The organism is Streptomyces sp. NPDC096152, from assembly GCF_044763235.1.
GTDB lineage: Bacteria > Actinomycetota > Actinomycetes > Streptomycetales > Streptomycetaceae > Streptomyces.
The window spans coordinates 535,204-647,820 of the sequence record NZ_JBIWFW010000004.1; the positions used below are offsets into that span (position 1 = coordinate 535,204).

The 112,617-nt window shown below is 73.7% G+C and carries 100 protein-coding genes (1 of these 100 only partly in view); 54 read left to right on the forward strand and 46 right to left on the reverse strand.

Features of this window, described 5'->3' with window-relative positions:
- Window positions 1-261, forward strand: partial view of a DUF456 domain-containing protein gene (locus tag ACIQ9G_RS16920; RefSeq protein ID WP_403609631.1) — the 3' portion only. It extends 222 nt beyond the left edge of the window; only the last 261 of its 483 coding nucleotides appear in the window; the start codon falls outside the window, past its left edge; its stop codon occupies window positions 259-261.
- Between the two features lie 107 nt (window positions 262-368).
- On the forward strand, window positions 369-737 hold the full coding sequence (locus ACIQ9G_RS16925; RefSeq protein WP_403609633.1) for a PPOX class F420-dependent oxidoreductase: 369 nt from the start codon (window positions 369-371) through the stop codon (window positions 735-737).
- A gap of 74 nt (window positions 738-811) precedes the next feature.
- On the opposite strand, the gene ACIQ9G_RS16930 is transcribed toward ACIQ9G_RS16925, so the two are convergent.
- Genes ACIQ9G_RS16930 through rsgA form a run of 3 tightly spaced genes read right to left on the reverse strand, consistent with a single transcriptional unit; the run spans window position 812 to window position 3,964 of the window.
- Window positions 812-1,330, reverse strand: coding sequence for a methylated-DNA--[protein]-cysteine S-methyltransferase (locus tag ACIQ9G_RS16930; protein WP_403610065.1), 519 nt, complete (start codon window positions 1,328-1,330; stop codon window positions 812-814).
- 41 nt (window positions 1,331-1,371) lie between these two features.
- Window positions 1,372-2,823: a bifunctional transcriptional activator/DNA repair enzyme AdaA gene (locus ACIQ9G_RS16935; protein WP_403609636.1), complete on the reverse strand. Its 1,452-nt coding sequence runs from the start codon at window positions 2,821-2,823 to the stop codon at window positions 1,372-1,374.
- Window positions 2,824-2,854: 31 nt separating this feature from the next.
- Window positions 2,855-3,964 (reverse strand): ribosome small subunit-dependent GTPase A, encoded by a 1,110-nt coding sequence (rsgA, locus tag ACIQ9G_RS16940; RefSeq protein WP_403609638.1) that lies wholly within the window; start codon window positions 3,962-3,964, stop codon window positions 2,855-2,857.
- A 436-nt stretch (window positions 3,965-4,400) separates the two neighbouring features.
- Between rsgA and ACIQ9G_RS16945 the strand changes: the two genes are divergently transcribed.
- Both ACIQ9G_RS16945 and ACIQ9G_RS16950 read left to right on the forward strand, forming a co-directional pair.
- On the forward strand, window positions 4,401-4,604 hold the full coding sequence (locus tag ACIQ9G_RS16945) for a cold-shock protein (protein ID WP_023544341.1): 204 nt from the start codon (window positions 4,401-4,403) through the stop codon (window positions 4,602-4,604).
- An 87-nt stretch (window positions 4,605-4,691) separates the two neighbouring features.
- Complete coding sequence (locus tag ACIQ9G_RS16950) at window positions 4,692-6,476, forward strand: DEAD/DEAH box helicase (RefSeq protein ID WP_403609641.1); 1,785 nt, start codon at window positions 4,692-4,694, stop codon at window positions 6,474-6,476.
- A gap of 142 nt (window positions 6,477-6,618) precedes the next feature.
- Here ACIQ9G_RS16950 and ACIQ9G_RS16955 read toward each other — a convergent pair whose 3' ends face one another.
- From ACIQ9G_RS16955 to ACIQ9G_RS16995, 9 genes are all read right to left on the reverse strand, one after another.
- Complete coding sequence (locus ACIQ9G_RS16955) at window positions 6,619-8,085, reverse strand: cellulose binding domain-containing protein (protein WP_403609644.1); 1,467 nt, start codon at window positions 8,083-8,085, stop codon at window positions 6,619-6,621.
- Between the two features lie 201 nt (window positions 8,086-8,286).
- Window positions 8,287-9,609, reverse strand: a complete 1,323-nt coding sequence (locus ACIQ9G_RS16960) for a radical SAM protein (protein WP_403609646.1) — start codon at window positions 9,607-9,609, stop codon at window positions 8,287-8,289.
- Window positions 9,610-9,905: 296 nt separating this feature from the next.
- Entirely contained in the window at window positions 9,906-10,706 is an 801-nt protein-coding gene (locus tag ACIQ9G_RS16965; protein ID WP_403609648.1) for an enoyl-CoA hydratase/isomerase family protein, read from the reverse strand.
- Window positions 10,703-11,968 (reverse strand): cytochrome P450, encoded by a 1,266-nt coding sequence (locus ACIQ9G_RS16970; RefSeq protein ID WP_403609650.1) that lies wholly within the window; start codon window positions 11,966-11,968, stop codon window positions 10,703-10,705. The genes ACIQ9G_RS16965 and ACIQ9G_RS16970 overlap by 4 nt, the downstream gene beginning before the upstream one ends.
- A 102-nt stretch (window positions 11,969-12,070) precedes the next feature.
- Window positions 12,071-13,372, reverse strand: coding sequence for a cytochrome P450 (locus ACIQ9G_RS16975; protein WP_403610068.1), 1,302 nt, complete (start codon window positions 13,370-13,372; stop codon window positions 12,071-12,073).
- A 98-nt stretch (window positions 13,373-13,470) separates the two neighbouring features.
- Complete coding sequence (locus ACIQ9G_RS16980) at window positions 13,471-14,073, reverse strand: ATP/GTP-binding protein (RefSeq protein WP_356184525.1); 603 nt, start codon at window positions 14,071-14,073, stop codon at window positions 13,471-13,473.
- Window positions 14,048-14,422, reverse strand: a complete 375-nt coding sequence (locus ACIQ9G_RS16985; RefSeq protein WP_403609653.1) for a DUF742 domain-containing protein — start codon at window positions 14,420-14,422, stop codon at window positions 14,048-14,050. The genes ACIQ9G_RS16980 and ACIQ9G_RS16985 overlap by 26 nt, the downstream gene beginning before the upstream one ends.
- Window positions 14,419-14,820 (reverse strand): roadblock/LC7 domain-containing protein, encoded by a 402-nt coding sequence (locus tag ACIQ9G_RS16990; protein ID WP_403609655.1) that lies wholly within the window; start codon window positions 14,818-14,820, stop codon window positions 14,419-14,421. The genes ACIQ9G_RS16985 and ACIQ9G_RS16990 overlap by 4 nt, the downstream gene beginning before the upstream one ends.
- The gene (locus tag ACIQ9G_RS16995) at window positions 14,817-16,022 is read right to left on the reverse strand and encodes an ATP-binding protein (protein WP_403609657.1); all 1,206 of its coding nucleotides are present in this window, start codon (window positions 16,020-16,022) and stop codon (window positions 14,817-14,819) included. The genes ACIQ9G_RS16990 and ACIQ9G_RS16995 overlap by 4 nt, the downstream gene beginning before the upstream one ends.
- Before the next feature lie 661 nt (window positions 16,023-16,683).
- Between ACIQ9G_RS16995 and ACIQ9G_RS17000 the strand changes: the two genes are divergently transcribed.
- The 3 genes from ACIQ9G_RS17000 to mmuM all read left to right on the forward strand — a co-directional run bounded on the left by ACIQ9G_RS17000 (window position 16,684) and on the right by mmuM (window position 19,231).
- The gene (locus ACIQ9G_RS17000) at window positions 16,684-17,265 is read left to right on the forward strand and encodes a TetR/AcrR family transcriptional regulator (RefSeq protein WP_403609660.1); all 582 of its coding nucleotides are present in this window, start codon (window positions 16,684-16,686) and stop codon (window positions 17,263-17,265) included.
- Window positions 17,262-18,152, forward strand: a complete 891-nt coding sequence (locus ACIQ9G_RS17005) for an alpha/beta fold hydrolase (protein WP_403609663.1) — start codon at window positions 17,262-17,264, stop codon at window positions 18,150-18,152. The genes ACIQ9G_RS17000 and ACIQ9G_RS17005 overlap by 4 nt, the downstream gene beginning before the upstream one ends.
- A 152-nt stretch (window positions 18,153-18,304) precedes the next feature.
- Window positions 18,305-19,231 carry a homocysteine S-methyltransferase gene (gene mmuM, locus ACIQ9G_RS17010; protein WP_403609666.1) on the forward strand — a complete coding sequence of 309 codons (927 nt, stop codon included), beginning with the start codon at window positions 18,305-18,307 and terminating at the stop codon, window positions 19,229-19,231.
- A gap of 756 nt (window positions 19,232-19,987) precedes the next feature.
- Here mmuM and ACIQ9G_RS17015 read toward each other — a convergent pair.
- On the reverse strand, window positions 19,988-21,568 hold the full coding sequence (locus ACIQ9G_RS17015) for a carboxylesterase/lipase family protein (RefSeq protein ID WP_403609668.1): 1,581 nt from the start codon (window positions 21,566-21,568) through the stop codon (window positions 19,988-19,990).
- Window positions 21,569-21,948: 380 nt separating this feature from the next.
- Between ACIQ9G_RS17015 and ACIQ9G_RS17020 the strand changes: the two genes are divergently transcribed.
- The 3 genes from ACIQ9G_RS17020 (at window position 21,949) to ACIQ9G_RS17030 (ending at window position 24,149) form a co-directional block, all read left to right on the forward strand.
- Window positions 21,949-22,926 (forward strand): hydroxyacid dehydrogenase, encoded by a 978-nt coding sequence (locus ACIQ9G_RS17020; protein WP_403610071.1) that lies wholly within the window; start codon window positions 21,949-21,951, stop codon window positions 22,924-22,926.
- 130 nt (window positions 22,927-23,056) lie between these two features.
- Complete coding sequence (locus tag ACIQ9G_RS17025) at window positions 23,057-23,686, forward strand: VOC family protein (protein ID WP_403609671.1); 630 nt, start codon at window positions 23,057-23,059, stop codon at window positions 23,684-23,686.
- 58 nt (window positions 23,687-23,744) lie between these two features.
- Window positions 23,745-24,149, forward strand: coding sequence for a VOC family protein (locus ACIQ9G_RS17030; protein ID WP_403609674.1), 405 nt, complete (start codon window positions 23,745-23,747; stop codon window positions 24,147-24,149).
- On the opposite strand, the gene ACIQ9G_RS17035 is transcribed toward ACIQ9G_RS17030, so the two are convergent.
- Both ACIQ9G_RS17035 and ACIQ9G_RS17040 read right to left on the reverse strand, forming a co-directional pair.
- Window positions 24,129-24,854: a helix-turn-helix domain-containing protein gene (locus ACIQ9G_RS17035; RefSeq protein WP_403610074.1), complete on the reverse strand. Its 726-nt coding sequence runs from the start codon at window positions 24,852-24,854 to the stop codon at window positions 24,129-24,131. The genes ACIQ9G_RS17030 and ACIQ9G_RS17035 overlap by 21 nt on opposite strands.
- Window positions 24,855-25,047: 193 nt before the next feature.
- Entirely contained in the window at window positions 25,048-26,208 is a 1,161-nt protein-coding gene (locus ACIQ9G_RS17040; protein WP_392194730.1) for a YihY/virulence factor BrkB family protein, read from the reverse strand.
- A gap of 143 nt (window positions 26,209-26,351) precedes the next feature.
- Here ACIQ9G_RS17040 and ACIQ9G_RS17045 point away from each other — a divergent pair, with 143 nt between their 5' ends.
- From ACIQ9G_RS17045 to ACIQ9G_RS17115, 15 genes are all read left to right on the forward strand, one after another.
- On the forward strand, window positions 26,352-27,986 hold the full coding sequence (locus tag ACIQ9G_RS17045; RefSeq protein WP_403609677.1) for an acyl-CoA dehydrogenase family protein: 1,635 nt from the start codon (window positions 26,352-26,354) through the stop codon (window positions 27,984-27,986).
- Between the two features lie 321 nt (window positions 27,987-28,307).
- Window positions 28,308-29,597 carry a GAF domain-containing protein gene (locus tag ACIQ9G_RS17050; RefSeq protein WP_403609679.1) on the forward strand — a complete coding sequence of 430 codons (1,290 nt, stop codon included), beginning with the start codon at window positions 28,308-28,310 and terminating at the stop codon, window positions 29,595-29,597.
- Between the two features lie 174 nt (window positions 29,598-29,771).
- A complete protein-coding gene (locus ACIQ9G_RS17055; protein WP_403609682.1) occupies window positions 29,772-31,106 on the forward strand; it encodes a hypothetical protein in 1,335 nt (444 codons plus the stop codon).
- Window positions 31,107-31,184: 78 nt separating this feature from the next.
- Window positions 31,185-31,757, forward strand: a complete 573-nt coding sequence (locus ACIQ9G_RS17060) for a GNAT family N-acetyltransferase (protein WP_403609685.1) — start codon at window positions 31,185-31,187, stop codon at window positions 31,755-31,757.
- A 127-nt stretch (window positions 31,758-31,884) separates the two neighbouring features.
- Window positions 31,885-31,968, forward strand: coding sequence for a putative leader peptide (locus ACIQ9G_RS17065; RefSeq protein WP_309486338.1), 84 nt, complete (start codon window positions 31,885-31,887; stop codon window positions 31,966-31,968).
- A 156-nt stretch (window positions 31,969-32,124) separates the two neighbouring features.
- Complete coding sequence (locus ACIQ9G_RS17070) at window positions 32,125-33,822, forward strand: nitrite/sulfite reductase (protein ID WP_403609688.1); 1,698 nt, start codon at window positions 32,125-32,127, stop codon at window positions 33,820-33,822.
- A complete protein-coding gene (locus ACIQ9G_RS17075; RefSeq protein ID WP_403609690.1) occupies window positions 33,819-34,001 on the forward strand; it encodes a hypothetical protein in 183 nt (60 codons plus the stop codon). Before ACIQ9G_RS17070 ends, ACIQ9G_RS17075 begins: the two co-directional genes overlap by 4 nt.
- Window positions 33,998-34,708, forward strand: coding sequence for a phosphoadenylyl-sulfate reductase (locus ACIQ9G_RS17080; RefSeq protein WP_403609692.1), 711 nt, complete (start codon window positions 33,998-34,000; stop codon window positions 34,706-34,708). Before ACIQ9G_RS17075 ends, ACIQ9G_RS17080 begins: the two co-directional genes overlap by 4 nt.
- Before the next feature lie 35 nt (window positions 34,709-34,743).
- Window positions 34,744-35,280 carry an adenylyl-sulfate kinase gene (gene cysC / locus ACIQ9G_RS17085; RefSeq protein ID WP_403609694.1) on the forward strand — a complete coding sequence of 179 codons (537 nt, stop codon included), beginning with the start codon at window positions 34,744-34,746 and terminating at the stop codon, window positions 35,278-35,280.
- Entirely contained in the window at window positions 35,277-36,212 is a 936-nt protein-coding gene (cysD, locus tag ACIQ9G_RS17090) for a sulfate adenylyltransferase subunit CysD (protein WP_356184468.1), read from the forward strand. The genes cysC and cysD overlap by 4 nt, the downstream gene beginning before the upstream one ends.
- Window positions 36,213-36,214: 2 nt before the next feature.
- Window positions 36,215-37,570 carry a sulfate adenylyltransferase subunit 1 gene (locus ACIQ9G_RS17095; RefSeq protein ID WP_403609697.1) on the forward strand — a complete coding sequence of 452 codons (1,356 nt, stop codon included), beginning with the start codon at window positions 36,215-36,217 and terminating at the stop codon, window positions 37,568-37,570.
- 225 nt (window positions 37,571-37,795) lie between these two features.
- Window positions 37,796-38,902: an aliphatic sulfonate ABC transporter substrate-binding protein gene (locus ACIQ9G_RS17100; protein ID WP_403609699.1), complete on the forward strand. Its 1,107-nt coding sequence runs from the start codon at window positions 37,796-37,798 to the stop codon at window positions 38,900-38,902.
- A gap of 35 nt (window positions 38,903-38,937) precedes the next feature.
- Window positions 38,938-39,717: an ABC transporter ATP-binding protein gene (locus ACIQ9G_RS17105; RefSeq protein WP_403609702.1), complete on the forward strand. Its 780-nt coding sequence runs from the start codon at window positions 38,938-38,940 to the stop codon at window positions 39,715-39,717.
- Window positions 39,704-40,588 (forward strand): ABC transporter permease, encoded by an 885-nt coding sequence (locus tag ACIQ9G_RS17110; RefSeq protein ID WP_403609704.1) that lies wholly within the window; start codon window positions 39,704-39,706, stop codon window positions 40,586-40,588. Before ACIQ9G_RS17105 ends, ACIQ9G_RS17110 begins: the two co-directional genes overlap by 14 nt.
- A 6-nt stretch (window positions 40,589-40,594) precedes the next feature.
- Complete coding sequence (locus ACIQ9G_RS17115) at window positions 40,595-41,344, forward strand: sirohydrochlorin chelatase (RefSeq protein ID WP_403609705.1); 750 nt, start codon at window positions 40,595-40,597, stop codon at window positions 41,342-41,344.
- Window positions 41,345-41,698: 354 nt separating this feature from the next.
- Here ACIQ9G_RS17115 and ACIQ9G_RS17120 read toward each other — a convergent pair whose 3' ends face one another.
- The gene (locus tag ACIQ9G_RS17120; protein WP_403609709.1) at window positions 41,699-42,316 is read right to left on the reverse strand and encodes a DsbA family protein; all 618 of its coding nucleotides are present in this window, start codon (window positions 42,314-42,316) and stop codon (window positions 41,699-41,701) included.
- 116 nt (window positions 42,317-42,432) lie between these two features.
- Window positions 42,433-42,981, reverse strand: coding sequence for a DUF1697 domain-containing protein (locus ACIQ9G_RS17125; RefSeq protein ID WP_403609711.1), 549 nt, complete (start codon window positions 42,979-42,981; stop codon window positions 42,433-42,435).
- 384 nt (window positions 42,982-43,365) lie between these two features.
- On the opposite strand from ACIQ9G_RS17125, the gene ACIQ9G_RS17130 reads away from it, so the two are divergent.
- Together ACIQ9G_RS17130 and ACIQ9G_RS17135 are read left to right on the forward strand one after the other, a co-directional pair.
- Window positions 43,366-45,615, forward strand: a complete 2,250-nt coding sequence (locus ACIQ9G_RS17130) for an MMPL family transporter (RefSeq protein ID WP_403609714.1) — start codon at window positions 43,366-43,368, stop codon at window positions 45,613-45,615.
- Window positions 45,616-45,953: 338 nt separating this feature from the next.
- Window positions 45,954-46,817, forward strand: a complete 864-nt coding sequence (locus ACIQ9G_RS17135) for a phosphotransferase enzyme family protein (RefSeq protein WP_403609716.1) — start codon at window positions 45,954-45,956, stop codon at window positions 46,815-46,817.
- A 70-nt stretch (window positions 46,818-46,887) separates the two neighbouring features.
- On the opposite strand, the gene ACIQ9G_RS17140 is transcribed toward ACIQ9G_RS17135, so the two are convergent.
- Both ACIQ9G_RS17140 and ACIQ9G_RS17145 read right to left on the reverse strand, forming a co-directional pair.
- On the reverse strand, window positions 46,888-47,610 hold the full coding sequence (locus ACIQ9G_RS17140; protein WP_403609719.1) for a 3'-5' exonuclease: 723 nt from the start codon (window positions 47,608-47,610) through the stop codon (window positions 46,888-46,890).
- Window positions 47,611-47,714: 104 nt separating this feature from the next.
- Window positions 47,715-48,953, reverse strand: a complete 1,239-nt coding sequence (locus ACIQ9G_RS17145) for an SAV2148 family HEPN domain-containing protein (protein WP_403609722.1) — start codon at window positions 48,951-48,953, stop codon at window positions 47,715-47,717.
- 1,182 nt (window positions 48,954-50,135) lie between these two features.
- Between ACIQ9G_RS17145 and glgX the strand changes: the two genes are divergently transcribed.
- The 3 genes from glgX (at window position 50,136) to ACIQ9G_RS17160 (ending at window position 56,197) form a co-directional block, all read left to right on the forward strand.
- Complete coding sequence (gene glgX / locus ACIQ9G_RS17150) at window positions 50,136-52,253, forward strand: glycogen debranching protein GlgX (protein WP_403609725.1); 2,118 nt, start codon at window positions 50,136-50,138, stop codon at window positions 52,251-52,253.
- 155 nt (window positions 52,254-52,408) lie between these two features.
- Window positions 52,409-54,784 (forward strand): malto-oligosyltrehalose synthase, encoded by a 2,376-nt coding sequence (gene treY / locus ACIQ9G_RS17155; protein ID WP_403609728.1) that lies wholly within the window; start codon window positions 52,409-52,411, stop codon window positions 54,782-54,784.
- Between the two features lie 162 nt (window positions 54,785-54,946).
- Window positions 54,947-56,197: a M14 family zinc carboxypeptidase gene (locus tag ACIQ9G_RS17160; protein ID WP_403609731.1), complete on the forward strand. Its 1,251-nt coding sequence runs from the start codon at window positions 54,947-54,949 to the stop codon at window positions 56,195-56,197.
- A gap of 141 nt (window positions 56,198-56,338) precedes the next feature.
- On the opposite strand, the gene ACIQ9G_RS17165 is transcribed toward ACIQ9G_RS17160, so the two are convergent.
- The 3 genes from ACIQ9G_RS17165 to ACIQ9G_RS17175 all read right to left on the reverse strand — a co-directional run bounded on the left by ACIQ9G_RS17165 (window position 56,339) and on the right by ACIQ9G_RS17175 (window position 59,020).
- The gene (locus ACIQ9G_RS17165; protein WP_403609733.1) at window positions 56,339-56,764 is read right to left on the reverse strand and encodes an SSI family serine proteinase inhibitor; all 426 of its coding nucleotides are present in this window, start codon (window positions 56,762-56,764) and stop codon (window positions 56,339-56,341) included.
- Entirely contained in the window at window positions 56,761-58,125 is a 1,365-nt protein-coding gene (locus ACIQ9G_RS17170) for a M14 family zinc carboxypeptidase (RefSeq protein WP_403609736.1), read from the reverse strand. Before ACIQ9G_RS17170 ends, ACIQ9G_RS17165 begins: the two co-directional genes overlap by 4 nt.
- A 343-nt stretch (window positions 58,126-58,468) precedes the next feature.
- On the reverse strand, window positions 58,469-59,020 hold the full coding sequence (locus ACIQ9G_RS17175) for an FHA domain-containing protein (RefSeq protein WP_403609738.1): 552 nt from the start codon (window positions 59,018-59,020) through the stop codon (window positions 58,469-58,471).
- 172 nt (window positions 59,021-59,192) lie between these two features.
- Between ACIQ9G_RS17175 and treZ the strand changes: the two genes are divergently transcribed.
- Window positions 59,193-60,947, forward strand: a complete 1,755-nt coding sequence (gene treZ, locus ACIQ9G_RS17180; RefSeq protein WP_403609741.1) for a malto-oligosyltrehalose trehalohydrolase — start codon at window positions 59,193-59,195, stop codon at window positions 60,945-60,947.
- Window positions 60,948-61,166: 219 nt separating this feature from the next.
- On the opposite strand, the gene ACIQ9G_RS17185 is transcribed toward treZ, so the two are convergent.
- The 4 genes from ACIQ9G_RS17185 to cyc2 all read right to left on the reverse strand — a co-directional run bounded on the left by ACIQ9G_RS17185 (window position 61,167) and on the right by cyc2 (window position 66,462).
- Window positions 61,167-62,111, reverse strand: coding sequence for an aminoglycoside phosphotransferase family protein (locus ACIQ9G_RS17185; RefSeq protein ID WP_403609744.1), 945 nt, complete (start codon window positions 62,109-62,111; stop codon window positions 61,167-61,169).
- Window positions 62,112-62,159: 48 nt separating this feature from the next.
- Window positions 62,160-63,287, reverse strand: coding sequence for an aminopeptidase P family protein (locus ACIQ9G_RS17190; protein WP_403609747.1), 1,128 nt, complete (start codon window positions 63,285-63,287; stop codon window positions 62,160-62,162).
- A 240-nt stretch (window positions 63,288-63,527) separates the two neighbouring features.
- Window positions 63,528-64,088 (reverse strand): PDZ domain-containing protein, encoded by a 561-nt coding sequence (locus tag ACIQ9G_RS17195; RefSeq protein ID WP_403609750.1) that lies wholly within the window; start codon window positions 64,086-64,088, stop codon window positions 63,528-63,530.
- 184 nt (window positions 64,089-64,272) lie between these two features.
- A complete protein-coding gene (cyc2, locus tag ACIQ9G_RS17200; protein ID WP_403609752.1) occupies window positions 64,273-66,462 on the reverse strand; it encodes a germacradienol/geosmin synthase Cyc2 in 2,190 nt (729 codons plus the stop codon).
- A 152-nt stretch (window positions 66,463-66,614) separates the two neighbouring features.
- Here cyc2 and ACIQ9G_RS17205 point away from each other — a divergent pair, with 152 nt between their 5' ends.
- Together ACIQ9G_RS17205 and ACIQ9G_RS17210 are read left to right on the forward strand one after the other, a co-directional pair.
- Window positions 66,615-67,397: an alpha/beta fold hydrolase gene (locus ACIQ9G_RS17205; RefSeq protein ID WP_403609755.1), complete on the forward strand. Its 783-nt coding sequence runs from the start codon at window positions 66,615-66,617 to the stop codon at window positions 67,395-67,397.
- Window positions 67,394-68,659 (forward strand): cytochrome P450, encoded by a 1,266-nt coding sequence (locus ACIQ9G_RS17210; protein WP_403609757.1) that lies wholly within the window; start codon window positions 67,394-67,396, stop codon window positions 68,657-68,659. Before ACIQ9G_RS17205 ends, ACIQ9G_RS17210 begins: the two co-directional genes overlap by 4 nt.
- Before the next feature lie 51 nt (window positions 68,660-68,710).
- On the opposite strand, the gene ACIQ9G_RS17215 is transcribed toward ACIQ9G_RS17210, so the two are convergent.
- The 3 genes from ACIQ9G_RS17215 to ACIQ9G_RS17225 form a co-directional block, all read right to left on the reverse strand.
- The gene (locus tag ACIQ9G_RS17215; RefSeq protein WP_403609760.1) at window positions 68,711-69,889 is read right to left on the reverse strand and encodes a damage-control phosphatase ARMT1 family protein; all 1,179 of its coding nucleotides are present in this window, start codon (window positions 69,887-69,889) and stop codon (window positions 68,711-68,713) included.
- Between the two features lie 266 nt (window positions 69,890-70,155).
- A complete protein-coding gene (locus ACIQ9G_RS17220; protein ID WP_403609763.1) occupies window positions 70,156-70,803 on the reverse strand; it encodes a ScbR family autoregulator-binding transcription factor in 648 nt (215 codons plus the stop codon).
- 71 nt (window positions 70,804-70,874) lie between these two features.
- A complete protein-coding gene (locus tag ACIQ9G_RS17225; protein ID WP_403609765.1) occupies window positions 70,875-71,795 on the reverse strand; it encodes a ScbA/BarX family gamma-butyrolactone biosynthesis protein in 921 nt (306 codons plus the stop codon).
- Between the two features lie 175 nt (window positions 71,796-71,970).
- Between ACIQ9G_RS17225 and ACIQ9G_RS17230 the strand changes: the two genes are divergently transcribed.
- From ACIQ9G_RS17230 to ACIQ9G_RS17240, 3 genes are all read left to right on the forward strand, one after another.
- A complete protein-coding gene (locus ACIQ9G_RS17230; protein ID WP_403609768.1) occupies window positions 71,971-72,618 on the forward strand; it encodes a ScbR family autoregulator-binding transcription factor in 648 nt (215 codons plus the stop codon).
- 3 nt (window positions 72,619-72,621) lie between these two features.
- On the forward strand, window positions 72,622-73,470 hold the full coding sequence (locus tag ACIQ9G_RS17235) for an NAD(P)H-binding protein (RefSeq protein WP_403609770.1): 849 nt from the start codon (window positions 72,622-72,624) through the stop codon (window positions 73,468-73,470).
- 128 nt (window positions 73,471-73,598) lie between these two features.
- On the forward strand, window positions 73,599-74,516 hold the full coding sequence (locus ACIQ9G_RS17240; protein ID WP_403610076.1) for a lytic polysaccharide monooxygenase: 918 nt from the start codon (window positions 73,599-73,601) through the stop codon (window positions 74,514-74,516).
- Window positions 74,517-74,534: 18 nt separating this feature from the next.
- Here ACIQ9G_RS17240 and ACIQ9G_RS17245 read toward each other — a convergent pair whose 3' ends face one another.
- A complete protein-coding gene (locus tag ACIQ9G_RS17245; RefSeq protein ID WP_403609773.1) occupies window positions 74,535-75,188 on the reverse strand; it encodes a Tat pathway signal sequence domain protein in 654 nt (217 codons plus the stop codon).
- Window positions 75,189-75,712: 524 nt separating this feature from the next.
- On the opposite strand from ACIQ9G_RS17245, the gene ACIQ9G_RS17250 reads away from it, so the two are divergent.
- Both ACIQ9G_RS17250 and ACIQ9G_RS17255 read left to right on the forward strand, forming a co-directional pair.
- Window positions 75,713-76,414: a DUF6230 family protein gene (locus ACIQ9G_RS17250; RefSeq protein WP_403609776.1), complete on the forward strand. Its 702-nt coding sequence runs from the start codon at window positions 75,713-75,715 to the stop codon at window positions 76,412-76,414.
- A 4-nt stretch (window positions 76,415-76,418) separates the two neighbouring features.
- Window positions 76,419-76,904 carry a DUF6114 domain-containing protein gene (locus tag ACIQ9G_RS17255; RefSeq protein ID WP_403609778.1) on the forward strand — a complete coding sequence of 162 codons (486 nt, stop codon included), beginning with the start codon at window positions 76,419-76,421 and terminating at the stop codon, window positions 76,902-76,904.
- Here ACIQ9G_RS17255 and ACIQ9G_RS17260 read toward each other — a convergent pair.
- From ACIQ9G_RS17260 to ACIQ9G_RS17305, 10 genes are all read right to left on the reverse strand, one after another.
- Window positions 76,895-79,843 carry a glycosyl hydrolase gene (locus tag ACIQ9G_RS17260; RefSeq protein ID WP_403609781.1) on the reverse strand — a complete coding sequence of 983 codons (2,949 nt, stop codon included), beginning with the start codon at window positions 79,841-79,843 and terminating at the stop codon, window positions 76,895-76,897. The genes ACIQ9G_RS17255 and ACIQ9G_RS17260 overlap by 10 nt on opposite strands.
- Window positions 79,844-80,178: 335 nt before the next feature.
- Window positions 80,179-81,138 carry an ABC transporter substrate-binding protein gene (locus ACIQ9G_RS17265; RefSeq protein WP_403609784.1) on the reverse strand — a complete coding sequence of 320 codons (960 nt, stop codon included), beginning with the start codon at window positions 81,136-81,138 and terminating at the stop codon, window positions 80,179-80,181.
- A 142-nt stretch (window positions 81,139-81,280) separates the two neighbouring features.
- Complete coding sequence (locus ACIQ9G_RS17270) at window positions 81,281-81,949, reverse strand: ABC transporter permease (protein ID WP_403609786.1); 669 nt, start codon at window positions 81,947-81,949, stop codon at window positions 81,281-81,283.
- On the reverse strand, window positions 81,946-82,662 hold the full coding sequence (locus ACIQ9G_RS17275) for an ABC transporter permease (protein WP_403609788.1): 717 nt from the start codon (window positions 82,660-82,662) through the stop codon (window positions 81,946-81,948). Before ACIQ9G_RS17275 ends, ACIQ9G_RS17270 begins: the two co-directional genes overlap by 4 nt.
- The gene (locus tag ACIQ9G_RS17280; RefSeq protein WP_403609791.1) at window positions 82,659-83,831 is read right to left on the reverse strand and encodes an ABC transporter ATP-binding protein; all 1,173 of its coding nucleotides are present in this window, start codon (window positions 83,829-83,831) and stop codon (window positions 82,659-82,661) included. Before ACIQ9G_RS17280 ends, ACIQ9G_RS17275 begins: the two co-directional genes overlap by 4 nt.
- Before the next feature lie 371 nt (window positions 83,832-84,202).
- Window positions 84,203-84,577 (reverse strand): DUF6479 family protein, encoded by a 375-nt coding sequence (locus tag ACIQ9G_RS17285; protein WP_403609793.1) that lies wholly within the window; start codon window positions 84,575-84,577, stop codon window positions 84,203-84,205.
- A 130-nt stretch (window positions 84,578-84,707) separates the two neighbouring features.
- Window positions 84,708-85,115, reverse strand: a complete 408-nt coding sequence (gene msrB, locus ACIQ9G_RS17290; protein ID WP_403609796.1) for a peptide-methionine (R)-S-oxide reductase MsrB — start codon at window positions 85,113-85,115, stop codon at window positions 84,708-84,710.
- Between the two features lie 14 nt (window positions 85,116-85,129).
- Entirely contained in the window at window positions 85,130-86,518 is a 1,389-nt protein-coding gene (gene murC / locus ACIQ9G_RS17295) for a UDP-N-acetylmuramate--L-alanine ligase (RefSeq protein WP_403609799.1), read from the reverse strand.
- 97 nt (window positions 86,519-86,615) lie between these two features.
- Window positions 86,616-87,089: an indole-3-glycerol phosphate synthase gene (locus ACIQ9G_RS17300; RefSeq protein WP_356184344.1), complete on the reverse strand. Its 474-nt coding sequence runs from the start codon at window positions 87,087-87,089 to the stop codon at window positions 86,616-86,618.
- Window positions 87,090-87,488: 399 nt separating this feature from the next.
- Complete coding sequence (locus ACIQ9G_RS17305; RefSeq protein WP_403609802.1) at window positions 87,489-88,316, reverse strand: pyrimidine reductase family protein; 828 nt, start codon at window positions 88,314-88,316, stop codon at window positions 87,489-87,491.
- 37 nt (window positions 88,317-88,353) lie between these two features.
- Between ACIQ9G_RS17305 and zapE the strand changes: the two genes are divergently transcribed.
- The 6 genes from zapE (at window position 88,354) to ACIQ9G_RS17335 (ending at window position 94,203) form a co-directional block, all read left to right on the forward strand.
- Window positions 88,354-89,469 carry a cell division protein ZapE gene (gene zapE / locus ACIQ9G_RS17310; RefSeq protein ID WP_403609804.1) on the forward strand — a complete coding sequence of 372 codons (1,116 nt, stop codon included), beginning with the start codon at window positions 88,354-88,356 and terminating at the stop codon, window positions 89,467-89,469.
- 207 nt (window positions 89,470-89,676) lie between these two features.
- Window positions 89,677-90,075, forward strand: coding sequence for a hypothetical protein (locus ACIQ9G_RS17315; RefSeq protein ID WP_403609807.1), 399 nt, complete (start codon window positions 89,677-89,679; stop codon window positions 90,073-90,075).
- Between the two features lie 324 nt (window positions 90,076-90,399).
- A complete protein-coding gene (locus tag ACIQ9G_RS17320) occupies window positions 90,400-90,978 on the forward strand; it encodes a carbonic anhydrase (RefSeq protein ID WP_403609809.1) in 579 nt (192 codons plus the stop codon).
- A gap of 8 nt (window positions 90,979-90,986) precedes the next feature.
- On the forward strand, window positions 90,987-92,477 hold the full coding sequence (locus ACIQ9G_RS17325; protein ID WP_403609811.1) for a SulP family inorganic anion transporter: 1,491 nt from the start codon (window positions 90,987-90,989) through the stop codon (window positions 92,475-92,477).
- 114 nt (window positions 92,478-92,591) lie between these two features.
- Window positions 92,592-93,521 carry a slipin family protein gene (locus ACIQ9G_RS17330; RefSeq protein WP_403609814.1) on the forward strand — a complete coding sequence of 310 codons (930 nt, stop codon included), beginning with the start codon at window positions 92,592-92,594 and terminating at the stop codon, window positions 93,519-93,521.
- Between the two features lie 130 nt (window positions 93,522-93,651).
- The gene (locus tag ACIQ9G_RS17335) at window positions 93,652-94,203 is read left to right on the forward strand and encodes a YbhB/YbcL family Raf kinase inhibitor-like protein (protein WP_403609817.1); all 552 of its coding nucleotides are present in this window, start codon (window positions 93,652-93,654) and stop codon (window positions 94,201-94,203) included.
- Window positions 94,204-94,320: 117 nt separating this feature from the next.
- Here ACIQ9G_RS17335 and ACIQ9G_RS17340 read toward each other — a convergent pair whose 3' ends face one another.
- Together ACIQ9G_RS17340 and ACIQ9G_RS17345 are read right to left on the reverse strand one after the other, a co-directional pair.
- Entirely contained in the window at window positions 94,321-96,498 is a 2,178-nt protein-coding gene (locus tag ACIQ9G_RS17340; protein ID WP_403609820.1) for a caspase family protein, read from the reverse strand.
- A gap of 2 nt (window positions 96,499-96,500) precedes the next feature.
- Window positions 96,501-96,887: a hypothetical protein gene (locus ACIQ9G_RS17345; protein ID WP_403609822.1), complete on the reverse strand. Its 387-nt coding sequence runs from the start codon at window positions 96,885-96,887 to the stop codon at window positions 96,501-96,503.
- 307 nt (window positions 96,888-97,194) lie between these two features.
- On the opposite strand from ACIQ9G_RS17345, the gene ACIQ9G_RS17350 reads away from it, so the two are divergent.
- From ACIQ9G_RS17350 to ACIQ9G_RS17375, 6 genes are all read left to right on the forward strand, one after another.
- The gene (locus ACIQ9G_RS17350; protein ID WP_403610078.1) at window positions 97,195-98,076 is read left to right on the forward strand and encodes a polysaccharide deacetylase family protein; all 882 of its coding nucleotides are present in this window, start codon (window positions 97,195-97,197) and stop codon (window positions 98,074-98,076) included.
- Between the two features lie 72 nt (window positions 98,077-98,148).
- Window positions 98,149-98,862, forward strand: a complete 714-nt coding sequence (locus ACIQ9G_RS17355) for an aminoacyl-tRNA hydrolase (protein ID WP_403609825.1) — start codon at window positions 98,149-98,151, stop codon at window positions 98,860-98,862.
- Between the two features lie 242 nt (window positions 98,863-99,104).
- On the forward strand, window positions 99,105-100,655 hold the full coding sequence (locus ACIQ9G_RS17360) for a DUF692 family multinuclear iron-containing protein (protein ID WP_403609827.1): 1,551 nt from the start codon (window positions 99,105-99,107) through the stop codon (window positions 100,653-100,655).
- A 323-nt stretch (window positions 100,656-100,978) separates the two neighbouring features.
- The gene (locus ACIQ9G_RS17365) at window positions 100,979-101,761 is read left to right on the forward strand and encodes a DUF4142 domain-containing protein (RefSeq protein WP_403609829.1); all 783 of its coding nucleotides are present in this window, start codon (window positions 100,979-100,981) and stop codon (window positions 101,759-101,761) included.
- Window positions 101,762-101,893: 132 nt separating this feature from the next.
- Window positions 101,894-102,661 carry a TIGR04222 domain-containing membrane protein gene (locus ACIQ9G_RS17370; RefSeq protein ID WP_403609831.1) on the forward strand — a complete coding sequence of 256 codons (768 nt, stop codon included), beginning with the start codon at window positions 101,894-101,896 and terminating at the stop codon, window positions 102,659-102,661.
- Window positions 102,662-102,842: 181 nt separating this feature from the next.
- On the forward strand, window positions 102,843-104,534 hold the full coding sequence (locus ACIQ9G_RS17375) for an alpha/beta hydrolase (protein WP_403609833.1): 1,692 nt from the start codon (window positions 102,843-102,845) through the stop codon (window positions 104,532-104,534).
- A gap of 31 nt (window positions 104,535-104,565) precedes the next feature.
- Here ACIQ9G_RS17375 and hemQ read toward each other — a convergent pair whose 3' ends face one another.
- Window positions 104,566-105,297 carry a hydrogen peroxide-dependent heme synthase gene (gene hemQ, locus ACIQ9G_RS17380; protein ID WP_403609836.1) on the reverse strand — a complete coding sequence of 244 codons (732 nt, stop codon included), beginning with the start codon at window positions 105,295-105,297 and terminating at the stop codon, window positions 104,566-104,568.
- A 4-nt stretch (window positions 105,298-105,301) separates the two neighbouring features.
- Window positions 105,302-106,756, reverse strand: a complete 1,455-nt coding sequence (hemG, locus tag ACIQ9G_RS17385) for a protoporphyrinogen oxidase (RefSeq protein WP_403609838.1) — start codon at window positions 106,754-106,756, stop codon at window positions 105,302-105,304.
- Window positions 106,757-106,918: 162 nt separating this feature from the next.
- Between hemG and ACIQ9G_RS17390 the strand changes: the two genes are divergently transcribed.
- The gene (locus tag ACIQ9G_RS17390; RefSeq protein ID WP_403609840.1) at window positions 106,919-107,902 is read left to right on the forward strand and encodes a DUF4349 domain-containing protein; all 984 of its coding nucleotides are present in this window, start codon (window positions 106,919-106,921) and stop codon (window positions 107,900-107,902) included.
- Between the two features lie 27 nt (window positions 107,903-107,929).
- Window positions 107,930-109,345: an FAD-dependent oxidoreductase gene (locus ACIQ9G_RS17395; RefSeq protein ID WP_403609843.1), complete on the forward strand. Its 1,416-nt coding sequence runs from the start codon at window positions 107,930-107,932 to the stop codon at window positions 109,343-109,345.
- 62 nt (window positions 109,346-109,407) lie between these two features.
- Here ACIQ9G_RS17395 and ACIQ9G_RS17400 read toward each other — a convergent pair whose 3' ends face one another.
- The gene (locus tag ACIQ9G_RS17400; protein ID WP_403609845.1) at window positions 109,408-109,698 is read right to left on the reverse strand and encodes a hypothetical protein; all 291 of its coding nucleotides are present in this window, start codon (window positions 109,696-109,698) and stop codon (window positions 109,408-109,410) included.
- Between the two features lie 123 nt (window positions 109,699-109,821).
- Between ACIQ9G_RS17400 and ACIQ9G_RS17405 the strand changes: the two genes are divergently transcribed.
- The gene (locus ACIQ9G_RS17405; protein WP_403609847.1) at window positions 109,822-110,646 is read left to right on the forward strand and encodes a rhomboid family intramembrane serine protease; all 825 of its coding nucleotides are present in this window, start codon (window positions 109,822-109,824) and stop codon (window positions 110,644-110,646) included.
- A gap of 9 nt (window positions 110,647-110,655) precedes the next feature.
- On the opposite strand, the gene hemE is transcribed toward ACIQ9G_RS17405, so the two are convergent.
- The gene (gene hemE / locus ACIQ9G_RS17410) at window positions 110,656-111,735 is read right to left on the reverse strand and encodes a uroporphyrinogen decarboxylase (RefSeq protein WP_403609850.1); all 1,080 of its coding nucleotides are present in this window, start codon (window positions 111,733-111,735) and stop codon (window positions 110,656-110,658) included.
- 120 nt (window positions 111,736-111,855) lie between these two features.
- Here hemE and ACIQ9G_RS17415 point away from each other — a divergent pair, with 120 nt between their 5' ends.
- Window positions 111,856-112,521, forward strand: a complete 666-nt coding sequence (locus ACIQ9G_RS17415; RefSeq protein ID WP_403609852.1) for a DUF3000 domain-containing protein — start codon at window positions 111,856-111,858, stop codon at window positions 112,519-112,521.
- Window positions 112,522-112,617: the final 96 nt, after the last annotated feature.

Sequence of the window (112,617 nt, forward strand, 5' to 3'; positions counted from 1 at the left end):
GAGAGCGGCGCCACCCCGCGCATGGCCGTGTACACCGGTGCCGGGGCCCTCGCCGGCTTCGTCCTCGCCCCCGTGCTCGGCGCGATCCCCGGATTCCTGGGCGGTGTCTACCTGCACGAGCGGCTGCGGCTGGGCCGGCACCGGGAGGCGATGGCGGCACTGGGCACGGTGATGCGGTCGGGCGGGACCGGCGTACTGGTGGAGCTGTTCACCTGCCTGCTGATCGCGGCGGCCTGGCTGGGCGCCGTCGCCTGGGGCTGACCCCGGCTCGGGAACCACCCGCCCGGCCCAGCCCTCCCCCGCTGGGTCCGCGGCCCTGGGCCGAGGATCCGCTGCGCCGAGGGGCATGGAAGTGCTTCGCTGGTGTCATGACCGACTTCACCGAGGCAGAGCGGGCGTACCTGAGGACGCAGCGGCTGGGGCGGCTGGCCACCGTGGACCCGCAGGGGCAGCCGCAGGCGAACCCCGTCGGCTTCTTCCCGCAGGACGACGGGACCATCCTGATCGGCGGCCACGCGATGGGCCGTACCAAGAAGTGGCGCAACCTGCGGCACAACCCGAAGGCCGCGCTGGTGGTGGACGACATCGCCGGCCTCGACCCATGGCGGGTCCGCGGCGTCGACATCCGCGGCGAGGCCGAACTCCTGGTGGGACCACACGAGTTGGGCCCGCACTTCAGCGAGGAGGTGATCCGCCTCCATCCGCGGCGGATCCACAGCTGGGGGCTGGAGGACTGAGCCGGGAGGCAGGCGCCGAGATCCGGCGGGTCCAGGCCGGGGCCGCACCGTCGTCGACGAGCCGGCCTCGGCCGTCAGAGCGGCCGGGAGGGGCCGGTGGGCAGCGCCTCCTCCAGGGTGAGCAGCCGCACCTTCCGCTCCAGGCCGCCCGCGTAGCCGGTCAGGGTGCCGTCCGCACCGATCACCCGGTGGCAGGGGCGCAGCACGAGGAGGGGGTTGGCGCCGATGGCTCCGCCCACGGCCCGCACGGCCGCGCGGGAGGCCCCGATACGGGCGGCGATCTCGCCGTATGTCGTGGTGGCGCCGTAGGGGACGGTGTCGAGGGCGGCCCAGACCCGCTCCCGGAACGCGGTGCCGTGGGTGCGCAACGGCAGCCGGAACTCCTTGAGTTCACCGGCGAAGTAGGCCGCGAGCTGCTCCTCGGCCGCGCGGAAGGGGCCGGGGTCGTGCCGCCAGGTGTCCGCGATCTCGCGGCCGCCCTTCTGGCCGGGCACGGACAGCGAGGTCAGGGCCCCGGCCCGGTCGGCGGTGAGGAGCAACGGGCCGAGGGGGCTGTCGGTCCGCGTCCAGTAGGTCGTGTCACTGCTCGTCATGTTCGGTGCCATGTCGCTGCTCGCCATGTTCGGGGGCGTGTTCATCGGATCTCCAACTCCCCTGCCTCACGCAGGTGCTGTACGGCGTAGGAGCGCCAGGGGCGCCAGCTGTCGGGGGCGGTCACGCCGGGCGGGGCCACGTCGGGGTCGCCGAGGGCGCGCGTACGGACGGCCGCGGCCGTGGCGGCGTCCAGGCCCGGCACGGCGAGCAGGGCCCGGTGCGCCTCGTCCCGGTCGGCGCCCGCGTCCAGGCGTACGGTCCCGTCGGCGAGGCCGGCCGCCAGGGCACCCAGGGTGCCCCCCGGCTCGGCCTCGGCGAGGGCGCCCGGCTCGGGGAAGAGGTGGGTGAGGGAGCCGCTGGGAGCGTCCAGGGCTTTGCCGCACCGCCGGACCAGCTCCGCGGCCTCGGCCGGTCGCACCAGCGCCCGTATCGCGCTCTCCTCCGGATCGACGGCGCCGGGCGACCGCAGGCCCGGCCTGGCGGCGACCAACGGGGCCAGCCGCGGGTCGGCGGCGAGCCGCTCGTCGACGGCGTACGGGTCGGCGTCGAGGTCGAACAGGCGGCGCAGCCGCTGTACGGCGGTCGTCAGGTCGCGCGGGTCGGTCAGGTGCAGACGGGCCTCCAGCCAGCCGCCCGGACGGGCGCCGCCGGCGGCCCTCGGAGTTCCGGGCCGCTCGTCGACCGCGGCGATTCCGGTGCCGTACGGCAGGCGGAGGGTGCGCCGGTACGTCCGTGCGCCCGGGACGCCGCTCACCTCCTCGACCCCGGCCACGGCCTCCCGCTCCAGCAGGTCGAAGACGGGGCCGGACCGGTGGGAACCGCGGTGGGCGAGGCGCAGCGGGATTCCGGTGGTGGGTGCGGCGGTGCGCCTGCCCCCGGTGCGGGGCGCGGCGGCGCGCAGTTCGCTGGGAGTGGCCGCGTACACGGCCCGGACGGTGTCGTTGAACTGGCGCACGCTGGCGAACCCGGCGGCGAAGGCGATCCGGGTGACCGGCAGATCGGTGGTCTGCAGCAGGACGCGCGCGGTGTGCGCCCGCTGGGCGCGGGCGAGCGCGACGGGACCGGCGCCGAGCTCGGCGGTGAGCTGCCGCTGCACCTGCCGGGCGCTGTAGCCCAGTCGTGCGGCGAGCCCGGCGACGCCCTCCCGGTCGATCACGCCGTCGCCGATCAGCCGCATCGCCCGGCCCACGGCGTCGGCCCGCACGTTCCACGCGGCGGAGCCGGGGACCGCGTCCGGGCGGCACCGCCGGCAGGCGCGGAAGCCCGCGGCCTGCGCGGCGGCGGCCGTGGCGAAGAAGCGCACGTTGGGCCGCCGCGGCGTGACGGCCGGGCAGCTGGGACGGCAGTAGATCCCGGTCGTCACGACGGCGAAGAAGAACTCGCCGTCGAACCTGCCGTCCCGGCTGCGCACCGCCTCGTACCTGCTGTCCTCGTCTCTCACAGGGTCCAGTGTCCGCCCCCGGAGGGGGCACCGCTGGCGGATATCGGACATGGCGCTGAGGGACGTACCGAGGACGGGAGAGCTAGGCGCGCCACCTCCCCCGCTTCGCCTCCATCGCCGCGCGGCCCTCGGCGCCCCGGCGCTTCCAGTCGCGCCGGATCTCGGCGCGCAGCCGGGCGTCGGTCTTGGCGACGATCCGCTGGTTCTCCCGCATGAGCTTGCGGTAGCTCTCCAGCCGCCGCTCCGGCAGGTCACCGGCGTCGATGGCGGCCAGCACGGCGCAGCCGGGCTCCCCGGCGTGCGCGCAGTCGTGGAAGCGGCACCGTTCGGCCAGTTCCTCGATCTCGGAGAACACCTGGCCCACCCCGCTCTCGGCGTCCCACAGGCCGACGCCCCGCAGTCCGGGGGTGTCGATCAGCACGCCGCCGCCCGGCAGGGCGAGCAGGTTGCGGGTGGTGGTCGTGTGCCGGCCCTTGCCGTCGACGTCCCGCGCGGCGTGGACGCGCATGACGTCCTCGCCGAGCAGCACGTTGGCGAGGGTCGACTTGCCCGTGCCGGACTGCCCGAGCAGCACCGACGTGCCACCGGAGACCACGGCGGCCACGGCGTCGAGCCCGGTCCCGGTCGTGGCGCTGACCGGCAGCACCGGCACGCCGGGCGCCGCGGTCTCCACGTCCTGGACGAGGTACGCCAGCCCCACCGGGTCCGGTACGAGATCGGCCTTGGTCAGCACGACCAGCGGCTGCGCCCCGGACTCCCAGGCCAGGGCGAGGAAGCGTTCGACGCGGCCGAGGTCGACGGCCAGCGACACGGCGACGAGCGCGTGGTCGACGTTGGCGGCGAGGATCTGCCCCTCGGACCGCTTGGAGGAGGTGGAGCGCACGAAGGCGGTACGGCGCGGCAGCAACGTCCGTACGTACCGCGGGTCGCCACCTTCGGGGTCGAGGGCGACCCAGTCCCCCGTGCACACGACCTTCATCGGGTCGCGGGGGACGACGAACTCGGTGTCGGCGCGGACGTCGCCCGCCGGGGTGACGACGTCGCAGAGGCCACGGTCGACCCGTACGACACGGCCGGGCAGGAGGCCCTGCTCGGCATGGGCGGCGAACTCCGCTTCCCAGCCCGCGTCCCAGCCGTACACGGCGAGGGGGTGCGACGGAACCGAGGAAGCCGAAGGAGAGGAGAGATGCAACGGGAACCCTTCACAAGGGCGGCCCCGGCGCCGCGCGAGTCCGCGCGATGGGAAAGGTCAGCCGGAGGCCACGGAGGTGGAGTGAGTGAACTGCTGGTCGCGGGCAGCGCCCGTCACAGAGACAGTCATCGGTCACACCTCCTCTTCCTCGCACGGCCGACAGCGGCAGCCGACGGCCGCCGCGAGAAGCGGTCCTCACCCTAGAGGGGCCCTCCGCCGGGTGCCACCGTTTTTTGGCGGGCTCCGGACTGTGAGACCCCGGCGGCGCCGCCTCGAAGGATCCACCATGGGACGCCGAGCTGTGCTACGATCTACGAGTTGCAGTTGTGGTACCCATGAACCTATGTGCGCCTGACGGGAATGTTTCTCCTTCAGGCGCATTAGTTTTTTACCGGCATCTCCGGATGGGGCCTCTGCCTACAGAACGGAGAAGGTCATGGCACAGGGAACCGTGAAGTGGTTCAACGCCGAAAAGGGTTTCGGCTTCATCCAGCAGGACGGCGGCGGCCCGGACGTGTTCGCCCACTACTCGAACATCGCCACCCAGGGCTTCCGTGAGCTCCAGGAGGGCCAGCGGGTCTCCTTCGACGTCACGCAGGGCCAGAAGGGCCCGCAGGCGGAGAACATCGTCCCCGCCTGATCGCCGGACGCGTATCCGCTCACCGGGGTCCGCACCGCCATGGTGCGGACCCCGGTTTGCGCTGTTTCCAGGAAGGCAGAGAACCGCATGTCCCGCAGGCCGCAGAAGCCGAACCGGCGCGCCTCGTCACCCCCACCGTCCGCGTCGCCGTCCAGGGAATTCCGGCTGCCGGAAAGCACGACACCCGCGCTTCCCGCCGTCGAGGACTTCGCCGGTCTGGACATGCCCGCGGGGCTGCTGAAGACCCTCACCGCGCAGGGCGTCACCGCGCCCTTCCCCATCCAGGCCGCCACGCTCCCCAACTCGCTCGCCGGCCGTGACCTGCTGGGACGGGGACGCACCGGCTCCGGCAAGACGCTGGCGTTCGGGCTCGCGCTCCTGGCCCGTACGGCCGGACTGCGCGCGGAGCCCAAGGCGCCCCTCGCCCTCGTGCTGGTGCCCACCCGTGAACTCGCCCAGCAGGTGACGGACGCACTGACCCCGTACGCGACGGCGGTGAACCTCCGGCTGGCCACCGTGGTCGGCGGGCTGTCCATCACCAAGCAGGCCGGTGCGCTCCGGCGCGGCGCCGAGGTGCTCGTGGCGACTCCCGGCCGGCTCAACGACCTCGTGGAACGCGGGGACTGCGTGCTCGGCGGCGTACGCATCACGGTGCTGGACGAAGCCGACCAGATGACCGACATGGGCTTCCTGCCGCAGATCACCAAGCTGATCCAGCAAGTGCGTCCCGACGGACAGCGCATGCTCTTCTCGGCCACCCTGGACCGCAACATCGACCGTCTGGTGCAGCGGTTCCTGACCGATCCCGTGGTGCACTCGGTGGACCCCGCCGCGGGGGCGGTCGCCACCATGGAGCACCACGTGCTCCACGTGCAGGACGAGACCGACAAGAAGGCGGTCACCACGCGCATCGCGGCCCGTGACGGCCGGGTCATCCTCTTCCTCGACACCAAGAGGTCGGCCGACCGGCTCACCAAGCGGCTCCTGGCCGTCGGTGTCCGCGCGGCGGCCCTGCACGGGGGCCGCTCCCAGCCGCAGCGCAACCGCACGCTGGACCAGTTCAAGAACGGCCAGGTCACCGCGCTGGTGGCGACGAACGTGGCCGCCCGGGGCATACACATCGACGACCTCGACCTCGTCGTGAACGTCGATCCCCCCGCCGACCACAAGGACTACCTCCACCGGGGTGGACGCACGGCCCGCGCCGGCGGCTCCGGCAGCGTGGTCACGCTGGTCCTGCCCGAGCAGAAGCGGGACGTCACCCGGCTCATGTCGGACGCGGGCATCCGCCCCAGGACGGCCCGCGTCAAGTCGAGCGACGTGGAACTGGCCACCATCACGGGCGCCCGCGAACCCTCCGGCGTGCCCGTCATCATCGAGATCCCCCAGCCGGCGACACCGGCGGCGTCCCGTCCGGACCGGAAGGGCGGCGCCGAGCGCGGCGGGCGGTCCGGCCGCCGGTCCCGCAACGGCGGCGGGCCCGGAGCGGCGGCAGGCGGTGCCACCGGGACGGGTGGTGGCCGAGGTGCGGACCGCCGGGCCGCGGCCGGGACGGCGGCGGCAGGTGCCGCGTCCGCGACCGGCGGGCGCGGTTCCGCCCGGCGGGCGGGAGCCGCCGGGGCCACGGGTGCCACCGGCGCGGACGGCCGCGGTTCCGGCCGCCGGGCCGCGGCCGGGGCGGCGAACGGCGCGGGGAACGGCGCCGGTACCGGCAAGACCGCCCTCGGATCCCGCCGAGGAGCGGCGTCCGGCGGAGCCGCGGGCGGCGCTGCCGGCACCGGCGACCGCCGGGGCGGCCGCCGCACCTCGGGCGGTGGATCACCTCACGGCCGGACCCCGGGCAGCAAGAACGGGAAGCGGGACGCGGCGTAGCGTCGGTGCCGGGGTTCTGCCCCGGCCGGGTCCACCGAAGCGCCGCTGCCCGGCCGGGCGGTCCTGGTCGCGGCGAACGCGTCCGCCCATGCCTCGCCCCCGCCGCAGGGGGCGGGGCGGAGCAGGCGGAGGCGGCCGGTGCTCACGCGATCGCGCAGGCGTGCCCGTTGAGCGTGAAGTCGTCCGGTGGGGAGTTCTCGTCCTGCCAGGACGCGATGAAGCCGAAGGAGAGCCGGCCGTGCGCGGGGACTGACCGGTTGTAGTCGGCGGCGGTGGCGGTGACGCGGGAGCCGTCCTGGGCGGCGGTCGCGTCCCACATCTGGCCGACCCGCTGGCCGTCGCGGTAGGTCCAGGCCACGCGCCAGGCGTCGAGGGCGCGGGCGGTGGTGACGGTGACGGCGGCCTCGAAGCCGTCGGGCCACTGGTTGACGACGTCGTAGTGGACGCGGCAGCCGGCCGGCTCGCCCGGCGCCGGGCCGGAGGGGCCGCCGCCCGCGGTGGAGGCGGTCGTGCCCTGGGGCTCCGGGTCGGGGTTTCCCGGGCGGGACCTGGTTCCGGTGCGGCTCGCCGACGGGCCGTGCGTGGGGGTGGCGGAGGCGGACGGCGTAGGGCTCGGGGACGGCAGCGAGAGGCCGGGGTCGGCGACCGGCCGGCGGTCGTCGTCACCGCGCGCGGTGACGGGCGCGGAGCCGCCGAACGGCATCATCGACACGGCCAGCGCCAGCGCCGACAGCAGCACCGCCGCGGCGAGCAGCCCGCCCCGCACCACCTTGGCCCGGGCCGCGGCCTCGTGCGGCTCCCCGGTCCCGGCGTCCCGGGGCGTGGGGGTCCGGGCGCCCGGCCGCGTCTCGGCGGCCCGGCGGCGTTCGAGGTAGGCGAGGCCGCCCCAGCCGATCACCCCGCCGACGAGGGCCGCGGGCAGCCCTCCGCCATGTACCCGGAGGCAGGCGGCGGCCTCGGCGCACTCGACGCAGGTGGCGAGGTGCCGGGAGAGGTCGCCGGGCGCCTCGGCGGCGGGCGAGCGGGTGACCGCGTCCAGCAGCCGGGCGTAGCTGCGGCACTGCGCGTCCATCGGGGTGTCGAGATGGGCGCGGTGGCAGCGGTCCCGGAACAGGGACCGGACCTGGTCGAGTTCGTCGGCCGCGGTCCGCGGGTCGAGGCCGAGCCGGCGGGCCACGACGGGCAGCGGCAGTGCCTCCACCTCGGCGAGCCACAGCAGCGCCGCGTCCGACTCCTGCAGGTCGCGCAGGCCCCGCAGCGCGAGCGGGCGGTGCAGCGGCGGGCCGGTGTGGCGGGCGGCCTTGCCGGAGCCGAGCCACAGCCGCAGGTCGGGGTCGAGCTTGTGGCCGAGGCCGCCGGACTCCCAGGACGCGGCGGTGGCGCGCACCGCGCTCAGCAGCAGCGGCATCGCCGGAAGCCGGCGTCCCGGGGAGGGGCCGGCGCCGGCGGCGCGGACCTCGCGCATGCCCAGCGCGAAGGCTTCGGTGGCCAGTTGCCGCGCCGCGGAGGAGCCGGCCGTGCACAGGTCCGCGTAGGAGAGCACCGCGTCCCAGCACTCGGCGAACAGCGCTGCCTCGGTGGCGTCCTTGGAGCTCGGCAGGTCGGGCATGGGTCTCCTGCATCCACGGTCGAGACCAACTCGCACTGTTCACAACGGAGTTGGGGAGCCTTGCGGAAGAGGCCCGAGCCTTTCACGTCGGCGGCGCGACTGACAAGCGTCGTATTCAGATGTGCGTCACGCGGACGGTGCCCCTCAACTCCGCTCCGTAGTACGGACGAACGGAGCGCCCGACTCACGGTGGCGGGAAACCTACACCACCTTCGTCGACTCCTGCGCCGGGAGACTGTCCATGAAGGAGCTGACGGAGAACACCGCGCGGCCGGGTCCGGGCGGGCCGTAGCCGGGGGGCGAGGACAGGCCGAAGTCGTCCATCGTGGCGCGGTAGGCCTCCAGCAGCCGGATGTGGTACTCCAGCGGCGCGCCCTGCGGATTGGCCTTGCCCAGCGGTGTCGTCGGCTCCGGGCACCAGGTGGTGAACCGGGGCGTGATGCCGTGCGACATGAAGAAGCGCAGGCCCTCGGTGGTGGAGGCGATGGCCTCGTCGACGCTTGTGAAGCCGAAGGGCTCGGCCATCTCCACGCCCGCGACGAAGTTGGGGATGACGTTGCGCGCGCCGAACACCTCGGCGGAGTCCAGGATGCGGCGGTGCCACTCGTCCCGGCCGACGTAGCGCTCCTTGCCGGGGCAGTACAGCTCGAACAGGCGGCGGTCCCACACCTCGTAGTTGGGGTGGTAGATCTGCACGCCGTAGTCCTTGAAACGCTGTACGTCGTCCTTGGGCAGCGCCTGGGCGACGACCTTGCCGATCCAGCGGCCGGGGAAGCGCTCCTCGATGGCCTTGGCGTACCGGCCGTAGAAGTCGGCCTCGTCGCGGCCGCCGACCGTCTTGGTGATCGCGCCGCCGGTCAGGGTGTAGGCGGTGGACGCCTTCTGGGTGTCGTACCGGTCGATGATCTCCAGCGCCTCCAGGACCTCGTCCACGTCCTTGACGCCGGTGTAGGGGCGTCCGGCGGCCTTGTGCTGGCGCCAGTTGTGGTTGATGTCGCAGTACTGGCACTCCTCCTTGGCGCCGAAGTACTGGCAGACGCGGAAGACGGTGAGGTAGATCAGGTAGCCCCACTGGATGGTCGGGGCGACCTCCATCACCGACTTCCCGTTGGACAGGGTGTGCCGGTAGTACTCGGGCATGGGCGGGACGCCCACGTCGGCGATCCGCTTGCCGTCGAGGTAGAGCCCGAGCAGGCCCTCCCCGTCGGCGGCCACCCGGTACGGGGAGGCCGGATTGACCCGCACGGAGACGACGGTGCGCCGCAGGTCGTAGGGGCCGCCGGTGAGGATGATCTCCTCCGGCGGGCGGCGCAGCGCGGCCTCGCCCAGCTCGGGCAGGGTGCCGTGGTCGAAGGAGAAGATGAAGTACGACTTCGGCTTGACGTCCCCGTCGTCGTTGTCGCTCAGGGCGGACGGGTCGAAGGCCACACCGCCCCTGAGCAGGTCCTCCTTGAAGACGGCCTCCCGCGGCACGTGCGGGAAGCGCTCCATCAGATCCTCGACCAGCGCGGTGCGGCTGCCCATCCCGTCTCTCCTCCTGGCTCGGACGTACGACTCCTCACGGTATGCCCCCGCCCGAGCGTCCGGCCTGCCGGGTCCCCCCGGGGCCGCCCGACCGGCCCCGCACCGCCCGGCGGGCCGGCCCCGGGGCGCTGTCCCCCTTCCGTGGACCGTGCCCACCGAGGGCGCCCTGCATCCAGTGCCCGGGATGCCCGACCCGGCGGTTCGGCCACGGGGGCTGCTCGGCGTCCGAGGCCGCCCGCTCGGCTCCCCGAGAGGGGGCAGGGCGGCGGGCGGTCCCGGCCCCGGGCGGGCGGCGGTCAGTCGGCCGCGCGGGCGTGGTGCAGCTCCGACACCACCGCCGCCATCAGCTCCGCGTCCAGGGCGGAGACGTCGGCCATGCGGGTCGCCGCGGACAGCGAGTGGAACAGCGTCTTGGTGACGCGCAGCGCCGCGGCCGGGCGACGGGCGACGGGTCCGGCCCAGGCGGCGACCGCCGCGTCCAGCTCATGGGCCGGGACGGCCTTCTGCAGCACCGACAGGTGCACGGCCTCCTGAGCGGTGAACGAACGCCCGGTGAGGACCAGTTCACGCGCGCGGGCGGCACCGGCCTCGCTGACCAGGCGGGGCAGCACACCGCCCCATGCGGAGGGCAGCCCCAGGGCGAGCTCGGGCAACCGGAACGTCGCGTCGTCGGCCGCGACCCGCAGGTCGCAGGCGAGCGCCAGGGCGAAGCCCGCTCCCACGACCCTGCCGTGCAGGCGGGCGATGGTGACGGCGGGATTCTCGCCGAGCGCGTCGCACACGCGGCGCGCCTTGGCGCCGGACACCCGGACACCGCCGGCGCTGGGGTCGTGGGTGAGGTGCTGGGCGAACTCGCCGCGGTCCCCGCCGAGGCTGAAGTCGTCGCCGGCGCCGGCGAGGACGACCACCCGCACCGCCGGGTCCTGCTCGTGGAGGACCTCCAGGAGGTCGTCCAGCATGGCGTCGGTGACGACGTTGCCCTGCTCGGGGACGTGGAGTTCGACGGTGAGGACGGGACCCTGCCGGTAGGTGCGCAGGGTCTTGAGTATGCGGTCTTCCGGGAGTGCCGGGAGCGTGCCGAGGGGCCGGGGGGTCATGTCGTCACTTTCAGGGAGGTGATCCGTCGGAAGACCATCCGGCCGGCCGCGTAGGTGGGTGGCGCGGTGGGCCGGAGCGTGGGGAAGCGTTCCAGCAGCAGGGTCAACAGCACCTTGACCTCAAGGCGGGCGAGGGCCGCTCCGAGACAGTAGTGGGCGCCGCCGCCGAAGGTCAGGTGGCTGCCGTTGCGCAGGACGTCGAAGACGTGCGGGTCCTCGTTGCGGCGCGGGTCGTGGTTCGCGGCGCCGTACAGGACGTGGACCATGGCGTCCCGGGCGATGGGGACCCCGGCGAGGACCGTGTCGTCGGCGGCGACACGGGTGTTGAGGTGCACGGGCGGGTCGTACCGCATCACCTCCTCGACCGCGTCGTCGACGTGCTCGGGGTGGCGGCGCAGCCGCTCGAGCGTGGCCGGGTCCTGAGTGATGAGCCACACGGCGCTGGTCAGCAGGGTCGCGGTGGTCTCCAGGGAGGCCATGGCGACGAACATGGTCAGGTCGTACAGCTCCCGGTCCGCGGTCGCGCGGTCGTCGGGGTACAGGGCGTCGAAGTAGTGGATCCAGCCGGTGAGGGCGTCCTCGCCGGGGTGCGCGCGACGCTGCCGGACGAGCTCGGTGAAGAAGGACCGCATCTCCAGGGTGGCCACGGCCGAGATCGCCAGCTCGCTCTTGGTGGGCAGCAACTCCTGGGCGTACACCTGACGGTGGGTGAAGTCGAGCATGTACGCGTGGTGCTCGGCCGGGATGTCCAGCCACTGACCGGTGGTGCGCACCGGCAGCCACTCGCTGACCGTGCGGACGAAGTCGGCCTCGCCCTGGGTGCGCAGCCGGTCCTCCAGGTCGTCCAGGAGCGGCGAGGCCTGGGCGGCGATCAGGGGCCCGAGGGCTTCGAGCGTCCGGCGGTCGAAGGGGTTGCCCAGCGCCCGCCGCTGACACGTGTGAGCGGTCCCGTTGAGGCGGGGCAGCGTTCGTGTCATCTCGCGTGTGGCCACGGCCTGCCAGCGCTGGTTGTCGGGATGGCGTTGCTGCCAGGCGAAGTCCGGCACCAGCCAGTTCCGGCCGCGCAGGACCTGGCTGCACGCCTCGAATCCGGTCACCAGATAGCCGCCCCAGGGGGCGGGCACGACGTCACCCAGGGCACGCAACTCGGCCCAGAGCGGGAGGGGGTTGGCCTGCCCCTCGTCGGAACGCAGCCGACGGAGGAGGGAAATGACGGATCGGCGGTCGATCGTGGTACCGCGTATCTCGCCAACGGCGGTCACGCATGGCTCCTTCGGCTGGACGCTACCGTTACCGCCGGAATCTACCCTTCCCCTCTCCTCCGCCATGCGCCACTGTGTGTTGCTCCCGTCACATGCCGTGCATCAAACCCGGAAAATATCCAGGAAGTTGCTCCAGAAACCCTTGCGCCGCGCGGGCTGCTGAGGGGCTGTCGCGGCGGGGGCGGTGGGCAGCGGCTGCTCCCCCGCGGACGCCGTACCGTTTCGCAGCGCGGACGTCATCCGGGTGGCCGGCGCCGGGCTGAAGGCGACCGGCAGCGCGACCAGGGCCCGGTGGAACGGGCCCGGACGCCACTGGAGTTGCTCCTCGGGTACGGCCAGCATCATGTCGGGCAGGGCGTTGAGGAGCCTTTCGAGCGCGGTGATCGCGATGACCCGCGCGGGATCCTTGGCCGGGCAGGCGTGCGGGCCGGCGCCCCAGGCCAGGTGGGCGCCCTTGCTGTGGGTGCGGCGGGCCTCGGTCAGCGCCGGGTCGCTGTTGGCGGCGGCGAAGCTGATGACGACCGGGGTGTTGGCCTCCGCGACATGGCCGCCCAGGTCGACGTCCTGCACCGGGTAGTGGGTGGCGTAGTTGGCGATCGGCGTCTGGTTCCACAGGACGTGGTCGAGCGCCTCCTCGATCAGCATGCCGCTGTCGCGGCCCGCCGTGCCCGGCGCCAGGAGCAGGAGCAGGGCGTTGCCGATCAGGTTGCGCTCGGGTTCGACACCGGCGCCCATCAGCATGACGAGCTGGTCCTTGAGCTCCTCGTCGGTGAGACCGGCCGGGTGCTGGATGAGCCAGGAGGTGACGTCGTCGCCCGGCCGGCGGCGCTTGAGGGCGATGAGCTCCATGAGGCAGGCGGTGAGCTCCTCGTTGGCGCGCATGACGTCCTTGAGGTCGAACAGCGCCGATATGGAGCTGGTCAGGGTGTCACCGATGTCCGCCGGGCAGCCGAAGATCTTGTTGAAGAGCAGCAGCGGCAGCAGCTTGGCGTAGTCGTTGAGGAGGTCCGCGCGCCCCCGCTCGCTGAACTGGTCGATGAGGTAGTCGGCGATCGGCTCGACGTCCCGGCGGATGCGGGTGATGTTGAGCTTGGCGAGGCTGTCGGTGACGGCCTTGCGCAGCCTGAGGTGCACGGCCCCGTCCGTGAACAGGCAGTTGGGCCGGTACGCCATCATCGGCAGCACCGGGCTGTCCAGGCTGACGCGTCCCTCGTTGAGGGCCTTCCAACGGCGGGCGTCCCGGGCGAAGAGCGTGGAGTTCTGCAGGACGCGCAGCGCCGTCTCGTGGCCGACGACCAGGGTGGCGTCCACGCCGGGGGCGAGTTCGACCGGGCCGGCCGGGGCGTGGGCGCGCAGCCGGTCGTAGACCGCCTGCGGGTCGGCGGCGAACGTGGCGTCGTGCATGGGGCATCTGCCGCCCGCGGGGGCGGGGACTGTCTGACGGTCCATGGGATTCCTTTGCTGGCACCGGGCCCCCAGGGCCCGGGCGGGGAGTGAGCGTGTCAGGCTGCGCGAGCGAGCAGGTGGCGGACCAGCGCGATCAGCGCCCCTCCGGAGGACTTCCGGTCGCGGGCGTCGCAGTAGACGACGGGGGTGTCGGGGAGCAGGTCGAGAGCCTCGCGCACCTCCGCCTCCTCGTACACCTTGTCCGGGTCGAAGGTGTTGACGGCGATGGCGTACTCGAGCCCGTAGCCCTCGACGAGGTCGATGACGGGGAAGGTCTCCTCCAGCCGGGCGGGGTCCACCAGGAGCAGCGCTCCCAGCGCCCCGCGCGCCATGTCCTCCCACAGCTGCATGAAGCGCTGCTGTCCGGGCGTGCCGAACAGGTACAGGACCAGTTCGTCGCTGAGCGTCAGCCGGCCGAAGTCCAGAGCGACGGTGGTGGTCTTCTTGTCCGTGACGCCGCGCAGGTCGTCCACGTGGACGGACGCCTGCGTCATCTTCTCCTCGGTGCGCAGCGGGGTGATCTCCGACAGCGAGCCGATGAAGGTCGTCTTGCCCACGGCGAAATGCCCTACGACCAGGATCTTGGCGGCGTTGGTCACCGCACTGGAGACGTAGATGGATCCAGCGGCCGTCTCAGCCGATGAAGGAGTGGAGTCCATGGAGAACCTTCTCGAGGATCGCTCTGTCAACGTTCTGGGCCCGGGGCGGCTCGGTGCGGCGCAAGAGGTGCCCCTGCTCGAATAAATCGGTCAGCAGCAGCCTTGCCACCCCTACCGGCAGGCCCAGGTGGCCGGCCACTTCGGCGACCGACAGGTAGCCGCCCGCGCACAGGTCCCAGATCGCCCGCACCTCGGGGCCGGCCCCCAGCGGAAGGGTCCGCTCGGGAGCCAGGGTGACCAGGGTGTGCAGGGCAAGGTCATCGGAGGCCGGCAGGCTCCGGCCGCCGGTGATGACGTAGGAGCGAACGAAGTCGCTGGTGACGGACGCTTCCTCGCGGGGCGTCGTCATGCGCCGGCACCGTTGTCCGAGCGGGGCCCCACACTCATCGCCTTGCTCAGGGCAGCCACCGTCTTCTGCATCCGGAAGGACACCGCCTCCATGTCGACGTCAAGAGCGGTCGAGACGGCCAGGTAGGCGCCCTGGCCCGCGGCGATCAGGAAGATCCAGCCGCCGTCGTACTCCAGCAGCGTCTGCTTCCAGACGCCGTGCCCGGCACCGACGAACCCGGCGACGGCGCGGCTGAGCGACTGCATGGAGCTCATCGCCGCGGCGTTCGTCTCCGCGTCGTCGCGCGTGATGTCGTCCGAGCGCTGCAGCAGCAGGCCGTCGCCCGAGACGAGGACCGCGTGGCGGGCTCCACGTACCTCGAGCACGTCGTTCAGCACCCACGACAGGTCGGTGTTCACTGGTGGTCAGGTCCTTCCGTGGTGTTCGAGGTCCGCCCGAGCTGTGTTCCGCGCGCGAAGGCGCCGAGCCGCGAGGCCGTCACCTCGCTGTCCGGCTCGTCCGCCGGGTCGTCGGCGGAGGCCGCGGTGACGGGCGCGGGTACCACCGAGATGGCTCCCTGGCGGCGCCGGCGCTTGGGCAGACCACCGGAGGTGGTGCCCACCACGTGAGAGGGGCCCACCGGGACCGGTGCCAGTCGCTGCGGGGCGGGCTCCTGGCCGGCGGGTTCCTGAGCTTCGGCCACGGGCGCGGGACCTCCGGCGGCGAGGAGAGTTTCGGGCACGCGGATCACTGCACGCACGCCGCCGTACGGGGACACCGAGCCGACGGAGACGGCGAAGCCGTACCGGGCGGCGAGCATCCCGCACACGGCGAAGCCGAAGCGGGGCGGGTCGCCGAGACCGGTGATGTCGACCGGGCCGTCGGCGGACAGCAGGACCTGCGCCCGGTCCTTGGTCTCCTGGTCCATGCCGAGGCCGGCGTCGTCCACGATGAAGCACACGCCCGTGGGGACGGCCTGGATGTTGACCTCGACCGGGGTTCCGGGGGCGCTGTAGGTCGTCGCGTTGTCCAGCAGTTCGGCCAGGACGACCGCGACCGGTTCCACGGCCTTGCTGGTGATGGAGACGCTGACCTGCGAGTGGACGCCGACCCGGTCGAAGTCCTTGATCCTGCCCTGGGCGCTGCGGGCGACGTCGTAGACGGTGGCGGCGCCGTCGCGCCGGCCCAGCCAGCCGCCGCACAGCACCGAGATGCCCTTGGCCCGGCGGCCGAACTGGCTGCCGGTGTGGTCGACCGACATCAGGTCGGCCAGGACCTCGGTGTCGTCACCGTACTTCTTGAGCAGGTTGTCCAGCAGGACCTGCTGTTCCTCGGCGAGGGACTGCAGGGTGCCCATGGCGGACTTCAGCACCGCCTTGGTCGACGACTCCGCGTCGGCCCGGACGTCCGCGAGGTCGAGTTCGTGCCGGGTGCCGAGCGCGGCCATGTGCGTCCGCGCCTGGCCGAGTTCGGCGTGGGCGCGGCCCAGTCCGGTCTCCAGGTCGTTCTTCGTTCTTCGGAGCGCCATGTTGGTTCTCCGGGCGCGCAGCACTGCGACGACCGCAGCGGCGAGCACCACAAGCAAGATCCACAGCAGTGGATCCTGGATCAATGACGTCATGAGACTCTCTTCAAGTCGCATCGCGCCGGGAGCGGGCAGCCCAACGGTGCGGACGGCGGAGCCAGGCCCCGAACGGCCGCGGACCTACAGGCGGACCAGAAATCACTCCTTAGCGATGGGGCCTTCGAGACTGTCCCCCGTACGCGTTCATGACACGCCGTCAGCCTACCGAAAAGTGGAATGATCTTATCAGCCGCATATGCCCAACGGGCCTGCGGCGTATGGGAATTGTGGACCATCACAAAAACCACACACCGAGGCCCCCCCCCGCGCGCCATGCGGACAGAGCCGTACGGCCATCCGGCGGACACGGTCCCGCGGCCCCGCAACGCACGAGCCCCGGCCCGCACAACGCGGACCGGGGCTCGGTGTCGAGCGCCGGGCAGGCCTTGCACCTGCATCTCCCCGCAGGAAGCGGGACGTCTTTCCTTGGACCACCAACGCACGGCCGATTGCCGGGAGTTCCCGGCGGTCGGCTCGGTCTCGAGTGTAACGCACGTAGCGGGGACAGCCGTTCACGGAAAAAGGTGAACGGTTTTCTCAACAATGTTCAAATATGGACCAGTTGGCGCGAAGGTTCAGGGTAACCCTCGAGCTAGGACTGCTAGGCTCATTCCTAGGGCCTCTAGGTGAGCACTGGACGGCTGGACAGGGGGCAGCCGTGGTCCGTGTCGGACTCACCGTCGAACGTCTCGTCGCGGCGGCGGCCGATCTCGCCGACGAGGCGGGTTTCGAGAACGTCACCGTCTCGGCGCTGGCGCGGCGGTTCGGCGTCAAGGACGCCAGCCTGTACTCGCACGTCAGGAACCTGCGGGAGCTGCGGACCCGGGTCGCGCTGCTGGCCGGCGGCGAGCTGGTCGACCGGATAGCCGCCGCCGTGGCCGGGCGGGCCGGCCGGGACGCGCTGGGCGCCTTCGCCGACGCCTACCGGGCGTACGCGCTCGCACATCCCGGGCGGTACGCGGCGACGCAGATCCGCGTGGACCAGTCCCTGGCCGCCACCTCGCCCCAGCTCAAGGGCACCGCCGAGATCACTTACGGCATGTTGCGCGGCTACGGCCTGCCCGAGCCCGATCTCACCGACGCGGTACGGCTGTTGCGCAGCACGTTCCACGGCTACTGCCTGCTGGAGGCGGCCGGCGGCTTCGGCGCCCCCCGGGACGTGGCGGCGTCCTGGGCGAAGGCGGTCGACGCGTTGCACACGGCCCTGACGCACTGGCCCCGCGAGGAGGAGACCCGATGACCGACCTGTTCTACGACGTTCGGGGCACCGGCCCCGTGCTGCTCGTCCTGCCGGGCGGGGCCGGCCACCCGATGGGGCTGGAGGGCCTGACGGAGGGCCTGGCCCGGCGGTTCACCGTGGTGACGTACGACCCGCTCGGCCTCGCCCACGGACGCCTCGGGCATCCCGTCGCGGACCAGCGGGTCGAGCGGTGGAGCGAGGGGGCGCGGCGGGTGCTCGACGCGGTGCTGCCGCGGGGCGAGCGCGCCTTCGTGCTCGGCACCAGCTCGGGCGGCATCGCGGCCCTCGACCTGCTGGCCCGGCATCCCGGCCGGCTGCGGCACGTCGTCGCCCACGAGGCGCCGTGCGTGGCCGTCCTGCCGGACGGGGCCCGGCAGGACGAACGGTTCCGGCAGGTGTACGCCGCCTACCGCACGGCGGGCCCTCGGGCCGCCGGGGCACGGCTCACCGACGTGCTCGAGGGACGGGAGCCCAGTGCGGTGGAGGCCGGGGCGGGGCAGCCGCTGTCCCGGGCCGAGGAGCTGTCCTCGCCGATGGCGGTCTTCCTGGCCCATGTGCTCGTCCCGTTCACGTCGTACGTTCCGTCCGGGCCGTCCGTCGCGGAGTCGTCGTCCGTCGCGGAGTCGTCGTCCGTGGCGGACGCGCCACCCGCTCCGGGGTCGTCACACGTTCCGTCCGCGTCGCGCGCGCCGGGCACGGACCGCGCGGGCACACGGCTGACGGCGGCCTCCGGGGCCGGCTCGCGCGGGCTGCTGCTGCACCGGACCGCCGCGCGTCTCGCCGAGCGGACCGGGGGGACCTTCGCCGAGTTCCCCGGAGGGCACCTGGGAGCGGTCGAGCATCCGGAGGCGTTCGCACTGCGGCTCGAACAGGTGCTGGACACCTGAGCGTCGGGCGGCCCGGGACACCAGCGCCGGGAAGGGCCGAGGCGGCTCGCGGCGGACGCGACGCGCCGCGTGGCCGGCCCCGGGACACCGGGCTCCGGACGCCCGGCTCCGCGCGCCCGGTCCCGCGCCGGCCCGTCCGTTAGCGTCGTGACATGACCAGCGACACCTCCCCCACCCTCGCCGAGGCGCTCGCCGCCGGGACCGTCGTCCTCGACGGCGGACTGTCGAACCAGCTGGAGGCGGCCGGGCACGATCTGGGCGACGAGCTGTGGTCGGCGCGGCTGCTCGACGAGCGGCCGGAGGCCGTCACCGAGGCGCACCTCGCGTACTTCGAGGCGGGCGCGGACGTGGCGATCACGGCCAGTTACCAGGCCACGTTCGAAGGGTTCGCCAAGCGCGGGATCGGCCGTGAGCGGGCCGCCGAACTCATGGCGCTGAGCGTGGAGTCGGCGCGGGAGGCGGCGCGACGGGCACGAGCGCGTGGCGTGCGCCGGCCGCTGTGGACGGCGGCGTCGGCCGGACCGTACGGGGCGATGCTCGCGGACGGCTCGGAGTACCGGGGCCGCTACGGGCTCACGGTCGCGGAGCTGGAGCGCTTCCACCGGCCCCGGCTGGAGGTGCTGGCCGCCGCCCGGCCCGACGTGCTCGCGCTGGAGACGGTCCCGGACACCGACGAGGCCGAGGCGCTGCTGCGGGCGGTGCGCGGGCTGGGGGTGCCGGTCTGGCTGTCGTACACCGTCGCGGGCGACCGCACCCGGGCCGGGCAGCCGCTGCGCGAGGCGTTCGCCCTGGCCGCCGGGAGGGACGAGGTGATCGCGGTCGGCGTGAACTGCTGCGCCCCGCGCGACGCGGACGCCGCGGTGGCGACGGCCGCCCGTGTCACCGGCAAGCCGGTCGTCGTCTACCCCAACAGCGGCGAGACCTGGAACGCCGAGGCCCGCGCCTGGCAGGGGCGCGCCACCTTCACCCCCGCACAGGTACGGGCCTGGCGCGCGTCCGGGGCCCGCCTGATCGGCGGCTGCTGCCGAGTGGGCCCCCACGCGATCAGCGAGGTGGCCCGGACTTTGGCGGAGAGCTGAATCCGGGCCTGCCGGGGGGCCTCGGACCTGGCGGAGGGCCAGGCTCCGGAGCTGGCGGAGGGAGCTCGCGCCGCCGGCAGTGGGCACGGGCCTTGGGCCCCAGAGGAGGAAGCCGCCCGCCTGGCCGCGGGCCGGGGCCCACGGAGCCCGCTCGGGCCCTGCCGTCGCGCGACCAGCGCCGCGGCCCGCACGCACCACGGCACCGGACCACGCCCGGACCCGGCCGAGGGGGCTCTGCCCGGCGAAGGGCACAAGACTCCGGCCCCGGTGGAGGGAGCCTCCGGCCTGGCAGAGGGCCCGGGCCCACAGACCCCGCCCGGGGCCTGCGCCCTCGGGCGGCCGGCGCAGCGGCCCACGCCCTCGGCACAGGACCGACCCGAGCCCGGCGAAGGAGCCCCGGACCTGGCAGAGGCCGGGGCACGCGCCGGGCGGGGAGCGGGCGCCGGTCCGGCGGAGGACCAGGCCTACGAGTCCCGAGCGGAGCCGGGACACAGGCCCGGCGAAGGAGCGTCCCCGCGGCTCCCGGCCGGATCCGGGCCACCGGTCCAATGCAGGGCCGGGGCCGCAAGCCCGGCACGGGCACAAGGCCAGGGGGCCGCAAGCCCGGCACGGGCACAAGGCCAGGGGGCCGCAAGCCCGGCACGGGCACAAGGCCAGGGGGCCGCAAGCCCGGCAAGGACACCAGCCCGACGGGAAGCCGTCCCGCGAGGCCGGCCAAGGCGCCGGCCCGGCGGGAAGCCCGTCCGGGAGGCCGGCTCAGGGTTTGCCAACGCCGCCCGAGCGTCTGAGGCGTCGTACGACCGCGCGGAGTTCCGCCGTTCGGGCCGGGGTGGTGGCCGGCGGGGCGGGGGCGGGTGGGGTCTCACCGGCGGGGGCGCCCGCCGTCCACAGGGCGAGTTCCGCGTCGCGGGGCCCCAGGGCCGTGTACGGCTGGCCGTCGCCGAAGATCCGTACCGGGTGGGCCGCGTCCCACGCCTCCCAGCCCGGGTCGCCCTCGGCGGCGAACCGCACCCAGGCGGCGTGCATCGCGTCGGCCAGTTCCTGCGGGGCGCCCTCGCCGGCGAGTCTGCGGGACTCCGGGACGTGGCCGGTGTCGAAGACGAAGCCGAGCTCCAGGGCGTGGCAGGCGCCGAGGCCGGGCCGCAGCGAGGGCCAGGCGAACTCGTACACGTGGCAGGAGCCGGGGCGGGCGTCGGCCAGGCGGTGCAGCGGGCGGCGCAGCAGGTGGTCGGTGACCATCTGGCCGACGATCTCGGCGGTGCCCGCTCCCGGATGCAGGGCGCGGTAGCCGCGGACCACCTCGTGCCCGCAGTGGCAGCGGGCCATGGCCCCGGCCAGGGCGACCGCGCCGAGCCGGTCGACGCGCTCCAGCAGGCCGCCCGGCACCAGCCACAGCCGGTACTCGTCCCGGGTCCAGCCCAGGAGCAGCTCGACACCGCCGGCCGCCCCGCCCTCCGTCAGCGCGGCCAGCGGGTCGCCGGGGACGAGGTCGCCGTCGGTGACCACGCCGAACGCGGGCCCGCCGAGCACGGGGCTGCTCAGCCGGCCGACATCGGCCTGGGTGCGCAGCAGCAGGTCGCGGTCGACGGCGGCGAAGGCCTCGGCCGTGGCGGGGACCTTCAGCCGGGCCGCCATGCGGCGCACCATCCGCCGCACCTTGTCGCGGTCGGAGGCCTCAGGCGGGCCGCTCTGCAGGACGGCCCGCCGGACGAGGCCCCGGGCCTGCGGGGCGGCGATCAGCGCGCCGATGCTGATCGCCCCGGCGGACTGGCCGAAGAGGGTGACCCGGCCGGGGTCGCCGCCGAAGGCCTCGATCGACTCGTGCACCCAGACGAGCGCGGCGAGCTGGTCGCGCAGGCCCGGGTTGGCGGGCGCGTCCGGGAAGAGGCCGAAACCCTCCACGCCCAGGCGGTAGTTGACCGAGACCAGGACGACGCCGTCCCGGGCGAAGGCGTGCCCGTCGTACACGGGCACGGCCGAGGAGCCGCGGGTCAGCGCGCCGCCGTGCAGCCACACCATGACGGGCAGCCGCGCGCCCGGATCCGGCCGCGGCGTCCAGACGTTGAGGTTGAGGCAGTCGTCACCCGGGACGTCCGGGTCGGACAGGTACGGGGCGAAGGCGGCCGAGTACGGCGGTTTCGGCGCGGTCGGGCCGAAGGAGCCGGCGTCGCGCACACCGTCCCAGGGCTCGGGCGGCACGGGTGGCCGGAACCGGCGGGGGCCGATCGGCGGCGCGGCGTACGGGATGCCCCGGAACACCGCCACGTCGCGCTCGTACCTGCCGCGCACCGCCCCGTACGGCGTCCTGACCACGGGATCCGTCCGGCCTGCCGTCATACGCCCCACCAGCCCTTCGCCGTGCCGCGCTCGCTGCACCCCGTACCGTCAGAGCACTCCATCGTCCCCCGCTGTTCCCGTGCGCGGCGTCATGAGCACCGCCGTTCGGAGTACGGGGACCACGGAACGGCCACCGGGCCATTGCCCCTCCCGGGAGGCGGCCCCTACGGTCGACGGGCGCCGCCGGAAAGCGCCTCCCAACCGCTCCACCCCCCGCCCCCCACGGCCTCAGGAGAGTCATGCCCAGCGACCAGGCGCCCAGCGACCAGGTGGCCGGCGACCATGCGCCCAGCGACCAGACAGCCGGCGACCAGGTGGCCGGCGGCCGGCCGCCCAGGGATCGGCCGCCGAAGGACCGTCTGCTCAGGGCCGTCCTCGCCATGGATCCGGTGCACCTCCCCCGGCTCTTCCCGCCCCCTCTCATGGCCCGGTTGCGGCGTTCGGCGCGGCTCGATCCCGCGCTCGTCGTGCGGAACTTCGCCGACCCCGCCGCCGCGCCGGCGCTCGCCGGCGCCGAGGTGCTGATCACCGGCTGGGGCTGCCCGCGTATCGGGGAGGACGCGCTGAACGCGGCGCCCCGGCTGCGGGCGGTCCTCCATGCCGCGGGCTCCGTCCGCCCCCTGATCGGCGAGGCCGTGTGGGAGCGCGGGATCGCCGTCTCCAGTGCCGCGGCGGCCAACGCGGTGCCGGTCGCGGAGTACACGCTCGCGATGATCCTGCTCGCCGGGAAGGACGCCTTCGCCCTGCGCGAGCGCTACCGCGCGACCCACGCGCACCCCTCGGCCGCCGAGACGGCCGGCCTCGGCAACGCCGGCCGCCGGATCGGGATCGTCGGAGCCTCGCGGGTGGGCCGCCGCCTGCTGGAGCTGCTGCGGCCGCACGACTTCGAGGTGCTGCTCCACGACCCCTGGGTGGACGCCGCCGAAGCCGCCGCGCTGGGCGCCGAGCCGCTGCCGCTGGAGGACCTGCTGCGCCGCAGCGACATCGTCAGCCTGCACGCTCCCGACCTGCCCGAGACCCGCCGGCTGCTCGACCGGGCACGGCTCGCGCTGATCCCGGACGGCGGCGTCCTGGTCAACACGGGCCGGGGCGCGCTCGTCGACCAGGACGCCCTCACCGACGAGCTGGTCTCCGGCCGTCTGCGGGCGATCCTGGACGTCACCGAGCCCGAGCCGCTGCCCGCGGGCTCCCCGCTCCACACCCTGCCGAACGTCTTCCTCACCCCGCACATCGCCGGCTCGCTCGGCAACGAGCTGGAGCGTCTCGGGCGGGCCGTCACCGAGGAGCTGGAACGCCTGGCGGCGGGCCTGCCGCCGGCCTGCGCGGTGCGCCGCGCCGATCTGGCCCGGATCGCCTGAGCCGGGCCCGGGCGGAAACGCGGGACCGCCTGACGGACGTACGCCTACCGGCCGTTGCGGCCTCGGTCGCCCTCCGCCGGTGCGCCGTTCCCGGCGCCGAACGGGCCGGGGCCGCGTAGCCTGAGCCGGGATGAACGCCATTCCCGCGACGCTGGACCACCTGGTCCTCGCGACCCCCGATCTGGCGGCCACCGTCGCCGAGTTCACCCGGCGTACCGGTGTGACCCCCGCGGCCGGCGGCGTCCATGTCGGGCTCGGCACCCGCAACCACCTGGTCTGCCTGGGCGGTTCCCGCTATCTGGAGATCATTGGTCCGGACCCCGAGCAGCCCGTGCCGCCGGGCCCGCGCCCCTTCGGGGTGAACGGGCTCGCCTCGGCTCGGACGATCACCTGGGCGATCAGCCCGCCCGACCTGGACGCCGCGGTCGCCCGCGCCCGGAGCCGGGGCTACGACCCGGGCGAGGTACGGGAGATGAGCCGGCGCCGCCCCGACGGCGTCCTGCTGCGGTGGCGGCTGACCGACGGCGCCGGACATCCCTCCGGCCTGGTGCCCTTCCTCATCGACTGGAGTCCCTCCACCCATCCGACCGCCTCGGGACTGCCCGTCACTCCGCTGCTCGAACTGTCCGCCACCGCCCCCGACCCGGAGGAGTTGCGCGCGCCGCTGTCCGCCGTGGACGCCGGGCTGCGAATCGCGGAGGGCCCGGCCGGGTTCTCCTTCACGGTGGACACTCCGCGGGGGCCGGTGACCTTCGGCTGAACGGTCCGTGCCCGATTCCTTCAAGACCGGCGGCGACGGAGGTGCCTACGGTGGCGCCATGACTCCACGATTCGCCGTGATCGGCCTGGTCGCCTCCGACCTGGCGGCCTCCCTGGCCTTCTACCGCAGGCTCGGACTCGTCTTCCCCGAGGGGGCCGAGGAACAGCCGCACGTCGAGGCCGCGCTGCCCGGCGGCGCGACGCTCGCCCTGGACACCGAGGACACCGTCCGCTCCTTCCACCCCGCCTGGCGGCCGCCGGCCGGTGGCGGGCGGATCTCCCTGGCGTTCCGGTGCGACACGCCCGCCGACGTGGACGCCGTGTACGAGGAGCTGGTCGGCGCCGGGTACCACGGGGAGCTGAGGCCGTGGGACGCCTTCTGGGGGATGCGCTACGCGGTGGTGCACGACCCGGACGGCAACGGCGTCGACCTGTTCGCCGCGCTACCCGCGGGCGCCCAGTAGCCGCCCGAGCGGCATCCCCGCCAGCCCCCTGACGTCGCGGGCCAGATGGGCCTGGTCCGCGAACCCGGCCCGGAGCGCCGTCTCCGCGAGGGGCACTCCGGCGCGGGCCGAGGCCAGAACCCGTTGCAGGCGCAGCACGCGGGCCAGCGTCTTGGGGCCGTAGCCGAAGGCGTCGCGCGATCGGCGGTGCAACTGGCGTACGCCGAGGCCGAGTTCGTCGGCGGTCGCGGCGACCGGGCGGCCCGCGTCCAGGGCGGCGACGATCCGCGCCGTCAGCGGGTCGGGCGGGTCCGCCTCGGCGGCGCGCCACAGGGCCACCTCTTCGAGCGCGGCCGCGGGGTCGGGCGCCGCGTCGATCCGTCCGCGCAGCCGCCGTACGACCGCGGCGGGCCAGAGGTCGGCCAGCTCGACGCGCCGGTCGCGCAGCTCGTGGGCGGGCACGCCGAGGAGGGCGGGCGCCGTGCCGGGGAAGAACCGCACGCCGACCCAGCGCGCGGGGGTGTCCCCCGGGTCGTGGGCACGCGTGTCCGGCCCGGCGACGAGCAGCCGTCCCTCGCTCCACAGCAGGTCCATGCACCCGTCGGGCAGCACCGGCCGCGCCCCGGCGGCCGGAACGTTCGTCCACACCACCGCGCCGGCCAGCCGGGACGGCCGTTCCGCGTATCCGGACGCCTGCCCGAGGACCTCCACTGCCACGCCCGCCAGGCTACGCCGGGGAGGCGGACGTCCGTCGGCGCCCGAGGCGCCGCGGGGCGGACGTACGGCATCCGGCCTGCCCCGTCCCGGCCGGGGCCCCGGCCGGCCCGGTGGGCGTCGGGCGCCGCCCAGCCGGCGAACCCGGCCCCTCGGCGAACCCCCGCCGTCGGCGAACCCCCGGTCCTCGGTCGATCCGCGCCCGTCACTTCCCGTGCGCGGACCCGTCCGGGTCGTCCTTGTGCGGGCTCTTCACATGCGTGCTCTTCACATGGGTGCGCAGCCGCGCCGACAAGTCCTCCGGGGGCAGGAAGCGGGACCAGCGCTCCGGGAACTCGGACGGCATGTCGGGGTCGTCGGGGTCGGCCTCGCGGGCCGCGGCGGCGCGGGCGACGTACTCGGTGATCTGCGCCTCGCGGACCCGCTCGTTGGCGGCGCGGGCGGCGGCCGTGGCGGCGGCCGGCCAGACCCGGTCGATGGCGGCGTTCACCGCCGCCCCGACGAGCACGGCGAACGCGGACACCCCGATCCACAGCAGCACGGCGACGGGCGCGGCCAGCGAGCCGTAGATGGTGGGGCCCTCGACTGTGCTGGTGAGGTAGATGCGCAGCAGGAAGCTGCACACCACCCACATGGCCAGGGCGACCAGGGCGCCGGGCACGTCCTCGATCCACGGGGAGCGCACCGGAACGGAGACGTGGTAGAGCGTGGTCAGGAAGGCGATGGACAGGACGATCACGACGGGCCAGTACAGGATCTGCACGAGGGTCGTCGACCACGGCACGATCCGCACCACCGCGTCCGGGCCCGCCACCATCAGCGGCAGCGCGATCGAGCCGACCAGCAGGGCCACGACGAACAGTCCGAAGGACAGCATCCGGGTCTTCACGATGCCCCGGACGCCGTCGAGGCCGTACATCACGGTGATGGTGTCGATGAAGACGTTCACCGCGCGGGAGCCCGACCACAGGGCGAGCAGGAAGCCGATCGAGATCACGTCGGGCCGGCCGCCCTTCATGACGTCGCGCAGGATCGGCTGGGTGATCTCCTTGACGCCCTGGTCGGACAGGACCGTGCGGGAGGCGTCGAGGATGTTGCGCTCCAGGCTGCCGATGGTGTCGGCGCCGGTCCAGGCGTCTACGTAGAAGAGCAGGGCGATCAGGCTGAGCAGCAGCGGCGGTACGGAGAGCAGGGAGAAGAAGGCGGCCTCGGCGGCGAGGCCGAGGATCCGGTACTCCATGCACGAGTTGACGGTGTCCTTCAGCAGCAGCCAGGCGGTCCTGCGTTTGGACACGTTCCGGTAGAGGGCCCGTGCCCGGTGGAGTCGGCCGGAGGGACCGTCGGGGGTTTCGCTTGCTGGCTGCACGACCCAAAGGTATCTCCGTCCCGTCCGGCGGCACCCACCCCCCGGCGGCGTCGACCAGGCAGGACACCGGGCGCGGGCGGGGGCGGGCCGCCCGCGGCGCCCGTCTGATGACCGGCGCCGTACCACGGGGTAGGTTCCGTTCCATGGCAGCCAGCACTCATACCGTGACCAACCAGGCGCCGCCCCTGTCCGGCCACGACGTCTTCGCCACCGACCGCGCCCTCGCCGAGGCCGTCGGGCGGCATGTCGGGGCGGACCTGCTCGACGAGGTGCGCGGCGAGCTGTCGGCGCTCGGCCGGGCCGCGGGCTCGGCGCAGTTGCAGGAGTGGGGGACGCAGGCCAACGAGAACCCGCCGCGCCTGCGCACCCACGACCGCCACGGCCGTCGCGTCGACGAGGTCGAGTTCCACCCGGCCTGGCACCGGCTGCTCGGCAAGGGCGTCTCGGCGGGCCTCACGGCGGCCTGGGCGCGGCCGTCCGGGCATGTGCGGCGGGCGGCGGCCTTCGTGGTCTGGACACAGGTCGAGGCGGGCAACGGCTGTCCGCTGTCGATGACGCACGCGGCGGTGCCCGCGCTGCGCACCGACCCGGAGCTGGCCGCCGAGTGGGAGCCGCGGCTGACGTCGGTGATCTACGACCGGGAGCTGCGGCCCGCCCGGCACAAGGCCGGGGTCCTGTTCGGGATGGGCATGACCGAGAAGCAGGGCGGCAGCGACGTACGGGCCAACGCCACCGCCGCGCGGCCGCTCGCCGAGGACGGCACCTACGAGCTGACCGGGCACAAGTGGTTCTGCTCGGCGCCGATGTCGGACGCCTTCCTGGTGCTGGCGCAGGCACCGGGCGGGCTGACCTGCTTCCTGGTCCCGCGGGTGCTGGAGGACGGCACGCGGAACGTGTTCCTGATCCAGCGGCTCAAGGACAAGCTGGGCAACCGGTCCAACGCCTCCGCCGAGGTCGAGTTCGACGGCACCTGGGCGCGCCGGGTCGGCGAGGAGGGGCGCGGGGTGCGCACCATCATCGAGATGGTGGCGGCGACCCGCCTCGACTGCGCCCTCGGCTCGGCGGGGCTGATGCGGCAGGCCGTCGCACAGGCGGTCCACCACTGCACCCACCGCGCGGCCTTCGGCGGCCCGCTGGTGGACAAGCCGCTGATGCGCAACGTGCTGGCCGACCTGGCGCTGGAGTCGGAGGCGGCGACGACGCTGGCGCTGCGGCTCGCCGCCGCCTACGACGACGGCGGCGAGCAGGAGCGGGCCTTCCTGCGGCTGGCGGTCCCGGCGGCCAAGTACTGGGTGACCAAGCGGTGCGCGCCGGTCGCGGTGGAGGCCTCCGAGTGCCTGGGCGGCAACGGGTACGTCGAGGAATGGGGCATGGCCCGGCTGGTGCGGGAGTCGCCGCTCAACTCCGTCTGGGAGGGAGCCGGCAACATCCAGGCGCTGGACGTGCTGCGGGCGTTGCGGCGCGAGCCGGCGGCGCTCGACGCCTATCTGCGGGAGGTCGGCCGGGCGCGCGGCGCCGACCACCGCCTGGACGGGGCGATCAAGAACCTGCTCACCGAACTGGCCGACCTGGACGGCGTCGAGGGGCGGGCCCGGCGTCTGGTGGAGCGGCTGGCGCTGGTACTCCAGGGTGCCTTGCTCGTGCGGTACGCGCCGTCCGCGGTGGCGGACGCCTTCTGCGCCTCGCGTCTGGGCGGTGACTGGGGGTCGGCCTTCGGGACCCTGCCGCACACACTGGACCTGGCCTCGGTGGTGGAGCGGGCGCGGCCGGTGTCCTGAAAGAGACCGGGCGACCGGTCTTCTCTCGGTGCCCCGGAGGGGACGCGGGGGTGGTGCTGCGCCGACACGGCACCACCCCCGCTGATCCGGCCCGTTCGAGGCCACGGACGCCGCACGGGGCGACGTCGCACAAGTTTCAAACAGCACGGGTCCGTCCACCAGGGTTGCAAGGGGTTGCAACTTCCTGGTGCCGTGACCGGACTGTGCCCTTCCGTCACCGGAGAGCGGCACTATGAACCGGACAGCCGGGAGGGCGCCGGTTCATGGCTGAAACGGGCCGCCGGCACCGGTTGCCCGTGGCCCCGTCTCCGGGAGGACCCAGTGGCGAAAGCGCCTAGGGACGTGACGCAGCTCGCCGCCACCGATACGGCGCTGGCGGCACGGATGCTCAGCGAGGTGCGCTCCGCGGCGCTCGCCGGGCAGCGCACGCGGATGCCTCCGCGGCCGGTGATCGGGCAGTCCTGGGAACGCATGCTGCGCGGCGGGGTCGACCCCGACCGCGACTTCCGCGCCGGGCTGCTGCCCCGCGAGGAGGTGGAGCGGCGCCGGGAGACCTCGCCGCTCAGGCCGGTGCTGCCGGTGCTGCGCCAGGGTCTGCTGTCGGTGGCGGACGTCGCCCACCACATCATGGTGGTCGCCGACGCGGACGGCCGGGTGCTGTGGCGGGAGGGGAGCCCGTCGGTGCTGCGCCGGGCCGACGGGCTGGGTTTCGAACTGGGCGCGGACTGGGGGGAGGACGTCGTCGGCACCAACGGCGTGGGCACCCCGGCGGTGGTGCGCAGACCCGTGCAGGTATTCGCCTCCGAGCACTTCGTCCGCTCGCACGCGGCCTGGACCTGCGCCGGCGCCCCGATCACGGACCCCCGGGACGGCCGGCTGCTCGGTGTGGTGGACGTCAGCGGCCCGCTGGAGACCATGCACCCGGCGACGCTGGCCTGGGTCGACTCGGTGGCCAAGCTGGCCGAGGCGAGGCTGCGGGAGCGGCATCTGGCCTCGCTGGAGCGGCTGCGCGCGGTGGCGGCGCCGGTGCTGGCCCGGCTGGGCGGCCGCGCGGCGGTGGTGGACCGGGACGGCTGGACGGCGGCGGTGGCGGGAATGCCGTACACCCCGCGGATCGTGCTGCCCAAGTCGCCGTCGGCGGGTCGCCGGTGGCTGCCCTCGGTCGGCCTGTGCCGCCTGGAGCCGCTGGCGGGCGGCTGGCTGGTGCGGGCCGGTGAGGATCCGGCCGGGCAGGGCGCGGCCCGGATCGCGCTGGATCTGGGGCGGCCGCGCCGCTGGTCGGTGACGGTCTCCGGCGGTGCGGGCTCCTGGAGCCACGAATTGAGTCCCCGGCACGCAGAGTTGCTGTATCTGCTCGCCGTGCACCGCGCCGGCCGCAGCGCGGCGGAGCTGGCCGAGGACGTCTTCGGCGATCCGGCCCGCAGGGTGACGGTGCGCGCCGAGATGTCCCGGGTACGACGCTATCTCGGGGCGTTCCTGGAGCACCGGCCGTACCGGTTCGGCCAGGACGCGGAGGTCGAGGTGGTGCTGCCGGAGGATCCGCGCGACCTGCTGCCGCACTCGGCGGCACGGACGGTGCGGAACGGGCGTGAGGGGGGCCGGGTGCCGTGAGAGGTTCGCGTGAGGTAGCACGGATGGCCTTTAGGTGACATCTTCCGCATATTTGCAGGGTCTTATGCCTGCGGCGCCCCGGACTGCCGTAGCATCGCCTCTGGGTCGCCCCACCTGCTCCTTGGTCAACGCACTGACCTTGCGGCGCAGTTGGCCCGCCTCGGGAGGTTGTCCATGAAACATCGCGGCCGACACCGCCGGCGCCGGCGGGGCAGGGCACTGCGCGCCGTCCTGTCCGGGACGGCCCTCGCCCTCACCGCCGCCGCGACGCTGATCAGCGCCTCGCAGGCCACGGTCGAGAACAGCCCCGGGGCCCTGAAGGCGCTCACCTCCCCCGCCGACCTCGGCCGGCTGCGGCTGACCGAGCAGCGGGTGCCGCAGCGGTCCCTGGACCGGCTGGCCGCGGCGATGGGCCGGCCGGTCGGCGTCGGCGCGGTGCTGCGCGCCGCCGACCGCACGCTGCGCGACGCGGCCGACTGCACCCGCGAGGAGCGGAAGGCGCTGCCGGTCGTGCCCGAGCCCACCCGCGCGTACTGCTGGGACCCCGCCGACGCCGCCACGAGCCTGTGGCGTCCGGAGTCGGTGACCACCTCGGGCGACGCCGACGACGACGGCGCGTGGGGGACGAACCGCGTGATCCTCTCCGGCTGGACCCGCGGTGGCGGCCCGGACGCGGACCGCGGGCTGGCCCGGGTGGCCTTCGTCGACGCGGACGACCCGGCCCGCCTCAGCTACACCTGGGCCCTGCTCGCCGTCCCGGTCGACGGCGGGCGCGACTACCGCGGGCTCGTCTCGCGGGTGTCCGGCATGGTCTGGTACCAGGACAAGCTCCTGGTCACCGCCTCGGGCGCCGAGCGGGACGCGCTGTACGTCTTCGACCTGCACCGCATCCAGCGCGCCACCGTCGCCGGGGACGCGGTCGGCAAGGTGCCCGGCGGATGGTCGGCCCACGGCTACCGCTGGGTGCTGCCCGCCGTCGCCTCGTACCGCCCGGTCGGCGCGGGATGCGACCGGGCGGCACCGGGCGCCCCCTGTCCCGACAGCCTGTCGCTGGACCGCGGCTCCGCTCCGGACAGCCTGGTCGCGAGCGAGGCGGGGCCCCGGGGCAGCGAGCGGCCCACGCGTCTGTGGCGGTACTCGTTCAGCCGGGACCCGGCCCGCTCCGGCCTGCTGGCCGCGGGCTCCGCCGGGACGGTGGCCGCGGACGAGGCGTACGAGTCGAAGGCGGACGGGGTGCGGGGCGTGCTGTCGTACCGGACCGGCCCGTCCGCGCGTCCCGGCTGGTACCTGGTCCGGCCCCCCGGCTCCCGGGGCGGGCACGGCACGCTGTGGCGGCAGGACGTGCGGGGCGCGAAGGCGGCCACGTGCGGCTCCGAGGACACCCACCGCTGCTGGGGCGACGGCACCGGGTCCCTGTCCTACTGGCAGGGCACCGGCGAGGTCTGGTCGCTGTCGGGGCGGACCCTGTTCGCAGTGCCGCTGTCCTCCGTGGAGCGCGCGCTGCGATAGCCGTCCCCCGTGGAGCACGCTGCGACAGTGGTCACCTACGATCGACAGCCCACGGGGGCGGGTGATTCCCTGACCGGCATGACGAACATCGCCGTGACCACCTGGTCCCTGGAGCAGACCGCCCCGAGCGACCTCCTTCCCGCCGCCGCGCCCGAGGGAGACGTCCGGATCGTCCGCGCCGAGGTGCCCTCACCGGAGTTCAGCCGGTTCCTGTACGCGTCCGTGGGCGGCGACATCCGCTGGACGGACCGGCTCGGCTGGTCGTACGCGCGGTGGCGGGAGCACCTGGAGCGGCCGGCCGTCGAGACATGGGTGGCGTACGACCGGGGCACGCCGGCCGGGTACATCGAGCTGGAGGCGCAGGACGACGGGGTCGTGGAGATCGTCTACTTCGGGCTGATCCCCGCCTTCCGGGGCCGCCGGATCGGCGGGCACCTGCTGTCGTACGGCGCCGCCCGCGCCTGGGACCTCGCGGACCGGTGGCCGGGGCTCGCGCCGACCAAGCGCGTCTGGGTGCACACGTGCAGCAAGGACGGCGAGCACGCGATGGACAACTACGAGCGGCGCGGGTTCAAGCTGTTCGACACCCAGGTCGAGGAGGAACCGGAGGTTCCCACTCCGGGCCCCTGGCCCGGGGCGTACCCGGCCTGACCTGCACGGACCGGGCCGCTGCCGCACCCTGTGACCGAAGACACCCTTGTCCCGTATTCCGGGACAAGGGTGTCCGCATGATGGATAAAGCTGGACTGTGTCCAGATCTCCGTGCCACGCTGCCGTCATGTCTGGAACTGGAATCGCCTTGGTGAGTCGACGGCACGTCGACCTCGGCCGCATGTCCAGCGCCATCTGTCCGGCGAGCTGATCCGACCCCGGAGGCCTTTCGCCCCGGGTCCGGCAACGCCGATCCCCCGTTTTCCCCGCCTGCCGCGCACTGACGCACGCGGGTGCCCCCTGCGTACATCCGCGCAGGTCAGGGCCGTTTCCTGCCTGTTTCGAAGTCCCGAAGGACGTATCAGCCATGGCCGCCACCCCCCAGAAGCCCGCCGCCGCGACTCCCCGCCGCAAGGTGAGCCGTCACCGTGGCGAGGGTCAGTGGGCCGTGGGTCACTTCACCCCGCTCAACGGCAACGAGCAGGTCAAGAAGGACGACGACGGTCTCAATGTGCGGACACGTATTGAGACGATCTACTCCAAGCGGGGCTTCGACTCGATCGACCCCAGCGACCTGCGCGGCCGGATGCGCTGGTGGGGCCTCTACACCCAGCGCAAGCCCGGGATCGACGGCGGCAAGACCGCGGTCCTGGAGCCGGAGGAGCTGGACGACCGCTACTTCATGCTGCGGGTCCGCGTCGACGGCGGCGCGCTCACCACGCGGCAGCTGCGGGTGATCGGCGAGATCTCGCAGGAGTTCGCGCGTGGCACCGCCGACATCACCGACCGGCAGAACGTGCAGTACCACTGGATCCGCATCGAGGACGTGCCCGAGATCTGGAACCGGCTGGAGGCCGTGGGGCTGTCCACGGTGACCGCCTGCGGCGACACCCCCCGCGTGATGATCGGCTCCCCGGTCGCCGGCATCGCCGAGGACGAGATCATCGACGGCACCCCCGCGCTGGAGGAGATGAAGCGCCGGGTGCTCGGCAACCCGGCGTACTCGAACCTCCCGCGGAAGTTCAAGACGGCCATCTCGGGTTCGCCCGTGCTGGACGTGGTCCACGAGATCAACGACGTCGCGTTCGTCGGCGTCCGCCACCCCGAGCACGGGCCGGGCTTCGACCTGTGGGTCGGCGGCGGCCTGTCCACCAACCCCAAGCTGGGCGTGCGGCTGGGCGCCTGGGTGCCGCTGGACGAGGTCCCGGACGTCTACGAGGGCGTGCTTTCGATCTTCCGCGACTACGGCTACCGCCGGCTGCGCAACCGGGCCCGGCTGAAGTTCCTCGTCGCCGACTGGGGTGCCGAGAAGTTCCGCCGGGTGCTGGAGGACGAGTACCTGCAGCGGAAGCTGACCGACGGTCCCGCCCCCGAGCAGCCCGTGCAGCGGTGGCGCGACCACATCGGCGTGCACCGCCAGCGCGACGGCCGCTTCTACGTCGGTTTCGCGCCGCGGGTCGGCCGCGTCGACGGCGCCACGCTGACGAAGATCGCCGATCTGGCCGAGTCGCACGGCTCCGGACGGATCCGCACCACCGTCGAGCAGAAGATGATCGTCCTCGACGTCGCGGAGGAGCAGGTCGACTCCCTGGTCGACGGCCTTGAGGCGCTGGACCTGACCGCCCGGCCGTCCTCGTTCCGGCGCGGCACCATGGCCTGCACCGGCATCGAGTTCTGCAAGCTCGCCATCGTCGAGACCAAGGCCCGCGGCTCCCACCTGATCGACGAACTGGAGCGCCGCCTGCCGGACTTCGACGAGCCGATCACCATCAACCTCAACGGCTGCCCGAACGCCTGCGCCCGTATCCAGGTCGCGGACATCGGTCTCAAGGGCCAGCTCGTCGTCGACGACGAGGGCGAGCAGGTCGAGGGCTTCCAGGTGCACCTGGGCGGCGCGCTGGGCCTGGAGGCCGGGTTCGGCCGCAAGGTCCGCGGTCTGAAGGTCACTTCGGAGGAGCTGCCCGACTACGTCGAGCGCGTCCTCAGGCGCTACCAGGCGGAGCGCGAGGACGGCGAGCGCTTCGCCGCCTGGGCCGCCCGCGCCTCCGAGGAGGCGCTGTCGTGAGCGAGCGTGCGGTGCCCTTCCACTGCCCCTACTGCGGCGAGGAGGACCTGCGGCCGAGCGAGGAGGGCCACGGTGCCTGGGAATGCGCGGCGTGCAACCGGGCCTTCCGGCTGAAGTTCCTGGGGCTGCTGGCGCGGGGGCTGAGGCGGGCCGACGACCAAGGGGACGAGCGGATATGACGACCACTCAGGAAGAACCCACCGAACACGACCTGAAGGCGCTGGCCGAGCAGGCGGGCCGGGACCTGGAGGACGCCTCCGCCCTGGAGATCCTCCAGTGGGCGGCGCGGACCTTCGGCAGGCGGTTCTGCGTCACCTCGTCCATGGAGGACGCGGTGGTCGCCCATCTCGCCTCCCGTGCCCTGCCGGGCGTGGACGTGGTGTTCCTGGACACCGGCTACCACTTCCCGGAGACCATCGGCACCCGTGACGCGGTGGAGGCCGTGATGGACGTCAACGTCATCACGCTCACCCCCCGGCAGACGGTCGCCGAGCAGGACGCCGGGTACGGCCCGAGGCTGCACGACCGCGACCCCGACCTGTGCTGCCGGCTGCGCAAGGTGCGGCCGCTGGAGGAGGGGCTCGCGGGCTACCGGGCCTGGGCGACCGGGCTGCGCCGCGACGAGTCCCCGACCCGGGCGGACACCCCGGTCGTCGGCTGGGACGACCGGCGGCGCAAGGTCAAGATCTCGCCCATCGCCCGCTGGAGCCAGGCCGACGTGGACGCCTACGTCGCCGAACACGGCGTGCTCACCAACCCGTTGCTGATGGACGGGTACCCCTCCGTCGGCTGCGCCCCCTGCACCCGGCGGGTGCTGGAGGGCGAGGACGCGCGCGCCGGCCGCTGGGCGGGACGCGCCAAGACCGAGTGCGGGCTGCACGGCTGACCATGACCGAGCTCTCTACGAATCAGGAGTTCCACGTGACCACCGGAGCCACCGTCTGGCTCACGGGTCTGCCGAGTGCCGGCAAGACCACCATCGCGCACGAGCTGGCCGGCCGGCTGCGCGCGGAGGGCCACCGCGTCGAGGTGCTCGACGGCGACGAGATCCGCGAGTTCGTCTCCGCGGGTCTCGGCTTCAGCCGTGAGGACCGGCACACCAACGTCCAGCGCATCGGCTTCGTCGCCGAACTCCTCGCCCGTAACGGCGTGACCGCGCTGGTCCCGGTGATCGCGCCGTACGCGGACAGCCGCGACGCGGTGCGCAAGCGGCACGAAACCAACGGGACGGCCTACCTGGAGGTGCACGTGGCGACCCCGGTGGAGGTGTGCTCCGTGCGCGATGTGAAGGGCCTGTACGCCCGGCAGGCGGCGGGTGAGCTGACCGGCCTGACCGGGGTCGACGACCCGTACGAGGAGCCCGAGTCGCCCGATCTGCGGATCGAGTCGCAGCACCAGAGCGTGCAGGAGTCCGCGGCGTCGGTGTACGCCCTGCTCAGCGAAAGGGGACTGGCATGACGACCGCCACCGAGCTCCAGGACGGCACCCGGAGCCCGTACGCGCTCTCCCACCTCGACGCCCTGGAGTCCGAGGCGGTGCACATCTTCCGCGAGGTCGCGGGGGAGTTCGAGAACCCGGTGATCCTCTTCTCCGGCGGCAAGGACTCCATCCTCATGCTGCACCTGGCGCTGAAGGCGTTCACGCCCGCGCCGGTGCCGTTCGCGCTGCTGCACGTCGACACCGGGCACAACTTCCCCGAGGTCATCGACTACCGCGACCGCGCGGTGGCCCGGCACGGCCTGCGGCTGCACGTGGCCTCCGTGCAGGACTACATCGACCGCGGTGTGCTCAAGGAGCGCCCCGACGGCACCCGCAACCCGCTGCAGACGCTGCCGCTGACGGAGAAGATCCAGAGCGAGCGGTTCGACGCGGTCTTCGGCGGCGGCCGCCGCGACGAGGAGAAGGCGCGCGCCAAGGAGCGGGTGTTCTCGCTGCGCGACGAGTTCTCCCAGTGGGACCCGCGGCGCCAGCGCCCCGAGCTGTGGAACCTCTACAACGGGCGGCACGCGCCCGGAGAGCACGTGCGGGTCTTCCCGCTGTCCAACTGGACCGAGCTGGACGTCTGGCAGTACATCGCCCGGGAGGGCATCGAGCTGCCGGAGATCTACTTCGCGCACGAGCGGGAGGTGTTCCGGCGGTCGGGGATGTGGCTGACGGCGGGCGAGTGGGGCGGTCCGAAGGACGGCGAGACCGTGGAGAAGCGCCAGGTGCGCTACCGGACCGTCGGTGACATGTCGTGCACGGGCGCGGTCGACTCCGACGCGGTGACGCTGGAGGCGGTCATCGCCGAGATCGCCGCGTCCCGGCTGACCGAGCGCGGGGCGACCCGCGCCGACGACAAGCTCTCCGAGGCCGCGATGGAAGACCGCAAGCGCGAGGGGTACTTCTAGCCATGACCAGCACCACCGAACCCACCGAGCCGCTGTCGGTCGAGCAGCTGTCGGAGACCACCCTGCTGCGGTTCGCCACCGCGGGCTCCGTCGACGACGGCAAGTCGACCCTGGTCGGCCGTCTGCTGCACGACTCCAAGTCGGTCCTGACCGACCAGCTGGAGGCCGTGGAACGCGCCTCGGCCGGCCGCGGGCAGCAGGGCCCGGACCTCGCCCTCCTCACGGACGGCCTGCGCGCCGAGCGGGAGCAGGGCATCACCATCGACGTGGCCTACCGCTACTTCGCCACCGCGCGCCGCCGCTTCATCCTCGCCGACACCCCGGGCCATGTGCAGTACACCCGGAACATGGTCACCGGCGCCTCGACGGCCGAGCTGACGGTGATCCTGGTCGACGCCCGCAACGGCGTGGTCGAGCAGACCCGCCGGCACGCCGCGATCGCCGCCCTGCTGCGCGTCCCGCACGTCGTCCTCGCCGTGAACAAGATGGACCTGGTCGGCTACCAGGAGTCCGTGTTCGCCGGAATCGCCGAGGAGTTCACGGCGTACGCGACCGAGCTGGGCGTCCCGGAGGTCACCGCGATCCCGATCTCCGCGCTCGCCGGCGACAACGTGGTGGAGGCGTCCGCGACCATGGACTGGTACGGCGGCCCCACCGTCCTCGAACACCTGGAGACCGTGCCGGTCAGCCACGACCTGGCGCACTGCCACGCGCGTCTGCCCGTGCAGTACGTGATCCGCCCGCAGACCGCCGATCTGCCGGACTACCGGGGCTACGCGGGCCAGATCGCCGCCGGCGGCTTCCGGGTCGGCGAGCGGGTCACGGTCCTGCCCTCGGGGCGTACCTCGCGGATCAGCGGCATCGACCTGCTCGGTGAGCCGGTCGACGTGGCCTGGACGACGCAGTCGGTGACCGTCCAGCTGGAGGACGACATCGACGTCTCGCGCGGCGACCTGATCGTGCCGAGCAAGGACGCGCCCGCGACCACGCAGGACGTGGAGGCGACCGTCTGCCACGTCGCCGACCAGCCGCTCACCGTCGGCCACCGGGTGCTGCTCAAGCACGGCACCCGCACGGTCAAGGCGATCGTCAAGGACATCCCCTCCCGCCTCACCCTCGACGACCTGTCCCTGCACCCGCACCCGGGACAGCTCGCCGCCAACGACATCGGCCGGGTGAAGATCCGCACCGCCGAGCCGCTGCCGGTCGACTCCTACGCCGACTCGCGCCGCACCGGCTCGTTCATCCTGATCGACCCGAGCGACGGCACCACGCTGACCGCGGGCATGGTCGGCGAGTCGTTCGCCGCGCCGGAGCCGGTCCGGGACGGGGCCGAGGACGACGGGTGGGACTTCTGAGATGAACTCCACCGATTTCTACACGACGTTCGCGAAGGAGGGCGGCCGGGTCGGCAGCGGCGCCCTCGGAAGCGGGCAGGGCGGAGTGGCGCGATGTGCGCGATGACGTACGCGCACCGCCTGCGCGCCCCGTCCCCCCACAGGAAGCGACGAAAACCCTTTGCCGACCTCCCGGCCACGACCTGAGAGACCGTGACCGCCGGGCCTCCGAGAGGAAACCCTCCCGTGCCTGCCACACCCTCGCTCCGCCGTACCCTCGCGGTGATCGCCGCGCTGCCGCTGCTCACCCTGGCCGCCTGCGGCTACGGTTCCGAGGCCAAGGACGACTCCTCCCGCCAGCAGGTCGCCGCCGGGGCGAAGAAGGTCGACGGCCTCGACTCCGTGAAGATCGGCTACTTCGGCAACCTGACCCACGCGACCGCGCTCGTCGGACGTGAGCAGGGCATCTTCCAGAAGGAACTCGGCGCCACCAAGGCCCGGTACGCCACCTTCAACGCCGGCCCCTCCGAGATCGAGGCCCTCAACGCCGGCTCCATAGACATCGGCTGGATCGGCCCCTCCCCCGCGATCAACGGCTACACCAAGTCGGGCGGCAAGAACCTGAAGATCATCGGGGGTTCGGCGTCCGGTGGTGTGAAGCTGGTCGTGAACCCGAAGAAGATCACGTCCCTGAAGGACGTCGAGGGCAAGCGGATCGCCACGCCCCAGCTCGGCAACACGCAGGACGTCGCGTTCCTCAACTGGGCCGCCGGCCAGGGCTGGAAGGTGGACCCCCAGAGCGGCAAGGGCGACGTCACCGTCGTCCGCAGCGACAACAAGGTGACCCCGGACGCCTTCAGGTCCGGCTCGATCGACGGCGCCTGGGTCCCCGAGCCCACCGCGTCCAAGCTGGTCGCCGAGGGCGGCAGGGTGCTGCTCGACGAGTCCTCGCTGTGGCCCGGCAAGAAGTTCGTGATCACGAACATCATCGTGTCGCAGAAGTTCCTCGCCCGGCATCCGAAGGCCGTCGAGGCCGTGCTGAGGGCCTCCGTCGCGACCAACAAGTGGATCCACGCCAACCCGGACCGGGCGAAGGCCGCCGCGAACAGGCAGCTGGAGGCGGACTCCGGCAAGGCGCTGCCCGCGAACGTCCTGGACCCCGCGTGGAAGTCGATCCAGACCACCGACGACCCGCTGGCCTCGACCCTCGGCACCGAGGCGGAGCACGCGGCCAGGGCCGGTCTGCTGGCCGAGCCCGACCTGAAGGGGATCTACGACCTCACGATCCTCAACAAGGTCCTTGAGGGCGCGGGCCGGAGCACCGTGTCCGACGCCGGTCTCGGCACACGCTGACCCACGACCCCGACCCATTGCAGGAGGTGACGACCATGGCCACGATCCTCGCCAAGGCCGACGAATCCGTCGCGCACGCGGCTCGCCTTGAGCGTGTCTCGAAGTCCTTCGCGGGACCGGGTGGGCGGCAGCTCGTCCTGGACGACATCAGCCTCGATGTCGCGCCCGGCGAGTTCGTCACCCTCCTGGGGGCCTCGGGCTGCGGCAAGTCCACGCTGCTGAACCTGGTGGCGGGCCTGGACCGGCCCACCACCGGCTCCATCACGACGGGCGGGCGTCCGGCGCTGATGTTCCAGGAGCACGCCCTGTTCCCGTGGCTGACCGCGGGCAAGAACATCGAACTCGCCCTGAAACTCAGGGGGGTTCCCCGGTCCGACCGGCGCGGCAAGGCCGAGGAGCTGCTCGAACTCGTCCGGCTGAAGGGCGCGTACGGCAAGCGGGTGCACGAGCTGTCGGGCGGGATGCGCCAGCGTGTGGCGATGGCGCGCGCCCTCGCGCAGGAGAGCGGCCTGCTGCTGATGGACGAGCCCTTCGCCGCGCTGGACGCCATCACCCGGGACGTGCTGCACGACGAGCTGACCCGGATCTGGCAGGAGACGGGCCTGTCCGTCCTGTTCGTGACGCACAACGTGCGCGAGGCGGTACGTCTCGCGCAGCGCGTCGTTCTGCTGTCCTCCCGGCCGGGCCGGGTGGCCCGCGAGTGGACGGTCGACATTCCGCAGCCGCGGCGCATCGAGGACGCCCCGGTGGCCGAACTGTCCATCGAGATCACCGAAGTACTGCGGGGGGAGATCCGGCGCCATGGCCAGCACTGAGACCAGGACGGCCCAGGACGCGGCGAGCGTCGAGGCGGGCCTCGACGCGCTGGAGGCGAGGACGGCGGGCCGCCCGCCGTTCCGGCAGACCCTCGTGCACAAGATCCTGCCGCCGGTGATCGCCGTCGTGGTGGTCCTCGCCGTGTGGCAGGGGCTGATCACCCTCAGGATCGTCGCGGACCCGACCAAGCTGCCCTCGCCGGCCGCGGTGTGGCACACGGTCCGGGAGGCGTGGCTGCAGGGCACCCTGCTCGGCTTCATCTGGACCAGCGTCTCGCGCGGTCTGCTGGGCTTCTTCTTCGCCCTGCTCATCGGCACCCCTCTGGGCCTGCTGGTGGCCCGGGTGAGGTTCGTGCGCGCGGCCATCGGCCCGATCCTGTCCGGTCTGCAGTCGCTGCCGTCGGTGGCGTGGGTGCCCCCGGCCGTGATCTGGCTCGGCCTGGACAACTCGATGATGTACGCGGTGATCCTGCTCGGCGCGGTGCCCTCGATCGCCAACGGCCTGGTCTCCGGCGTCGACCAGGTATCGCCGCTGTTCCTGCGGGCGGGCCGCACCATGGGGGCGTCCGGCCTGAAGGGCACCTGGCACATCACGCTGCCCGCCGCGCTGCCCGGCTATGTGGCCGGTCTGAAGCAGGGCTGGGCGTTCGCCTGGCGCTCGCTGATGGCGGCGGAGATCATCGCCTCCTTCCCGGACCTCGGCGTGGGCCTCGGCCAGTTGCTGGAGAACGGCCGCAACGCCAGCGACATGGCCATGGTCTTCGAGGCCATCCTGCTCATCCTGATCGTCGGCATCGCCATCGACCTGCTGATCTTCAGTCCGCTGGAGCGGTGGGTGCTGCGCAGCCGCGGACTCCTCGTCAAGGGCTGAACTCCCATGCGCCACCCGTCCCCCGTCCTCGTGGTCGTCGCCCACGGCAGCCGCGACGCGCGCCATGCCGCGACCGTGCACGCCCTCGTCGAGAGGGTGCGCCGGATGCGGCCCGGGCTGCGCGTGGAGACCGGATTCCTGGACTTCAACGTCCCGTCCGTGCCGGCGGTGCTGGGGTCGCTGGCGGCGGAGGGGGTGCGGGACGTCGTGGTCCTGCCGCTGCTGCTGACCCGCGCCTTCCACGCGAAGGCGGACATCCCGGCGGTGCTGCGGGAGGCGCCCCCGCGGCTGCGGATCCGGCAGGCGGAGGTCCTCGGCCCGTCGCCGCTGCTGATCGGGGCCCTGGAGCGGCGCCTGTACGAGGCGGGGCTGGACCCCGCCGAGAAGTCCTCGACCGGGCTCGTGCTGGCCTCGGCGGGGTCCACCGACCCGGAGGCGAGCGCGGTGATCGCAGACATCGCGCGGGAGTGGCGGCACACCGGTTGGTGCGCCGTGCGGCCCGCGTTCGCCTCCGCGTCCCTGCCCCGCACCGAGGACGCGGTGCGGGAACTGCGGGCGCTCGGCTGCGCGCGGGTCGCGGTCGCGCCGTACGTCCTCGCGCCGGGCTTTCTGCCGGACCGCATCGCGCGGGGCGCGGCCGAGGCGCGGGCGGACGTCCTGGCCGAGGTGCTGGGCCCGGCCCCGGAGGTGGCACGCGTACTGCTGGAGCGGTACGACGCGGCGCGCAGGCCGGCCCTGACCGCGCTGGGCGCCTGAGGGCGACCCGGTTTCGGGCTCCGGCTCCGGGCTCCGGCTCCGGGCTCCGGGCTCCGGGCTCCGGGCTCCGGGCTCCGGGCTCCGGGCTCCGGGCAGGCTGTCCCGGGAGCCGGGCAGGCTGTCCCGGGAGCCGGGGGGCCGGGCAGGCTGTCCCGGGAGCCGGGGGGCCGGGCGGGCTGTCCCGGCCCGGGAAACGGGAGGTGTCCGCGGGCCGGCACTCCCCCGTGGTGCCGGTCCGCGGGCGGCCGGCCACCGCCCGCCGGAAGGCCGGCGTGCCGTGGTCGGCTTCTGCTTCAGCGTCACGACGGGCGCATGTGTCACCGCGGGGCGTGCGTCAGGGTCGATTTTCGGCCGTCAGTCGAACCGCAGGGCGCCGGTGCGGGTGCGCTTGAGTTCGAAGAGGTCGGGGCAGCTCGCCAACACCCGGAAGCTGTCGAAGAGTTCGGCCGCGCGGGCACCCCGCGGGACGGCGCCCAGCACCGGGCCGAACCACACCGTCCCGTCGACATGAAGGGTGGGCGTGCCCACGTAGCCGCCCGAGTCGGGCTCGGCACCGGCGTCGTGGCTGCGGCGCACGGCGTCGTCGTACGACGGGTCGTGGGCGGCGCGGGCGAGTTCGGCCGGAAGTCCGAGTTCGGCGAGGGACTCGGCGATCACCGCGTCGAAGTCCTCCCCCGCGCCCTCGTGGATGCGGGTGCCGAACGCCGTGTAGAGGTCGCGCAGCACCTTGTCGCCGTACTGTGCGGCGGCGGCCACGGCGACCCGTACCGGGCCGAGGGACTTGTCGACCAATGTCCGGTACCAGTCGGGCAGTTCGTTGCCGATGTTGTGCAGGTAGAGGCTCATCGCGTGGAACCGGAGGTCGAGCGGCCGCTCGCGCTCGACCTCCAGCAGCCAGCGGGAGGTGATCCAGGCGAAGGGGCAGGCGGGGTCGAAGTAGAAGTCGACACGGGTGGGCGAGGTGGTCGTCATGTCCGCGAGGCTAACGGCGCACCGGCACACCTTCCCGGCCCAATCAGCGGGCTTTTCCCTGGTCCACCCGGGTCGGCCACCGTCGGCGGGGCGGCTCCTCGAACGGCGCCCCGCGGTCACTCCCCGGCGGTCAGCTCGATCAGCTTGAGCACGGTGTTCCAGTTCCGCGTGGTGGCGATCAGCCCCTTGGTGAGCCGGGGCCGCGACAGCTGCTCGGCGAGCTTGGAACGGCCGAGGCCGTCGGGGGCGTAGAGGTACAGGGCCCGGTCGCCGAGGCGGAACTCCTCGGGGAGATGGCTGCCGGGGTCGATCTCCGCGAAGCGGGCCGCCTCGACGGCCTGGGAGAAGTACGTGACGTGCAGCTGCTTCCCCTCCAGCCCGGCGGCCGGGAACGGGCAGGCCTCGGCGACGGCCCGCAGATAGGAGTGGTCGCGCACGATCACGTCCACCGTGAAACCGAACCGCTTCTCGACTGCCGACGCCAGCTCCGCGGCGAGCGACTCCTCGTCGCCGTGCCCGGTGGCGAAGACGGCCTGGCCGCTCTGGAGATAGGTGCCGACCCCGGCGTAGCCGAGCCCGTCCATGAGCGCGCGCAGCTCGGCCATCGGGAGCTTTCTGCTGCCGCCGACGTTGATCCCGCGCAGCAGCGCCGCATACCTCGTCATGCCCCCACCATAGAGCGGCCGTCGTGCCCCGTGGGGGCGGGCACGACGGCCACCGGCCGTGGGGCCGGACGAAAGAAACCCTTGCGGATCCCGGCGTGTGGATCAACTCCTACACGCGGCTGTGACGTGTTCAACAAGGTTTCCTCTTCCCAAAGCCGAGCCCTTCCGGCGGAACGGACACCCTGGCCATCACCCCCTAGAACACACGGTAGTTGTAAGGGGCCGCCGTCCTCCCCGGTGCGGAGGAGCCGGGGTCCGGGAGGAGTAGCCGCGGTCGCGGCACTTCACCGGCCAGCACGACGAGACGTCCCCCCTGCCGCCCCTACCGTCGGAGCGGAAGGTGGCGGCAGGGGGCCGTCACCGCGCACGAGGGGGCAGGCCGTCATGGGGAACCAGGAAGCGCGGGTGCGCGGCCTCGCCGCGCGGGCCGGCGGCTGGAGCGCACGGCACCGATGGGCGGCGGTCGGCATCTGGGTGGTGTTCGTCGTCCTGGCGATGGGACTCGGTTCGGCGGCGGGCCGGGTGGACGTCAAGGACAGCGACCAGCTCAAGGGCGAGACGCACACGGCGGCGAAGATCATCGAGGACGCGGGAATCAAGCAGCCGGCGAGCGAGAGCGTCCTGGTCCAGGCCCGGAACGGCACGACGAAGGCCACCGACCCGGAGTTCCGGGCCGCCGTCACCGACGTCGTCGCGGCGGTCGGCGCCACCGGGCGGGTCACGGACGTGACCTCGCCGTACGACACCAGGACGATCTCGAAGGACGGCCGCAGCGCGCTGGTGCAGTTCGACATTCGGGGCGCGGCGGACACCGCCGGCGAGCGTGTCGAGCCGGTGCTGAAGGCCGTCGAGCGTGTCCAGAAGGACCACGGCTCGCTGCGGATCGAGGAGATCGGCGGCGCCAGCATGAGGAAGCAGTACTCCGACGCCTTCGGGAACGACTTCCAGCAGGCCGAGTACTCCGCGGTGCCGGTCGCCCTCGGCATTCTGCTGATCGCCTTCGGCGCGCTGGTGGCCGCGCTGCTGCCGGTGGCCCTGGCCGTCACGGCGATCATGGCGACGATGGGCCTGATGGGCATCGTGAGCCATCTGCAGCCGATGAGCGACACCGCGAACTCCGTGATGCTGCTGGTCGGCATGGCGGTCGGCGTCGACTACTGCCTGTTCTACCTGCGCCGGGAGCGGGAGGAGCGGGACGCCGGACGGGACGCGGGGACGGCGCTGCGGATCGCCGCCGCGACCAGCGGCCGGGCGATCGTCGTCTCCGGTGTCACGGTGTGCGTGGCGATGGCGGGGATGCTGTTCACCGGGCTCGCCGAGTTCGAGGCGATGGGTCTGGCCTCACTGATGGTGGTGGCGGTCGCGATGGTCGGCTCGGTCACCGTGCTGCCCGCGCTGCTGTCGCTGCTGGGCGAGCGGGTCGAGAAGGGCCGTATCCCGTTCCTGCGGCGGCGGCGCCGGGGCGGCAGCGGCGAGAGCCGGTTCTGGACCACCGTGCTGCGGGGTGTGCTGGCCCGGCCCGTGGTCTCCGTCGTCGTGGCCGTCGGTGCGCTGCTCGCCGTCGCGGCGCCGGCGCTGGGCATGAAGACCTCACAGCTCACGCTGGACCAGGAGTTCGGCGACTCGCTGCCCATCGTGCAGACGTACAACCGGGTCAACGACGCCTTCCCCGGCGGCTCCGAGCCGGCCCAGGTGGTCGTCAAGGCCAGGGACATCAAGGCGCCGGAGGTCCAGGAGGCGCTGGCGCGGTTCAAGGAGCGGGCGGTCTCCTCGGGTGCCTCGCGCGGCCCGGTGGACATCAGGACGTACGCGGCGCGGAACGTCGCCTTCGTCTACGTCCCGCTGGTCGGCGGCTCCGACTTCGACAAGGCCGGCGCGAGCCTGGAGAAGCTGCGCGACGAGGTGCGGCCCGCGACGCTCGGCGCGGTCGACGGGGTCCGGGCGCCGATCACCGGGCAGGTCGCCGGTTCGCACGACTTCAACGAGCAGCTCGTCGGCTCGGTCGTGCCGGTCTTCGCCTTCGTCGTTGTCTTCGCCTTCCTGCTGATGCTGGTGTCGTTCCGCTCGCTGACAGTGGCGATCACGTCGATCGTGCTGAACCTGCTGTCGGTGGGCGCGGCGTACGGCATCCTCGTCGCCGTCTTCCAGCACGGCTGGGGCGCGTCCCTGGTGGGCGCGGAGGGCGTCGGCGCCATCGTCACCTGGCTGCCGCTGTTCCTCTTCGTGATCCTTTTCGGCCTGTCGATGGACTACCACGTGTTCGTGGTCTCCCGGATCCGCGAGGCACGGCTGCGCGGCCGGACCACGAAGGACGCCATCCAGCACGGCGTGGTCACCACGGCGGGGGTCGTCACCAGTGCCGCGGTTATCATGGTCGCCGTGTTCGCGATCTTCGGGACGCTGTCCATGCAGTCCATGAAGCAGATGGGCGTGGGCCTGGCGGCCGCGGTGCTCATCGACGCGACGGTCATCCGGGGCGTGCTGCTGCCCGCCGTGATGGCGCTGCTCGGGGAGCGCAACTGGTACCTGCCGAGGTGGCTGCACCGGCTGCCCGACCTCACGCACGACGAGGCGCCGGAGGCGGGCGCCGCCGCCTCCCCCGCACGCACCGAGGGCGAGCGGCTGGGGGTCTGACCCCGGCCTCCCGACCGGGACATCGAGGGCCGGGCCCCGCGACAGGGGGCCGGCTCCGCGAACGCAGGGCCCGTCGGCTTCGGGAGGCCGGCGGGCCCTCGCCCGCGCGGCCCGCGGTCGGCGCGGCGCCACGATCGCCCGCCGGACCCGTCTTCGCCCGGCCGGGACGGCGTCCCCGCCCTCGGGGCACCGCACGCGGGCCGCGACCTCGCCGAATGGGACACTGGCCGTTCGAACGAACGGGAGCCCGGCGACCGCGCAACGCGCACCGCGAAGCGCACGGGGCGGCGCACGCGAACGCGAGCGGCCGCCGGCCGGCGCGGACACGGAGGCGGACGATGGACGAGGCACGGGCGCGGGACGTACTGGCCGCGGCGGGGGCGCTGCCCGGCCCGGTGCGGGACGCGCGCCTCCTCGCACTCGGCGAGAACGCGGTCTTCGCCGCCGGTGACCTGGTCGTCAAGGTGGGCCGCGACGCCGAACTGCTGGACCGGGCCCGGCGCGAGCTGAGGACCGCCGTGTGGCTGGCCGATGCGGGGGTCCCGGCGGTGCGGGCCGCCGTCGACGAGGCGCTGCTCGTCGACGGGCACCCGGTGACCGTCTGGCACCGGCTGGCCGATCCGGTGCGTCCCGCCGAACCCCGCGACCTGGCCCACCTGTTGCGCGTCGTCCACACGCTGCCCCTGCCTCCCTTCGACCTGCCGCCCCGGGACCTGCTGGGCGGCGTGGAACGCTGGCTTCGGCTCGCGGGCGACGCGATCGACCCGGCGGACGCGGCGTACCTGCGCGAGCGCCGCGACGGCTTCGCGGCCGCCGCGGCCGCGCTCACCCCGCGTCTGCCGCCGGGCCCGATCCACGGCGACGCGCTGCCCCGCAATGTGCACGTCGGTCCGGGCGGCCCGGTCCTGGTCGACCTGGAGACCTTCTCCGCCGACCTGCGCGAGCACGACCTGGTGGTCATGGCCCTCTCCCGCGACCGCTACGGTCTGCCCGCCGAGGCGTACGACGCCTTCACCACGGCCTACGGCTGGGACGTGCGCGCCTGGGAGGGCTGCTCGGTGCTGCGCGGCGCCCGCGAGACGGCGAGCTGCGCCTGGGTCGCCCAGCACGCCCCGGCCGGCCCCGGGGCACTGGCCGAGTTCGAACGCCGGGTGGCCTCCCTGCGGGACGGGGACGAGACGGTGCGCTGGTACCCGTTCTGAGCGGCCGTCCGCGGCGCGCGGCCCACCGGCGGTCCGCCCAGGGCGGTCGGCCGCGGAGGCCGGACGCGGGTCAGACCGTCTCCCCCGCCGGCTCCCGCAGCGGCCAGGTGCCGTCGACCACCGCGTCCGGGTCGCCCTTGCGGCGGAGGAAGTCCTGGAAGTCGGCCGCCCACCGCGCGTACCACTCGATCTGGCGGCGGTGCAGCTCCGCCGGACCGAGGGCGGCGACCTTGGGGTGGCGGGCGGCTATCGCGCAGGCCAGGCGGGCCGCGGCGAGCGCGTCGGCCGAGGCGTCGTGGGCGGAGTCGAGGACGACGCCGTACTCCGTGCAGACCGCTTCGAGGGTGCGCTTGCCGCGGCGGTAGCGGTCGGCCCAGCGGTCGATGGTGTACGGGTCGACGACGGGGCCCGGCTCGGCGCCGCCCAGCCGGTCGCGCAGTGACGGCAGCCCGTGGCGCCGCAGTTCGGCGGAGAGCAGGGTCAGGTCGAAGGCCGCGTTGTACGCCACGACCGGCACGCCCGTCTTCCAGTACCCCACCAGGACGTCCGCGACGGCGTCCGCCACCTGGTCGGCCGGGCGGCCCTCGGCGGCCGCCCGCTCGTTGCTGATGCCGTGCACCGCGACCGCGTCGGCCGGGATGTCGACCCCCGGATCCGCGAGCCACTCGCGGTGCCCGAGCGGCTCCCCTCCCCTGACCTCGATCACGGCGCCGGTGACGATGCGCGCCTCGCGCGGATCCGTCCCGGTGGTCTCCAGGTCGAAGCCGATCAGCAGCTCCCGGTGCCAGCCCATGGCGGCCCCCCTTCTCGGTGGTGCTCTCCCCCAGTGATCTCCACCCTCGCACGCGCCACTGACAATCCGGGGACCGCGTTCCGCTCCCCGCGGGCGGGGCGGCGTCAGGACACCGGGCGCGAATCCGCCCACATCAGCTCGAACTCCTCGCGATAGGTAAAGAAAAGACCGCCTTCGTCCACCTGGTCCGACTTGACGACCCGGTTGCCGTTGCGCAGCACGAGCACCGGCGCCTCCATGCCCCGGCTGTGCCGCAGATAGGACTGCACGACCGCGATGCCGTCGGAGCCGTCGCCGTCGACCAGATAGGCCGTGGCGCGCGGTGTCTCGTCGTAGACCTGGATCTCGAAGGCGCCCGGATCGCGCAGCCGGGAGCGCACCCGGCGCATGTGCAGGATGTTCATCTCCACGGACCGGCTCAGCTCGCCGCGCTTGAGGCCGAGTTCGCGCTCGCGCCGCTTGACGGCGCTGGAGGCCGGGTTCAGGAACAGCAGCCGCACCCGGCCGCCGGCCTCGGCCAGGCGCACCAGGCGGCGGCCGGAGAAGTTCTGCACCAGCAGGTTCAGGCCGATGCCGATGGCGTCCAGGCGGCGGGCGCCGCCGAAGATGTCCTCGGCGGGGAACTGGCGCAGCAGCCGCACCCGGTCCGGGTGCACGGCGACCACGTCCGCGTACCGGTCGCCGACCAGGTCCTCCACCGCGTCGACCGGCAGCCGCCGCGCGGAGGGCACGTCGCCGCCCGTCCCGAGGATCTCCAGGAGCCGCGCCGAGGCCCGCTCGGCCTGGTTCAGCACCGCCTCCGACAGGGCCCGGTTGCGGGAGACGACGTTGCGGGTGACCTCCAGCTCGTCCAGGGCGAGTTCGACGTCCCGGCGCTCGTCGATGTACGGCTCGAAGCAGGGCCAGTGCTGCACCATCAGCTCGCGCAGCTGCGGCAGCGTGAGGAAGCTGATCACGTTGTCGTCGGCCGGGTCGAGCAAGTAGCCCTTGCGGCGGCTGACTTCGCGGACCGCGACGGCGCGTTGCACCCACTCCTGGCCGGCCGGTCCGGCGGCGGCGACCACCCACTCGTCGCCGTGGACGGGTTCGTAGACGGGCCGCAGCACGGCGGAGACGACGGCGCGCAGCCGCTGTTCGACGAGGTTCAGCCAGATGTAGGCCCGGCCGGCCCGCTGGGCGCGCGTGCGCACCTCGCGCCAGGCGTCGGCGTCCCAGTCCAGCTCCGGCCCGATGGCACCCGCGTCCATCGGCCGGGCCAGGGACACCGCGCCGGGCGGGACGTCTGCGGAGTTCCCCTCGTGACCTTCGTCACCAGGGGGCAGCTCCAGGCCTCCCGAGCCCACCCGTGCACCGCCTTCCGCTCCCCCGAGCTCTCCCCGTCCCAACGATCAAGGAAGGGTACTCCGGGAGCGGTCCGCGGTGCAGCCGGATGGACAGCTCGTTTCTCAACTACGTTCTTGCGCATGCCCGTTCTGATCGGCCGGCTGTGCGGCGTGAGCGGATTCATAACGGTGACGTCGCGCGGGAGCCACTTGGTGGCGGCGGGGACGAGCTCGTACGGCCGGGGGTGGTCGTCCTTGTTCCGGCCGCACGCGCTGACGATCCGCCACCAGCGGCTGTTGCGCGCGGCGCCCGCGAGCTCCTCGCTGCGGGAAGGCGCACGGCGCCGCGAGTCCGGCCGGCGGGCGCGGCTCAGCCGTCGAGCCGGCCGGCCCTGCGGGCGCCGAGGTCGAGCACGAAGGAGCGCCCGTGCCGGCTGCCGGTGTGCACGACCCGGCCGGCGGCCAGGTCCACCGTCCGGGTGACGAGGGTGTCGTTCGGTGGTCGTGGAAGGTCACGTCGGCGCGCCGGGGCGGGTGCGGGTGGTCCAGCTCGTCCGTCTCGGGTGCGCCGAGCTTGGCGCCGGGGCGCCGCGGGCCGCGGAGCCCCTCGGCGTCCGTACCGGCGGCCACCCGCTGCCCGCTGAGGGCCGCCGCCTCGGCCCGCCGGGGCTCGTCCGTCGCGGCGACGTAGTGGGTGCCCGACGTGAGCCGCCGCCTCGGCCCGCCGGGGCTCGTCCCCGGTGAGCGGATCGGTGCCCGTGCCCTTCGCGCCCTCGGCGGGGGGCCGCCTCGACCACGCCGGGCGCGGCCGCGTCCCGCCCCGGGACCGCCGCCCCGGCGGCCCGCGTCCCCCGGGTGCCGCCCGACTCGTCGGCGTCCGCCGTGCCCGGCGGACCGGCCGCCACCGCCGGGGCGGCCCCCGCCACCGCGACGGCCGCCCCGGCCACCACCTCGCGCAGATGTCGGTGCACTGCTCGACGCACCTCTTGCCCCTGCTCCCCTTCGGTCACGGGAGTACTCGATTGCCCCACTGGTTCGGCATACGGGTGTATGCGCCGGTCGGTCGACAAGAGGGCGTCATACCGCGTATGCACTGGTCGACGGGTAAGAGGGACATAAGTCATGGGTGGTTCCCTCGCTTTCGGGGAGACTCGGAGGCAAGGCGCCACCGGCGGTGCCGCACACCTGAAAGAGTCGTGATCCATGCAGGTCTGGCCTGGAGAGGCGTATCCGCTCGGCGCCACGTACGACGGCGCCGGTACCAACTTCGCGGTCTTCACCGAAGCCGCGGACCGAGTAGAGCTGTGTCTGCTGCACGACGACGGCTCGGAAACGGCGGTGGAACTGCGCGAGAGCGACGCGTTCGTCCGGCACGCGTACGTGCCCGGCATCATGCCGGGGCAGCGGTACGGGTTCCGGGTGCACGGGCCGTACGCTCCCGAGCGCGGTCTGCGCTGCAACTCCTCGAAGCTGCTGCTCGACCCGTACGCGCGTGCGATCAGCGGCTCGGTCCACTGGGGCGAGGAGGTGTACGGCTACCACTTCGACGACCCCGACCGGCGCAACGACCTGGACTCGGCGCCGCACACGATGACGTCGGTCGTGGTCAACCCGTACTTCGACTGGGGCGACGACCGTCCGCCGCGCCGCGGGTACCACGAGACGGTGATCTACGAGGCACACGTCAAGGGCCTCACCATGCGGCACCCGGGGTTGCCCGAGGAGCTGCGCGGCACCTACGCGGCCCTGGCCCACCCGGCGATCATCGAGCATCTGACGGAGCTCGGGGTCACGGCGCTGGAGCTGATGCCGGTGCACCAGTTCGTCAACGACCACCGCCTGGTGGACATGGGCCTGAACAACTACTGGGGCTACAACACGATCGGCTTCTTCGCCCCGCACAACGCGTACGCCTCCTGGGGCGACCGCGGTCAGCAGGTCCTGGAGTTCAAGTCGGCGGTCCGGGCGCTGCACGAGGCCGGGATCGAGGTCATCCTCGACGTGGTCTACAACCACACCGCCGAGGGCAACCACCTGGGGCCGACGCTGTCCTTCAAGGGCCTCGACAACCCCCAGTACTACCGGCTCACGGACGACCCCCGGTACTACATGGACACCACCGGCACCGGGAACTCCCTGCTCATGCGGTCCCCGCACGTGCTGCAGCTGATCATGGACTCGCTGCGGTACTGGGTCACCGAGATGCACGTCGACGGCTTCCGCTTCGACCTGGCGGCGACCCTGGCCCGGCAGTTCCACGAGGTGGACCGGCTGTCGTCGTTCTTCGACCTGGTGCAGCAGGACCCGGTGGTCTCGCAGGTCAAGCTGATCGCCGAGCCGTGGGACGTGGGCGAGGGCGGCTACCAGGTGGGGAACTTCCCGCCGCTGTGGACGGAGTGGAACGGCAAGTACCGCGACACCGTCCGGGACCTGTGGCGGGGCGAGCCGCGGGCCCTGGCGGAGTTCGCCTCCCGGCTCACCGGCTCCTCCGACCTCTACCAGGACGACGGCCGGCGCCCGCTGGCCTCGATCAACTTCGTGACCTGCCACGACGGCTTCACCCTGCACGACCTGGTGGCCTTCAACGACAAGCACAACGAGGCCAACGGCGAGGACAACCGGGACGGTGAGAGCCACAACCGGTCCTGGAACTGCGGAGCCGAGGGCGAGACCGGCGACGAGGACGTCCTGGAGCTGCGCGCCCGCCAGATGCGCAACTTCTTCGCCACGCTCATGCTCTCCCAGGGCGTGCCCATGGTCAGCCACGGCGACGAGTTCGCCCGCACCCAGCGCGGCAACAACAACGCCTACTGCCAGGACAACGAGCTGTCCTGGGTGCGGTGGCCGGACCCCGACGAGAACGGCGACGAGCTGCTGGACTTCGTCCGGGCGATGGCCGAGCTGCGCAAGGACCACCCGGTCTTCCGCCGGCGCCGGTTCTTCCACGGGCGGCCGGTGGAGGGCACCCACGACGACCTGTCCGACATCGCCTGGTTCACCCCCGAGGGGGCCGAGATGACCCAGCGGGACTGGGACTCGGCGCAGGCGTCCGCGCTGACGGTGTTCCTCAACGGCAACGCGATCTCGGAGCCGGGCCAGCGCGGGGAGCGCATCACCGACGACTCCTTCCTGCTGATGTTCAACGCGGCGCCGGAGCCGCTGGAGTTCCTCGTGCCGACCCATCACGGGCACGAGTGGCAGGTGGTGGTCGACACCGCCCGCACGGACCCGGTCCCGCCTGGCACCGGGCCGAAGGTGCAGGCCGGGGAGCGGATCCCCCTGAGGGACCGCAGCCTGACCGTGCTCCAGCGGCCGAACTAGCGACACCACCCGGGCCCGCCCGGCCAGGCCGAGAGGCCGGGCCCGGGCGGGTTCCCGCGTCCGCGGGCGGGTTCCCCTCTCTGCGGGACGGCTCCCCGGGCCCGGGCGGGTTCGCGGGTGACAGGAAAGCCGGTGGGGCGGGTACGTAACCCTCCATGACACAGGAGCGCCCCGCCCCCCTCGTGCCCACCGCCACCTACCGGCTCCAGCTCCAGCCCGACTTCCCGTTCGCCGCCGCGGCCGCCGCCGTGCCGTACCTGGCCTCGCTCGGCGTCTCGCACCTGCACCTGTCCCCCGTCCTGGAGGCGGTCCCCGGCTCCCCGCACGGCTACGACGTGGTCGACCACGCCCGGGTGCGCGGCGAGCTCGGCGGCGAGGAGGGGCTGCGCGCGCTGGCACGCGCCGCGCGGGAGCACGGCCTCGGCCTGGTGGTGGACATCGTGCCGAACCACATGGCCATGGCGCCGCGGCACAACCGGGCGCTGTGGGAGGTGCTGCGGGAGGGGCCCTCGTCGCCCTACGCCCGGTGGTTCGACATCGACTGGGAGGCCCAGGGCGGCCAGGTGCTGCTGCCGGTGCTCGGCGGCCCGGTCGGCGAGGAGATCGGCGAACTGAAGGCCGACGGCGACGTCCTGCGCTACTACGACCACGTCTTCCCGCTGCGCGAGGGCACCGGCGGGCTGCCGCTGCCGCAGTTGCTCGACGCCCAGTGGTACCGCCCCGTGTGGTGGCGGCTGGCCCGCACCGAGCTGAACTACCGGAGGTTCTTCAGCATCTCCGACCTGATCGGGGTGCGGGTGGAGGATCCGGAGGTGTTCGAGGCCACCCACGCCAAGATCCTGGAGCTGCTGCACGAGGGCGTCGTCGACGGGCTGCGCGTCGATCACCCGGACGGCCTCGCCGATCCGGACACCTATCTCGCCCGGCTGCACGCGGCGAGCGGCGGCCGCTGGACGGTCGTGGAGAAGATCCTCGCGGACCACGAGCACCTGCCGGTGTCCTGGCCGGTCGCGGGCACCACCGGCTACGACGCCCTCCGGCACGTCGACGGCCTGTTCACCGACCCGGCGGGGGCGCGCGAGCTGACGGACGCGTACCGGAGGTTCGCGGCCCCGCAGACGGACCGCGGCGGCGACTGGGACGCGACGGCGCGGCGGGCGGCGTACGAGGTGATCACGCACGAGCTGGCCGCCGAGACGGATCGGCTGACCCGGGTGGCGAGCCGTCTGTGCGCCGGCTCGCCCGACCCGGCGCTGCGCGACCGCGCGCCCTGGGCGCTGCGCACCGCGCTGCGGGAGCTGCTCGTCCGGATGGAGGTGTACCGGCCCTACGACTCGGTCGACGCGGCGCGGGTGGTCACCGCGGACGCGGCGCGGGAGGCCCGGCTCGCCTTCACCGTGCCGGAGGAGGGCGGGGCGGTCGACGTGGTGCGCGCGGTCCTGCTCGGGCGGGCCGGCGCGGGGGCGGGGGCCGCGGAGCTGCGGACGCGGTTCGCGCAGGCCTCGTCCGCGCTGCGTGCGAAGTCCCTGGAGGACACGGCGTTCTACCGCTATGTGCCGCTGCTGGCGGCCAACGAGGTCGGCGGCGATCCCGGGCACCCCGGGGTGCCCGCGGAGGACTTCCACACCTACTGCGCGCGGGTGCAGCGCGACTGGCCCGCCACCGGGACCGTGGTGACCACCCACGACACCAAGCGCAGCGCCGACGTCCGGGCGGCGCTGGCCGTGCTGACGGAGTGCCCCGGGCGCTGGGCGGAGCTGCTCGCCGAGGTGACGCGCGACGAGGAGGCCGTGCCGGACGGGCAGCTCGCGTGGGCGGCCTGGCAGACGGTGTTCGGGCTCGGTCCGGCGGACGCGGAGCGGGTGGGGCCCGCCCTGCTGAAGCACGCGCGCGAGGCGGGGCTCTTCACCAGCTGGACGGAGCAGGAGCCGTCGTACGAGGAGGCGGTGGCGCGGTTCGTCGCGGAGGGGCCCTGCGGGGTGCCGGGCGAGCGGGTCGCGGACTTCCGGAACTCGCTGGAGCCGCACATCCGGGCGAACGTGCTGGGGACGGCGCTGGCGCATCTGACGATGCCGGGCGTGCCGGACGTCTACCAGGGCACGGAGGCCGAGTACCGGGCCCTGGTGGACCCGGACAACCGGCGGCCGGTGCGGTTCCCGCCGGTGGATCCCGGGGAGAAGGGCGCGGTGACGGCGGCGGCGCTGGGGCTGCGGGCCCGGCGGCCGGAGGTCTTCGGTGAGTCGGCGACGTACGCGCCGCTGCCCGCCGAAGGGCCTGCCGCGGACCACTGCCTGGCGTTCGTGCGGTCCGGCGCGGCGATCACGGCCGTGACCCGGCTGTCGCTCCGCCTGGCGGAGGCGGGCGGCTGGCGCGACACCCGGCTGCCCCTCCCCCCGGGCCGATGGACCGACGCCCTGGCGCCGGAACGCCGGTTCGAGGGCGAGGTCCCCCTGGCGGAACTCTTCGCCCGCCTGCCGGTGACCCTGCTGGAGCGAGCCGAAGCGGGCGGGGCCGCGGCCGCCGGGTCCTGAGGCCTGCCCGGCGGGGCGTGTCCGGGGCCGTGTCCGGCGGCTGAAGATCGGGTTCCGGTGGGTGTGCCACCGGGCGCCCCCGGGCGGCTCCCCGGGGCGTGCTTGACAGTTCACCGAGTCCGTGGGGTACTGCGGATGCGAAGCCGGTCGGACACATCGGGGGTGAGTCTCCTGCCGGAGCTGCGCTACCCCACCGTTCCCGAACTGGTCTCCGCCGCAAGCGCGTTGGCCGCACACCGGCCGGACCTGTGCTCCCTGGATCAGGTGGGCCTCTCCCGCGCGGGCCGGCCGCTGCACCTGCTGTCCGTGGGCCACGCCCGGCGCTCCGTGCTGGTGGTCGCCGGGGCGCACGCCAACGAGCCCACCGGCGGCTCCACCCTGCTCGCGCTCGCCCACCGCGTCCTGGACGAGTGGCCGTTGCGGGCCGACACCTCCTGGCACTTCCTGCTGTGCGCGGACCCGGACGGGGCGAGCCTGCACGTGACGCCCGCCCCGCGCAGCCTGCTCGACTACCACCTCGGCTTCTTCCGGCCGGCCGGGCCCGAGCAGCCGGAGTGGTCGCCCTCCGTACTTCCCCCCGACCGGCTGCCGCCCGAGACGCGCGCGCTGACCGGGGTCATCGACGCGCTGCGGCCCTACCTCCAGGTCACCCTGCACGGCACCGATCTGGGCGGCAGCTGGGTGCAGTTGACGAGAGACGTGCCCGGACTCGCGGAGCCGTTCGCCAAGTCGGCGGCGGAGCTGCGCATCCCGGTGGAGACGGGCGCCTCGGACGCCGCGGGCTGGCCCGCGTCCGGGCCCGGGGTGCGGGTGATGCCGGAGCCCGGCTCGGATCCGGCCTACCCGAGCCTGCCGGACGACGCGCGGCACAGCACCTGGTACCACGTGCACCGCTACGGCGGTCTGACGGCGGTGGTGGAGGTGCCGATGTGGGCGAGCGACCTGGTGGACGACCCCGCCCCGCATCCCGCTCCGGCGGTGGCGATCCGGCGGCTTGCGCACCGGCTGCTGCGGGACGCGCGGGAGGTGGAGCTGGTGCTCGCCGACGCGCTGCCCCGGCTGGCCGGGGCCGACGGGCCGCTGCTCCGGGCCGCCACGTGGGTGCTGAGCCTGATGCCGGGCCTGGCCTCGGACTGGGTCCACACCCCGCCGGCCGACACGACGCGGGCGTACGTCGGGAGCGTGGACGCCTTCGGCCGCCGGCTGCCCCTGCGCACCGCGGCGATGCTGCGGCGGGTGCTCAGGGAGGCCGACGACCCGGGCGCGCCGCGTCTGGAGCGGCTGGTGGCGTCCTGGAGCGAGGAGTTCGCGGAGCGCTTCCGGGCCCGCTGGGTGCCGCTGGAGCACCAGGTCGAGCACCAGTGCCGTACGGTCCTCGCCACCGCACGGCACGCCCGCGACCGGGCGGCCTGACGGCGACCGCCGGGCGCGGGCGCGCGATCGGGCGGCCCGGTGGCCGCCTTCGCGCGCGTCGGCCCGGCGGCGACCGCCACGCGCGCGGTCCCGGCGGCACCGTCACGCGCGCGGTCCCGGCGGCCGCCCGCGGGTCCGCCGTCAGCGGTCCAGCGCGAACACCTCGCCCGTGCGCGCCTTCATCTCGCAGGTGTTGGCGAAGGTCTGCGTGTAGGTGACCGCCCGCCCCTGCCAGCGGCCCCTCGCGTGGACGGTCACGGGTGCGTAGACCATCGCGCAGAACACCTCCCGGCGCGGGATGCCGCGGATGTCGCCGCGCGCCGCGCGGAGCTGGGAGCAGGCCTCGGCCGCGTGGACGTGGCCCCAAGGCGGGTCGCACAGCAGCAGGGCGCGGCGCGTGTCGCCGGCCCGGGCGTCACCGCGGGTGACCGTGACGTAGAGCCAGTCGCCCGGGCCGGTGTGCTGGTGCGCCGCCTGGGCCGGGGCCGGGCAGGCGAGGAGCAGGGCGGCCGCGGCCGGCAGCACGCGCCGCAGCCGCTTCGCGGTCGCCTTGGTGAAGGGTGTCATTCCCGGTGTATCGGCACGGCGGCCTGCGGACCCCAGTCCGGCTCACCCGAACGGGAGCAGGGATGCGGGAACCGCCCGGCCAGCCGGGCCGCGGCGAGCACCACCCGGGTCTGGTACTCGGCCTGCCGGGCGACCGGTACCCAGCGTGCTCCGAAGCCGTCGCGGTAGTCGGCGCACCACTCCTCGATGAGCCGCTCCAGCTCCGGCAGGGCGCAGGCCGGATCGCGCCCGGCGCCGCGCACGAGCCGGTGCAGCAGCCCGGCGGTGCGCAGGGCCAGCCGCCGCCCGGCGATGCGCAGGGCGACCAGGTGGGCGGCGGTCAGCGGCGGCAGCGGGCGCCCCCCACCCAGGGCGCCGGGGTCCCAGGCGTCGGCGAGTCCGGGGCAGACCAGTAAATAGTCGTCCACGGGAGCGAGCAGCCGGGCCGCGTCCGGCGTGTCGGCCAGGTGCGGCCGGATGCGCGCCAGCAGCCGCTCCAGGAGCCGTGTGTCGTGGCGCAGGCCGCGGCTCACCGTGCGCAGCACCGCGTCCGGGTCCGGGTGCGGGGCGCCGTCCGCCACCGAGGCCACGCCCCACATGGGGGCCTCGACCACCGCGGTCACCGTGCCGTGCCGGACCGGGTGGAACCACGTCGACTCCACGGCGGCCTCCGTGATGGCTGCGGCCAGGTCGCCCCGGCGCGGCGGCGGGATCCGGTAGACGGCGGGCCCCAGGCCGGGCCAGTACAGGGCGTCGTAGGCGCCGAGTTCGAGCGGGATGCCGAGGCGGGCCGCGGTGTGCGCGACGCGCTGCGGCAGGCCTGGCAGGTCGCGGGTCAGCTCGACGAAGCCGCCGCCTACGTCCACGCCGTGCAGCGAGCACTGCAGAAAGGGCCGCAGCTCGTCCTGGAGGTCGAGCAGGGTGCGGGTCTCCGGCAGCGCGGCCGCCCCGGCGCCGTCGGGCAGCCACTCGGGCTGCTCCAGGAAGCCCGGGCGGAAGAAGTTTCGGAAGTACCGGCCGAGGCTGTACGGGCCGGTGAGCCAGCCCTCGTTGCGGCGGGAGCCGTCGGGGTCCAGGCAGAGCAGCAGGTTCCAGGTGACGTCGGAGTCCTCGCCGGTGCCGGGTTCGGCGAGGACCCGTTCGGCCAGCCGGAGGACGGTGGCCCCGCCCACGGGTTCGTTGGCGTGGGGCCCGGCGACGACGAGGGCCTGCCGTTCGCCGTGGCCGACGGAGAGCAGCCACATCGGCGTGCCCGCGCGGGAGGTGCCCACGCGGCGCAGCCGGGCCTTCTCGGGGCGGCGGGCGACGAGTGCGGCCGCGCGGGCGCCCAGCTCGTCGACGGACGGGTAGCGGAGGAGGGGCGGCAGGGCACACCTCCACAATGTGGCGCCGTCGTTTCACCTGGTGTGCAGGAGGTACGCACAGTCAGTCACGACTTGTGCAGTACGTCAACAGTGCCGTCCGAAAACGGACTTGACCAACCGCGCTGGGTGATGCACGGGCCAGAGGTGAGGAGCGGCGCGGTCGGTGGCGGGCGCGGGGGCGGCGGGGCTGAGGGGGCGGCCCGGCTCAGCGGGCCGCGGGATTCACTGGGCGGCCCGGCTCAGCGCGCGGCTGGATTCGGCGGGCGCCGACAGCCCTCAAGGAGCGGCACGGCTCAAGGAGCGGCACGGCTCAAGGAGCGGCACGGCTCAAGGAGCGGCACGGCTCAAGGAGCGGCACGGCTCAAGGAGCGGCGAGCCGGAAGGCGACCCGCCCGAAGCCGACCTGGTCGCCCGCGCGGACGACGGCCGCGCCGATCACGCGCCGCCCGTTGACGGTCGTGCCGTTGGTCGAGCCCAGGTCCCGCAGGACCCACATCCCGCCCTGATGGCGCAGTTCGGCGTGCACGCGCGAGACCGTGTCGTGGTTCAGCCGCAGGCCGCTGGCGGGGTCGCGGCCTATGCGCAGCGGGTGGCCCGACCCGGGGTGCGGCAGCAGCAGCTTGGGCAGCCGCTCGGCCTGCCAGGACCTGCGCAGCCGTACGGTGAAGCCGGAGACGGCCTCGACGGTGCCGAACACCAGACGGGAGACGCGGCCCTCGGCGCGCAGGTCCGAGGTGAGCGCGGCGAGTTCGTCCGACCGGCGGGCGGCCAGGGCCAGCTCGAGGCGCCGGACGAACGTGTCGTGCGACAGCCTGCCCATGGCGACGCCGTCACGGAGCACCCGCAGCGCCTTGTCGCGCTCCGCGTCCGACAACCGCGCGGGGTAGGTGGAGAACTCGGAGGACGACGTCACGCTGGCGATTGTCCGCCAGCGCGTCCCGGGTGTCCAGCACACGCGGAAACCGCCCCGGGTGCGGGGTTTCGACGACACCCGCCGCAAAAGCCGGGATGGGCAGGCGGATTGATCTCGTTTCAAGCACCATGGACGGGCTACATCACGGTGAGCAGACGAAGGGGAACCGTCCGTGCAGTTCGAGGTGTGGGCACCGCAGGCCGGCCGAGTGACACTCCATTGCGACGGCTTCACGCGCGCGTTGGAGCACGATCCGGAACGGCCGGGCTGGTGGATCGGGGAGGCCGACGCGCGCGACGGCTCGCGCTACGGGTTCGCGGTGGACGACGGTCCCGTGCTGCCCGATCCGCGGTCCCGGCGGCAGCCGGACGGCCCGGACGGGCTGAGCGCGGTCGTCGACCACGAGCGCTACGCATGGCGGGCCGCGGACTGGTCCGGGCGCCCGCTGCCGGGTGCCGTCCTGTACGAGCTGCACGTCGGCACGTACACCCCCGAGGGCACCTTCGACGCGGCCGCCGCACGGCTGGAGCACCTGGCCGAACTGGGTGTCACGCACGTCGAGTTGATGCCCGTGTGCCCGTTCCCCGGCCGGCACGGCTGGGGCTACGAGGGGGTGTCGCTGTGGGCGGTGCACGAGCCGTACGGCGGGCCCGAGGGACTGAAGCGCTTCGTCGACCGGGCGCACGAACTGGGGCTGGGCGTGGTCCTGGACGTGGTGCACAACCACCTGGGCCCCTCGGGCAACTACCTGCCCGAGTTCGGGCCGTACTTCACCGACACGCACCACACCCCCTGGGGCTCGGCGGTCAACCTGGACGCGCCCGGCTCGGACGAGGTACGCGCGTTCCTGCTCGGCAGCGCGCTGGCCTGGCTGCGCGAGTACCGGATCGACGGGCTGCGGCTGGACGCGGTGCACGCGCTGGTGGACACGCGCGCGTGCCATTTCCTGGAGGAGCTGTCGACGGCGGTGGACGCGCTCTCCGCCGACCTCGGCCGCCCCCTCTTCCTGATCGCCGAGTCGGACCTCAACGATCCGCGGCTGGTCACCCCGCGCGCGGAGGGCGGCCTCGGCCTGCACGCCCAGTGGAACGACGACTTCCACCACGCCGCGCACACCGCGCTGACCGGCGAGAGGCAGGGCTACTACGCCGACTTCGGGCGCGCCCCGTTCGCCGCGCTGGCCAAGACGCTCACCGGCGGCTACTTCCACGACGGGACGTACTCCAGTTTCCGGGGCCGCCACCACGGCCGCCCGCTGGACCGTACGCGGGTGGCGGCACACCGGCTGCTCGGCTACAGCCAGACCCACGACCAGGTCGGCAACCGCGCCCAGGGGGACCGCCTGTCCACGCTCCTGTCCGGCTCCCCCGGGCTGCTGGCCTGCGCGGCCGCGCTCACCCTGACGGCCCCGTTCACGCCGATGCTGTTCATGGGCGAGGAGTGGGCGGCGGGGACGCCCTGGCAGTTCTTCACGGACCACACCGACCCGGAGCTGGCGGAGGCGGTGCGCCGGGGCCGGCGACGGGAGTTCGCCGCACACGGCTGGGCGGAGGAGGACGTGCCGGACCCGCAGGACCCGGCGACCCGGGACCGGTCCTGCCTGGACTGGTCCGAGCCGGACCGCGAGCCGCACGCGCGCGTGCTGGACTGGTACCGGCGGCTGATCGCCCTGCGGCACGAGCAGCCGGACCTGACCGATCCCGACCTCGCGGACACCAAGGTGGCCTACGACGAGGAGGCCCGCTGGCTCGCCTTCCGGCGCGGGGACGTGCGGGTGGCGGTCAACCTGGGCAAGGAGCCGGCGGCGATCCCGCTGGGCACCCACCCGGCCCGCGTCCTGGCCGCCTGGGACCCGGTGGAGGCACCCGACGCGGCCGGGATGCTGCACGTGCCCGGGGAGTCGTGCGTGGTGCTGCTGCAAAGCTGACCCGAGGGCCGGACGAAGGGCGGCCCTCGCACCTCCCCCGGGGGTCGCGGGGCCCTTAGCGGGGGGCGCGGGGCTGACCGGGCCGGAGGGCCGCAGGGGCTGACCGGGCCGCAAGACCACCCGGCCGCAGGGGCATCACCGGGCCGCAAGACCACCCGCGGCCCCTCGCCGCTTCGTCTGTCGCCCCGGGCGCCCGCGTCCCCGCCGTCACCCGCACGGTCAGGAGTGCTCGCTTCCGCCGTCCTCCCGCAGTTCCGTCACGCGTTCGAGCAGGATCGCCTCCCAGGCGTGGCGGAGCTGGGACCTGAGCGGCGGCAGCGGGGTGTCGTCGCGGCCCTCCAGGCGGTCGGCGAGGCGGATCACGGTGTCGCAGCGGGCGAGCCACAGGCCGCGCAGGCACGGCCGGGCGCCGTACCCGGCCAGGGTGGCGGCGCGTACCGCGGCGGGGGAACCGACGGCGCGGGCGAGGCCCGCGATGTCCTCGGCCGGGTCCCCGACGACCGCCGCCGTCCAGTCCAGGACGCCCCGCACCCGGCCGTCCGCGCTCACCACGAGGTGATCGCCGCCGAGGTCGTGGTGGATGAGGACCGCGGTGCCCGGCTGGGCGGCGAGCTGGGCCGCGACGGTCGGGGGAAGCTGGGTCATCCGCGCGGAGTCGAACTCGTCGGCGGCGCCGAGGCGCTCGGCGGCGTGCACCGCCATCCGGCGCAGCGCCTCCAGGGAGCGCGGCGCGACACGCGGGACGCCGAGCGTCTCCGCCTGGCGCGCGGGAACCTCGCGCAACCCCGTGAACAGCCCGGCCAGGTCGTCCTCCCCGACGGCGGAGACCTCGTGGTCCCCGGCCGTGCCGCCGGCGACCCTGGTGTCCAGCGTGTACGTCAGCCCCGGCGCCCACTCGCCGTGCGCGACGCTCGCCGGAACGGCGAAGGGCAGGTGCGGGCGGACCAGGTCGCGCAGGCGCAGTTCGCGGCGCTGGCGCGCGGCGGCCTCGCGGTCGGGGGCGAGCCGCAGCACATGGCGGGCGCCGACCCACCACGTGGAGTGCCCGCCGCCCTCGGCGACGGGCCGGATCTCGGGTCCGGCGGCCGGGCCCGCGTCCTCCTTGAGCAGGGTGCGGACCAGCCGGCGGACGGTGTCCGCGGTGGGTGTCGGTGCCTGGGTCATGGTCGCGCCGTGTCGTCCGGGTTGCGTGCAGGGGCCGCTGGTGTCCGGTCAGTCCACTATCACCATCTCGCGGGTCGTGTCATTCAGGCGGCGGCCGCCGTCCTCGGTCACCGTGACGATGTCCTCGATGCGTACCCCGAAGCGGCCGGGCAGGTACACCCCGGGCTCCACGGAGAAGCACATGCCGGGCACGAGGGGCTGCTCCTCCCCCTCGATCATGTACGGCGGCTCGTGCGTGGTGACGCCGATGCCGTGGCCGGTGCGGTGGATGAAGTACTCGCCGTACCCGGCGTCGGCGATGACCGCGCGCGCGGCCCGGTCGACCTCCTGGCAGGCGACTCCGGGGCGCACCGCCCGGAAGCCCGCCTCCTGGGCCTCGCGCACCAGGTCGTGCACCCGGCGCTCCTCGTCGGTGGGCTCGCCGACATGGACGGTGCGGGAGGTGTCGGAGCCGTAGCCCTGTTTCAGCCCGCCGAAGTCGAGGACGACCATGTCGCCGCGCTCGATCACGCGGTCGCCGACCTCGTGGTGCGGGTTGGCGCCGTTGGGCCCGGAGGCGACGATGGTGAAGTCGACCTGGGAGTGCCCGAACCGGCGCAGCAGACCGGCGAGGTCGGCGGCCACGTCGGTCTCGTGGCGCCCGGCGAAGGGCACGTTCCGGATCTCCTCGAAGGCCTGGTCCGCGGCCGCGCCCGCGGCCGCCAGCAGCTCCAGTTCGGCCACGTCCTTCACGGCGCGCAGCATCGGCAGAGCCTGGGTGAGGGAGGCGTAGGCGGTGCCGGGCAGGGCCCGCTGGAGTCCGAGCAGGTGCATGGCCCAGGCGTTGTCGCTGATGCCGTACCGGCCGCTGCCGTCGAGGAGGCCGGCGGTGAGGGCGTAGGGGTCCTTGCCGTCGGTCCAGTCGCGCAGGGTCAGGGCGGACGCGCCCGCCGCCTTCCAGGCGTCCGGGGCCTCCAGAGTGGGGACGACGAGGACGGGATCGTGTCCGGCGTCGAGGACGAGCAGCGTGAGCCGCTCGGTGGCGGCGGGGGGCTCGTAGCCGGTGAGCCAGACCAGGTCCGGACCGGGCGCGACCAGCAGCCCGGCGAGTCCGGCGTCGGCGGCGGCCCGCGCAGCGCGTTCCATCCGGGCCCTGTAGTCGTCGGCGGTGAAGGGCGCGGCAGCGCTGCCGGTCATCCGGTCCTCCGTGTGCGGCTCAAGGAACGTTGAAAGCTACGGGCAGCATCCTGCCCGCCCGAACGGGGCAGCGCGAGCCGATCGCCGCTTGTTCCGCCCCGGCGCTGGGGGGGACCGACCCCGGCGGCCGGGGCGCGGCCCGACCCCCTCGGCCGGCGGGCGGGCCGGGCGCCTCCCCTCCGGCGTGCGCCCGGCGCCGAGCCCGGACCCCGAGCGCGCCGGCCCGGTGGGGCAAGGGGGTCAGGTGACGACCCCCAAGGTCGCCGTGAGCTGCTGGTAGCCGCCGCTGCGGTGCCGGACCGTCAGGGTCACCGTGCGGCCCGGGCGGGCCCGGGCTACCGCGCGTGCGAGGTCCGCCGCCGAGTCGATCCGGGTTCTGCCGAACACCAGGAGTACGTCCCCGCGGACGAGGCCCGCCGAGTAGCCGGGCCCGGGGACGTGGACGCCGACGACTCGCGCGCCCGGCCGGTCGTCGTCCACCGCCTCCACTCCCAGGGTCATGCTCACCGGCGCCGGGCCGGGGCCCGGCGTGGACCGGGCCGAAGGGGCCGGGGCCGCCCCGGGCCCGGCCTCCTGCCGCGCCGGCGCGGACATCTTGTTCATGCCGATCACCGCGGCGCCGACTGTGCCGATGCCGACCCCGGACAGCACCAGGAGCAGGCCGGCGCACAGGCCGAGCAGCAGGGTCGTGACCCGGCGGCCGCGCCGGCGCGCGGCGCGCGGGTGGCCGGCGGAGCCGCGCGTGGTGCCGGCGGGCTCCCGGCCGGGCATCGGCTTGGGACGCAACGCGGTCTGTTCCATGGATCGCCTCCGGCTGGTGAGCTACCCGGGGCACCGGCGCACCACGAGCCACGAAAGAGTGAGACTGACCGGAAGGCCCGGCCCGGCATGCCCCCGTCCGGGCGACCCCGCCCAGGGGAGCCGGTCCAGGAGTCCCGGTCCAGGGGGCCGGACCGACGGGCCCGGCCAGGAGCGCCTCGCGGGGTCAGCCGACCGGCAGGACGGGAGCGCGGTCCGGCAGGAAGCGGTGGGTACGCCGGGACAGCCACGCGTCCTTGTAGCGGTCCACGCTCCGGTGCCAGTTGAGGATGCCCGCCATCCAGTTCTGCAGATCGGTCACATAGCCCCGCATGACCTCGCGCGCCTTTTCCGACAGCTCGAAGTCGTCGTACACGACGGGCAGTTCATGGGCGACGACATGCTCGAACTGCCGCATCCGCTGGGTCATCAGGTCGTGGACCACGGCGAGCCCGGCCGGGTAGTCGACGCCGAAGAAGTTCTGCACCACGAGCACGGCGTTGTGGATCTCGCCCTCGAACTCGATCTCCTTCTGGTACGAGAACACGTCGTTGAGGAGGCAGGCGTAGTCGACGGCCGCGTTCTCCAGCGAGCGGACCGGGCCGCTGCGGTAGACCTCGGGCGGGAGGTCCGGGCCGTGGCCCATCCGGCAGAGGCTCAGGGTGAGGTCGGCGCCGAAGGTGGCGCGCCGCATCTCCAGGTAGTCGACCGGGTCGGGGATGCGGTTCTGGAGCTGGTTGGACAGCTCCCACACCCAGCTCTCGGTCATCACGTCGATCGCATGCTTGAAGGTGCGCCGCTGGTCCGGGGTCATCTCCGCCGTCGTGCGCGCCCACAGGTCGCACAGGGCGCGCTCCATGGCGTTCACCGGGACGAGCGCCGCCTCCCCCTCCACCGGCATGCACGCCGACAGCCGGGCCGTGGTCAGCCTGGCGGCGGCCAGGTCGCGCCGGTGCCCGAAGACCAGCGGGTAGTAGTCGTCGCCGTAGGTGCCGAAGGCGAGCCACTGCGCGCTCAGGTCGAGTGCCTCGGGCGTGGCGTCCGGGTCGAGGCCCGCCGAGCACAGCGCGAGGTCGTAGGCGGCGAGCTTGTCCTCGTCCCACACACCCTCACGGAGGATGCCCGTGCGGTGGCTCCACTCGACGAGCCGGCGCCTGGCGCCGTCCAGATGTCCGCTGAGCTCCACCGGATAGGGCATGTACAGGTCGGGGATGCGGGCGGGTCCGACCCGCTGGTACGGGACGTGCGTGTAGGCGCGCGACCTCCCCCACTGCCTGAACGGCGTGGGAGGTGCCCCCATGGCACCGGCCGCGGCGAGCAGCGTGCCGACGTCGGCGGCCGAGGTGCCGGGACCCGTGGGGTGGTGCCGGGGTGTGGTCGGCCGCGCCCGCTCGTTCATGTAGCGGCTGGAGCGCATGTGCCACTCGTGGCCGCCGGACTGCCAGTCCTGCAGGCCCTTGGCGTACGCCGCCACCGCCGCGACCTCGCCGGGGGTGAGACCCTGCTCCGCGGCCAGCGCGGGCACTTCGGTGAGCGCGGTGTGCTCGAACTGGTGCAGGCGCGAGGTGAGGACGTCGTTGACGGTGTCGGCGGCCTCCTGGGTGGTGCAGCCGAAGAAGGTCTCCAGGACGAGCACGCCGTTGCTCAACTCGCCCTCGTCCTCCACCTCCCGCTGGTAGGAGAACAGGTCGTTGCGCAGGTGCACGGCGTCGGAGAAGGTCTCCATCAGCACCCTGAGCGGCCTCGATCCGGCGACGGACGCGGGCACTTCGGCGGTCGCGTACTCCACGAGCCCGGCCGACCAGGGGGCGCCGCCGACCTTGCGGCGCATCTCGATGTACTCGACCGGGTTGGCGACCCGGCCCTCGTTGATGTTGGACAGCTCCCACAGGGACTCGTTCAGCAGGTGCTCGGTGGCGACCGCGAACCGCCGCCGCCAGTCGGCCGACATGGCCGGCACCGTGCGCGCCCACAGGTCCGCGAGGCCCGCCTCGACCGGGTTGCGCGGCTCCGGGACGGGGGCCGACGGGTCGAGCGGCATGAACAGCGGCAGCCGGTCCAGGTACGCCTTGCCGCCCGCACGGTCCTGGCTGCGCTTGAAGGTCTCCAGGAAGTGGTCGTCGAAGAAGAAGACCCACACGTACCAGTCGGTGACGAGTGAGAGCGCGGGTCCGTCGCAGTCGGGGTGGGTGTAGGCGCAGAGCAGTCCGTAGTCGTGCGCCTCGAGGTCGGCCTGCTCCCAGATCCCGGACCCCTCCAGCATGCCCATCTCGCGCGCCCATCGCGTCGAGTGGGCCCGGGCCTCGTCGACGTTCGGGTTCAGGCGCGCGGGATACGGCAGGTAGAAGTGCGGGAGTTCGAAGGGCTGGTGCGTCATGGCCGGGCCCTACCCGTGGCGCTCCGGCGGCATCCGCCCGCCCGGACGTGATCACACCATCGCGTGAACCGGTCGGTGAACAGGGGACATTCGCCCCCGCGTCCACCGTCCGGCCTCTTGCCGCCCCCTGCTTCCCGGTCCACGGTGGTCGTATGACGACCTTCGTGCTTCCTCATGAAGTGCACGGCGACGGCGCCCACAAGGTGTTCGCCGTGCACGGCTGGTTCGCCGACCGGTCCGCGTACGCGGCCGTGCTGCCCGATCTGGACCGCGAGCACCTCACCTACGCGCTGGTGGATCTGCGCGGCTACGGCGAGGCCAGGGACGCCGCCGGGGCGTACACGACCTCCGAGGCGGCCCGGGACCTGGTGGACCTGGCCGACCGGCTCGGCTGGGACCGCTTCTCGGTGGTGGGGCACTCGATGGGCGGCGCGGTCGCGCAGCGGCTGCTCTCGGCGGCTCCGGACCGGCTGCGGCGGATCGCCGGGGTCTCCCCCGTGCCCGCCTGCGGCCTCGACCTGCCGCCCGGCCAGTGGGAGCTGTTCGCGGACGCGGCGGACCGGCCGGAGAACCGGCGCGCCATCATCGACTTCACCACCGGCGGCCGCCGGCCCGCCGCCTGGCTGGACCGCATGGTCGCCCGGTCGCTGGAGCGCAGCGACTCCAAGGCGTTCCGCGCCTGGCTGGACTCCTGGGCCGGGGAGGACTTCCACGACGGGGTGTGCGGGGCCGGCGTACCGGCGCTCGCCGTGGCCGGGGCCCTCGACCCCGCGCTGTCCGCCGCGCTGCTCCGGCAGACCTGGATGAGCTGGTACCCGCGGGCCGAACTCCACGAGATGGCCTCGGCCGGGCACTACGCCATGGACGAGACCCCGCTGGAACTGGTCCGTGTGGTGGAGGACTTCCTGCGCGCCGACGACGGCGAGAGGGCGTGACGACGCGCGCGGCCCCACCGGTTCCGGACGTGTTCGACCCGCGCCGGTACGGCGCCGGGGTGCCGTACGCCGCCTACCGGGTCCTGCGCGACCATCATCCGGTGGCCTGGCAGGAGGAGCCGGAGGTGCTGGGCTGGCCGGCCGGGCCCGGGTTCTGGGCGGTGACCCGGCACGCGGACGTGGTGCGTGTGCTGAAGGACGCGGCGACGTACTCGTCGTGTCTGGGCGCCACGCAGATCCGCGATCCGGACGCCGGGGACCTGCCGTTCATCCGGCGCATGATGCTCAATCAGGACCCGCCCGGACACGGACGGCTCAGGCGCCTGGTCAGCCGGGCGTTCACCCCGGGCCGCATCGAGCGGTTCGCGGCGGTCGTGGAGGAACGGGCGCGCGCCCTGTTCGCGCGGGCCCTGGAGACGGCCCGGGCGGCGGACGGCACCGTCGACCTGGTCACCGCCGTCACGGACGACTACGCCCTGCTCAATCTCGCGGACCTGCTCGGTGTGCCGGAGCGGGACCGGAAGCTGCTGCTGCACTGGACCCAGCGGGTCATCGGCTACCAGGACCCGGACGAAGCCGGCGCCCCGGTGCGGGACGCGGCGGGCAGGCCGGTCAATCCGCGCTCACCGGCGATGCTGGGCGACATGTTCGCCTACGCCCGGGAACTGGCCGCGTTCAAACGGCGGCACCCGGCTGACGACGTGCTCACCACGCTCGCCCACGACGGCGAACTCGCGGGCGCCGAGCTGGAGATGTTCTTCTTCCTGCTCACGGTGGCGGGCAACGACACCGTGCGCAGCGCCGCCCCCGGCGGGCTGCTGACGCTGGCCGAGCACCCGGAGGCGTACCGGCGGCTCCGGGCGGGCGAGGTGGAACTCGGCTCGGCGGTGGAGGAGTTGCTGCGGTGGCATCCGCCGGTGCTCACCTTCCGCCGCACCGCCGCGCGCGACACCGAGCTGGCCGGCCGCCGGATCCGCGCCGGTGACAAGGTGGTCGTCCTCCACGGCTCGGCCAACAGGGACGAGCGGGTCTTCTGCGCACCGGACCGGCTCGACCTCGCTCGTGGGCGCAATCCGCACGTCTCCTTCGGGGACGGCCCGCACGTCTGCCTGGGCGCGCACTTCGCCCGGCTGCAGCTGCGGCTGCTGTACGCCGAGGCGCTGCGGGTGCTGCCGGCGCCGCCGGAGCTCGCCGGACCGCCCCGGCGGCTGGTGTCGAACTTCATCAACGGGCTGAAGTCCCTGCCCGTGCGTGTCGCCTGAGACCGGCGTACGCGCGGACCGCGGGCGCCCGCCGCGGTCCGCCGGGCGCGGTCACGTCCTGACCTGGATCAGCGCATGGGTGCCGCCGACGCGCCAGCGCCCGCCCTCGGCGGCGTCCAGCGCCGCCTCGGTGTCCGCGTCGAGACCGCAGATCACATCGGACTTCAGGGTGCGCAGGGCGGCCACCGGGCCGGGGAAGGGGGTCGTGAGGTCGGCGAAGGGGGTGGTCGGGGGCCAGAGCCGGTCCCCCACCAGCCGCCGGTAGTTCAGGTCGCCCTTCAGCACGGTCAGCGCGGCCGCGGCGAACTCCCCGCGCAGGTCGCCGGGCATGTCCGCGTACGGCAGCGGAGCGCAGGAGAAGGGGTGGGCCCGCACCGTCAGGCGGCCGTCGGCCATCGCCGACCACAGGCACCGGCCGTAGCCGGCGGCCGCGCCCGGCGCCGCCAGCAGCCGGCGCACCGCGTCGACGACATCGGCGGTGGTCGCGTCGGAGACGTAGTACGGGTACGGCTTGACGTGCACGACCGCCCGCCCGACCCGGCCGTGGTCGAGGAGGTGGGCGACGAGGAGGAGGTCGGGGACGAGTTCACGGCCGGCGTTGTCGGCGATGAGGCAGAGTGTGCCCGTGCCGGAGGGCGGCAGCAGCTGCCAGAGGGCGTCGCTGTCGTCGGCGACCAGTCCGGGGGCGGCCCGGTCCGCCTCGGCACCGGCCGCCGACAGCCGGAAGCCGAGGTCGGCGCGGTTGCCCCAGAGGGAGCCGTGCAGCAGCGCCCGCGCCCGCTCCTGGGCCGGTTCGCCCTCCAGTCCGTCGAGCGCGGCGAGTTCCTCGTCCGTCTCCCCGGCGTCGAGTTCGGCGAGCTTGGAGGGCCGGAAGGGGTCGATGCCCTGCCAGGGGCCGGGGCCGAAGTAGCCGACGGCGTCGAGGAGCCGGCGGTAGAAGTAGCTCTCGGACCACAGCCACGGCACGTCGAACCAGGACCGGCCCGCGTACGAGTCCAGTCCCCAGTCCCGCCAGCGGTCGCGGTCGTGCGCGTCGGCGGGGAGCGGTTCGACGACGCCTTCCGTGCAGCTCTCCAGCAGGGCGTCGAGGGCGCGGTGCTGCTCGGGGCCGTAGGGGAAGGCGTCCCGCACCTGCCGGATGATGGCGGGGTGCCGCTCGGCCAGCACGCTGTGCGGGAACGAGCCGGGCTCGTTGCCGAGCAGCACGGGCGCGGACGGGATGTCGGGCATACGCCTCACCGTACCCCGCCGGTGTCCGCGTCCCGATCTTCCGCTCCCCGGGGCTCGCCGGAGTCGTCACCGCCCGCCGGGGTCGTCGCCGCCCCTGGAATCGTCACCGCCCCCGGAGTCGTCACCGCTCGCAGGAGTCGTCACCGCCCCGGAATCGTCACCGCTCGCCGGGATCATCACCGCCTCCGGAGACGTCACCGCCCGCCGGATCGTCACCGCTCCTCGGCGCCTCATCGCTCGACGGCGTCGCCGCTCCGGCCGGCCGGTCAGACTGCGGCGATCTCCCGCTCCAGCTGGGTGGCGAGGGTGAGGTAGCGCGGGCGCCGGTGCACCGGGACCAGGCCGCGGATCAGGACGTGCCACATCTCGGCGGTCCGGCGCGGCAGCCGCGCCGCCGGTTCCAGCGGCCGGCCCGCGATCCGGGTGCCGACGAAGAAGCAGACGAGCGAGTGCGCGACGGCGTGCACGTCGACGTCCGGGTGGAGGTCGGACTCCCGGACCGCGCCGAGGAGTTTGCGGGTGGCGATCTCCAGCCACTCGGTGAACGGGTGCCGCAGCGGCGGCCGCACCTCGACCCCGCCGGTGGCCAGTCGCAGGCCGGCCCGGGTGACCGGGCCCTCGACGGTGAGCCGGGTCAGCGCGAAGGTGATGCGGATCAGCGCCTCCAGCGAGGAGCAGCCCCGCTCGTCCACCTCGCTCGTCACCCGGCGCGAGGCCCGGGACTGCAACTCCATGATGGCGTGGGCCAGATCCTCCTTGGCCGCGAAGTGGAAGTACAGCGCGCCCTTGGTGACCCGCGCGTGCGCCACGATGTCGCTGAGGCTGGTCCGTTCGTAGCCGTGTAGGTCGAACAGGTCGGCGGCCGCCGTGATGATCGTCGCGCGGGTCTGCTCGGCGCGTAACTGCCTCGGCATCGACAGAACACTCCCGGGGCTTGCAAAGAACGGGACATGCCGTTTGTTTCTGACTCCCCGTACACGATAGCTCACCAGCCCGCGGCGTTCACCACGCAGGTGAAGACGGTTGCCCCCTCCTGGATTCCGGTGACGCGTATCTCGCCGCCGCTCGTGGTCTCCGCCTCGATCCACGTAGGCAGGTCCAGTTCGGCGTAGCGGTGGAAGGTGGCACGGAAGGCCGCCTGCGGCCGGTCGGCGGGCATGCGCAGACGGGCGGCCTGGCGGGCGCCCTCCAGCAGGAGCATGCCCGGCACGTGGTCGAGCGGATGGTCGAAGAAAACGGGATGCTCGGTATCCACACGCAGTTGCCAGCGGTCCTCGTCACGCGTCGGCGCCAGGACCACGTCGGCGGGCAGCGCGCGGTGCACGTCGGCGGCCGGGAGGCCGGGAGGGACGGGCAGGGCGGTCACACCCTCGACGGTTCGGCCGCCGCGCAGCCGGCGGTAGGCGGACTCTCCGACGCTGGTGAAGGCGACGTGCGCGGCCGCCACCCGCTCCCCGTCACGGCGCACGTCCACCTCGTAGGTGAGGGAGGCGGAGCGCCGGCTGCCGGAGCGGGAGAAGTGGACGTCCAGGTCGGTTTCGGCGGGCAGGGGACCGACGGCGAGCTGCGCCGGGTACGTGGTGACGCGCAGCTCCTGGAGCACGAACTGGTGGGTCAGCGGCACGTCGTACTCGGTGTGGGCGAGCAACGTCCCGCTCTGGCGGACGGTTTCGACCACGAGCAGCGGCTCGTAGGCGGTCCGGTCCGGCGACACGTGTAACTGGTGGGCCCGCGGCCACTGCGCGGTGACGGTGAAGTGGTCGTCGCCGTTCCTGGCCCATCCGGTGAGGAAGGTCTCGGCCACCGCCGCGCGGTGCACGAGCTGGCGGGGTACGGTCGCCGTCAGGACGGCCCCCGGATCGGTGGCCGCCGCCGGGAACTCGGCGAGCTGCCGCAGTTGAGGCATGTCCCCTCCTGGGTCCCCTGAAAGCCTTGGCGGACGGCGAGTTGCCCGCGCCGGTGAGCGCTAGAATACGAGCCGACCGGTTTGTTTTCAATGAGATCGGGTGGACCGGACCTGTGCGCGGCCGGTCCGGCGCACGGGCGGCGACCGGCCGACTCGGCGCAGTGGAGGGGTTCTTGTGGCGAAGCAGGAGCGCGCCATCAGGACGCGCAGGGCGATCCTGGAAGCGGCAGGTGCGGTCTTCGACGAGCACGGCTACACGTCCACGACCATCGCCATGGTGCTGGAGCGGGCCGATGTCACCAAGGGCGCCCTGTACTTCCACTTCCCGTCCAAGGAGTCCCTGGCCCAGGCGGTGCTGGACGAGCAGGTGGACTTCGGTGCGGTGCCGCCGCGGTCGAGCAAGCTGCAGGAGATCATCGACACCACGTTCGTGGTGGCCCGGCGCCTGCTCGGCGACGCCCTGCTGCGCGGCAGCGTCCGGCTGACCGTGGACCAGTGCGCACCGCCCGGCGTCGACCACACCGGGCCGTTCCTCCAGTGGGCCGAGCACCTCATGGGGCTCATGGAACAGGCTCGCGAACAGGGGGAGTTGCTGCCGACCGTGGAGCCGCGCGAGACCGTGGAGCTGCTGGTCGGCGCGTTCGCCGGCATCCAGTTGATGTCGCGGGCCCTGACCGGCCGGGACGACCTGGGGCACCGCATCTCCGTGCTGTGGGGGCACATCCTGCCGAGCCTCGCGGTGCCGGGGCTGCTGCGCCGCCTGGACGCCGAACCCGACCGGGGTGCACGGGTGCTGGCCGCCCTCGGGACCGGCGAATCCTGAGCCGTGATCCTGCTGACCGGTGGGACCGGCACCGTCGGACGTCTGGTGGCGCGGCGGTTGTCCGGCGTGGCGCCCGTGCGGGTGCTGACCCGCGATCCGCGCCGGGTCGCTCCCGGCCCGCAAGTCGAGACCGTCGCGGGGGATTTCGGCGATCCGCCGAGCCTGGAACGCGCCCTGGCCGGGGTGCGGTCGGCGCTGCTGGTCACCGCGGACCCGCTGACCCCCGCCCACGACGAGCACTTCGTGACGGCGGCGCTCCGCGCGGGAGTACGCCATGTGGTGAAGCTGTCGGCGCTGGCGGTGACCGACGCCGGGGCCACGGATCTGATCACCACCTGGCAGCGCGAAAACGAGCGGCTGCTGCGGGAGTCGGGGCTGTCGTGGACGATGCTGCGCCCGCGCGCCTTCATGTCCAACACCCTGAGCTGGGCCCGCTCCGTACGGGAGGAGGGCGTGGTGCGCGCGCCCGGCGGACACGCGCCCAACGCGACGGTCGACCCCCGGGACGTGGCCGAGGTCGCGGCGGCCGCGCTGCTGGACCCCGACGGCCACACGGGCCGCTCCCACGCCCTCACCGGCCCGGAGTCGGTGAGCGCCGCCGAGCAGACCCGGGTGCTGGCCGAGCTGCTGCAACGGCCCGTGCGCTTCGAGGAATTGGCACCGGACACGGCGCGCGGGCTGCTCCGCGCCCGCTACCCGGCGCCCCTGGCCGACGCCCTGCTGGAGAGCGCGGCGCGCGGACGGTCCGGCGCGAAGGCCCGGGTGCATCCGACGGTGGAGGCGCTGCTCGGCCGCCCGGCGCGCGACTACCGGGACTGGGCGGTGGACCACCTGGAGGCGTTCGGAGGCTGAACCCGGACGGGCGCCGGGGACCCCGCGGGCTCTCCCCCGCACCGGGTCTGAACGCGCGAGGCGCGTCTTCCGTACTGCATGGAACAAACCGTTCCCGCGCCGGCCGAGGAGACGTCCCCGTGACTCGGATGACCGCCCCCCTCAGGGTCACTGGAGCCGCCGCGGCGGCGTCCGCCCTGCTCACCGTGTGGGCGGCGGTTCCCGCCCAGGCCCATGGCGCCCCGACGGACCCGGTCAGCCGGGTATACGCCTGTTCGCCGGACGGCGGCGACGCCGGTACGGCGGCCTGCCGGGCGGCGATCGCGGCGAACGGCGCCCCCTTCACGGCGTGGGACAACCTGCGGGTGGCGAACGTGAACGGCAGGGACCGCGAGATGATCGCGGACGGGAAGCTGTGCAGCGGCGGTCTGCCCGCCTACAAGGGGCTCGACCTCGCCCGCGCCGACTGGCCCTCGACCCGTCTGACGCCGGGGGCGAAGCTCACCCTGAAGTACGCCTCCACGATCCCGCACGAGGGCACCTTCAAGCTGTACCTGACCAAACCCGGTTACGACCCCACGAAGCCGCTGACCTGGTCCGATCTGCCCGCGCGGCCGTTCGCCGAGGTGAAGGACCCGGCGTTCGCGGGCGGTGCGTACCGCATCGGGGCCACCCTGCCCGCCGACCGGACGGGCCGCCATGTGCTGTTCACCGTCTGGCAGAACAGCAGCACGCCGGACACGTACTACTCGTGCTCCGACGTGGTGTTCGGCAAGGGCACGGGCGGGACGGGCACGGTCGGGACGGGCACGGGCGGGCGCACGGCGTCGGGCGGCGCGTCGGCCGGGCGGGGCGGCACGGCCGCGGCCCCGGGAACATCCTCCCCGGAGGGCTCGACCGCGGCCGCCCCTCGGTCGGGCGGCGGCGCGAACACCGACACCGGCCCCGTGGCCGCCACGGCAGGTACCGGCTCGGGTCCGTCCGCGCCGATGCTGGCGGGCGGCGCCGCCGTGGTGCTGGTGCTCACCGGGGGCGCCGCCCTGGCGCTGCGTCTGCGCCGACGCTGAACCTCGTTATCGCACTGCTCAGTTGACGAAGACGGGTGCGCCCGCGTCGGTCACCGGTGCGTACTTGGCGGTGAAGAAGCCGCTGCTGAAGCACAGCGACGAGCCGGACACCTTGCTGAACTGCTGGTTGGTGAAGGTGATGCCGTTGTCGGCGTTGTCTGCCCCGCCGCTGAGGCCGGGGGCCTGGTAGACGCAGGTGACGCCGCCCAGCAGGGTGCGCAGCTTCACCGTGGTCTGGACGGTCGAGCCGCTCGCCGGAGCGACGGCGAGGGTGCCGTCGGAGGACACGGTCGTGGTGTACGGCAGGTTGTCGACGGTGATGCTGTTGACGCCGAGCACACCGGTGACGTTGCTGGTGCAACTGGCGGGGTCGAAGGTCTGGGCGCTCACCGATTCGGTCGCCGTGCCCGGTGCGGCGGGGTTGTCCGTCACGGACGCGGTGAAGGTCGACGAGGTGCAGGAGACGCCGCTGGTGCCGGTCGCGCTGGAGCGGAGCGTGGCGGTGGTGCCGCTCGCCAGCTGGGCGGTGAGGGTGTCGCCGACCGCGACGGCCGCCCCGCCGGCACTCCCGGTGGTGAGCACCGGGGTGCCGGCGGCGGAGGCGGTGCCGAACGCGGGGAGCGAGAGTGCGGCGACCGCGGCGGCGAGGGTGAGGAGGGGACGCGTACGCATGCGGGTACCTCGTTTCTGGAGTGGGGGGGGTGGTGCGAGGGCGGGACGCTGTGAGGCGTCCACCGGCGCGGAGCGCCGAAGGGGAAAGGCGTCCGCGCGGGTGCCAGGGGGGATGGGGGGATGCGTGCTGGGCGTCACGAGAGCGCACGTCGGCAGGGCGGAGTCCGGGAGGGCACGCGGTCGCGCCGCGCGGCGGATCCGGCGCCACGGATCCGGGAGGGCCAGGCAGAGTTGTAGACCTACTCGCCAGTCAACGTCAAGGCAAAGCAAGGGAGTTGACATCCCCAGGGGTCGGTACGACCCGCGGACCGGGCAGGCGGCACACAATCGCCACGCAACTTTTACAAGCACCTTGACCCGCAAATGTAACCACCGGTAACTTCCTCGACGGCTACTGCTGCGTAATGAGAAAGCCCTTGCATCCACCGGGAGTCGCGAGGGCGCCGCGCCGCAGCCGCTGTCCGCGCCAGGGCAACGGGCCGCCGCACTCCGACCGCACTGACCATGCCCATGGGAGTAGAGAAATGGCCTCGTCCTCGGACCCCACGTCGTCCGCCGGCAACACCCCCGAGCAGCCGGAAAGCGGTTCCGTCACCGAGACGCCCGCGGCGTCCGGGACGGCCGACGGCACGGAGAGAGGCGGCCGGGTCCGGCTGCGCCGTGCCGCGATCCTGGCCGTACCTGCGACGCTGGTCGCCGCGGGGCTGGCGGTGCTCACCGCCCAGGGAGCGCTGGGCGTGCAGTTCGCGATCTCCGGGATGCCGTTCACGGTCACCGCGACGGAGCTGAACGGCACGGGCTTCGAACAGTTCGGCGCCCTGGACAACATGGCCGAGGACAGCCCCAACGCGGGCGACACCGGCGGTCAGGTCCTGGTGGTGACCTCCGCGATCAAGAAGGCGACGCTGACCAAGCTCTGCCAGAGCGTCGACCTCGGCGGCACGAACCTGCTCATCACCGCGGGCAGCGGCGCGGACAAGGTGACCGCCGCCGATCTGACCACCGACTCGACCGAGCTGTCGGGCGACGCCGCGTTCGACAACATCGAGATCGGCAACGACGCGAGCATGCTGACCAAGGCGGGGGTGCGGGGCCCGAAGGGCGTGTTCAGCCAGCAGGCGGACACCGTCCGGATCGCCGACCTGCGGCAGACCAACTACGCCACCACCGCTGGCGTCTTCAAGCTGCCGGGCCTCAAGCTCCGCTTCAGCGGCTCGGGTTGCTGAACCGATGACGCACGACACGCGGCCGGGCACGCCGGCCCGGTCCCGCCGGGACGCACGGGGGGCCTTCCGCCGGTGGCGGGCCCGCCGCCCCTTCTGGGGCGGGCTGCTGCTGACGCTGGGCGGGGCGGAGATCCTGCTCACCGAGAAGGCGTCCCTGAAGGTCGTCATGCACATCGGTATGCAGGGTCTGGCCGGGTACCTGCTGCCCGCCCTGATGCTGCTGTGCGGTCTGCTGACCCTGTTCAACCCGGCCCAGCGGCTGTTCTACTCCCTCGTAGGCATCCTGCTGTCCCTCGGCACCTGGCTCACCTCGAACCTGGGCGGCTTCTTCCTGGGCCTCCTCCTCGGCGTGACCGGCAGCTGCCTGGCCTTCGGCTGGCTCCCGGACCAGGAGCCGCGCCGCGGGCGCAGGCAGCGCCGGAGGGAGCGGAAGGCAGGGGGCGGGGTCCGGAACACGGTCCGCCCGCCTGCCGGTCCGGCTCAGGTGTAGGGCAGCCGCAGCACCGACAGACCGCCGGTGCCGAGGAGGTTGTCACTGTTGCCCAGCGCGCTCCAGACCTTGGCCTGCACGGTTCCGCCCTTCAGGTCGCACGCCGTTCCGCTCGCCGAGGCGAGTCCCGCCTTCTCGGTGTAGTGCTCCCAGCCGTTCAGCGGGTCGGTGGCGAAGTACCGGTAGGTCTCCACGCGTTCGAAGTCGCCGTCACCGGTGCAGTCGTACGACACCTGGAGCTGGACCGCGTTGCCCACGACCTGCTTGGCGTCGACGGCCAGGTCGAAGGTGAGGGCTCCGCCGTCGTACTTCAGGTTCAGCCCGTCGGCCTTCAGCGTGTACGGCTTGTACGGGGTGCCGTCGTGGTTGACTCCGTCGGCGGAGGCCACGGTGGCGCTGCCGGCGCTGCCGGAGGTGCTCGCCAGGGTTCCGTCGCTCTGCGGATACAGCGTCGGCGACGAGGCGGTGCCCGTCGGGGTGGGCGTGGGGCTCGAGGTCTCGGTCGGGGTCGGGGACGGGCTGTCCGTGGGGCTGGTGGTCGGCGTCGGGCTCGGCGGAGTGCCGCCCGCGGCGCTGCCGCCGCTCCAGTCGAGGGCCCCGGAGGCGACCGTCCTGCCCGCGGGCACCTGCACGGTGGTCCCGTCGGAGAAGTGCACCGTCGCGTCCTCGGACAGTACGTTGGAGGCGACGTAGGTGCGCGCGCCGTCCTTCACGAAGACCGAGGCCAGGGGATTGTCGGCCGTGACACGGGTGTCCACGGTGCCGAGTGCGGCCAGGTTGCGGATCCAGTGGAAGGTGTGGGCCTTGCTCTCGCCCTCCTCGGAGGTGAAGGAGTTGTTGGCGCGGAAGGCGGCCAGGGCCGCGTCGCCGTCGCCGAGGGCCAGGTACTCGTACCAGATGTCGGTCCAGATGGACGGCTGTGTCTTGCCGCTCTGGTCCAGCATCTCCTTGTAGTTGGCCTTGACGTAGGCCGGGTCGCTGCCCAGGTAGAGGTGTCCGCCGGTCACCGGCAGCAGGTTGATGCCCTGGATCTGCTCGGGAGCGCTGGAGAACCAGGTCGAGTAGGCCCCGCCGTTGCTCCAGACCATGCCGACCTCCTTGTGCGGGAAGTCGCTCGGGTAGATCTGGTCCTCGGTGTCGAACCAGTAGTCCTGAATGGCCGCGGCCTGCGTGGTGTACATGTAGATGCCGGCGTCCCGGACGGCCTTGTTCCCGGTCGCGATCCCCCACTGGATGAGCGCGTTGTCGAAGTTCATCCCCTCGGACGAGGACTCCTGGTTGTTGCCGGCGGCGAACGAGCCGTGGCCGGAGGCCCAGTCGTGGCCGCTGTAGATGTCGAAGTCGCGCAGGTAGGGGAAGCGCTTGTCGGTGCGGTCGTAGTTGTTGGCGTCGCGGATGAGCAGGTCGACCATGCCGCCGTAGTGGCTCGCGTCGGCCCAGGTGGGGTCGAACTTGGCGAGGGTCGCGGCCGCGGCGACGAAGTAGCCGTAGTGGAAGTGGTGGTCGTTCAGCTCCTGGTCGGACCCGTAGGAGGCCGGGTAGCCGATCAGGGTGCCCCACTTGTCGTCGTAGTAGAACAGGTGGCCCGTCTTGTCCTGGGACGCGGTGAACCAGTCCGTCAGTTTGGACCGGATCGCGGAGAGGGCGGCGTCGCGCACCTCCTTGTTGCCGGTCTGGTCGGCGATCTCCGCCAGGCGCGCGGCCCGGCCGAGGCCCTTGCCGGTCCAGTAGGTGTCGTCGCTCTGCTGGCGGGTGGGATCGGCCTTCTCCGCGTTCAGGTAGTTCTGCAGCGTGGCGGCGTCGGCCCCGGAGCCGTCGGCGACGGCCGGCACCTCGGGCAGCACGCCGTGGAAGACCATCGAGGTGGTGAAGGACGTGATGCCGGTGAGCACCTTGAGCGGACCGCGCGAGGAGACGTACTTCTGCGGCAGCGGGGTGCCACCGGCGAGGTGGCGCCACTGGTGCGGCAGCAGCGCCGCGACCGTGCCCGTCCCCGTCCCCTCCCGGGCGGTGGTGGTGAGGCGGTACGTCGTGGTGACGGTGCTGTCCGCCTCGTCGTACCGGTACGAGACCGCGGTTCCGGTGACGTGGTTGTGGGCGTACTTCGCGTACTCGTCGGCGAGGGCGGCCCGGTCGGCGGCCGGGGTGGAGGGCGTGGTCGGCAGTACGGCGACCGAGAAGTAGTCCTTGCCCGCGAGCGAGGAGGTGAAGGTGGAGCCGTCGACCGTCCAGGTGGCGCCGGTCGGGGCGAAGGCGACGTAGTCGTGGCCGTTGATCGTGTAGCCGATCGTCGAGCCGGAGCGGGACCACACGTCGACGGTCGCGTCGGAGGCCGCCTTGATCCGTGCGTCACCGCCGGTCGCCCGGAAGTAGGCGAACGGCAGACCGGAGCCGATGGTCGCCCGCAGGGTGTGCGCCCCGTCGCTCAGGTAGGGGCTGACGGTCCAGTCGCTCCAGTCGTCGACCTTCACCTCGGGGGCGGCCAGACCCGAGACACCGGCGACGAAGTCCTCCTGGTAGTTGAAGTGGTACTCGCCCACGCCCTTGGCGCCGCCGGATATCGCCGGCTTGGTGCTGTAGGAGAAGCCCAGTCCGCCCGACTGGGCGCGGAAGCCGAGGGGCTGGGCGAACAGGGGTTCCCCGTAGGCGCAGTTGGTGCGCTTCCAGAGGATCGACGACCACCAGTCGTTGGTGGGTACGGCACCTGACGGGGCGTTGGCCGTGACCCAGTGGCGTGGATTGGTGGACAGGTCCGCGCAGCCCGAGGGCAGCGGGCCGGGCGCCTTGGTGGTGTAACTGCCCTGGCCCACCGTGTCGGCGTCGGCCGTGCGGGGAGTGAGGACGGCCAGGGCCGCGCCGAGCAGGGCGGCGACGGCCAGGAACACCGCCGCGCGCCGGTTCAGCGCCGTTCTGTGGGGCTGATCGCTGTCTCTTGACATGTGTGGGCATCTCCCGAACGTGGGGTCGCGCGTGCGCTCCGGCACGCGACGAGGTCGAGGACATGGAGACGTGCACCGCTCCCAGGTTGGGTTTGAGAGCGCTCTCAGAACGTTGAGGCTAGGCAGGGCCTGACAACGCGTCAATACATCGCGCAATCACCGTTTACCGGACGGTCATCCCTTCGCAACAGGGGGATGGTGGGGCGGAGGGACATCTGAAGCGGGCAGGAGTTGTGAGAGCGCTCTCAGACGTGCCTCCGGCCCACCGGCAGCGGCACGGGCCCGGGCGAAGACGCCCGGGCCCGTGTGCTCCCTCTGGTCGGCTCGTCGGCTCGTCAGCCGAGGCCGGCGGACTTCAGCCAGGCCTTGGCCGCGTCCAGCGGGTCCTTGTTCTGCGACTGCACCTGGGTGTCGAGGTCGAGCAGGGTGGCCGTGTCCAGCTTGGCCGAGACGGCGTTGAGCGCGTCGACGCCCTTCTGGTTCAGGCCCGACTTGTAGACCAGCGGCTGTACGTTCTCGAACCCGAAGAGGTTCTTCGGGTCCTGCAGGACGACGAACTTCTCCTTGGAGATGGTCGGGTCCGTGGTGAAGACGTCCGCGGCCTGCACGGTGTTCTTCTTCAGCGCCGCCTGGGTGAGCGGGCCGCCCGCGTCGAGCGCCTTGAAGGACTTGAACTCCAGCCCGTAGACCGACTTCAGGCCGACCAGACCCTGCTGCCGGGTCTGGAACTCCGGCGATCCGCCGAGGACCATGTCCTTCGCGGCGTCCTTGAGGTCCGCGACGGAGGACTTCTCCGTCAGGCCGTACTTCTTGGCGGTCTGCGCGTTGACCGTGACGGAGTCCTTGTCCTGCGCGGGCGCCGGCTTCAGCAGCGTCAGCTTGGGGTCCAGCTTGGAGTTGATGGCGGCCGTCGTCGCCTCGACCGTCTTCGGCGCGGCCTTCTTGTCCAGGTACGCCAGCAGCGCGCCGTTGTACTCGGGCAGGACGGTGACGGAGCCGTTCTTGAGCAGGCCGTAAGTGGTCTCGCGGCTGCCGATGTTGGGCCGGTAGCTGACCTTGAGGCCCTTGGCCTTCAGGGCCTCGCCGTAGATGTCGGCGATCAGGATGCTCTCGGCGAAGTTGTTGGAGCCGACGACGACGGTGTCGCCCGCGGCCTTCTTCTCCGCGAGGGGGTTGTCGCTCTTGCCGCCGGACGACGAACACCCCGCGACGAGCGCCGCGGTGACGGCGAGGACGACGGCGGCGGCGCCGGAGCGCTTCGTGGTTGACCTGGTGCTCTTCGTGTGAGAAGTCACGGTTCCCGTTCCGGGCTGAGGAGTTGGCACGTCGTATTCCGATCCAATCCAGGGGGTTCTCGGTCAGTCAAGTGCGGCCGGGTCACCGATCGGCCTCGATGGACGCTCTCCACCCGAGGGAGGTCGGATACCCGCCCGCGGGTCAGCCGCTGCGGCGCACCCCGGGCGACACCGCCCAGCGCGCCACCGCCCAGAACAGCGCGAGCGTGGCCAGCGCCAGCACGGCGACCAGCGCGGCGCCGCCGACGACCTTCTCGTAGTCGCGCTGGTAGAGGCCGTCGACGATGTAGCGGCCGAGGCCGCCGAGGCTGACGTAGGCAGCGATGGTGGCCGTGGAGACGATCTGGATGGCCGCCGAGCACAGGCCGCTCAGGATCAGCGGGAGCGCGGCGGGCAGTTCGACGTGGAAGAGGATGCGGGACTCCCCCATCCCCATGCCCCGCGCGGCGTCCACCGGCGAGGGGTCGACGGACCGCAGCGCCTCGTACGTGGTCACGAGGATCGGCGGTACGGCGAGCACGACCAGCGGGATCATCACCGGCACCAGGCCCAGGCCGAGCACGATGAACATCAGCACCAGCAGGCCGAAGCTGGGCAGCGCCCGCCCGGCGGTGGCGATCAGGGCGAGGGCGTTGCCGCCGCGCCCGTAGTGGCCCGTGACCAGGCCGACCGGGAGTCCGATGAGGGCGGCGAGCGCGAGGGCGATGAGGGAGTACCGGATGTGCTCCCCCACGCGCGTGGGGATGCCGTCGTAGCCGTGCCAGTGGGCGCTGTCGCCGAAGAAGGCGTTGACGAAGTGCAGTACGTTCACCGGGCGGCGTCCTCCAGGGCGGGCGCGGCCGCTTCGGGCCGGGCCTGGGTGGTCCGCGTAGTGCGGCGGCCGGTGCCGCGCGGCATCCAGGGGGTCAGCGCGAGGCGCAGGAGGACCAGCGCGGCGTCCGCGAGGACCGCCAGGGCGGCGGTGGTGACCACGGAGTTCACCGCCAGCTCGGGCCGGTTGTAGATGTTGGCGTCGTGCAGCAGGTTGCCCAGCGCGCCCTGGTTGCCGATCAGCATCCCGACGCTGACGAGGCTGATGCTGGAGACGGTCGCCACACGCAGCCCGGCGATGATCGCGGGTGCGGCGATCGGCAACTGCACCTGGAGATAACGCCGTACGGGCCCGAGGCCCATGGCGGTGGCCGCGGCGAGCGTCTCCCGCGGCACCGAGCGGACCCCCTCGACGATCGCCGGGACGAGCACGACGAGGCTGTATACGGCGAGCGGGATCATCACCGTGACCTCGGTCTGGCCGGTGTAGTCGATGAGGACGACGAAGAAGGCCAGCGAGGGGATCGCGTACAGCACGGTCGTGACGCCCAGCACGGGCGGGTACAGCCAGCGGAACCGCACGCACAGCTGCGCGATCGGAAGAGCGGCCAGCAGGCCCGCGAGCACCGGCAGCAGGGCCTCGCGCAGGTGCAGGCCGATCAGGCCGAGCCAGCTGTGCTGGAGGTCGCTCGGGATGTCGAAGAAGCGGTTCATCGGGCGGCCTCGGCGTCGGCACGAGCGCCGGCGTCGACCTCGGCTTCGGCGCCGGCGTCGGCGCGGCCCTGGGCGTGGGCGCTGCGGATCGCCTCGCCGATGGTCGCCTGCGAGACGACGCCGGCCACCCGGCCGGTACCGTCCACGGCGACCGCCCAGCCGGTCGGCGACAGCACGGCGCCGTCGAGCGCGGCGCGCAGCGAGTCCCTGCCGTGGGCGAAGGGCCGCCCGTACGGCAGGAGCCGGGCGGGATCCACGTCCCCGGCGGTCAGCGCGGCGGGCTCGCTCCAGCCGAGCGGCCTGCCGTCCGCGTCCGTGACGAGCAGGTAGGGCGCGTCCGTCGCGGCGCGGGCGGCGATCTGCTCGGCGGTGGAGTCCACCGCGACGACCGGTGCCGTCGTCAGCTCCAGTTCCGCGGAGGCGAAGAAGGACAGCCGGCGGATGCCGCGGTCGGTGCCGAGGAAGTCCTCGACGAAGGCGTCCGCGGGCGCGGACAGCAGTTCGGCGGGCGGCGCGAACTGGGCGAGCCTGCCACCGGTGCGCAGCACCGCGACCATGGTGCCCAGCTTGATCGCCTCGTCGATGTCGTGGGTGACGAAGACGATCGTCTTGCCCAGCTCGGCCTGGATGCGGAGCAGCTCGTCCTGGAGTCCCTTGCGCACCACCGGGTCGACGGCGGAGAACGGCTCGTCCATCAGCAGGACCGGCGGGTCCGCGGCGAGCGCCCGCGCCACGCCGACGCGCTGCTGCTGGCCCCCGGAGAGCTGGTACGGATAGCGTTTGGCGAGCGCGGAGTCGAGCCCGACCCGCTCCATCAGCTCCGCCGCCCGGGCGCGGGCCCGCTGCCTGCCCCAGCCGAGCAGCCGGGGGACGGTCGCGATGTTGTCGACGATGGTGCGGTGCGGGAAGAGGCCCGCGTTCTGGATGACGTAGCCCATGGACCGGCGCAGGGCGTTGACGGGCTGCTTCCTGATGTCGGCGCCGTCGAGAAGGATGGCGCCCTCGGTAGGCTCCACCATCCGGTTGATCATGCGCAGGGTCGTGGTCTTGCCGCAGCCGGACGGGCCGACGAGGACGGTGATGGAGCGGTCCGGGATCTCCAGCGAGAGCCGGTCGACCGCCACCGTGCCGTCCGGATACCGCTTGGTGACTGAATCTATCCGTATCAAAACGCCGAGTGCCCTTCGGGTCTGGCGGGCTTTCCCCGCTCTCGCCCACGGTCGCGCGGGCCGTGCCCGGAGAGTCTAATAGGATCTGTCCGGCCGATCATGCCGCAGGCGCGGGGTCTGGCACGCACTCCCCCAAGCTCTTCGAGCAGGGGGCACCCCCAGCCGCGTTGTCGTCACTCGCCGACGCTCCGCGTCGACTCCCTCCTCCGCCTTGCATCTGCACGCACCAGACCCCGCTCGCCGGCGTTGACCGGTCACCCTCGCCCTCCCGCGACTTGATCGGCCGGACAGGTCCTGGTCGCCCGAAGTGGCCGGCCCCCGGCGACGCGCGGCCCGGCGTCGAACAGAACACCGGGCCGGGCGTACGACCGTCAGTGGGCCCCGGGGCCTCCGCTGCCGAAGGACCCGCTGCCGCCCGGGCTCCAGCGGTGCCGGTGCTGGTCGTGGCTGCGCCGGGTGCCGGTGGCGTGGAGTTCGTACGGCATGAGCCGCGACCCGTCGTCGGCGTGTGCGTGCACCTCGTCCGGCTCCCTCAGCTCCCGGATCTCGTGGACCGCCCCGGTGACCGGCAGGTGCGGCTGTTCGGCCTCGCTGGGCCGGTCGGGCTCCCTGAGCATCACCCTGATGCCCAGCCAGACCGCCCAGACCAGCCCCCCGACCACGACGAGGAGCCCGAGGATGAAGGCCGTGACCACCGCCCAGGAGTGCGGCGACGCGGCCAGTACGACGTTGGAAGCTGTGACCATGTTTTTCCCACCCGCCTCCGCCGAGGAAAGTGAAGAGTGCCGGTGACGCGCAGAACGTCACCTGTGTCACACAGTGTCCCACCGTCCCGGTCAGCCGCAAAGCGCGGAGCCGCCCGGGCCGGGCACCGCCCTACTCGTCGGCCGGCGCCAGCCGCAGCGAGATGCTGTTGATGCAGTACCGCTGGTCGGTCGGGGTGGGATACCCCTCACCCTCGAACACGTGTCCGAGATGCGATCCGCAGCGTGCGCACCTGACCTCGGTGCGCACCATTCCGTGCGAGTGGTCCGCCACCAGCTCCACGGCGTCGGTGTCCTTCGGGTCGTAGAAGGACGGCCAGCCGCAGTGGGACGCGAACTTGGTGGTGGAGGTGAACAGTTCGGCCCCGCAGGCCCGGCAGGAGTAGACGCCCTCGGTCTTGGTGTCGGTGTACTCACCGACGAAGGCGGGCTCCGTGCCGGCCTGGCGCAGCACGGCGTACTCGGCCGGGGTCAGCTCGGCCCGCCACTGCTCGTCCGGCTTCTCGACGTCGTACGGCATTCGCCCTCAGCCCCTCACTTCGACAGACGGTCAAGGATGCGCGGCCCGAGGTCGGTGACGTCGCCCGCGCCCATGGTGAGAACGAGATCGCCGGGCTTGGCCATTCCCGCGATCACGTCCGGCACCTCGGCCTTGTCGTGCACCGCCGTCACGTCGGCGTCCGCGGCCCGGGCGGCGGCGATGATCAGCTCGCTGGTGACACCGGGGATCGGGTCCTCGCGGGCCGGGTAGATGTCGAGGACGACGGAGGCGTCCGCGAGGGCCAGTGCCTCGCCCATCTCCTTGCCGAGCTCCTGGGTGCGGGAGAACAGGTGCGGCTGGAAGACCACGTGGATGCGGGCGTCGCCGACCGCCGCCCGCATCGCCTCCAGGTCGGCCGTCATCTCCGTGGGGTGGTGGGCGTAGGAGTCGATCACCTGGACGCCGGCCGCCTCGCCCTTGAGCTGAAGGCGCCGCTTGACCCCGGTGTACGCGGCCAGCGCGGGGGCCAGTTCCGCGGCCGGGACGCCGAGGGCGGCGCCCGCGGCGAGCGCGGCGACGGCGTTGTGCGCGTAGTGGCGGCCGGGGACGGAGACGGTGAAGGTGAGTTCGGCGCCGTCCAGCAGGACGGTGACCTCGCTCTTCAGGCCCTGCGGCACGACGGACAGGATCCGCACGTCGGCGTCCGGCGCCTCGCCGTACGTCACCGTGCGCACCGAACCGGCCAGCCGCCGGGTGAGTTCGCGCGCGCCCTCGTGGTCCGAGGTGATCACCAGCGTGCCGCCGGGCACGATCCTCCCGGCGAAGGCCTCGAAGGACTCGTAGATCTCGTCCATCGAGGCGTAGTTCGCGTGGTGGTCGAGCTCGACGTTGAGGACGATGGCGACCTCGGGGGCGTACTTGTGGAAGCTGCGGTCCGATTCGTCGGCCTCGGCCACGAAGATCTCGCCCTCGCCGTGCAGCGCGTTGGAACCGGGGGCGTCGAGGTCGCCGCCGATGGCGTACGACGGCCGCAGGCCCAGCTCGGTGAGCGAGACCGCCAGCATGGAGGTGGTGGTGGTCTTGCCGTGGGTGCCGGCCACCGCGATCGGGCGCAGGCCGGTCATCAGCGCGGCGAGCGCGTCGGACCGGTGGACCACCGGGATGCCCAGTTCGGCGGCGCGGGCCAGCTCCGGGTTGTCCTCGCGGATCGCCGAGGAGACGACCACGCAGTCGGCGTCGTCGGCGAGGTGCTCGCGGGCGTGCCCGATGTGCACGGTCGCCCCGAGCGCCCGCAGCGCCTCGGCGGTCGCCGACTCCTTGGCGTCGCTGCCCGTCACCTTCGCCCCGCGCTGGGCGAGGATCTTCGCGATGCCCGACATTCCGGCGCCGCCGATGCCGATGAAGTGCGGTCGGTCCATGGCGGTAGGAAGGCCGGGTGCCATGCGCGTTTCTCCCCAGGTGGTACGACGAGCGGTACGACGACGGTCGCGCCCTCCGGCGGACGACGGTCGCGCCCTCCGGCGGAGGGCGCGACCAAGACTATGCCTTGCTGTGCGAGAACAGTTTCAGCACCGGCACTCCCACCTTGTGGCGCGCCCGCGAGGCCCAGTCGCGGTGGAAGAACTCCTCCACGTAGTGCGGGTCGGTCAGGACGATCACCTCGTCGGCCCCGGTCTCGCCGACCAGGCCCTTCAGGGCGTCCAGGGGGTGGTCCTCGACCAGCCGGCCCTCGGCCTCGCTGCCGGCCGCGCGCAGGGCCTTCAGGGACACCTCCAGGGCCTGCTGACCGGCGCTCTTGGCCTCCTCGCCCTCCGGGGTCTCACGCTCGCGCGCCGCCTCGTCGAGTTCGCCGAGCGCGATGTCGTCGATGGCCCGCAGCAGGCGGTCCGCCTGGTCGCCGCGCGGCTGGAGCAGCACGTGGAAGGCGACCGGCTCCTCCCCGTGAAGGGTGGTGACGAACTCCACGTCGGCGGACGTCAGGGCCTTCTCGATCATCAGTACGCTTGTGAACACCAGGCGCCTCTTCTCCTTCGAGGGCCCGCGGACCCTCTCTCCCCGTGGGCCGTCGCGGCCCCTGCGGAAACCATCCTGCCCCGTGATCGCACGGGTACTGCCGGATTTAGTGTGCCCAGCCGCAACAAAGCGGAACGATCAATTCCGCCATTCCCGGGACCAACGGCGGCCGACTCCGGGACCACCGGCGCCCGCGAAGGGGCCACGCAGCCGCCCCACCGGGGCCCGGCGGCCGCCGCGGAAGCGCCGGTTCCGTGGCAGTCCGCCGGGCCTGTGCCAGTTCCCCGGGTCCGTCGCGGCTCGCCCGGGGCCCCTCGCGCACGGTCAGTGCCCTCGTCGGACGGGTCGCCGCCGGCAGTCGCCGGACCGCGCACCCGGCTCGCCGGCCCCGGACGGTGGTCAGGCGCGGTGGTAGCGGGTGAAGAGGAAGCCGTCCTGCTCCAGGAGGGAGGCCAGGGTGAAGCGGCGCGGGACCGGGACCGGGGGGCCGCCCGCGATCCGCTGGGCGTCGCCCGCGGTCAGCATCGGGGAGACGGTCAGGCACAGCTCGTCGAGGACCCCGGCCGCCACCATCTGGCCCAGCAGGCGCGGGCCGCCCTCGGTCAGCAGGCGGGTGTGGCCCAGTCCGGCCAGCGCGGCGACCGCCCGCGCCGGGTCGACGCCCGCGCCGTCCCCGGCGGTCACCACCTTCGCGCCCGCCTTCCCGGCCGCCGCGACCCGGTCGGCGGGCGCCGCGGCCCCCGTCAGGACCAGCGTCGGCACCAGCGGCGAGGTGAACAGCGGAAGGGAGAAGTCCAGCTCCAGGCTCGCGGTGACGACCGCGATCGCCGGCGCCGGGCCCTGCCCGGCCGCCGCCCGCATCGCCGCGAACTCCTCGCGCGCGCGGGCCGGGCGGTACCCCTCCTGGCGTACCGTCTCCGCACCCACCACGACCACGTCCGCCAGCGCCCGCAGCGTGCCGAAGATCCGCATGTCGGCGGCGCTGGAGATGGGCTGCGAACGGCCCTCGTGCTGGGCCGCGCCGTCGAGCGTGGACACCATGTTGGCCCGCAGCCAGGACCCCCGGCCCCCGGGGCCGGGCTCCGGGTAGGCGTAGGCGGCGGCCAGCTCGGACAGGCTCCACTCCCGGTCCGCCGGGGCGCCGGGCACGTGCGCACCACCGGCCCCGCGGGCCTCTCCCGGGGCCTGGGCTGCTGTTTCGTCGGTCACAGGGAACAGGCGTCGCATGACGTGCAGTGTTCCACGCGGCTTAGCATGGGGAACCGTGTCCTCCTCCACCGCCGCCTCCGGCCGCCTCCGTCCGACAGCCGACGCGGCCCCGCAGTCCCTGTGCGCCCGCGAGCCCCACGTCCCGGCCGACCGGCTGGTCGCCGAGATGGTGCCGCCGCCGCGCTTCGACGCGGTGCGCTTCGCCACGTACATCCCGGACCCGAAGCAGCCGAGCCAGACCGAGGCCGTGGGAGTTCTGGAGGACTTCGCGGCCGGGCTCGGCGGGGCGCACGCCACCGGCTCCGGCAAGCGCGGCCTCTTCGGACTCGGCCGAGGCCGGGCCAAGGCCGCGAAGGCCCCGGCCGGCCCCCGCGGGGTCTACCTGGACGGCGGCTACGGCGTCGGCAAGACCCACCTGCTGGCCTCCCTGTGGCACGCCGCCCGGGCCGAGCCCGCGCTCAAGGCCTTCGGCACCTTCGTGGAGCTGACCAACCTGGTCGGCGCCCTCGGCTTCCAGAAGACGGTTGAGACCCTCTCCGGCCACCGGCTGCTCTGCATCGACGAGTTCGAACTGGACGACCCGGGCGACACGGTGCTGGTGTCCACCCTGCTCGGCAAGCTCGTCGACGCGGGCGTCGCGCTCGCCGCCACCTCCAACACCCTGCCCGGCAAGCTCGGCGAGGGCCGGTTCGCGGCCGCCGACTTCCTGCGCGAGATCCAGGGGCTGTCGGCCCGCTTCCGGACGCTGCGCATCGACGGCGAGGACTACCGCCACCGCGGTCTGCCCGACGCACCGGCTCCCTACTCCGAGGAGCAGGTGACGAAGACGGCGTACGCCACCGAGGGCGCCTCGCTCGACGACTTCCCGCACCTGCTGGAGCACCTGGCCAAGGTCCACCCCAGCCGGTACGGCGCCCTGACCGACGGACTGCGGGCCGTGTGCCTGACCGACGTCCGGCCGGTGCCGGACCAGTCGACGGCGCTGCGCCTCGTCGTGCTCGCCGACCGGCTCTACGACCGCGAGGTGCCCGTCCTGGCCTCCGGTCTGCCCTTCGACCGGCTGTTCAGCGAGGAGATGCTGAACGGCGGCTACCGCAAGAAGTACTTCCGCGCGATATCCCGGCTCACCGCGCTCGCCCGGGACGCCAAGGGGCTCGTCGACGGCGACTGACGGTCACCGACAGACCCTCATTACCCGAGCGGCTCGCACTGATCAAGAGCCGGTTCGCGCCAACACACCCACACTTTTGAGGCTCTCTTCCTCGCGCGACGCGGAGTTGACCCTGCAAACTACTTTGCAGGGCTACCGTGTCTCTTGACCAGTAGTTGACCAACCATTGGTCGGAACCAGAGATGCGAGACGAGCGGAGGGAGGCGCATGTTCCGAGGTGGAACAGCCCGGACCGCGTTCGCCCTCCTCACCGCCATGCTGCTCGCCCTTCCCGTCTTCGCGGCGACCCCTTCCTTCGCATACGCGCATACCGTCCGTCATCCCGAGGCCAAGACTCCGACCGGAATCACACCCTCCGGCGCGGCGGCGCACCACCAGTCGGCGACGCCGCGTGACTGCGGCCCCGCCGGAAACCCGACCGGCCCCCTGCGCACCCGCGACCGCCAGCGCCTCGCCGACTCCGCTCCCGAGGCGCCCGAGCGCCCCGCGCTGAAGGACGTCCCGGCGGCCGCCCACGAGGCGGCCGGCCCCGGCGCCGCCCACTCCCGCACGTCCAGACCCCCGGCCGACCGCACCCCGGCGGCACTCCAGGTCTTCCGCTGCTGACGAGCGCGGCCGATCCCGCCGGACGGCACCACACGCTGCCGAGCACCGCGCCCCGCCTCGCGGCCCGACCCGCGAAGCAGCGCACCGTGCCGAGCGGCACGCCCTGTTGAGCGACACCTGACCCGGCCCCAGACCTCCCACCTCAGCCGAGCACCTCGGCCGAGAAGCACCGCCGAGCGGCTCCGCCGAGCTCCTCTCACCCTGCCGAGCAGCGAGCAGTCCCGCCGCGCAGCGGGCAGTCCTGCCGAGCGGCAGCGCAGTCTCCCCCCACCCGTCGTGCAGACCGGACGCGCCCCCACGGCGCGCCAGGAGGAGTCACCACACATGCAGCCCCTCATCGACAACGCCCGTACGTTCGGACAGCGCCCTGAGGAGTTCGCCGGGCTCGCCGAAGGCCAGTCCCCCCAAGTCCTGTTCATCACCTGCTCCGACTCCCGGGTCGTCCCGGCCCTGATCACCGGCGCCCGCCCCGGCGAGCTCTTCGAGCTGCGCACCGCCGGCAACATCGTGCCGCCGCACGCCTCGGGGCACCCCACCGGCGAAGCGGCGACCATCGAGTACGCCGTGGAAGTGCTGGGCGTGCGGGACGTCGTCGTCTGCGGCCACTCGCACTGCGGCGCCGTCGGCGCCCTCGTCCGCGGCGACGACCTGGACGCCGTACCCGCCGTACGGGACTGGCTGGCGGGCGCCACGCCCCGGCCGGAGGGCTCGGCCGAGGACCCGGCCGTCGCCGAGGGCGTGCAGAGCCACGTCCTGACCCAGCTGCTGCGGCTGCGCGCGTACCCCTGCGTCGCCGAGAAGCTGGACAGCGGCCGGCTGACCCTGCACGGCTGGTACTACGAGGTGCACACCGGCGCCGTACTGGCGCACCGCCCGCAGACCGACACCTTCACGGCCCTGTGAGCGGCGCCGTGACCAACAGGTTCCCGCATCTGCGGCAGGACTTCGCCGCCTCGCTGGTCGTGTTCCTGGTCGCGCTGCCGCTGTGCGTCGGCGTGGCCGTCGCCTCCGGCGTCCCGGCCGAACTGGGCCTGGTCACCGGCATCGTGGGCGGCATCGTCACCGGGCTGCTGCCCGGCAGCAGCCTGCAGGTGTCCGGCCCGGCCGCCGGTCTGACCGTGCTCGTCTTCGAGGCGGTCCGCCAGTTCGGGCTGCCCGCGCTCGGGGTCGTCGTGCTGGCCGCCGGAGTGCTCCAGCTGGTCCTGGGCGCGCTGAAGTGGGGGCGCTGGTTCCGGGCCATCTCGCTCTCGGTGGTCGAGGGAATGCTGGCCGGCATCGGACTGGTGATCATCGCGGGCCAGCTGTACGCGGCGGCGGGGCTCAAGGCCCCGGCGTCCGGCCTCGCCAAGATCGCGGGGCTGCCGGGGGCCGCCGTCGACGCCCTGCGCAGCACCGAGGCGCTCGTCTCGCTCGCGGTCGGTGCCGGCACCATCGCCGTGCTGGTGCTGTGGCAGCGGACGCCGCGGCGGGTCCGCGCGGTGCCGGGCGCCCTCACCGCCGTACTGCTGGCCACGGTCGTGTCCCTGGCCCTCGGGCTGCCGGTGGCCACGGTCGAGGTGCGGGGCCTCTTCGGCGCGGTCCAGCCGCCCGGCGCCGAGGCCTTCGGCGTGCTGGGCCGTCCCGCGATCTTCGGCACGATCCTCGCCTTCGCTCTCATCGCCTCGGCGGAGAGCCTGTTCAGCGCGGCGGCCGTGGACCGGCTGCACAGTGGCCCGCGCACCCGGTACGACAGGGAGCTGATGGCCCAGGGAGCCGGCAACGCGGTGTGCGGGCTGCTCGGCGCGCTGCCGATGACCGCCGTGATCGTGCGCAGCTCCGCCAACGTCCAGGCCGGCGCCCGCACCAAGGCCTCCCGGGTCCTGCACGGCGTCTGGCTGCTGCTGTTCGCGGCTCTGCTCCCCGCGGCCCTGGCGCTCATACCCCTGCCCGCCCTCGCCGCTGTCCTCGTGCACGCGGGCTGGAAACTGATCCCGCTCCGGCAGCTCGTGTCGCTGTGGCGCGGGTATCGGGGCGAGGCGCTGATCCTGGTGGTGACGGCCGTGTCCATCGTCGCCGTGAACATGTTCGAGGGGGTGCTGATCGGTCTGGCCCTGTCGGTCGCCAAGACCGCCTGGGAGGCGTCGCACGTGAGGCTGGAGGTCGTCGACAAGGGTGCCGGTCCGGTGCGGGCGCGTCTGGCGGGCAACGCGACCTTCCTGCGGCTGCCGAAGATCCTCGACAGCCTGGAGGCGCTCCCCCAGGACCGTCCCGTGGAACTGGACCTGTCCGGACTGCACCATCTGGACCACGCCTGCCGTACGGCGCTGGAGAGCTGGGCCGAGCGGCACAGCGCGGCCGGCACCGACCCGGTGAAGGTCACGGCTCCGCGGGCCGCGACCCATGCGGAGGCCCCGGCGCCGTAACCGTCCCGCGCGCCGGACCGCGGTCGTGGCCCTGGCCTCGACCGCGGTCTCATACCGGGCATATCGTTTGGGAAAGGCGCAAAAGTGCCGAGCGGCTGACGAGAGGTCGTCGTCATGCTTCAGGAATTGGTGGCCATACTGATCACCGCCGGGGTCGCGGGCCTCGTGTACGTCGCGGCAGGCGTACGGATCGTCAAGCAGTTCGAGCGCGGGGTGGTGTTCCGGCTCGGCCGGCTGAACGGGGACGCGCGCACGCCCGGCCTGGCGTTGATCATCCCGTTCGTGGACCGGCTCTACAAGGTCAACATGCAGATCGTCACGCTCCCGATCCCCGCCCAGGAGGGCATCACCCGGGACAACGTGACCGTGCGCGTGGACGCCGTCGTCTACTTCAAGGTCGTCGACGCGCCGAACGCGCTCATCCGGGTCGAGGACTACAAGTTCGCGGTCTCGCAGATGGCCCAGACGTCCCTGCGTTCGATCATCGGCAAGAGCGACCTCGACGACCTGCTCTCCAACCGGGAGAAGCTCAACCAGGGCCTGGAGCTGATGATCGACAGCCCGGCCGTCGGGTGGGGCGTGCAGATCGACCGGGTCGAGATCAAGGACGTGTCCCTGCCGGACACGATGAAGCGGTCCATGGCCCGGCAGGCGGAGGCCGACCGGGAGCGCCGGGCCCGGATCATCAACGCGGACGCCGAGCTCCAGGCCTCGAAGAAGCTGGCGGAGGCGGCCCAGCAGATGGCGGAGACGCCCTCCGCGCTCCAGCTGCGGCTGCTGCAGACGATCGTGGCGGTGGCCGCAGAGAAGAACTCCACCCTCGTCCTGCCCTTCCCGGTCGAGCTGCTGCGCTTCCTGGAGCGCGCCCAGCAGCCGGAACAGGACCAGGCGCACCCGGCCGGTCAGGACGCCACGGCCAAGGGCGGCACCCCGCGTACGGCCGCGGGGCCCCCAGGCATCGAACCGTCCCTCGCCCCGACCCAGGCGGCGCCGTCCGCCCCGCTCCCCCGGGACGTCCGGCCGACGCCGACGAGCACGCCGTAGGCCGGGCGGGGAGCCGCCGGGGTGGGGCGGGCGCAGAGCCGCCGGGAGGGGCCGGCCGGGACGCCGGCGCGGCCCCTGCCGATGCCGGTGTGGCTGGCGGGGCCGTCGCGGCGGGGCTAGCGTGCCCGGCATGCGCAACAGGCTCGTGATCTTCGCCGCGGTGGCGGCCCTGGGGCTCGTCTCGTCGTGCGGCGACGACGAAGGCGGCTCGGGCGTGCCCACGCCCACGGCCGCGCGGCGGATCGCGGTGTCCAGCCCGGCGTTCGGCGACGGCGGCACCATCCCCCGCCCCTACACGTGCGACGGCGAGGACGTCTCGCCGCCGCTGACCTTCACCGGTGCCCCCGCGCACACGACCGGCCTCGTCCTGCTGCTCGAGGACCCCGACGCGCCGCGCGGCCCCTTCACGCACTGGCTGATGTGGGACATCGACCCGCACACCACGGGGGTGCCCGCCGGCCGGACGCCACCGGGAGCCACGCAGGGCCGCAACAGCTTCACGAAGGCCGGTTACAGCGGCCCCTGCCCGCCCGTGGGCAAGCCGCACCGCTACGTCTTCACGGTGTACGCCACCGACCGGCGGCTCGGCCTCGCCACCGACGCCACGGCGGACGACGTACGCCGGGCCGTGAACGGCCACGCGCTGGCGGTCGGATCGCTGACCGGGCGCTACGGCCGCTGACCTGGGACCTCTTTCGGATCTTGCCGTGGGTCGCGGGCCCTGGCCGGCTCCGGGCGGGCACGGCACCCCGTCGGGTGCCCAGTGCGCGCCGGATGGTGACCCGGCAGGCCGGCCGGGTCAGTCGAAGACAGCGTGGACGACCAGGTAGGCGATGCCCAGGAGGATCCCCAGGGCGAGGGCCGGTATGGCCAGCAGTTTGGCCGTCCACGCCAGGCTCTTGGTCACGCTGGTCGACGCCATGGAGTACCGGTCGGGGCGGGCGGCGACGTCGTACGCCCCGACGGCGCCGCAGATCAGCGCCGCCAGCGCCGTGAGCAGCGCGGTGGTCAGCGACGGCAGCAGCGGGGTGCCGCGGACGTGGTCGACGAGGTGGCTTCCATGGGCGTGGGTCCAGTTCACGACCGCCGGCACCGCCGTGACGGCTGCCACGACGAGGGTCGTCACCGACGAGAGGGCGAGCACCAGGGCGGCGGTGGCGAGTGCGGGCGCGCGCCGGGCCGAGCGGCTCGTCGGGCTCCGGGGCGGGGTCCCGTCGGTGCCCGCCTGTACCGTCGCCGGCGGAGGCGGGGGCGGTGCGGGAGACGGCCGGTCCGGGGCGGACTCCTTGGACGGCGGGCGTTTTTTCGCGGCGGGTCCGGGGGTGCGGGAGGCCAGGACGGTGTCCCGGGAGTCCGGCGCGGCCGGTCGCCGGCGCGGCCGGCTCACTTGGTCGGGCGGTCCGGACGGCCGGCCCGGTTGACCAGTGGATTCGGCGGCGGGCGTCTCGTCGCGGGGCGGGGACACCGGGGCCGCCACGGTCGGCGTCGGTCGCGAAGGGGCCTGGGGCGAAGGGGCCTGGGGCGAGGTGATCCGCGCCGTGACCGGCCGGGGGCGGGACGGGCCACCGGCACCGCCGTCGTCCCGCGCGGGCGAAGGCTCCTGGCCGTCGCCGTCCTGTGCGGGGGCCGGGCCCTCGGGGACCGCGTGCCCGGGAGCCGCGGGCACGGGGGCCGCGTGCCCGGGGGCCGCGGGCTCCGGTGCCGGCTGCTCGGGGGCCGGTGCGATCTCGACCTCCGTGTGCAGCCTGGCGTCCCCGGCGACACCCTTGAGCACGATGTCGCCGCTCCGGTGCCCCGGCGTCGAGGTGTCGACCCGGACCTCCAGACCCTCGGCGGACTCCTCGATCCGCAGCCAGTCGCCCGGGGCCTGCGGCTCGCAGCAGCAGGCCAGGGGCGGGCCCTGGAGGCGCACGGACAGCGTCGGGGCGGGCGCGTCCTGCGGTACCCGGCCGAAGTCCAGGCGCGCCGGGGACGGCCGGACGGCGACCTCGCGCAGGGCCCGGCTCGCCACGTCCGCGACCGACTGGATGTCGTTCTGCGCCACGTCCGCCAGTGCCCGCCGCGCTCCTTCGGCGATGGAGAGGTCGTCGTTCTCCATGCGGAGGTTCAGCTCCGCCACCGCGCCGAGGCGGGTGTACATCACCTTGCTGCGCATGGCGGTGCGCAGGGCGGCCGGAATGGGGGTGGGGTCGATCGTGCAGCGGCAGCGGCGCCGGCTCTGCGCCACATGCATGTCGCCCTGGAGTTCGGAGGTGCAGCTCGGGGTCTGGTTCGGGTTCTGCTCCCGGACGTGGTCGTAGACGTAGTCGTAGAGCTCGTTGAGGGAGACCCAGCCGTCGCCGTCGCGGTCGGCCTCGCCGCTCTCCAGGCCCTGCACCACGGCGTGGGTGAACACCGAGGGCCGGGGGCCGGTGTTTTCGGCGAGTTCACTGCCCTCGAAGGCGTACTCCATGGAGTTGGACGCGGTGATGACGGCCCAGCCCCGGCCGCCGCCGAGCTTGGTGCCCGCGAAGGACTCCAGGACGTTCACGTCGTGCGCGGCGCGCACCGCGGACGCGCTCCGGGAAAAGGCGCCGCCGTAGCAGCAGTCGAGGAACAGCACGGTCGTGTGGGCCCGGGTGCGGAACATGCAGTGGCGGACGAACTGGGCGGCGACCGCGGTGGAGCCGAGGAGACGCGGATCGGTGTCGCCGGCCGCGAAGTACAGTTCGCCGGATTCGCTCTTGAGGCCGTGGCAGGAGAAATGCAGCAGGAGCGTGTCGCCCGGCCGGCCGTCGGAGAAGAAAGCCTCTACGCGCCGCTCTATGACATGGGCCGGCTCGTTTTTCACGACGTCCACCGCGAAGTCGCCGATCTGCGGATCGTGCAGCACGTCGGCGAGCGCGACGGCGTCCTGGGCCGGCGCCCTCAGCCTCCTGAGCCCGGCGTCCTGGTAGCTGTCGTTGGCGATGATCAGCGCGCGCCGCGATGCGCCCATGGCTATGTCCCCACGGTGGAGTGGCGGCGGACGAACAGGTCGAACGCCTCCGTCACCTGTTCCGGCGTCGCCTCGGAGATCTCCAGCACGTCGTCGTCCATGGTCAGGCGCAGCGAGGGGCGGCTGTCGCGGCACCGGCCCCACCAGTCGCGCACCACGGCCACGACCTGGTTGAGCGCGGTGACGGAGCCGCCGAGGCTCACCAGCAGGGCGCCGATCTGGGTGACGTCCACCGCGCGGGCGCCGGGCGGTGCCTCGCCACCGGGAAGGGGCGTCACGTCGTCCACGTCGGTCTGGAGCAGTTCCGCACGGAGATATCCGGTCAGCGTCTCCACGCGTTCGGCTTCGGCGCCCTCCTCGGAAAGGAGGATCTGCAGCTGCTTTTCCACCGGCTCGGCCCCTTTGTTCTGCTCGTCGGGGCGGCGCAGAGTCGGACCACGGATGGCTCTACGTCTTGTTTCTCCAAGTCTCGCCCGCGGACCGTGCGATGGCAAATCAAATGCGCCATTTAATAGCGCGTTGAATTGTTACCGTCCGAAAGAAGTTGAGGCGAAAAGCTTCTCGGAATTCCACCGTAAATCGGGGGTGCGCTCCGGATCCGGTGGGTGGCGGCCGGGCGGGTGACCGCACAGTCGCGCCGCCGTTCATATGACCGGAGGTGGTCCTAACGTACGTTCGGTGACCCCATTCGTCAGACTGGTAAGACCTGTAAGCCTTGTACTACACGTACGACTTGTACGACGGGCGACCGCGGTCTGCCTCCTGGGCACCGCCCTCGCCGCCTGCGGGACCACCCACGCCCCCCGCGCCGACCGGCCCGGCCCCTCGAAGTCCCCCGCCTCCCCCTCCGCCGTGGAGCCCTCCCGGCCGCCCTCCCTGGCCCCCGGCCCCGGCGGCCTCACCCCGGTCTTCAGCCACGGCCCGCGGACCAGGGGCAAGACGGTCGCGTTCACCTTCGACGCCGACATGACCGCCGACCAGGGGCCGCGCGCGGCGGCGGGCGAGCACTTCGACAACCCGGCGCTCATCGCCACCCTGCGCTCGCTGAAGGTGCCGGCCACCGTGTTCATGACCGGCCGGTGGGCCGAGGAGTACCCGGAGGAGGCCCGCTCCATCGGCCGGGACCCGCTCTTCGAACTCGCCAACCACTCCTACAGCCACTACGCGTTCACCGGCGACTGCTACGGCCTGCCGAGGGTCTCCGCCGACCGGATGCGGCCGGACGTGGAGCGCGCGTACGAGGAGTTCCGCAAGGCGGGCGTGCCTCACCCGATGCCGTACTTCCGTTTCCCCGGCGGCTGCTACGACCAGCGGGCGCTGCGGGCGCTCAGCGGGCTCGGGGTGACCGCGGTGCAGTGGGACGTGATCAGCGGCGACGCCTTCGCGACGGACGCGGACGCGGTGGAACGGCAGGTGCTCGACGGGGTGCGGCCGGGATCGGTCGTCGTCATGCACTGCACGCGCAGCGCGGCCCCGACCACCGAGCGCGTGGTGCGCGCAGTGGTGCCGGAGCTCCGCAGGAAGGGGTACCGCTTCGTGAAGGTGTCCGAGCTGATCGGCGAGTCCACCGGCCGCTGACCACCGGTCCCGCGCCGAAGGCGCCCCACCTGCCCGCCGTGAGCGCGGCGCGGGGTTGGCACACTGGTGGGCGTGAACAACGACATCCCCGTTCAGGAGAGCCCGTTCCGGTCCGAGCCCGGTGTCCGCGACCAGGCGCCGCAGTTCGTGCTGCCGCTGGTGGTGCGGATCGAGCGGGCCGCTCCCCCGGCCCGTACGGACGCGCTGGAGACCGCGGCCCGGGCGGTCCTGGTGATGCTCGCCGACGAGCGGTCGCTCGGCGACGGGGAGTGGGCGCGGGCCGTACGGGACTGGCAGGACGCCCGGATCCGGAAGGTGGTCCGGCGGGCGCGCGGTGCCGAGTGGCGGCGGGCCGAGGAACTGCCCGGGATCACGGTCACCGGCAAGTCGGCGGAGGTACGGGTCTTCCCGCCGGTCCCCCTGGACGGCTGGCCCAAGGAACTGGCCAAGCTCCAGGTCTCCGGAACCGATCTCGACGATCCCGAACCGCCCGCCCCGGCCGACCCGGGCACGCCCGTGCTGTGGCTGAGCCCGGACCTGGAGATGTCCGCGGGCAAGGGTATGGCCCAGGCCGGGCACGGTGCCCAGCTCGCCTGGTGGGAGCTGACGGACGGGGAGCGCGAGGCCTGGCGGGACGCCGGGTTCCCGCTCGCCGTGCGCACCGCCGGGCCGGACCACTGGCGCCGCCTGACCGGGAGCGGGCTGCCGGTGGTGCGCGACGCGGGCTTCACCGAGATCGCTCCCGGGTCCTGCACGGTGGTCGCCGACCATCCGGCGCTGCGTTAGCCCCGTCCTCCCTCGTTCCGTCGCCCACCGCCCTGTCCCCCACTGTCCCGTCGCCCACCGTCGCGTCGCCGCCCGAACCTCAAATGTTGCTCTGAAGACGGGGCCGCGCGGTTCGGGGGCGCGCCGCGGGGCCATACCCCCGTCACGCCGGTACCGGCCCCGCAGCAGGGGCCGAGGGGCCGAAGGGGACGGCACGGGGTGCCGGGCGCGGGGAGGCGGGCGGGGGCCCGGAGGAGGGGACGATGGAGCGACTGGGGACGGGCATCGGCTGGCGGCCGGAGATCGCGGACGCCGTGGAGCACATGCCGGGCGTCGACTGGGTCGAGGTCGTGGCCGAGAACGTGTGCCCGGGGCACCTCCCCGAGTCGCTGCTGCGGCTGCGGGCCCACGGGGTGACCGTGGTGCCGCACGGCGTGGGGCTCGGCCTCGGCGGCGCCGAACGGCCCGACGAGGGCCGGCTGACCGCCCTCGCCGAGCGAGCGCAGGCGCTGGGGTCGCCGCTGGTCACGGAGCACATCGCGTTCGTACGAGGGGGCGGCCCGCTGACCGCCTCCCCGCGTCTTGAGGCGGGGCACCTGCTCCCGGTGCCGCGCACCCGGGACGCCCTCGACGTGCTCTGCGAGAACGTGCGCATCGCGCAGGAGGCGCTGCCGGTGCCGCTCGCGGTGGAGAACATCGCCGCCCTGCTGGCGTGGCCCGCCGAGGAGATGACGGAGGGTCAGTTCCTCTACGAGCTGGCGGACCGTACGGGCGTCCGGCTGCTGATCGACGTGGCCAATCTGCACACCAACCACGTCAACCGCGGCGAGGACCCGGCCAAGGCGCTCGCCGAACTGCCCGTGGAGGCCATCGCCTACGTGCATGTCGCGGGCGGCTTCGAGCGGGACGGCGTGTGGCACGACAGCCACGCCCACCCGGTCCCGCGGCCCGTCCTCGGCATCCTGGCCGACCTCGCCTCGCGGGTGTCGCCGCCCGGGGTCCTGCTGGAACGCGACGAGAACTTCCCCGAACCGGTCGAGCTGGAGCGGGAGTTGGAAGCGATCCGGCAGGCGGTGCACGCGGGCCGCACCACGGCCGCGATCCGGCCGGGCGCCCCCACGGCACCCCGGCCGACGGGACCGGCCGCCGGCGACCCGCGTCCGGCGAGCACCGCCACCGCGCCGGACCCGGCGGACCCCACCACACCGGGCCGGGCGGCCCCCGCCGCCACCGGATCCCGCCCGGCGGACCCCACCGCCGTACCGGACCCGGCGCACAGGGCGAGCACCGCCGCCGTTCCGCCCCCTGCCGGCTCTGCCGCCGCCGGCGCGCGTCCGGCGCTCCCCGGCGCCGATCCGCGCCCCGGTCCGCACGACGCCCTGCGGGAGGTCGGCCTCGGAAGTGCGCGGCAGCGGGTCGCTCTCGCGCAGACCGCGCTGCTGTCGGCGCTCGTCGCCGGGACGCCCGTGCCGGAGGGGTTCGACCGGGTGCGGCTGGGCGTGCAGGCGCGGGCGCTCGCGTCGAAGCGGGCGAGCGTGGTGGCGAAGGTGGCGCCGGAGCTGCCCGCGATCCTCGGGGAGGGGTACCGCTCCGCCTTCCTCGACTACGCGCACGGGCACCCGATGGCCGGAGGCTACCGGCGGGACGCGATGGAGTTCGCCGCTTTCCTGCTCGACGCCGGGCGGCCGCAGGAGGCGGAGACCCGGCGAGAGCTGCGGGAGTGGTGGCGGGAGCGGTCGGGCCCGGTTCCGAGGTCGGGGCGCCCGGCGGTGCGGATCTCCCGCGCCGCCCGCCGGATCCTGTCCCGGCGTTGACCGCTCCCACGCCCGCTCGCGCCCCTCGCCGATGGCCGGCGACCGGCGGACGACGGACGGCCGAGGGCCGGGCAACCGCCGAGAGACGGCCGACCGGCCGCGGTGTGCCGGACTTAACAGCCCCTGCGCCGCCAACGTCCGACTCACCCGTTCCTCTTCCCCTTTACCACGACATGTCCGCCGCACCTCCCGGCACATAACGCACCCCAAAGCCCGAATTGCACCGCATCATCCCCCGCGATGACCACCCCACGCCCCGCAGTAATATGCCAACTCCCCCGTCCCGAAGCGCACTGACGTGCGGTGCCGTAACAGGAGGCACCATGCGACCGCGACCCCCCGTCAGGGGCAGAGGCGTGTTCAGCGGTACCGGGATCATCGTCTCGGCGCTCGCCGCCACCCTCGTGGCGCTGCTCTTCCCGCTCTGGTCCTACGCCCACCGCCCGGCCGCCGCGTCCGCCGACGTGCTCAGCGCCGGGACGGTGGCGACACCGTACGGGCCGCTGTCCGCCCTCGACCGCGACTTCGTCACCAAAGTGCGGCTGGCGGGCCTGTGGGAACTGCCCGCGGGGCGGCAGGCCCAGCAGAAGGGCACCACCAGGGCCGTACGGGCGGCGGGGCGGCACCTCGTGGCGGGGCACGTGTTCCTGGACGGGCGGGTGCGCGACGTCGCCGCCAGGCTCGGGCTCGGCCTGCCCAACGAGCCCACCGCGCAGCAGAAGCAGTGGCTCGCCACCCTCGGCGCGGCGCACGGCGGGGAGTTCGACCGCCGGTTCGCCAACATCGCGCGCCTCGCGCACGGCAGGGTGTTCTCACTGGTCGCCCAGGTCCGGGCTAGCACGCAGAACACGCTCGTGCGCGCCCTCGCCGACGACGCGAACACGACGGTGCTGGACCACATCCGGGCGCTGGAGGCCACCGGGTTCGTCGACTTCGCCGCGCTGGCCGCGGACCTGGCCGCGAGCACCGGCCCCTCTCCCGGCGTCTCCTCCGGAACGCCCGCCCCGACCGTCGGCGCGGGTGAGGTCGTTCCGCTGACCCCGCCGGCGTCCCCGACCTACTCGCTCCCGCCGGCAGCCTCCAGCCCGCCCCCGCGGACCCCGTGACCGGGCCCCGGCCCCATACCCGGCCTCGGCCTCGGCCTCGGAGAACCAACGGAACGTCACATCTCAGCCACACTGCGTCCGTATGATGAACAGAGCATGGCGTTTCCCAGGCCCCTGGCATAGAAACGCGTCATGTTCTGGGTCCTCCTCCTGCTGCTGGCCTGGGCCGTCGCCGGTGCGGCGTGCACGCGGCTGTGCCTGGCCGCCGTGCGCGCGGCGGCCGTCGACGCGGACGCGGCCCGGGGGCACGATCTGACGCTCTACGAGGCGGCGTTCCTGTCGGGCGGGCCCGCCCGGGTCGCCGACGTGACCCTGGTCTCCATGGCGCGCCAGCGCCGGCTGCTGCTCGCGCACACCGGCTGGGCGACGGTCGTCGACCCGCGCGGCCGGGACGAGATGGAGCGGTCGGTCATCGGCGCGATCGGACCGGAGGGGCAGTCCCGGATCGCGCCGGTGCGGGCGGCCACGGCCGCCACCGACGCGGTCCGCGGCCTCGCCGACCGGCTGGTCCGCGCGGGCCTGGCCGTGCCGGACGGGGCGCGGACGACGGTCGCGGCCGGGGTCCGCCAGGTGCGGGCCGCCGCGCTGGTGGTACTCGCGCTGGGCGTGACCGCGCTGCTGATGCCCGGCCCGACCGGGATGCCGCGCGACCTGGTCGCCCTCTGGTTCGCGCTGCCCCTCGCGCTCACCCTGAGCTGTCTCGCCATCGCCCGGGTGGAGGTCCACCCGTACTCGCCGTGGGCCTCCCCGGCCGGGCAGCGGCTGCTGGGCGCGCTGCCCCGGCGGGTGACCGGCGTGGGTGACGACCGCTCGTATCTGGCCTCGATCGCCGTACGCGGCATCCGCGCGATCGGCGAGCCGGAGCTGCGGGCGGCCCTCACCCACCGCGACCAGCCCTGACACGTCTGACGGGCCGCGGCGTCCGCCGGGCCGCCGCGGACGCCGCGGACGCCGCGGAGTGCGGCGCCCGCACGGGGCGCATCGGGGGCATTGGCCCGACACCGGGCGGCCGGTGCTTGCCTTCCTCCATGGGCGTACGAAATATCCCTTCTGTTGCCGTCGTGCGCCGAAGGGATACGTGATGAGAGCTGCCGCCGTCTGTACGGCCGCCGGATCCTTGGTCCTGACCGCCCTCGCCGCCTTCCCGGCCGTCGGCACCGGCGGCGCTACGGCGGCACCGCGGGCCGGGGCGGCGGCCCTGCACGGCACGGCGGCGGCCGAGCTGGGCGGCACGGCGGCGGCCGCGGCGCGCGCCCGGGCGGCGGGCGTCGACTTCGGCACGTGCGCCGACATGCCGGACGCGCCCCGCACCATGGAGTGCGGCACGGTCTCGGTGCCCCTCGACTACGCGCACCCCGGCGGCCGGCAGATCCGGCTCACCGTCAGCCGGGTGCGGGCCACCCACAAAGACCCGCGCAACAGCAAGCGCAAGGTGCCCCGCCAGGGCGCCCTGGTCTACAACCCGGGCGGGCCGGGCGGTTCCGGCCTGCTCTTCCCGCTGGTCGGGCTGCTGCCGGAGTGGAAGCGGATCGCCTCCGCGTACGACCTCGTCGGGTACGACCCGCGCGGGGTGGGCCAGTCGGCGCCGCTGTCCTGCGAGGACCCCAAGAGCCACTTCAAGGGTCCCTCGGCCGCGCCGGCGCACCCCTCGGAGGCGTACAAGAAGCAGCGCGTCGCCGAGGCGAGGGCCTACGCGCGGGGCTGCGGCCGGCGCGCGGGCTCCGCACTGCGGTACTACACCTCCCTGAACAACGCCCGTGACCTGGACGTCCTGCGGGCGGCGCTCGGCGAGGACCGGGTGACGTTCATGGGTGCCTCCTACGGCACCTACTTCGGCGCCCTCTACGCGACGCTGTTCCCCTCGCACGTGCGCCGGATGGTGTTCGACTCGGCGGTGAACCCCGATCCCGCGCGGATCTGGTACCGCGACAACCTCGACCAGTCGGCCGCGTTCGAGGGCCGCTGGGCGGACTTCCGGGAGTGGGTGGCCCGGCACGACGCCGTGTACGGGCTCGGCCGCACGGCCGAGGCGGTGCGGCGCAGCTACGAACGGGCGCGGTCGCGGCTGGCCGCGAAACCGGCGGGCGGCGCGGTGGGGCCGGGGCAGTTGCAGGGGGCGTTCCTGAGCGCGGGGTACTACGACGACTACTGGCCGCGGAGCGCCGGGGCGCTGTCGGCGTATCTCAAGGGCGATCCGAAGCCGCTGGTCGCCCTGGCCGCGCCGCTGAAGGAAGGGGCCGTCGAGGCGGAGAACGGGGCGGCGGTCTACACGGCCGTGGAGTGCAACGACGCGTCCTGGCCGACGGACTTCCGGGTCTGGGACCGGGACAACACGCGGCTCGCGCGCGTGGCGCCGTTCGAGACCTGGGACAACGTGTGGACGAACCTGCCGTGCGCCTACTGGCCGGCGCCCCGGCAGCGGCCGCTGGACGTGCGGACCGGGCCCGGTGAGCTGCCGCCGACGCTGATCCTGGCCGCCGAGCGGGACGCGGCGACGCCGTACGACGGCGCCCTCGAACTCCATCGGCGGCTGGCGGGCTCGGTGCTGGTGACCGAGCGGGACGCGGGCACCCACGGCATCGCGGGCGGGCCGAACGCCTGCGTGAACGCGCACCTGGAGGCCTACCTGCTGGAGGGGCGCCTTCCGGTGCGGCGCGCGGCCTGCGCGCCGCACCCGGAGCCCCGGGCGGCGAAGCCGCAGGCCGCCGCCAAGCGGAAGAGCCCGCGCGACACCCCCAGGGGGAGGTCCGGCCGGCTTCCCGCCCACGGGTGACCGGTCCCGCCCCGGGGCCGGCCGGCAGGGGTCAGGCGAGACCCGCGACCAGCTCCGGGACGTCCTTGCGGCGCCCGGTGAAGAACGGGACCTCCTCGCGCACGTGCATACGGGCCTCCGAGCCGCGCAGGTGACGCATGAGGTCGACGATCCGGTACAGCTCGTCGGCCTCGAAGGCGAGCATCCACTCGTAGTCGCCGAGGGAGAAGGAGGCGACCGTGTTGGCGCGCACGTCCGGGTAGCCGCGGGCCATCTTGCCGTGGTCGGCGAGCATCCGGCGGCGGTCCTCGTCGGGCAGCAGGTACCAGTCGTAGGAGCGCACGAAGGGGTAGACGCTGATGTAGTTGCGCGGCGTCTCGTCGGCGAGGAACGCCGGGATGTGCGAGCGGTTGAACTCGGCGGGGCGGTGCAGCGCCATGTTCGACCAGACCGGCTCCAGGGCGCGGCCCAGCTTCGTGCGGCGGAAGAGGTTGTACGCCTCCTGGAGCTGGTCGCTGGTCTCGGCGTGCCACCAGATCATGACGTCCGCGTCGGCCCGCAGGCCCGAGACGTCGTAGGTGCCGCGGACCGTCACGTCCTTGGCGGCGAGCTGGTCGAACAGCTCCTGGACCTCGTCGGCGTAACCGGCGCGGTCGGCGGGGAGCGCGTCCTTCAGCTTGAAGACCGACCACAGGGTGTAGCGGATGACCTCGTTGAGGTCCTTGGCCAGCTTGCCCTTGTTCGGGATCCTGCCGGACTCGGTGGTGGAGGCGTCGTCACTCATGGGGCTATTCTCCCGCTCCGCCGTGCAGGCTCTGCACCGGGTGGGCGGTGAGTTCCTGCACAGCGCTCAGGTCGCCGCCGAGCTGGTCCACCGCCGCGTACGCGCTCGCCACGCAGGCGGGGATGCCGACGCCGTCGTACTGCGCGCCGCACACCGCCAGGCCGGGGAGCTTGGCGACGTGCCCGCGGATGCGGGCCACGCGCGCGTGGTGGCCGACCGGGTACTGCGGCAGGCCGTCGTCCCAGCGGGTGACCCGGGTCTCCAGCGGGGTGGCGTCCAGGCCGGTGGCCTCGCGCAGGTCGTGCCGGGAGACCTCGACGAGGTCGGCGTCCTCCCGCTGGAGGATCTCCGTCTCGCCGTACCGCCCGACCGAGGTGCGCAGCACCACCGTGTCCGGGTCCTCGTCGGCGATCCAGCCCCACTTGGCGGAGGCGAAGGTGGAGGCCTTGATGGTGCGCCCGTCGACGGGCGGCACCAGGAAGCCGCTGCCCTCCGGCAGGGCGGTGTCGCCGCGGCGGTAGGCCAGGGTGACCAGCGCCATGGACGCGTACTCCACGGCCCGCAGCTCCGCGGCGGCCTCGGGGGACTCGGCGGCCAGCAGCCCGGCGGCCACGGGCGCGGGCACGGCGACCACGACGGCGTCGGCGTGCAGCGCCCGGTCCCCGGCGACCACCCGCCAGGCCGTCGGCCCCTCTCTGCGCAGCTCCGTCACCGGGGTGCCGGTGAGGATCTCGCCGCCGCGGGCCCGTACCGACTCCGCCACGGCGAGCGGGAGCCGGCCCACACCGCCCTCGATGCCCAGGAACACCGGGCCGGTCTGCCCCGCGGCGGCGGCCTTCGCCTGGATCTCGCGCACCGCCTCCGTCAGTGAGGTGTGCGCGCGGGCCGCCTCGAAGAGCTGGGGGACGGCCGAACGCATCGAGATGCGGTAGGCGTCGCCCGCGTAGACCCCGCCGAGCAACGGCTCGACCAGCCGGTCGACGACCTCGCGGCCCAGGCGCGCCGCCACGTACTCCCCGACGGCCACGTCGTCGCCGATCTCGGTGCGGGGCAGCTCCGCGTCGCGCTCGATGCGGGCCAGTCCCTCGTCGGACAGCAGGCCGGCGAGGGCGGCGGAGGTGCCCGGGACGCCCATGACGTGTCCCCTGGGCATGGGGCGCAGCGCGCCGCGGGTCCAGATCGAGGCGGTCGCGGTGGCCGGCGGCCGCAGCCGGTCGCCGAGGCCCACCTCGCGGGCGAGGCCGACCGCCTCGGGGCGGCGGGCCAGCATCGACTCGGCGCCCAGGTCCACCCGCACGCCCGCGATCTCGCCGGGCAGCAGCTTGCCGCCGACCCGGCCCGCCGCCTCCAGCACGGTCACCCGCGCCCCGCGCTCCAGCAGCCGGTGCGCGGCCGCCAGCCCCGCGATCCCGGCTCCGATGACGACGACATGCCCCGATTCCGCACCCGTTGCGCTCATGGCCCCACTCTCTCAGACCCCACCGGCACTCCCCGCCGTGCCCCGGTGTCCGGCACGAGTCCCGACCGTGACCGCATCGGGATCGTTTTTGGCCAACGTTCCGCGCCGGCCGGGCGTCGAAGGAGCGTCAGTCGTCAAGAGATCCCCCGGGGGTAGGTCCACATGCGCGTACGACGTTCCGTCCGACCCGTTCACGCCCTGTCCGGGCTGCTGCTCGCGACCGCGCTCGCGCTCACCGGGTGCGCCGCGGGCGGCGGCTCCGGCGACAAGTCCGCCGCCGCGGGCGAGGCCCGACGGGGGGCGGCGGACGGGAGCGCGGCGGACGAGGGCGCGGCCTCCGACGCGAAGGCGGGCCCGCAGGGCACCGCGGCGCCCCGGATCACAGCGAGCCACATCATCCGCACCGCCTCCCTCACCGTGCAGGTCCGGGACGTTCCGAAGGCGCTCGACGCGGCCCGCGCGACCGCCGAGGACGCGGGTGGCTACGTCGGCGACGAGAGCACCAGCAGGGACGACGGCGGTCACGAGCGCACCCGGGTCGTGCTGCGCGTGCCCACCGACCGGTACGACGAGGTCCTCACCGACCTGGCGGGCACCGGCAAGCTGCTGGAGCGCACGGCGAAGGCGAAGGACGTCACCGACCGGGTCGTCGACGTCGAGAGCCGCATCAGGTCGCAGCGCGCCAGCGTGGCCCGGGTGCGGGCCCTGATGGACCGGGCCGACAAGATCGGTGACGTGGTCACGCTGGAGGGCGAGTTGAGCCGCCGGGAGTCCGATCTGGAGGCGCTGCTGGCCCAGCAGGCCGCTCTGAAGGACCGCACGAGCCTGGCCACCATCACCCTGTCGCTGTCGGAGACTCCGGTGACCCGGGCCGCCGGGGACGACGGGCCTGGCTTCGTGGACGCGGTGACCGGCGGCTGGCACGTCTTCGTCACCGTGGTCCGCTGGATCGCCCTGGCGCTCGGCGCGGTGCTCCCGTTCGCCGCGACGGCGGCGCTGTTCGCCGTGGTGTGGGCGCGGTTCGTAAGGCCCCGGCGGGCCCGCCGCCCGGCGGCCGCGCCGGCCCCCGCGCCGTCCGCGGCCGGACCGCTGCCGGCGGCCCCGCCGGCGCCACGACCGGGCGGGGAGCAGGGCCGGCGCCCCTGAAGTGCCGTGTGGCCGTAGCGTGTTCGCATGAGCATGAGCGGTGCGCGGGGAACGGGAGAGCGTCTGGTCGTCGTCGGGGCCGACGCCGCGGGGATGTCCGCGGCGTCGCAGGCGCGGCGGACGCGCGGGCCCGACGAGCTGGAGATCGTGGCGTTCGAACGCGGCCGCTTCACCTCGTTCTCGGCGTGCGGCATCCCCTACTGGGTGGGCGGCGACGTCGGCGAACGGGACCGGCTGATCGCCCGCACGCCCGAGGAGCACCGCGCGCGGGGCATCGACGTGCGTCTGCGCACCGAGGTCACGGAGATCGACGTCGCCCGGGGCCGAGTCCGCGCGCGGGACCTCGATTCCGGGGCCGAGTCCTGGACGTCGTACGACGATCTCGTGATCGCCACCGGTGCCCGTCCCGTCCGGCCCGACCTGCCCGGCGCCGACGCGCCCGGCGTGCACGGTGTGCAGACGCTGGACGACGGCGAGGCGCTGCTCGGCACCCTGACCCGCGTGCGGGACCACGCGGGGGCGGCCCGTCCCGGGCGGGCGGTGGTGGTCGGCGCGGGCTACATCGGCGTGGAGATGGCCGAGGCCCTCATCAAACGCGGCTACGAGGTGACGGTCGTCAACCGCGGCCGGGAACCCATGTCGACGCTCGACGCGGACATGGGCCGGCTGGTGCGCGAGGCCATGGAGGGGCTCGGCATCACCATGGTCGACGACACCGAGGTGACCGAGATGCTCACCGGGGACGACGGCCGGGTCCGGGCGGTGGCCACCGCCGAGGCCGAGTACCCGGCGGACGTCGTCGTGCTCGGCATCGGCGTCCGCCCCGAGACGGCCCTCGCGCGGGCGGCGGGGCTGCCGCTGGGCGCGCACGGCGGTCTGCTCACCGACCGGGCGATGCGGGTGCGCGGGCACGAGAACATCTGGGCCGGCGGCGACTGCGTCGAGGTCCTGGACCTGGTCTCCGGGCAGACGCGGCACGTCCCGCTGGGCACGCACGCCAACAAGCACGGCCAGGTCATCGGCACCAACATCGGCGGCGGTTACGCCACCTTCCCGGGCGTGGTCGGCACCGCGGTCAGCAAGGTGTGCGACCTGGAGATCGCGCGCACCGGGCTGCGCGAGAAGGACGCGCGCCGGGTGGGGCTGCGGTTCGAGACCGTCACCATCGAGTCGACGAGCCGCGCGGGCTACTACCCCGGCGCCTCCCCCATGACGGTCAAGATGCTCGCCGAGCACCGCACCGGCCGCCTGCTCGGTGTCCAGATCGTCGGCCGCGAGGGCGCGGCGAAACGGGTCGACATCGCCGCGGTCGCCCTCACGGCCGGCCTGACGGTGGAACAGATGACGGCGCTGGACCTGGGGTACGCCCCGCCGTTCTCACCGGTGTGGGACCCGGTCCTGGTGGCGGCGAGGAAGGCGGCCGCGAAGGTGCGGGGCCGCTAGGGACTCCCTTTCGGATCCTGCCGGGGCGCGGGGATCCGCACCGACCTCCGGGGACGGCACCTCTAGGCCGTCCCGTTGAGCCGGGGCGGCAGCGACGACACCGACGCGCTGGACGACGTCACCGCGGCGGGCTGCTCCCCGGCCGGCTTCGCGTGCGCCGCGGCCGGCCGGGTGGACCGCAGCCGGTTGCTGACGGCCTCGTCGAGCGTCACCGGCCGCTGCATCTGCGCGGCCAGCCGCCCGGCCTCCTGGCCCAGCCGGGCCACGTCCTCCCACGGCAGCCGCACCACCAGCGAGATCTCCGCCTCGCCGTCGGGCAGGGCGTGCATCGGAGGAGTAACTCGGTCGTTCATCGCCTGATCCTCACGTCGTCCCCGCGGCCCGCATCCCTGTGCCGCCGCCGTCGAGGAGACATACGGACGTCCGCCGGGCCGCGTTCATCGATTCGCCGGGCGCATGGCGGGCACTACTCCCTTGTGGTCATACCCGTGCACGACCTGAACCCGGTGCGGCGTACCCCCTGGGTGACGTACGCCCTCATCGCCGCGAACGTCGCCGTGTTCCTGTTCATGCCCGGCCTGGCCGGCTCCGTGGCGGGCGACAGCTCCCTGTCGCGGTTGTGCCATCTGCAGGCGTTCACGGACCACTTCGCCGCCGTGCCGCGCGAGTTGATCCACCATCAGCTGCCGTCGCTGGTGCCGACCGGCGCGGTCGGGGTGGGCGCGCACGGGCCGGGCTGCGTGCTGGGCCCGCCGGGCTACGACAAGTCCCCGCCGCTGTCGGTGTTCACGGCGATGTTCCTGCACGGCGGCTGGCTGCACCTGCTGGGCAACATGCTCTTCCTGTACATCTTCGGCAACAACATCGAGGACCGCATGGGGCATGTGCGGTTCTTCCTCTTCTACGTCGCCTGCGGCTACGCGGCCGGGTACGGCTTCGCGGTGCTCAACGCCGACTCGGCCACGCCGCTGATCGGCGCCTCGGGAGCGATCGCGGGTGTGCTCGGCGCCTATCTGGTGCTGTATCCCAGGGTCCGGGTGTGGGTCCTGGTGCCCTTCCTGATCTTCCTGCCGCTGCGGCTGCCGGCCTGGCTGGTGCTCGGCTTCTGGTTCGTGCTGCAGGCGCTGTACTCGTCCGGGGAGGGGGTGTCCGGCACGGGCGCCGTGGCGTACGCGGCACACGTCGTCGGCTTCCTCGTCGGCATGCTGATCGCGCTGCCGCTGCGCCCCGGCACACCGCCCCCGCCGGAACCGGGCCGCCTGCTCTTCGGCAGGCAGGCCCGGCCCCGGCACACGTGGTGAGCGCCGCGCTCAGCGCGCGGTCTGCGTGTGGACGTACTCGACGAGACGGGTGAGCGCGTCCGGCTCGGTGGTGGGCAGGACGCCGTGGCCGAGGTTGAAGACGTGGCCCTCCAGGCCCGCGGCCGCGTCCAGCACCTCACGGGTCTTGGCCTCGACCGCCTCCGGGCCGGCGAACAGGACCGCCGGGTCGAGGTTGCCCTGGAGCGCCTTGCCCGGGCCGACGCGGCGGGCGGCCTCGTCGAACGGGACGCGCCAGTCGACGCCGACCACGTCCGCGCCCGCCTCGCCCATGAGGCCGAGCAGTTCGCCGGTGCCGACGCCGAAGTGGATGCGCGGGACGCCGTACCCGGCGACGGCCTCGAAGACCTTGCGGGAGGCCGGCATGACCGAGCGGCGGTAGTCGGCGGGGGCGAGGGCGCCGACCCAGGAGTCGAAGAGCTGCACGGCGCTCGCGCCCGCCTCGATCTGCACCTTCAGGAAGGCGGCCGTGATGTCGGCGAGGCGGTCGAGCAGGTCGGCCCACAGCCGCGGGTCGCCGTACATGAGCGCCTTGGTGTGCTCGTGGTTGCGGGACGGGCCGCCCTCCACGAGGTAGCTCGCGAGGGTGAACGGCGCCCCCGCGAAGCCGATCAGCGGGGTGGCGCCGAGTTCGCGGGTGAGCAGGCCGATCGCCTCGGTGACGTAGGAGACGTCCTCGGGGGTGAGGTCGCGGAGCCGGTCCAGGTCGGCGCGGGAGCGGATCGGGCGCTCGACGACCGGGCCGACGCCCGGCTTGATGTCGAGGTCGACGCCGATGGCCTTCAGGGGCACGACGATGTCGCTGAAGTAGATCGCCGCGTCCACGCCGTGCCGGCGGACCGGCTGGAGGGTGATCTCGGTGACCAGCTCGGGCCGCATGCAGGACTCGAGCATCGGGATGCCCTCGCGCACCTTGCGGTACTCGGGGAGGGAGCGCCCGGCCTGCCGCATGAACCACACCGGTGTGTGCGGCACGGGCTCGCGCCGGCACGCCCGGAGGAAGGCGGAGTCGTAGGTGGCTGTCGACGGCTGCGGCTGCGGCCGGCCCGCGGGGGTCTCGTTGGCACTCACGGTGGCAAGTCTCGCACGGCCGGAAGCGCACTTCGTGCGAGGTGCGGGATCGCGCTGCCACGGCCCCCGGCGGGGTGTCTTGCCCTGCACCGGAGCTCCGTTCCCCTTACTCTTCCCCGCATGGCTGCGGCACAGGGACGACTGTCGGACGGCGCTGACGGAATGGACGACGCGAAGGAGGAGGGACATGCGGACAGGTCGGCTCCGTTGCCCTTCCGGGCCGCCGTCGAGGCGCTGCGGGCGGCACGGGTGCGGCCGCAGGTCGAGATCGAGCAGGTGCCCGCGCCGAAGCGCCTCGCCCCGTTCGCGTACGCCCTGGAGGCCACGGTCGTCGACGGCGAGCAGGAACTCGCCGACGGCCGCCTGGTGATGCTGCACGACCCGGCCGGGCACGAGGCCTGGCAGGGCACGTTCCGGCTGGTGACCCTGGTGCGCGCGGAGCTGGAGCCGGAGATGGCCGTCGATCCGCTGCTGCCGGACGTGTGCTGGTCGTGGCTGACCGGCGCGCTCCAGGCGCGCGGTCTGACGTACGGGGAGCCGAGCGGCACCGTCACGCGCGCCTCCTCCCACTACTTCGGCGGGCTGTCGCCACGCCCCGCCGCCTCGCAGATCGAGATCCGTGCCTCCTGGACGCCGCGGGAGGGGCTGGGCGGGGCGCCGGACACGGCAGCCCACCTGGCGTCCTGGTGCGATCTGCTGGCCCAGGTCGCGGGGCTGCCGCCGGCCGGGCCGGGCGACGCGTCGGTGGTGACGCTCCCGCAGCGGCGCGGTCCGCAGTCGCGCTGAACCCGCCCACCGGCCCCACGCGCCGAACCCCCGCGCCGAAACGCACCCGTCGGCCGGCCCCCTCGTCCCGGACGCGGGGGCCGGCCGATCGCTGCG

Bases quoted from the DNA above. Each gene is read 5' to 3' on its own strand.
- ACIQ9G_RS16925 (WP_403609633.1), top strand. From the start codon at position 369: ATGACCGACTTCACCGAGGCAGAGCGGGCGTACCTGAGGACGCAGCGG.
- ACIQ9G_RS16930 (WP_403610065.1), bottom strand. From the start codon at position 1,330: ATGACGAGCAGTGACACGACCTACTGGACGCGGACCGACAGCCCCCTC.
- ACIQ9G_RS16935 (WP_403609636.1), bottom strand. From the start codon at position 2,823: ATGTCCGATATCCGCCAGCGGTGCCCCCTCCGGGGGCGGACACTGGAC.
- ACIQ9G_RS16945 (WP_023544341.1), top strand. From the start codon at position 4,401: ATGGCACAGGGAACCGTGAAGTGGTTCAACGCCGAAAAGGGTTTCGGC.
- ACIQ9G_RS16950 (WP_403609641.1), top strand. From the start codon at position 4,692: ATGTCCCGCAGGCCGCAGAAGCCGAACCGGCGCGCCTCGTCACCCCCA.
- ACIQ9G_RS16955 (WP_403609644.1), bottom strand. From the start codon at position 8,085: ATGCCCGACCTGCCGAGCTCCAAGGACGCCACCGAGGCAGCGCTGTTC.
- ACIQ9G_RS16960 (WP_403609646.1), bottom strand. From the start codon at position 9,609: ATGGGCAGCCGCACCGCGCTGGTCGAGGATCTGATGGAGCGCTTCCCG.
- ACIQ9G_RS16965 (WP_403609648.1), bottom strand. From the start codon at position 10,706: ATGACCCCCCGGCCCCTCGGCACGCTCCCGGCACTCCCGGAAGACCGC.
- ACIQ9G_RS16975 (WP_403610068.1), bottom strand. From the start codon at position 13,372: ATGCACGACGCCACGTTCGCCGCCGACCCGCAGGCGGTCTACGACCGG.
- ACIQ9G_RS16980 (WP_356184525.1), bottom strand. From the start codon at position 14,073: ATGGACTCCACTCCTTCATCGGCTGAGACGGCCGCTGGATCCATCTAC.
- ACIQ9G_RS16985 (WP_403609653.1), bottom strand. From the start codon at position 14,422: ATGACGACGCCCCGCGAGGAAGCGTCCGTCACCAGCGACTTCGTTCGC.
- ACIQ9G_RS16995 (WP_403609657.1), bottom strand. From the start codon at position 16,022: ATGACGTCATTGATCCAGGATCCACTGCTGTGGATCTTGCTTGTGGTG.
- ACIQ9G_RS17005 (WP_403609663.1), top strand. From the start codon at position 17,262: ATGACCGACCTGTTCTACGACGTTCGGGGCACCGGCCCCGTGCTGCTC.
- mmuM (WP_403609666.1), top strand. From the start codon at position 18,305: ATGACCAGCGACACCTCCCCCACCCTCGCCGAGGCGCTCGCCGCCGGG.
- ACIQ9G_RS17015 (WP_403609668.1), bottom strand. From the start codon at position 21,568: ATGACGGCAGGCCGGACGGATCCCGTGGTCAGGACGCCGTACGGGGCG.
- ACIQ9G_RS17020 (WP_403610071.1), top strand. From the start codon at position 21,949: ATGGATCCGGTGCACCTCCCCCGGCTCTTCCCGCCCCCTCTCATGGCC.
- ACIQ9G_RS17025 (WP_403609671.1), top strand. From the start codon at position 23,057: ATGAACGCCATTCCCGCGACGCTGGACCACCTGGTCCTCGCGACCCCC.
- ACIQ9G_RS17030 (WP_403609674.1), top strand. From the start codon at position 23,745: ATGACTCCACGATTCGCCGTGATCGGCCTGGTCGCCTCCGACCTGGCG.
- ACIQ9G_RS17045 (WP_403609677.1), top strand. From the start codon at position 26,352: ATGGCAGCCAGCACTCATACCGTGACCAACCAGGCGCCGCCCCTGTCC.
- ACIQ9G_RS17055 (WP_403609682.1), top strand. From the start codon at position 29,772: ATGAAACATCGCGGCCGACACCGCCGGCGCCGGCGGGGCAGGGCACTG.
- ACIQ9G_RS17060 (WP_403609685.1), top strand. From the start codon at position 31,185: ATGACGAACATCGCCGTGACCACCTGGTCCCTGGAGCAGACCGCCCCG.
- ACIQ9G_RS17065 (WP_309486338.1), top strand. From the start codon at position 31,885: ATGTCTGGAACTGGAATCGCCTTGGTGAGTCGACGGCACGTCGACCTC.
- ACIQ9G_RS17070 (WP_403609688.1), top strand. From the start codon at position 32,125: ATGGCCGCCACCCCCCAGAAGCCCGCCGCCGCGACTCCCCGCCGCAAG.
- ACIQ9G_RS17080 (WP_403609692.1), top strand. From the start codon at position 33,998: ATGACGACCACTCAGGAAGAACCCACCGAACACGACCTGAAGGCGCTG.
- cysD (WP_356184468.1), top strand. From the start codon at position 35,277: ATGACGACCGCCACCGAGCTCCAGGACGGCACCCGGAGCCCGTACGCG.
- ACIQ9G_RS17095 (WP_403609697.1), top strand. From the start codon at position 36,215: ATGACCAGCACCACCGAACCCACCGAGCCGCTGTCGGTCGAGCAGCTG.
- ACIQ9G_RS17105 (WP_403609702.1), top strand. From the start codon at position 38,938: ATGGCCACGATCCTCGCCAAGGCCGACGAATCCGTCGCGCACGCGGCT.
- ACIQ9G_RS17110 (WP_403609704.1), top strand. From the start codon at position 39,704: ATGGCCAGCACTGAGACCAGGACGGCCCAGGACGCGGCGAGCGTCGAG.
- ACIQ9G_RS17115 (WP_403609705.1), top strand. From the start codon at position 40,595: ATGCGCCACCCGTCCCCCGTCCTCGTGGTCGTCGCCCACGGCAGCCGC.
- ACIQ9G_RS17120 (WP_403609709.1), bottom strand. From the start codon at position 42,316: ATGACGACCACCTCGCCCACCCGTGTCGACTTCTACTTCGACCCCGCC.
- ACIQ9G_RS17125 (WP_403609711.1), bottom strand. From the start codon at position 42,981: ATGACGAGGTATGCGGCGCTGCTGCGCGGGATCAACGTCGGCGGCAGC.
- ACIQ9G_RS17130 (WP_403609714.1), top strand. From the start codon at position 43,366: ATGGGGAACCAGGAAGCGCGGGTGCGCGGCCTCGCCGCGCGGGCCGGC.
- ACIQ9G_RS17135 (WP_403609716.1), top strand. From the start codon at position 45,954: ATGGACGAGGCACGGGCGCGGGACGTACTGGCCGCGGCGGGGGCGCTG.
- ACIQ9G_RS17140 (WP_403609719.1), bottom strand. From the start codon at position 47,610: ATGGGCTGGCACCGGGAGCTGCTGATCGGCTTCGACCTGGAGACCACC.
- glgX (WP_403609725.1), top strand. From the start codon at position 50,136: ATGCAGGTCTGGCCTGGAGAGGCGTATCCGCTCGGCGCCACGTACGAC.
- treY (WP_403609728.1), top strand. From the start codon at position 52,409: ATGACACAGGAGCGCCCCGCCCCCCTCGTGCCCACCGCCACCTACCGG.
- ACIQ9G_RS17165 (WP_403609733.1), bottom strand. From the start codon at position 56,764: ATGACACCCTTCACCAAGGCGACCGCGAAGCGGCTGCGGCGCGTGCTG.
- ACIQ9G_RS17185 (WP_403609744.1), bottom strand. From the start codon at position 62,111: ATGACCCAGGCACCGACACCCACCGCGGACACCGTCCGCCGGCTGGTC.
- ACIQ9G_RS17190 (WP_403609747.1), bottom strand. From the start codon at position 63,287: ATGACCGGCAGCGCTGCCGCGCCCTTCACCGCCGACGACTACAGGGCC.
- ACIQ9G_RS17195 (WP_403609750.1), bottom strand. From the start codon at position 64,088: ATGGAACAGACCGCGTTGCGTCCCAAGCCGATGCCCGGCCGGGAGCCC.
- cyc2 (WP_403609752.1), bottom strand. From the start codon at position 66,462: ATGACGCACCAGCCCTTCGAACTCCCGCACTTCTACCTGCCGTATCCC.
- ACIQ9G_RS17205 (WP_403609755.1), top strand. From the start codon at position 66,615: ATGACGACCTTCGTGCTTCCTCATGAAGTGCACGGCGACGGCGCCCAC.
- ACIQ9G_RS17215 (WP_403609760.1), bottom strand. From the start codon at position 69,889: ATGCCCGACATCCCGTCCGCGCCCGTGCTGCTCGGCAACGAGCCCGGC.
- ACIQ9G_RS17220 (WP_403609763.1), bottom strand. From the start codon at position 70,803: ATGCCGAGGCAGTTACGCGCCGAGCAGACCCGCGCGACGATCATCACG.
- ACIQ9G_RS17225 (WP_403609765.1), bottom strand. From the start codon at position 71,795: ATGCCTCAACTGCGGCAGCTCGCCGAGTTCCCGGCGGCGGCCACCGAT.
- ACIQ9G_RS17240 (WP_403610076.1), top strand. From the start codon at position 73,599: ATGACCGCCCCCCTCAGGGTCACTGGAGCCGCCGCGGCGGCGTCCGCC.
- ACIQ9G_RS17245 (WP_403609773.1), bottom strand. From the start codon at position 75,188: ATGCGTACGCGTCCCCTCCTCACCCTCGCCGCCGCGGTCGCCGCACTC.
- ACIQ9G_RS17250 (WP_403609776.1), top strand. From the start codon at position 75,713: ATGGCCTCGTCCTCGGACCCCACGTCGTCCGCCGGCAACACCCCCGAG.
- ACIQ9G_RS17255 (WP_403609778.1), top strand. From the start codon at position 76,419: ATGACGCACGACACGCGGCCGGGCACGCCGGCCCGGTCCCGCCGGGAC.
- ACIQ9G_RS17260 (WP_403609781.1), bottom strand. From the start codon at position 79,843: ATGTCAAGAGACAGCGATCAGCCCCACAGAACGGCGCTGAACCGGCGC.
- ACIQ9G_RS17275 (WP_403609788.1), bottom strand. From the start codon at position 82,662: ATGAACCGCTTCTTCGACATCCCGAGCGACCTCCAGCACAGCTGGCTC.
- ACIQ9G_RS17285 (WP_403609793.1), bottom strand. From the start codon at position 84,577: ATGGTCACAGCTTCCAACGTCGTACTGGCCGCGTCGCCGCACTCCTGG.
- msrB (WP_403609796.1), bottom strand. From the start codon at position 85,115: ATGCCGTACGACGTCGAGAAGCCGGACGAGCAGTGGCGGGCCGAGCTG.
- murC (WP_403609799.1), bottom strand. From the start codon at position 86,518: ATGGCACCCGGCCTTCCTACCGCCATGGACCGACCGCACTTCATCGGC.
- ACIQ9G_RS17305 (WP_403609802.1), bottom strand. From the start codon at position 88,316: ATGCGACGCCTGTTCCCTGTGACCGACGAAACAGCAGCCCAGGCCCCG.
- ACIQ9G_RS17315 (WP_403609807.1), top strand. From the start codon at position 89,677: ATGTTCCGAGGTGGAACAGCCCGGACCGCGTTCGCCCTCCTCACCGCC.
- ACIQ9G_RS17320 (WP_403609809.1), top strand. From the start codon at position 90,400: ATGCAGCCCCTCATCGACAACGCCCGTACGTTCGGACAGCGCCCTGAG.
- ACIQ9G_RS17330 (WP_403609814.1), top strand. From the start codon at position 92,592: ATGCTTCAGGAATTGGTGGCCATACTGATCACCGCCGGGGTCGCGGGC.
- ACIQ9G_RS17335 (WP_403609817.1), top strand. From the start codon at position 93,652: ATGCGCAACAGGCTCGTGATCTTCGCCGCGGTGGCGGCCCTGGGGCTC.
- ACIQ9G_RS17340 (WP_403609820.1), bottom strand. From the start codon at position 96,498: ATGGGCGCATCGCGGCGCGCGCTGATCATCGCCAACGACAGCTACCAG.
- ACIQ9G_RS17360 (WP_403609827.1), top strand. From the start codon at position 99,105: ATGGAGCGACTGGGGACGGGCATCGGCTGGCGGCCGGAGATCGCGGAC.
- ACIQ9G_RS17365 (WP_403609829.1), top strand. From the start codon at position 100,979: ATGCGACCGCGACCCCCCGTCAGGGGCAGAGGCGTGTTCAGCGGTACC.
- ACIQ9G_RS17370 (WP_403609831.1), top strand. From the start codon at position 101,894: ATGTTCTGGGTCCTCCTCCTGCTGCTGGCCTGGGCCGTCGCCGGTGCG.
- ACIQ9G_RS17375 (WP_403609833.1), top strand. From the start codon at position 102,843: ATGAGAGCTGCCGCCGTCTGTACGGCCGCCGGATCCTTGGTCCTGACC.
- hemQ (WP_403609836.1), bottom strand. From the start codon at position 105,297: ATGAGTGACGACGCCTCCACCACCGAGTCCGGCAGGATCCCGAACAAG.
- hemG (WP_403609838.1), bottom strand. From the start codon at position 106,756: ATGAGCGCAACGGGTGCGGAATCGGGGCATGTCGTCGTCATCGGAGCC.
- ACIQ9G_RS17390 (WP_403609840.1), top strand. From the start codon at position 106,919: ATGCGCGTACGACGTTCCGTCCGACCCGTTCACGCCCTGTCCGGGCTG.
- ACIQ9G_RS17395 (WP_403609843.1), top strand. From the start codon at position 107,930: ATGAGCATGAGCGGTGCGCGGGGAACGGGAGAGCGTCTGGTCGTCGTC.
- ACIQ9G_RS17400 (WP_403609845.1), bottom strand. From the start codon at position 109,698: ATGAACGACCGAGTTACTCCTCCGATGCACGCCCTGCCCGACGGCGAG.
- ACIQ9G_RS17415 (WP_403609852.1), top strand. From the start codon at position 111,856: ATGGCTGCGGCACAGGGACGACTGTCGGACGGCGCTGACGGAATGGAC.